This window comes from Clostridium sp. AM22-11AC (assembly GCF_003473545.1).
Lineage (GTDB): Bacteria > Bacillota > Clostridia > Lachnospirales > Lachnospiraceae > Enterocloster.
The window spans coordinates 172,158-278,570 of sequence record NZ_QUCM01000002.1; the positions used below are offsets into that span (position 1 = coordinate 172,158).

The following is a 106,413-nucleotide window of genomic DNA, read 5'->3' on the forward strand; positions in this document are numbered from 1 at the left end:
CCTTTATGGCTGCGCCATCGTTTCCTGCGCATGATCAACCGTGAGACAGAGCATGCAAGAGCAGGAAGAGAAGCTCACATTATGGCAAAAATGAACTCCCTTTGCGATAAGGAGATCATTTCCGCCCTTTATGACGCTTCCTGTGCAGGGGTAAAAATAGAGCTGATCGTCCGTGGTATCTGCTGCCTGAAAGCAGGAGTTCCCGGTCTTAGCGAAAATATTTCCGTGCGCTCCATCGTAGGAAATTTCCTGGAACACAGCCGTATTTTCTATTTCTTTAATGACGCAAGTCCGGAAGTTTATATGGGCAGTGCAGACTGGATGCCAAGAAACTTGGACCGCCGTGTGGAGATCCTGTTCCCGGTAGAAGATGAAAACCTGAAAGAAAAGGTGATCCATATCCTGAAACTGGAACTGGAAGACAATGTAAAAGCACATCTTCTCCAGCCGGATGGAAGCTACGAGAAAGTGGACAAGCGTGGAAAGGTCCTTGTAAATTCCCAGGATCAGTTCTGCGAAGAAGCCATCGAAATGGCAAAGGCCTGCCAGGAGTCAAAAGACCCGGCAGTGACCAGGATCTTCCAGCCGATCGAAAGCAGTAATGAATAAAATTTAATCTGAGAAGGGCTGTTTACGCAGTCCTTCTTTTTTTTGACTTTTTTAATTGCAATCTGCTGTTTAGGAAAGAATTTCTGCATTTTAGGAAAAAGTGGTTGCAAAGAAAAATAGTTATGGTACGATACCAGTATCTTTTATTTTGATCTTTTTTAAATATTTCTTTTCTATCTGGAGTCTTTTTTGATCCCAACCAGTTTAAACAAAATAAAGCAAAGCTACAAAATGTAAAAGGAGAATCTGTGCCTATGTGGAAAATAGCAGTTGCTGACACGGCAGAGGACCATTTAACGCTTTTAAAAGATGCCCTAAAAGCGTATTTCCAGGAAACACACAGGGTATTTTCTGTGACTTCTTATACAGATCTTACATTTCTGGAAAAAGACATGGCTCAGGGGGAACATTTTGACCTTCTGATCCTGGATCTTGTGATGAACGGCCAAAGGAGCGTTGAAGCAGTCCGGCGGATCCGGGAAAAAGAGGATGGAACCCCTCTTATATTTCTCACTGCAAACAGGGAATACGCTGTGGAAAGTTATGAAATGAACGCACTGGATTACATGATAAAACCTTTGAAAAAGGAGCGCCTGGTGAAGCGGTTAGACCAGCTTTTCAAAAGAAAAAATCCCAGATTTTCAGTCCGTACACAGGGAGATTACAGCTATTACGGTTATGATGAACTGGTGTATTTTGAAGCCAGGGAGCACCGGGTATATGGCAGGCGAAAAGACGGAAGGGAGTTTAAATGTTCCCAAAATCTTGGCAGGATCGAAGAACAGCTGAGAGAAGATCCACGTTTTTACCGCTGCCACAGAGGCTATATCGTAAATCTGGATTACGTAGAACAGATCAGAGAAGTAATGTTGTTAAAAGGAGATCTCCGTGTTCCCTACAGGCTCAGAAACAAACGAAAAATAAAGGAAGATTACCAGCGGTATGTAACAGAAAATATCTGTTTTTTAAAGGAGGGAAAGGGCAGTGGAAAAAGAATGGGTTAGCAAGATGGGAACTTTTGTGGGGACGCTTTTGTGTATCCTGATCCTGCCGGTTGTAGTTATAAACTGCACACTGTTGTTTAAAAGCCATATAAACAGGGAGCGGGTGCCGAATATTGCAGGTACTTTCCCAATGGTGGTACTGACAGATTCCATGTATCCGGAATTTCAGGCAGGGGACCTGATTTTTTGCCATACAAAATCTGCCTCGGATGTAAGGCCAGGGGATGTGATCGCATTTTTTGATCCTGCAGGAAACGGAAAAAGCATTGTCACCCACAGAGTGGAGTCAATTACAACAGATGAAAATGGAAGTCTGGCATGGGTTACAAAAGGGGATGCCAATAATGTAAAGGACAATGCTGTAGTGCCGGCAAAAAATCTGGCCGGTGTATACCGCAGGCGGATCCAGGGACTGGGAAATGCAGTGGTCTTTATGCAGACGTCAAAAGGAATGATGGTCTGTGTTGTGTTCCCGATCCTTCTGTTTGTTATGTATGATGCAGTCCGCAGAAACCGATATGAAAAAAACAGAATATATGCCATGGAATGTGAAAGGAGAAATCAGGTATGAAGAAAAACAAAAGGATGCGTACAGCATCAGGACTTATGATCGCAGCTCTTTTAACCACCAGTATGATCAGCGGAACATTCGCAAAATACACCACAGCAGATGCAGCCCAGGACAGCGCAAGGGCAGCAAAATGGGGCGTAAATCTGGGGATCAGCGGAAGTCTTTATGGGGATGCTTACGCAGGAGCAGACTCCAACACCATTGTCTCCAATACGGACAGTTCCGTTACGGTTAAAAGTTCTGCTGCCGGAACCGATGTGATAGCCCCCGGAACCAGGAATTCTAACAGTGGACTTCACATTACATTAAACGGAACCCCGGAAGTAAGCACCAGAGTATACGGAACCATCAAGACACAGAATATTTATCTGAAGAAAGGTGAATATGGGGTGATGGTGGAAGCCCATGATGTAAAGGCAGAGGATTTTGCAAATGGGGGGAATGAATACTATACGGAGACAGGTGGTGCGTATGAAAAGGCGAAGGGGTATATACAGGGAGTTAATTATTATACCCTGGAAAACGCAGCCAATGTTGATGCCAATTACTATCCCGTAGTTTACAGCGGTGCAAAAGTAACTGGCTCAAAGACAAAAGACAGCCTCAGTGAGATCGGACAGAATATTGCTAATCTGCTGGCAGACTCCCAGCCTGTTACCGGCAGTGCAGGAACCGGTGCAGAGCAGGGACAGACGATCTATACAGTAGAAACAGATGCTGCAAAGATCTATGCACCGGGAGAAGATCTGGCAGATCAATTAAACAATCTCTCCAGTACCAATATTACCTGGGAGTGGGAGTTTGAAGGAGATGACGGTGCGGATACGATCCTGGGGGCGCTGATCGCAGGGACAAGTAAGGTTGTGGTGAAGGATCAGGACTCAAATTCCTACAATAAAATTTCTGTGAATGAAGGAACTGGTCTGGCTGCTGCAGATAATACCATACTTGCCTCCGTAAAAACCAGCTTCTCCATAGAATTAACTGCTGACCAGGTAGACTGATTATATGTTCTGTATAGACGGATCCTGAAACTGTATATCTGGATAAAAGAAAGTTATACAGCTGCTGTTTGCGAAAGATCTGCCCCGGCTTTCAAATGGAAAACCCTGTTTTTGCCAGGTGTATTCTTCTGGTTCATCCTTTTATTTTTCAGACGCAGGATCTATGTTACCGGCTTTATAAAAGAAGCAGCAGGCGGAACTCTGAAATGGAGCGGAAAAGAAGAAAAAATTGCTGTGGATGGACGTTTTGTTTTGGAAAAAGTTCCCTTTGGAAAACAGAAGTGGGAAGTTCTTATGCCGGATGGTACCGCTTATCAGCTGGTTTGGAAACTGGAACGAAAGAAAAAAGAACCTGTTTCATTTGTTTTCCGGGAAAACAGTCCGTTTAAGATCCGGGTGGGAAAACAGATCCGGGCAATAGAACTGGTGCTGACTTTAAAAGAAAGTACATTCCTTCCGGACACTTCATACCGGGCGGTTATTGATAAAAAGCAGAAGGTATACATACCAGAGGGTGTGATCCCGCCGGAAGAAGACGGAAGCAACCGGACACCGGCAGGACTGAAGGTAGACAAAAACGGAAAATTTAGCATCGATGAACAGAGAGGCATGGATAAATGAAAAAATGGATCCGCAGGTTTGTAATGACAATTCTGGGGCTGGTATTAGGCACAGGGATGTACATGATCTGTGCAGAACGTGTATTAAAAGATCCCTTTCCCATGCCTTTTGGTATCGGCTTTGCTAATGTTGTTTCAGGAAGTATGGAACCTGCTTTAAAAAAAGGAACTCTGCTTTTAGTAAGAAAAAAGGCAGATGCAGAAATCGGGGACATTGTAGTCTACCAGTCAGGTGAGTCCATAATCGTACACAGGATCATTTCCGCAGAAGGGGATCAGGTCATTACAAAAGGGGATGCCAATGAAACAGAGGACATTCCCATTAAACGGTCTCAGATCAAAGGTGTGGTAATGTTTAAGATCCCGGAAATTGGAAAAGGGATACAGTGGCTGCAGACCCTTGCCAGATACAGCGGTGCAGATCATAAGCAGGAAAGCGCAAAAGTGGCTGCATTTGAACATGGGGAACAGATCCTGCAGCCCTTTAGCAGAGCAGGGAAAACAGGTGATTTGCAGCCGGGAACAGACAGGGTATACGCCCTTACAGTGACAAATGAAAAAAATGGAAATGTAAGTGAGACCAGACAAAACTATTCCATTCAGGTTACAACAGCCGGAACGCTGCCCCTTACATATGTATTAAAAAGAAATAATACTGAGCTGGGACGTTTTTCAGAAATGGTCACAGAAAATTATCTGTTTCAGACGGCTGATATGTGGTTTGAAGCAGGAAAAAAAGAGGGCCATGCATATGAACTGGAAGTAATATGGCCGGAAGATAAGAAAGATGTTTTATGGGCGGATGTTCCGGATCTTGTGAAAATACAGGTTCATATGGAACAGGCAGAAACTATAGCATCAACTCTTGTAGTACCCGTTCTTGCCCGGTATCATCACAGCAGCACCCATATTTACGAAATGGCTGCAGTTCCTTTTTATTTTACCAGTGACCGGCTGACAGAAGAAGGAAATGAATACCAGCTGTCACCGGAAACCGAGGCACTTGCAATAGAACTTCGCAATGATCAGGACGGATACAGATGGTCTGATACGCCCATCCATTACATTTATCAGGTGAGAAAAGATGGGGAAGAAAAAGGCGGAGAAGGTATTTTGTATCCACAGCAGGGGGCAGGAAGTTCTGAGCGTATCGTAATTCAGGATATGGCTCCGGGAGTTTATGACATAGAGGTACAGTCGTTGTCTCCTTTTGAAAAAACATTAAAGGGAACCTTTGTGATACCGGAAAAGGAAAACGATATTTTCTGTGTAAAAGAGGACCAACAGGGCAGTTTTTGTGTACAGCTGATTGTTTCTGTAAAAGATTACGAGGGGAATATAAAGATTTCCTGGCCGGAGGGACTGATACCGGATAGTACCCAGGCGGTTTTTGAGGATGTAAAGACCAGGACGGAAGATCTGTATGAGGCAGGGGAGCTGACTTTGTGGATGAAACCTTATACGTCCCGGACTTATCGCTTTTTTAAAACAGATACAGAGACCGACTATACCTGGGATACGCAGCTAAGAGCAGAGGCAGCAGATTAAGATGTACTTGGGAATATGAAAAAGGGATATGAGACTATGAAAAGAGATTATGAAAAAGCAGAAGAAGTATAAAATATGCAGAGGATTGTTTTTTCTGGTATTTCTTATGGAGATTAGTGGAAGGCTGGCTTTTTGGGGAATGGCAGCAGAAAAAGAGTCAGCAGAAACGCAGACAGGGGCAGCAGGAGCATATTATGAAGAGGATGCTTTTACAGTGCTTCTGGAAACAGAGTATGCAGAGAAAAAAGTTTCTTTAAAAGAAGCATTTCACTGGTGTCCGGAATACTTACAGGGCCTTAGGGTAAAAGAGGTAGAACTCTCCCCGGGGCTTTATTTAACAGAAGAAGATCCCGGGGATTTTACAGGAGAAAGAGCCAACGGACAGTTTCGGGTTTGTTTAGAGATTAATGACAGTGGAAAAGAACTGCTTACAGAAGATGGCTGTCCCGGAAACTGGTGGATACAGGAAGAGGAAACGGTAGATCTGAATATGATCCTGGAGTTTTCAAAAGCCCTTACAGACAGTGAAAGAGAGCGGTACATTGATGTGACTCTGGGAAACGACCAGGTTACCCTTAAACGCAGGATCTGGCTGGTCTGTAAGGTGATACCGGTCAGTTTTTCCGGCTCTGGAATACTCCCAGGCTCCTGTTACCAGTTAAGATCTGCAGAGACAGAGAAAAATAAAAAAGCAGTTATAGATGAGGCTTCATCTTTTACAGCATTTTACAATGTGCGTTCTTTTATTCCCGGAAACTATGACAGCCGGAAGATCGTCTGGAAAAAAGACGGGATGGAAGAAGGATTGCCTGTGGGGACTTCGATCATTATGACAGAGCGGTCAGAAGAGAGAAGCACAACAGATTTCTGGTATTACAAGGTGCAGGAGAAAGTCAGCAGGATTGACCTGAATAAATTTACCCGTATGAGTGGTGATGAGGAATACAGTTATGATATGGAAAGTACAGAGTATAACTCTTTGGACTATCAATTCATGGCAGATTTTGAAGAGTCAGAAGAGAAAGCAGAAGAAGGTTTATATCAACTGGGTTTCATAGCATCAGACAGCTCAGAAGAAGTGAAAGTTTGCCAGATGGAACTGGAAGTGCAGGTGGTGCCGGGAAAAACATATGATCTTGAAATAAGAGAAAGCGAGGAGAGAGAGGAAACACCAAAAGTTACAGTAACCTGCAAAACAGAAGATCCAACGGTTATAATAACCTGCAAAGCAGAAGATCCCCGGGAAGAGATTGCGCAAAAAGAAAAAACGTTCGCTTTGGTACTGACCGGCACAGGAGAGACCGAACTTCCCGAAGATGCCCGGTTAAAAGTGGGAAAAAGAGAATACAGGACCAGCGGAAAAGACAGTTTTATCCTGCCGCTTGGTGATATGCAAAATGAAAATTCCAACTGGAAACTTACTTTACTTTCTGACCTGTTTCCGGAAGAAGAAAAAGAGTACCATTTTACAGCGCAGCTTTGCCGGACAGATCCATTCACAGAAAGCGGGATTTTAAAGGGGAAAACAGTAACAGAACCCCAGATGGTTGTTTTCAGGAAAGCCCAAAAAGATATAACCGGTCTGAAGATCACCGGTGTCAGGATATCAGACAGTGAGGGATGGCGAAAGGGACAGTCTTTTAATGTTCAGGTATTAAATATGCCTCCGGAAGGTCAGATAACAGTAACTGCCTATGAAGGCCTCACAGGCTGGCAGAGATCCGATGCCTGGAATGTGTCAATGGAAGAAGGAAAGATCTCAAATGCATGTGCATCAAAAGGAACTTTCCGCCTTATATTTGAAATAAAAAATGCTGCCGGAGAAGTTATCTGTTTGGCACCTTATTATTTGATCGTGAGATGATCTCCTTCTGCAAATAGAATGTTATAGTCAGTAAAAAGCAATAAAAAACAGGGAACTGCTGCAGTCAGGGGAAATTTACTGCACAGTTCCTTTTTTGCCATAATTTTTCAAGAAAAAAGTAAGGAAGTAGGCGTATGTATATGGTATAATGAAAGGGATGAAAGGGAAAAAACAACCAAAGAGGAGGACAATCAAATGCCCGATATTAATATTCTTGTTGTAGATGATGAAAAAGAGATTGCGGACCTGATCGAGATCTATCTGGTCAGTGATGGATATAAAGTATTTAAAGCTGAAAATGCAGAGGCTGGTCTGAGTATCCTGGATAAGCAGGATATCCACCTGGTTCTGTTAGATATTATGATGCCTGGTATGAACGGACTGGAGATGTGCAGAAAGATCCGGGAGACAAACAATATTCCCATTATCATGCTCAGTGCTAAATCCACAGACTTAGATAAGATCTTAGGACTTGGTACAGGTGCAGATGACTATGTGACAAAGCCATTTAACCCATTGGAACTGACAGCCAGGGTAAAATCCCAGCTGCGCCGTTACACTCAGTTAAATCCAAACAGCGGTGCAAGGGAAACAGTGAACAATGAGATCACCATTAAGGGAATGAGCATTAACCGTGACAATCATAAAGTGATCGTAGACGGAGAAGAGATCAAATTAACACCCATTGAATTTGACATCCTTTATCTGTTAGCTTCCAATCCTGGAAAGGTATTCAGCACCGATGAGATCTTTGAAAAGGTGTGGAACGAAAAAGTATACGAAGCCAACAATACAGTTATGGTACATATCCGTCGCTTAAGAGGAAAAATGAAGGAAGATACCAGGCAGAATAAGATCATCACAACTGTGTGGGGAGTAGGTTATAAGATTGAAAAATGATGTAAGCAGACGCTACCGGACCAGGGTGATCACGAACATCATATACAGCGCCATTATTACCTGCCTGGTAGAAGTGTTCTTTGTTACAAACCTGTCTATGGTGGCACGGTATATGGGAAACAAGGGAAAAATGGTCCTGATGGTTCAGGCAATCGAAAAGCAGCATACAGCGGTGGTGCTTTTGTATCTGATCTTGGGGATCCTGCTGTTTTCCATTACATTTATGATCCTTCAGGAACCCTATATCCGCTATATCAGTAAAATATCTGATGCAGTGCAGAATATATCAGAAGGAAACTTAAATACAGTGATCGATGTGATCGGGGATGATGAGTTTTCCGGTATGGCTGCCAATTTAAACAGGATGGCAGCGGATATCAAGCAGCTGATGGAAAAAGAGCGTGAGTCGGAGCGGACGAAAAACGAGCTGATCACTAATGTGGCCCATGATCTGCGAACCCCTCTTACTTCCATTATCGGTTATCTGGAACTTCTGGCAGGGAACCGTCAGATCCCGGAAGATATGCAGCATAAATACATAGAGATCGCATATGGAAAGTCGAGAAGGCTGGAGAAACTGATCGAGGATCTGTTTGGTTTTACCAAGTTAAATTATGGCAAGATCGCCATGCATGTGGGACAGCTTGATATTGTGAAGCTGTTAGGACAGCTTTTGGAAGAGGCGTATCCTAATTTTGTGGAAAAGGGTCTGTCTTATGATCTGCAGAGTAATGTGCCTGCCAAGACTATTAACGCAGACGGAAATCTTTTAGCCAGACTGTTTGACAATCTGATCGGAAATGCCATTAAATACGGGGCAGATGGAAAGCGGGTCCTGGTGCAGATCCATGCAGAAAGCGAAACAGTGACAGTTTCTGTTACCAACTATGGATATGTGATCCCGGCAGACGAGCTTCCTCTTATTTTCAATAAATTTTACCGTGTAGAGCAGTCCCGCTCCAGCAGTACAGGAGGAACCGGACTGGGACTTGCCATTGCAAAGGAGATCGTGGATATGCATGGAGGAACCATCAGTGTAGCCAGTGATCTTAACGGAACCGTATTTACTGTAAAACTTCAGGTTCGTTTTGATGTAAATAAGGAAAATTTTGGAAATATTGAGGACGAAAAACAGTAATTAAAGAGGAATTACAGGATGGATACAGGCAAAAATAAAATGGTTGGAATGAGAAAAAAAAGGGCGCTGAGAGGCACCCTTTTTGCGGTCATATTGTCCGCGTCCATGAGTTTTTCGGCTCTGGCTGCCATGACAGCAGACGGACCGGGAATGGGGACAGCGGCAGGGGCATCAGCAGATACTTCCGACAGTACGGACAGTGAGCAGGTGCTTAAAACAGAAGCAGCGCCGGAGGAAGGCCCTATCCGTATGGATGTGGTCTATGGATATGACAATGTGGCAAAAAGCGGGCGTTTTCTTCCACTGGATATACAGTTAGACAATACGTCAGAGGAAACCTTTGAAGGAACTTTGTGCGTTACTTCCCAGGAACCGGACTATGACGGTTACAGCAACAATTCCCAGGAAAAATATGATACATACCGCTACGAATTTCCGGTCATGATCCAGGGAGACAGTAGCCTTGAAAAGAAGTTAAATATCTCTCTTTGCAGCAAGTCAGACCTGATGTACATCACACTTATGGATGGGGCCGGCAATGAGGTACTTAGCAAACGGCTGAAAATGGATCTGAACACAGATGCAGCCCAGCTGTTTATCGGTGTACTTTGTGATGAGCCGGAACGCCTTTCCTATCTGGAGCAGGTAGGTGTCAATTACAGTATGCTGCGTACAAAGACCATTGACCTGTCTGTGTATGATCTGCCGGATACAGAACTGGGACTGGACCAGTTAGATGTGCTTCTGATCACGGATTTTAACTCAGAGACCCTTACAGAAGAGCAGACAGAGGCGATCTGGGAATGGGTACACCGTGGCGGTATTTTACTGTTTGGAACAGGTGCCAGGGGAGATGAAACATTATCTGCTTTCAGTAAACAATTGCTGGAATATCCGGTTTCACCTGGAATGGTTTACGAGATCCAGATGGGACAGGACCGTACAGCCAGGGAACCGGGGGAAAATATTCTTTCCCTGGAAGGAACAGAAGTGGATTTAAAAGGCGGAACAGACCTGCTTACAAGTGGTTCCCTTACGGTTCTTTCTTCTACTTCTGTAGGAAATGGAATGGCAGCGGCAGCAATTTTTGATTTTACGGATCTGGAAGAATATTGTTTAAAAGACAACTCCTATGCAGATTATTTCCTTACAGCACTCCTTGGTGAAGACAGAATCAATACCTTAAACAGCAACGCAGGTGGTGGAAATTACAACCAGTTCTGGTCTGTCCAGAGTCTGGTAAATACAGGAAATATTCGCAATCTTCCAAAGATCGGATTTTACATGACCCTGGCAGTGGCATATATTGCCCTGGCAGGTCCGGGACTTTACTTCTTCTTAAAACAAAGAGATCTGCGGGAATATTACCAGCCTGCAGTGGCACTGATCGCCATCTGTACCACTGGTATGGTGATCTTAATGGGAACAGGAACCCGTTTTAAGGGACCGTTTTTCACTTACGCTACCATAGAAAATACCAGCCAGACAGATAAAACAGAGACGACTTTTATCAATATGCGGGCTCCTTATAATAAGACGTATTCAGTGGAATTAAATCCCCAGTACCGTCTGTATCCCGTTACAGGCAGTCCTTATTATGACCAAAATCCATCGAAGGAATTTTTTGGTGAAGGAGAAGCAGATATTACCATCCGCTATGGGGAAGATGCCACCTGGATCCAGGCAGTGGATACAGGGGCCTTTAATTCCAAAATTTTCCAGATGGAGCTTCACACCCAGAATGAAACAGGAGAAGGTTTCTCAGGTGAGATCCGGGCTTTTAACGGAACAGTTTCCGGTACTCTTACCAATAACTATTCTTATGCAGTAGAGAACGCAGCAATTCTTCTTTACAATCAGCTGCTGCTGATCGGAAATATGGAACCAGGTGAGACGATCTCCTTAGATAACCGTCAGGTGACTTTCTGCGCGACCAATTTCAGCTATGCGCTGGCTTCCCAGATCACAGGCGTTTCCCTGTATGACAGAAACGGGGATATGGAAGATGCCACCTATGTTCAGGCATTAGAGCGGGCCAATCTGCTTTCATTTTATATTGAAAATTATCTTTCCGGTTATCATGCACAGGCCAGTGTGGTTGCTTTTGGAAGAGGAAAAGAAAATCTGGATTTCCTGAAGAAAAATGACTATGAGGCTTATGGCTGTACCCTTCTTACCTCAGAACTGGATGTAAATTATGAAAAGGGCGGAAATGTATACAGATCTGCCATGCAGAAACAGCCAAATGTTCTTTCCGGAGAATATGACGCGGACAGAAATACCATGTATGGAATGGCGCCTGTGATCTTGGAGTATTATCTGGGAAATGAAACAGATGTGGAAGCTTTGGACTTCCATCCGCTGACAGCAGAGGCTTCTGACAGTCTGCGTTATTATTACACAGTTCCATTTACAGGCGGCATGTATTTTTATAATTACAATACAGGGGACTATGATCTGATGAAGCCGGAGAAAGATCACTATACCAGGGAAGAGCTGGAAGAATATCTGTCACCGGGAAATACCATTACAGTGAAGTATGTATATGATACCACAGGAGAATATACCTGGAATATCATGCTTCCGGTACTTACAGTCACAGGAAGGAGCAAGTAATGCTTAAGATTGAAAATCTGCATAAAATATATGGCAAATATCATGCTTTAAGTGGTCTGGACATGACTGTAAAGGAAGGCGCTCTTTATGGATTTGTCGGTCCCAATGGAGCGGGAAAGACGACGGCGATCAAGATCATGACCGGGCTTTTACAGGCAGAAGAGGGAAGCGTATTGATCAACGGAAAAGATGCTCTGGCAGATCCGGACCAGTTAAAGTCCTGTATTGGATATGTGCCTGATTTTTTCGGTGTTTACGATAACCTGACAGTAGGGGAATATATGAGTTTCTTTGCTTCCTGTTATCAGTTGGACGGACTGGTGGCAAGGAAACGTTACACTGCCCTTTTGGAGCAGGTGGGTCTGGAAGATAAGCTGGATTTTTATGTGGACGGTCTTTCCAGAGGTATGAAACAGAGGTTGTGTCTGGCAAGGGCGCTGATCCATGATCCTCAGATCCTGATCTTAGATGAGCCAACTTCCGGACTGGATCCCCGCACAAGAGTGGAATTTAAAGAGATACTGGAAGACCTGAAATTTGCGGGAAAGACCATTCTCATCAGCTCCCATGTGCTCTCGGAACTTTCTGAAATGTGTACGGATATCGGTATCATTGACCAGGGAAGGATGATCTTAGAGGGAAATATCCAGGACATTTTATCAAGAGTCAATGCGTCCAATCCCCTGGTGATCTCTGTTTACAGCAACATGGAAAAAGCGTTGTCTATTTTAAAGAGCCACCCCTGTGTGCGCACTATTTCCATGAGGGAAAAGGATATCTGTGTCCGCTTCACCGGGGATGCCCAGGATGAGGCGATCCTGCTGCAGCAGTTGATCGACAGTGATGTGCTGGTAAATGGCTTTACCAGAGAGAAAGGCAGCCTGGAAACAGTCTTTATGCAGCTGACTGACCATGAAGAAGAAAGGGTGGTGACGTCTTATGAAGCAGAATCCGGTCTATAACCGGGAAATGCGGGTAAGTTCCAGAAGCATGAAGCTGCCCCTGATCATTTTCCTGTTTAATGGGATCTTGTTTTTGGTAACTCTTTTAAATATGTATTCTGTGATCATGCAGGTAAAGGCGTCAGCCAGTATCCAGTACAGCAGTTTTATGGAATTATATGAATTTGTTACGTCCATGGAATTTATCCTGTTAATGTTTATCGTTCCTGCAGTGACTGCTTCAGCGATCAGCGGGGAACGGGAGCGGCAGACCTTAGATCTGATGCTGACTACACGGATGAGTGCCGGACAGATCGTAACAGGAAAGCTTTTAAGCGCCCTCAGTACCTTATTTTTGCTGATCCTTTCCAGTTTTCCGGCAGTTGCCATGGTATTTGTATATGGAGGAATTACCTGGACAGATGCGTTTTCTCTGATCCTATGTTATGTAACAGTAGCTTTTTTTGCAGGAAGTATTGGCATCTGTTTTTCAGCAGCTTTTAAGAGATCTACGGTTTCAACGGTTGTAACATATGGAACACTGACCGCTGTGGTTGCGGGAACTTACTTTCTGAACCGCTTTGCTCTTTCCGTATCAGGAATGGATCTGCAGCGGAGCGCAGCCTATGTTTTAGGTGAGAGCAGTGCGAAAGCTTCTTCCGGTGGTTTCTTTTATCTGTTTTTGTTAAATCCGGCTGTTACATTTATGGCAGTGATCGGGGGACAGGCAGGAAGAGGAACACCGTTAGCAGATATTGTAAGTTATTTTGGAATACCGGAAAATGGATTTATCATAAAGCACTGGATCGGTTTCAGTATCCTGATCCAGCTGGCAGCGGGAATGGCCCTGATCAACCGGGCGATCCATTTTGTAGAGCCCATAAAGCATAAGAAAACCAGTAGAAAGGGGAAAAAATAAATGGGAATTATAAAAGCGGCAGCACATGCAGTAGGAACGGGACTGGCGGATCAGTGGCTGGAGGCCTTAGAACCTGACAATATGGGGGCCCAGACTGTTTTTACAAAGGGCGTTCAGATCCGTAAAGGAAAAGGGGAAAATGGAAAAGGTTCCGATAACATGGTAACAGAAGGTTCCATTATCCATGTATACCCGGATCAGTTCATGCTTTTGGTAGACGGCGGAAAAGTAGTGGATTATACGGCAGAGCCTGGATATTACAAAGTAAGCCTGGATACACAGCCTTCCCTGATGAACGGAACGTTGGGAAAAGCAGTAAAAGAGTCCCTGGGAAGGATCCGTTTTGGCGGTATTGCCCCCACTGCACAGAGGGTATATTATATCAATCTTCAGGAGATCCGGGGACTGAAGTTTGGTACAAAAAATGCCATCAACTATTTTGACAGTTTTTATAATGCAGAGCTGTTTTTACGGGCCCATGGAACGTATTCCATTAAGATCACAGATCCGCTGAAATTCTATGCAGAAGTGGTTCCGAAAAATGCAGAACGCCTGGAAATGGAAGATATTAATGAGCAGTACTTAAATGAGTTTTTAGAGGCACTGCAGACTTCCATTAACCAGATGTCAGCAGATGGTATCCGCATTTCCTATGTTCCGTCCAAGAGCATGGAACTGGGAAAATATATGGCAAATGTACTGGATGAGCAGTGGAAAGAACTGCGTGGTATGGAGATCCAGTCTGTGGGAATTGCAAGCATTTCCTACGATGAGACATCCCAGGAACTGATCAACATGCGCAACAAAGGCGCTATGATGGGAGATCCTTCCGTAAGAGAAGGTTATGTACAAAGTACCATTGCCGAAGGTCTGAAAGGCGCCGGAACCAATTCAAATGGTGCCATGGCAGGATATATGGGAATGGGATTTGGCATGCAGAACAGCGGTGCGTTTATGGGAGCAGCTTCCGCAACCAATATGCAGCAGATGCAGATGAACCGGCAGATGCAGCAGGGACAGCAGATGCCACATGGAACAGGAAATGGAGGTTTCCAGGGCAGACAGATGGGTTATGGAGCAGCAAATGCAGGTGCCCAGGCAGTCCGGCCGGCGCAGACTGCAAATCAACCGTGGATCTGTCCTGCCTGCCATGTGGAAAACACAGGAAAATTCTGCAGCGAGTGTGGAAAACCAAGGCCTTCCGTAGAGTGGACCTGTCCAAACTGCGGTACTGTTAATAAGGGCAAGTTCTGCAGTGAATGTGGAAGCCCAAGAGGAGAAGCCTGAGTATGGGAGTGATAACCTATAAATGCCCCAACTGCGGCGGTGGGCTTACGTTTAATGCAGAAAAGCAGAAATATAAATGTGAATACTGCCTTTCCGAGTTTTCACAGGAAGAACTGGACGAGATAGAGAAGCGGGAGCTTGAGAAGGCCAGAAAGCAGGCAGAAGTCCAGCGTGATCCTGAACCAGAAGGAGCAGGATCTGAGGCTGGGACAGAGGAACATGTATCAGGCTCCAAAAAGACTGTTACCCCCATCATGTACACCTGCCCCAGCTGTGGCGCCCAGATCGTCACAGACGAGACAACAGCGGCTTCTTTCTGCTACTACTGTCACAATCCCATTGTCCTGGAGGAAAAGCTGCGGGGTGAGTTTAAGCCTGATTATGTAGTTCCTTTCCAGATCGATAAGAAAAAGGCTCAGGAAATATTTACCCAGTGGGTGGGCCGGAAAAAATTTGTACCTGATTATTTCTTTTCTGCCAGTCAGATCGAGAGCATGACCGGTGTGTATTTTCCTTACTGGTTATATAGCTGCCAGGTGAAAGGTGATCTGCAGGCAGAGGGAAAGACGGTCAGAGTGTGGGATATGGCGGGAATGCGCTATACAGAGACAAAAGTTTATGATATCCGCAGACAGGGAGATATGAACGTTGACTCTGTAGCCAGAAATGCCTTAAAAAAAGCCAATCGAAAGCTGATCGACGGTGTGCTGCCTTACCGCCTGAATGAGAAAAAAGACTTTTCCATGGGTTATCTTTCCGGATTTATGGCAGAAAACAGGGATATGGAAAAGGACAGTTTTGTAAATGAAGTGAAAGAAGAAGTAAGGCAGTTTGCATTATCCAGTCTCAGCAGTCAGACAGGAAATTATTCCAGCGTTCAGATACGAAAGAACCAGGCGGATATTACAGGAGAGACCTGGGCAACGGCCCTGCTTCCTGTGTGGACAGTGACTTACAATGATAAGGCAAGAGGAAAGATCTACTATTTTGCCTTAAACGGACAGACGGGAAAGATATGGGGTGAACTTCCGGTGGATCAGAAAAAGCTGGCAGTTTTATTTTTAAGTATTTTTATCCCGGTATGTGTGATATTGCTGTTTTTAGGATACTGGATCGGCTGATGAGGTGATGAGATGAAAAAGATAAAAGGGATAATGACCGGTCTGCTGATCTGTGTATTTCTGATCATGGGCAGTATGGCAGTGTGGGCAGATCAGACAGGAGCTGTAAGCGGTCAGACGCGGGTGTTTGACCAGGCGGGACTGTTCAGTGAAACAGAAAAGATCCAGTTAGAGGAAGAGATCGCCCAGTGCAGAAAAAACACAAAAATGGATGTAGTCGTAGTAAGCGCTTATGCAGACGACCGCACGGCGGAAGAATATGCAGATGATTATTATGATTACGGCGGATTTGGCGTCGGAAAGAAAGCCAGCGGTGTACTGCTTCTGTACTATATGGACGGACCGGGCCAGTCAGGAGGAGAATGTTATATTTCTACTTCAGGGACAATGATCACCCTGCTTACAGATGAGCGCATTGAAACCATCTTAGATGATGTATATGGAAATCTGGGAAACAGGGATTTTGCGGCAGCTTCCCAGATTTTTCTGGAAGATGTAAGTGACTATGTGAAACAGGGAGTGGAGTCTGGTCAGTATACTTATGACCGTGATACCGGGGAAATCGTCCGTTACCGCAGTATCCGCTGGTATGAGGCAGTGGCAGCGGTTGTGATCGCCGGTATTCTGGCAGGCTCTGTGTGTATGGACATAAAAAAACGCTATGCCATGAAGCAGAGCAGCAGGGAAGCAGCTAACAGCCTTCAGGCATACAGGGCAGACTGCGCTTTTCATTTTTCTGTTACCGGTGATAAGCTAGTCAATCAGTTTGTCCGCTCCATTCCTATTCCAAGGAATACTTCCGGTGGAAGCGGCAGAGGACATTCAGGAGGCAGTTCATCAGGACGGAGCACAGTACATACTTCCAGCAGCGGACGCAGCCATGGTGGCGGCGGCAGGCGTTTTTAGTTTTCAGAAGGAAAATTTAAAAGGACTGACACAGTTTAAAAGCATCAGCGTATAATGATAGTAACGCATCCGCTGATGCTTTATATAGATCTTACAGGTTCCGGAACCTGGACGGCAGGGCTTTTTGCCCTGCCTGGTACATAACCCAGTGGGCACCAGGAGAGGAAAGGGACCGGGGTCTGTAAGATCATAAGATAGTGCATCAGGGGAAAGACATGAATTATACCTATATACTCCACTGCGCAGACGGAACATTGTACTGCGGATGGACCAATGACTTAAAAAAACGGCTCCATGCCCACAACAGCGGCACCGGAGCCAAATACACAAAATCCAGAAGGCCGGTTACACTGGCCTATTATGAAGCCTTTGAGACAAAACAGGAGGCTATGAAGCGGGAATACGCAATCAAACAGCTCCCCCGGAAAAAGAAAGAGGAGCTGATCAGTCATGGCTGCAATATGGATCTGTGCATGGTTGCAGAGGACCAGGTTTATGCCACAAACTGATACATCATCATATAGTGACACAGACTGCCGCCCATGACAAACAGGTGAAAGATCTCATGGGAACCGAAATAGCGGTGTCTGGAATTAAAGATAGGCAGTTTCAGGGCGTAGATGATGCCTCCAACTGTGTAAATGATACCGCCTGCAAGTAACCATGCAAAGCCTCCTGACGGAAGCGCTGCAATGATCTTGGAGATCGCCAGGATGCAGATCCAGCCCATAGCAATGTAGATCAGGGAAGAAAACCATTTAGGGCAGGTGATCCACAGGGCATTGATGATGATTCCAACAAGGGCAATGCCCCATACAAGGCCTAAAAGGTTCCAGCCGGTGTGATCGCCTAAAACGATCAGGCATACCGGGGTATAAGTTCCGGCAATAAGGACGAAGATCATCATATGGTCCAGTTTGCGCAGACGCTTATTGATAACAGGGGAAATATTCAGTGTATGGTACAGGGTACTTGCTCCATACAGACAGATCATACTTAAAATAAACACCGCCAGTGCTGCCAGATGCAGGTAGCCTGGCGTTTTTGCTGCCTTGATCAGAAGGGGAACAGCTGCGATGGCAGCAGACACCATAGCGATCAGATGGGTAATGGCACTTCCCGGGTCTTTCATACGGCAGATATTTCTTTTTATTTTTGCACTCATAGCAGATACCTCCTTGCATGTGTCATATAAGCTTTGAAAACTTTTACATGTAGTAATCAAAACTATGTATCGTTACAATTAATACTATACAACTGCTCGAAGGATTATGCAAGGTTTTTCTTTTATGTTTGTTTTAACTGAGAAAAGAAGTAATCTTATCTTTCGGAAGTGTTTTGAGTTTCTCAGTTAAAAGTTCCAGAAATTTATGGATTGTAGCCGTTTTTCGGTTTTCATTTACCAGATAATATACCACCTGCTCTGGAGGAGAATTCTTAAGTTCGTAAATGCAAGCTCCATTTTTTTGAAGCCGTATGGCTGTGGTATAAGGGCAGAAAGTCCAGGATTTTTCTGTCATAAAATAGGCTGCAAGGGCTGCATGCTCTAAAATAACCAGTGGTGGTATGGTTTCATCAAAATTTTCAGAATGCCAGGATTTGAAGTCTTTATTCCAGGCAATGCGATAAAATTCAGCGCCCTGATCTGTAAGCTGTGCATTGCGGTATCCTTTTCGCCTGATAAAGAGGGAATGTCCAAGCTCCTGTTCCATTGTCTGGATATGGCGGGTTAAAGCACAGCATTGGGAGCTTCTGCATTATTCGGTTTTCCTACAACCTATATTCTTGCAAATGAGATCGCCAATAGTGTAGGAGAAAATGACGCAGAAAAAAATTACTTACGCAGCCATCTTCAGCCACATATGGTTATTGCCGGTATTGTAACAGTTTCTATTTCATCCGTAGTATTTGCAGGTATTGTGGCTAATTGGCTATAGAAAGAGAGGAATGGATTATGGACATTAAACAGGAAGCTTTAAAAATTCAGAAATCATCAGTGTAGGAACCTTGCAGGTAGGAACAGCTGTCAATATTATAGCCGGACAGGCAACTATGAGCATGAATGCCCGTTCCTATGATATGGAATCCAGAGAAATTACAAAAAGGAAGCTTTATGATATAGCAGAAGGAATGGAAAAAATCACGGACTGTAAATTTGACCTGGAATATGTAGATGGATATGAACCAATCATCAATGATCCAGGAATTGTGGATCTGGTAATTTCTGCCTGCCGTAAAAATATGGGGGAAGATTCGGTAAAGATTGGGGAGTATGATGAGGGAAGTGATGATTTCAGCTATTATATGAATGCAACAGGAACTTCAGGAGCTTATTTCTTTCTGCTTTCAGGACATGAGAGAGAGGAATGTTTTGTAAACCATCATCCGCGATTTACCTGGAAAGAAGAGGCCATGAAAATAGGAGTAGAGAGTTACTTGTCTGTTCTTATGGAATATCTGAATTAGAAATTATAGTTTTCGAGCTGTGTTACCTACGGTAAAAAGAGGTACACAGCTCGTTTATTAGTATTAGTCGTTGCTTTTGCTGAATAATTTAAAAGCTCCTGTATCCGGTTTTATCTGAAAATCCATGATCTTGCCAGTTGCCGGGTGTTTAAATTTTAAATGGCAGGCACACAAAGCAAGGCTTTTTCTTACAGCTTTTTCATTATTTCCGTATTTGCCATCTCCATAAAGGGGGGTTCCATGACCGGAAAACTGAACCCGGATCTGATGATGCCTGCCGGTGAGCAGCTTTATTTCTACCAGACTTAAGTATTGGGGATCCTTTTCCTCCGTTTGTATACAGTCTAATACTTTGTATTCCAGCTCTGCTCTTTTGCTTTCAGGATCAGACTTATCCACAATCCGTGAACAGTTGTTTTTCTTGTCCTGCTTAAGATAATCCACATATGTCCCATTGTTATCCACAGGTTTTCCACAGATCACAGCCTGATACCATTTTTCTATTTTTCCCTGCTGAAGGCTGGTACTAAGTGAAGCTGCAGCCTTGGGATTCTTGGCATATACCATAATACCAGATACCGGACGGTCTAGTCTGTGGATAACTCCTACATAAGGTGGCTGTGGATATTTTGAAGCTGTGGATGTTTCTTTTGTTAATTTGTGGATATCTTGTGGATGACTGGCCAGGTGTTTTCGTATCTCACTGACCATGTCCGGGGCAAAGCTTTTTCCGCTTTGTGATTCCAGACCGTCTGGCTTTATTACGACTATAATATGGTTATCTTCATATAATATGGAAAGCATTGTTGGGTTTACCTTTCAGGTGTTATTATTTTAAACTTTCATTTAATAGAGTTTAAGAAAAGTTAATATCTTCCCGGACTTCAAAATGAGGGATCTCAGATTTTACAAAACTGGGGATAACCTCTCTGGCTGTCTGGATAAACTGGCGGGCCGCAGGAGATAATGAAGAACTATCCCGATACAACAACCCGATTTCCCTTGAACTCACATGATGATCCATGGAGCAGAAAATAGGTGTATAGTCAAATTTTTCTTCATAAGTAACAGTTACTGGAGCAAATCCAAATCCATTGTTTTGGGGAACTAAACGGTACACGGTAGGTGAATTGTCAAGCTCCATAGAAACAGAGGGGGATATTTGGAATTTTTTAAATTGTTCCCTTGCAAATTCATAGGTTCCATGTCCCGGTGTCAGGGAAATGAAAGGAATCTGTTCCAGAATACGGGGAGGAATATACTGGAGAACTCCCGGGATGTTTTCCGGAAGTATTAAGTTATGAAAAACAGCTGCAGTACGGCTTACAATAAGAGTCATTTCTTCTTGAAAAAGAGGGACAAATGTCAGACCATCAAGATCAGAAGGCTTTGAACATATAAAAAATACATCGATTACCCCGTTTTTTACATCCTTTTGTAATTTAGCTGAATTTCCCTCGCTCAGTTTGACCTTTACTTTGGGACAGACTTTCTGATAGTCAGGAAGAATGCGGGGAAGCCAGCTGTAACAGCGGGTGCTGTGCATGCCGATGGAGATATGGTCCTGAACATGCCCTGCAATTTCTCTCATTTCTTTATCCAGTTTTTCTTTCATTTCCAGGATCTTCAAAAGACCGTCTATATATCGCTCACCGGCATAGGTAAGCCGGATGGGAAAAGAAGAACGGTCAAATAATGTTACATTTAATTCTTCTTCCAGGTTTTTAATATAGCGTGTTAAAGCAGGCTGTGATATATGGCATTGTTCTGCTGCCCGTGAATAGTTTTTGGTATCGGCAAGTGCCAGAAGGTAAGTGACCTTATTCAGATCCATTTATGATCATCCTTTCTGAGGAATACAAACTGTAATAGAGGATGAAACTCTAATGAATAAGTATTCAGAAAATTCAATTCATTTATGTTATAGAATTTATAAATAATTAGTATTGGATTATATTTGCAAAAATAGTTACAATCATATTAGCTGAAAATAATAAGGCTGTCAATATGATGTATGTACTCTCGGAGTCTTTCATGCACTTGCCTTTGCGGCCGATTTTCCGTCAGTCGCACCCGAATTTTATCAACGTACGCACCGCGTACGCCTCAAAAATTTGGGCACAACTGACAAAAAATCTTCTCGCAAAATCAAGTACAAAAAGATTCCGAGAGCACATATGTAAAAACAGGAGGAGGAATCAAGATGCGAAAACTGGATATGGCATGGATCAACGGGAATATTTATACTGCAGATGATAAATTTTCCACAGCCGCTGCATTCGGGGTGTCGGGGGACAGATTTAGTGTTGTTGGCAGTACAGAGGAAGTTCTTGAAAATTGTGACGAACACACGAAGATCATAGATCTTCAGGGAAAAACGGTACTGCCTGGATTGATCGATGCCCATCTTCACATTACCAATACAGGTGCTATGAAGCTGAACCTGAATCTGGTATCGAAACAAAAGCAGGAGATCCTGGACATGGTTGCTGATGCTTACAGCAGTGCGAAAAAAGGAGAATGGATCATTGGACGGGGATGGATCAATGATACGTGGGATGATCCATCATTTCCTACCAAAGAAGACCTGGATGCTGTGGCGCCGGATTCACCGGTATACCTTACAAGAGCCTGCGGACATGCTGCATGGGCGAATACAAAGGCATTTGAAACAGCAGGGATCACAAAGGATACACCAGACCCGGCAGGGGGAGAATTTTTACATAAGCAGGATGGAAGCCTCCTTGGTGTGGTTACTGATCAGGCGCAGGATCCATTTAATAAAGCGATACCATCGTATACAAAGGAACAGATCCAGAAGATCGTATTGCTGGCCCAGCAGGAATTCTTTTCAAATGGTTTAACATCTGTTCAGGATGCCGGCTCACCGGAAGAGTGGGTGGAAGCATGGCAGGAATTATATGAAAAAGAGCGTCTGAAATTAAGGATCTATGTAAGTATGCGTGTACTGGGACGTCCGAATTACCAGGAACTGATGGAAGGCTCTTTAAAATTCTTTAAGAAGGGACTCCGCATTGGTATGTATGACAATCGTCTTACAGCCAGAGCCTATAAGATATCCCTTGATGGATCTTTAGGAGCCAGAAGTGCATGGATGTTAGAGGACTATGAAGACCAGCCAGGTCATAAAGGAAATGGAAAGTGGACAAATGACCAGTTGTATTCTGTATTGTATGAGGCGCGAAGGGCTGGTTTCCAGACCTGGTGCCATGCAATTGGAGATGCAGCTAACCGTCAGTGTCTGGATGTATATGAACAGCTTTTAAAGGAGCTTCCAGATAAAGATGCACGTCTTAGAAGTGAGCATGCCCAGATCATTGCCCCGGAAGACATAGAACGCTTCCGCAAACTGGGGGTTATACCTACTCATCAGACTGTATTTTTACGGACGGATAAAAATGTAGCAGATGCACGTCTGGGAGCAGAGCGCATAAAAGGTGCATATGCATGGAGAACATTGATCGACCAGGGAAATCCTTTACCAAACGGAACGGATTCACCGGTAGAAAGCTGCAATCCATTTTTAAGCATGTATTGTGCGGTAACAAGAAAAGATGAGCATTTAAAACCGGAAGGAGGATGGCATCCACAGGAAGCAATGACCCGGGAGGAAGCACTGCGTTCTTACACAAATTGGGCGGCCTACGCAGCATTTGAAGAGCAGTTAAAAGGCAGTATCGAGCCGGGAAAACTGGCAGATTTTGTTGTGATCGACCGTGACTATATGAAATGCCCGGAAGAAGAAATAAAAGATATCTGCTCTCTGCAGACAGTTGTTGGCGGAGAAGTTGTATATGAAACAAAGTAAAGGAGAATCAGGTATGGAGAAGACAAAAGAAGAAAAAAAGGGGTTGTTTTTCCGGTTTATTAATGGTGTTGAGGTTATTGGTAATAAACTTCCGCATCCATTTTATCTGTTTACGATCCTGATCGTGGTGGCAATTGTTCTTTCTGTGATATTTGCAGGTGTTTCTGTGACTTATGAAAGTGCATCTTCCAAAGGAACAGGCGGGGAAATTGTAACAGTGACTATAAAGAACCTGTTAAATAAAGAGACCATAAATTATGTAACACAGAATTTATACAGTATTTATTATAACTTTTCACCAATGATGATGATGGGCCTGCTGATGCTGTCCATCGGACTGGCAGAACAGGTGGGACTGTTCGGTGCGTTTATTAAGAGAACGATCGCAGGTGTACGTCCGGCATTTGTATTTGCCATTGTTTCATTTATTGCGATCAATGCAAATACAGCCTCTAATGCAGGTATCTTAGGCTGTACAGCAGTAGCAGCGGCGGTATTTGCTTCAATGGGGTATAATCCGTGGCTGGGCATCATTTTGGCATATGCGGCAGGTAATGCCGGAATGTCTGCCAATGTATTTGTTGGAAATCTGGATGTACTGTTAAGTGGTATCAATGAATCTGTATGTTCTTCTCTGGGAATCGACACCTCTACTGTACATGTACTTCAGAACTGGTATTTTATGTTTGCATGCGCCATTATCCTGACAGTGGTATTTACCGTGGTAACAACAAAATTTGTCAGAGGCTTTATCGGCGAAGCAAAGGATTTAAGTCTTATTCAGATTGGCTCTTCAGATAAAGATTTATCTCCCCTGGAGCATAAGGCACTCCGGAATACAGCGATCGCAGCAGTTATTTACCTGGCATTACTGGTCATCATATGCATTCCGCAAAATTCTGTTTTCCGTGCAGATGATGGAAGCCTTGTTCCCAACTCTCCGTTATTAAAGAGTGTGTTAACACTGTTATTTTTATTCTTTATGGTTACAGGAATTGCCTATGGACGTACAACTGGTGCTTTAAAAGACTGGAATTCCCTGCCTAAGATGCTTGCAGGCAGTATTAATTCCATGGTTAATTTCATGGTTATCGCACTTCCGGCCTCCTTATTTATTTACCTGTTTAATGCATCTAATATTCCGACTGCATTAGGTGCTGCAGGCGCTGAATGGATAAAAACATCAGGTATCAATGGATTTGGCCTTATTGTATTTATTGTATTTTTCTCTACATTTTTAAATTTATTTATGACTTCCGGATCTTCAAAGTGGATGATCCTGGCACCGATCCTGATCCCAATGCTTTATGCGATCGGCTTTAGCCCGGCTTTAACTACAGTAGCATACCGCATCGGAGATTCTGCTACCAATGCGATCGCACCGATCTCTTCTGATGTGGCACTGATCGTAGGACTTCTCGGTAAGTATAATACAGACAAGAGTAAAACACCGGGTATGGGAACGGTTTTTGCAGGCTGTATGCCATATGCAATAGCGACTATGATCACGGAACTGCTCATATTAGGTGTCTGGTGGGCATTTAACCTGCCTCTTGGCCCTGGTGTTACTATGTTTATCAAGTAAAGAGAGGAGAGAATAATATGGAGATGCCTGTTTTCACTATCCGTGGTAAAAACCACAGAGAACGTGGAGTAGATTATGGAGTTCAATGTAAAGAACTGATACAGGGAGTATTGGAGCGCTATATCCGGTTTTTTAATGGCGGGCACACGGCGGTAAGCTGGGATGAAGCAAAAGTGATATCCAAAGAATTTCTTCCTTTTATCCATTCTTACTCACCGGAACTTTTAGATGAATTAGAAGGGATCGCCCAGGGCGCAGATGTAGAGTTTGATGACCTTTTAACCTTAAATTCACGGTCAGAGGCTATGACTCTGGTACGCAGACCCCCTTCTGATAAGGAGGAACTGGATGGCTGTTCCAGCGTTGCAGTATTGCCGGATGCTTCTGCTAATGGACATACGATCCTGGCACAGAACTGGGACACTTACACATGGCAGGAATATGGCACCGTGATCTTACAGATTCTTAGAGATGACGGTCCGGATCTGATGATCGTTACAGAGGCAGGACAGCTTGCCAGATATGGCATGAACCAGGCAGGAATTGCCCTGGGAGTCAACAGTCTGCAAAAAACATATAATCCTGAAGTTTTTGGAATCCCATCTGTATTTATCCGCCGTAAATTTTTGGAACAGGATCGTTATGTTGATGCAGTGAATCAGATATTCGGAGCGGAATCGATGCTTCCAATGTATTATGTGGCAGCTTATTGCGGTGGTGATGCCATGGGATTTGAAAAACTAAAGGACGGACAGCTGGTGCTGTATCCGGAAAATGGCCTGATAGCCCATAGTAACCATATCCGCCATCCTCATTATGCATACCAGGTGGATGCTCTGGGGGGAACTTTATATCGTGACAGGAGAATTTTAAAACATCTTCAGCCTAAAGCAGGTGCAGTCACCATGGAAGATATAAAGGATGCTTTTAAGGATCATTTTGGATATCCTTTCAGTGTTTGCAGACACGGTGATAGCAGAAAGACAGAGCTGAACCGGATCAGTACGCTTGGGTGTATCCTTATGGATGTGACAGACCGCCGCATCTGGGTATGTAAAGGAACCCCATGTTGTGGGGAATTTAAAGAATATATGTGGGAACGTCCGCATAAAAAATCTGACTGGGATCAGATAGAAAAATGGTGAAATAAAAATGAAGGATTTCAGGGCAGTAAAAACTGAATTGGCTTGTTACGCAGTGATTATTTTTGCAGCATTTTTAATGGGGTTTGCAATAAAAAACCTTTATGATCCTGTGAACCTTGTTACCGGCGGAGTATCCGGCGTGGCGATCATATTCAAAAGTCTGTTTGATATACCCTTGTGGCTGACAAATACATTGCTGAATATTCCATTATTTCTGGCTGCCTGGCGTTTGAAAGGATGGAATTTTATTAAAAGGACATTTATAGCAACTGTGTCCTTGTCAGTTTCTTTGTATGTTTTGCCGGAAATGACCATTGCCGGAGATGATATCTTTTTATCAGCTTTATTTGGCGGTATTCTTTCCGGAGTTGGAACAGGGATTTTATTTGCAGTACATGCCACTACAGGGGGCACGGATATGCTTGCAGCCCTGCTTCATCTGAAGATCCGTCAATATTCTGTATCTCAGATCATGCAGGTCCTTGATGCAATGGTAGTACTGGCAGGTGCTTCTGTATTTGGACTGGGATCAGCATTGTATGCGATGATAGCGATCTATGCAGTGTGCCGCGTATCAGATGGAATTTTAGACGGTCTGAATTTTTCAAAGCTTGCGATCATTATTTCTGAACGCAGTAAAGAGATCGCAGGCTCGATCATGAAAAATATGGAGAGAGGTGTTACTGCTGTAAAGTCAGTAGGAATGTATTCCGGAACAGAAAGGGACATGCTGTTTTGTGTTGTTCCCAGAAAAGAGATCATCTGGCTTCGGGATATTGTCCGGGAATATGACAAGCAGGCGTTTCTTATTGTAAGTGATGTGAAGGAGGTATTCGGAGAAGGTTTTATTGAAGATATTTCCCAAAAATAAAAGATAATCAGAAATAACAGAAGGCTGTTTTCAGGTCATTCAATCTAAATGATCTGAAAGCAGCCTTTTATGATCGTGGTAAGATCATGATAAACGCAGTGCCCAGTCTCTGCAGTCCCATACATCGGTAGCCAGACCTTCATAAAAATCCGGTTCATGGCAGATGAGAAGGATGCTTCCTTTGTAAGCCTTTAAGGCACGTTTTAATTCTTCTTTTGCGTCTACATCCAGATGGTTAGTAGGTTCGTCTAAAAGAAGGACATTGGTTTCACGGTTGATCAGTTTGCACAGGCGCACTTTGGCCTGTTCACCGCCGCTTAATACGCGGACCTGGCTTTCAATGTGTTTTGTGGTCAGACCGCATTTTGCAAGGGCAGAGCGCACCTGATACTGGGTATAAGACGGGAATTCCTTCCAGATCTCATCCAGACAGGTAGTCGTATTGCCGGGAGCCATTTCCTGTTCAAAATATCCGATGGACAGATAATCGCCCAGTTCCACAGAACCGCTTAAAGCAGGTGTCAGTCCCAGGATACTCTTTAAAAGAGTGGTTTTTCCAATACCGTTTGCACCTACCAGGACGGCCTTCTGTCCGCGCTCCATAGTCAGGTTCAAAGGACGGGAAAGGGGCTCGTCATAGCCGATGATCAGATCCTTGGTCTCAAAAATATATTTGCCTGGAGTGCGGGCTTCCAGGAAATGAAACTCTGGCTTTGGCTTCTCTTTTGCCAGTTCGATCACTTCCATTTTATCCAGTTTCTTCTGACGGGACATAGCCATATTTCTGGTGGAAACGCGGGCTTTGTTTCTGGCAACGAAATCTTCCAGTTCAGCGATTTCCTGCTGCTGGCGCTTATAGGCAGCTTCTAACTGAGCCTTCTTTACAGAATAAACTTCCTGGAATTTGTCGTAATCGCCTACGTAGCGGTCCAGACGCTGGTTTTCCATGTGATAGATCAGGTTGATAACGCTGTTTAAGAATGGGATATCATGGGAGATCAGGATAAAAGCATTTTCATATTCCTGAAGATAGCGCTTTAACCATTCAATGTGCTGTACGTCTAGGTAGTTGGTAGGCTCGTCAAGAAGCAGGATATCCGGCTTCTGAAGCAGCAACTTTCCAAGAAGGACTTTGGTTCTCTGACCGCCGGAAAGCTCTGTTACGTCACGGTCCATACCGATCTCATCCAGACCTAAAGCCCGGCCAACTTCCTCTACTTTGGAGTCGATCACATAGAAATCATGTGCCATTAAAAGGTCCTGGATGGTTCCAAGCTCTTCCATCATGGCATTCATCTGATCTTCGTCTGCATCCCCCATATTGTCACAGATATGGTTCATCCGCTCTTCCATCTCAAAAAGAGGAGCAAAGGCGCTTTTTAATACTTCCCGGATGGTCATTCCTTTTTCCAGGACTGTGTGCTGGTCCAGATAGCCTACATTTACGTTCTTTGCCCACTCTACCTTGCCTTCATCCGGCATCAGCTTTCCGGTGATAATGTTCATAAAAGTGGATTTACCTTCACCGTTGGCACCTACAAGACCAATGTGTTCTCCTTTTAAAAGGCGGAAAGACACATCTTGAAAAATAGCCCGGTCTCCAAAACCGTGGCTTAAATGTTCTACATTTAATATACTCATTCAAAAACTCCTTATAAAATAAATATGCTCTCGGAAACTTCCAAGAGTACATATGATCAACAGTAGCACAGATAAGCCCATTTTACATGAGAAATCAGGCTGTGGCAACCGCTTTTTCACTGCTCTTGAGGTTTGTTTGGGAATGTGTTAAGATGGCGTCAAACAGGATTTATGTGAATGCAAAAGATAAGTTACAACAAGGAGATAAAACTACTTATGGAAAAACAGAAAATAAAGATCGTTCGCAAAAATGATGAGTATTCTGCGGAATACCAGGTTGGTGACGTTTTTCAGGTGGACAGTACCTGGTATGGGGGAGTGAATGTTACAAGCGCGTCGGGAATACCATTGTCTTTGGACAAGGATGAGTATGTGCTTTTAGAGGAAGCAGAAAAGGAGCAGCCCATTGACAATTATTCCTATCAGTGTGGTGTGATGGACTGCTTCTGTGAAATGGTGGCGTCCGGCCTTAAAAAGCTGGCAATGAGCCATCCATGTGACACCAAAGCAGAAAGAGACTCTTATCTGCCCCAGGTAAAGAAGCTTTGTGAAAAATATGGGATCCTTTATCATCCACAGGATGAGGCGCTGATCACAGATCTGTTCCCGGCAGAGGCAAATCAGGACAAATATAATTATTTATTTTTCCGTACTCAGGACGTTTATGAGACCTATCTGGAACTGAAAAAACGCCAGAAAGAGCTGGAAAACCAGTGCGGAGGAACTGAGGAAGAACGCTATCAGCTGGCAGCAGACTTTGGAGCCCTGCTTTCTTATCCGGAAGAAGGAATACGAAGGCTGATCGAAAAAACAAGAGAAGCCAGAAGATAAAAAAGAGTGCGCATCGTTGGCACAAAAAGCAGACCTGCCGCTACAGCAGGTCCGTTTTTAATACAAAGTGATTTTTATCTGTCTCCAGGATCCCTTCTTTTCGCATTTTACCAAGTTCCGCCGACATGGCGCTTCGGTCAATGCTTAAATAGTCAGCTAGCTGCTGCCTGTTAAATGGAATACAAAAATCCCGGCTGCCTGCTTTGGAGGCCTGAAAAGAAAGGTATGATAACAGGCGGCCACGGATGGATTTGGAAGAGGTGTGGAAGATCCGTCTGGACAGATTTAGATTTTTCTGGGAAGAGATATATAACAGGTTCTGGATCAGGCGGTTGTGGTGGGTGCAGGCAGAAGGACAGGTGGTCAGTACCCGTCCTGTATCTAAAAACAGGATATGGGAAGGTTCTGCTGCAATGGCTGATACCATAAGGGGTTCCCCGGGAAGACAGGCATAGCTTTCCGCAAAGGCAAAGCCGGGACCAACACTTTCCATAACACTTTTATTGCCCCAGACATCATCATTTTCAATCTGTACCCGGCCGGTCAGCACCAGTCCGATATTGTGGATGACATCTCCGGCATGAAAGATGGTCTCACCTTTGTCATAATCCCGTTCCTCTGTGCCAAGACACTGGAGCATAACATTGATCTCTTCAGGGGGAACATCTTTAAATAAGGGTGCATTTTCCAACAGTTTATAATCCATTTTCTCTCCTTTTGTTGTCAGAACAACATACATTTGCAGGTGATTGTAGTATATTCCTTATATAATGTCAAGGAGGTACAAAAATGATACGCAGGATCGTTCATATTGATGAAGAAAAATGTAATGGCTGTGGCCTTTGTGCCCAGGCCTGTCACGAAAGTGCCATTGGAATGGTTAATGGCAAGGCTAAATTATTAAGAGATGACTATTGTGATGGTTTAGGAGACTGCCTTCCGGCCTGTCCGGCAGGTGCCATTTCCTTTATAGAAAGAGAAGCAGCTGCATATGATGAGGCAGCAGTACTTGAAAATAAGAAGAAAAAGGCAGCAGCGGCCCATCAGGCTCCTGCAGGCGGATGTCCTGGCACCCGTATGCGCCAGATGAACCGCAGAAGCGAAGAAACAGCTCAGGAAGGAGAAAATACTTCCAGTGCAGCACCAGTTACTTCCCAGTTAAGCAACTGGCCGGTACAGATCAAACTGGCACCGATCAAGGCACCATACTTTGATCAGGCAAAGCTTTTGATCGCAGCAGACTGTACTGCCTATGCATACGGAAACTTCCACAAGGATTTTGTTAAAGGCAAAGTAACACTGATCGGATGTCCAAAGTTAGATGACTGCGATTACAGCGAAAAACTGACAGAGATCATTGCAGCCAATGATATTAAGAGCGTTACGTTAGTGCGCATGGAAGTGCCATGCTGCGGCGGTTTAGAGCAGGCAGCTATCAAGGCTTTAAAGAACAGTGGAAAGTTTATTCCATGGCAGGTAGTGACCATTTCTATTGACGGTAAGATACTGGATTAACGTTTAGGACATGTCTCACGCCCGATGGGCGGGGAAAAGATTAGTTTGTAGCAGGAGAAAACTAAAATGGCATTTATTAAAAACATTGAACACGAAACCGTACTTCCGTTAGCAGAGCAGGTAACTGTACAGCCGGGACAGATCGTCAGCCGTACACTGGCTCAGAACAAGGCAGTCAGCGTAACTTTATTTGCCTTTGATAAGGGCGAAGAGATCAGTACCCATGACTCCACCGGCGATGCTATGGTACAGGTACTGGAAGGAAAAGGAAAATTTACAGTAGGCGGAAAAGAGCATTTCTGCTGTGCTGGTGATGTCCTCATCATGCCGGCAAAGGTTCCTCACGCTGTTTACGCAGAAGAGTCCTTTAAAATGCTGTTGACTGTTGTATTTCCAACAGAACAGGAGTAAAGATATGGAGTCCGCAGAAAAGAAACGACCAGGGGATATCCTTACAGGCGCTTTGATCGGACTTGCCAGGACAACTTACAGTCATTTAAAGACAGAAGATACAGACAGGGTAGTAACATGTGCTCTGTCTGTTCTGGCAAGACCGGATGCCGGTGAGGAAGAACTTGCCCAACAGTTAAAACAGGTAAGGGCAGAAAAACTGGCAGTAGCCCCGGGCTGTGCTACCTGTGTGGCAAAATGCGGAAATACAGATGATTATGATATGGAGCGCCTCTGGAACGGACCGGACCAGGTGCGCTCTCTTAAGATACGTCTGTTTTCCGGGCTGAAAAAGACAGGCAGGGATGCTTTTAAAGTTATTGAAAACGGAAAAGGGAAAGACAAACATTTCCAGAGTATTATGGAAAGTATCTATAAAGGACTTTTTATCCTGGCAGAGGACTGGGAACCGGAAGAGATACTGCCGGCTATTGCTGAATTAGATGAAGCAGAGATCATGGTGAAGGAATTTCTCTAAAAAAATATTTTAGAAAATTATTGGAAAAATTTGGCAAAAATGCCAAGGAAGCATTAAGGGTATTCAACTTGAATAGAAAGTATAAGTATGGTAAAGTAGGAATAATGATAAAAGTACTTAAGAAAAGAGGAGGTACAGAAGATGCCAGGGCGCAGGGAAGAGAATGCCGGCAAAAGAATGTTGAAGCATCTTTCCGCTATTTTGGAGAAAAGCGGTGTCATTATATTTGAATACCATATAAAAACAGATACTCTGATCCGTTACAATAAAGAGCTGGAAGTAGAAGTGGAAATACCGAAGTATTGTGATTATCTCAGGGATAAGACCAGGATCTACCCGGATGACCGCTGGAAAGCCATTGAATTTTACAGTGGGCGTATTAAGGGGCCCATTGATATCCGTGAAGTAGATGATGACGGCTATGTTTCCAGAAAGCGCCTGGAGACTGTATCCATTGAAGAAGATGAAGAAGAAGGTAGATCTTGTATCCTCTTTGGCATGGTCACTGATGTAACCGGGGAGTGGCATCAGGAAGAGCGCCTGGAACGGGAACTGGGACAGTACCGGGAAGAAGAGGCAACCTGTAATGGTTGTGCCGGTTATCCTAAATATGACCAGGTTACAGGTCTGCTTTCTTTTAACCGTTTCAGGGAAGAGGTTGACAGTGTGATCGCTTCCGGAAAAGGAAAAAGCTGTCTCTTAGTTTACACAGATCTTGAAAACTTTAAATATTTTAACCGGAAATACGGTTATGCAGCAGGAGACCAGCTGCTGCGGGAATTTACCGGTTATATTATTGATACTTTAAAAAAGCGCAATACTGCCCATTTTACCAGGGTGGTCGCAGATCAGTTCATTCTCTTCTTTGAGGAAAAATGGAATAACGGTTCCATAGAAGCCATTAAGCGTATCAATAATGGATTTATTGAGCGGCAGCAGAGAAAATATCCGGAAGCAAAGCTGCGCCTGCGCACCGGTGTATACAAAGTAGAAAAAGACTGCGACGGAGCTTCGTTTGCTATTGATGCGGCCAACTATGCCAGACGCCAGATCCAGGATAATTCCCCTGAGACTGTATGTGTATATGATAAGACCATGGCGGATCTCCAGAATATGGAAAATGAAATTGCCATTGGCTTAGATAAAGCAATAAAAAATAAAGAATTTAAGATCTATCTCCAGCCACGTTTCTCCCTGACAACAGGAAAGATCGTAGGTGCGGAGTCTTTAGTCCGCTGGCAGAGGGAAGATGGTACGATCCTGCCGCCGGACAGTTTTATCCCTGTTTATGAGAAAAACGGCCGTATCATTGACCTGGATTTTTACATGTTTGAGGAAACGGTAAAGCTTCTGGCAAACTGGAAGGAACAGGGGATCCCGCAGCGTCTGATCTCCATCAATGCGTCTGCCCTTCATGCCCAGAACAGTGATACCGTTCACCGTTATACAACCATCCTGGAAAAATACGGTGTGGACCCGGCTCTTATAGAACTGGAATTAACAGAGACAGCTACAGTTTCTGATTATGACCATGTAAAGCAGCTGTTTGCAAAGTTACAGACTGTCGGTTTTAGGACAGCCTTAGATGATTTTGGAGCCGGTTATTCCATATTGAATACAGTCATTGATATTCCGGTCAACACAGTAAAAGTGGACCGGGCCTTTATCAGCAACTGTGAGACTACTCATAAGGGGATTTACTTCCTTCGTGAGATCATCAACCTGTTAAAAGGTCTTGGTTATCATATTGTATGTGAGGGAGTTGAGACGCCGGAACAGGCGTCCATCCTTAGAAATACCATGTGTGATGAAGTACAGGGATACTGGTTTTCCCATCCGGTCCCAGCACATGAATTTGAAAAAATGCTGCAGGAGGGGCGGTAGCAGAGAATATTATCTGCGCCGCGCCTCCTGCAGCCATGTTACAGCCTTTTTATAATTTTCTTTATAATAGCAGATCTTGCCCTTTTCCAGGGAAATAAATCCCTCTTCTTTTAACTGGCTGATGGTACGGTTTAATGTTTTTACGTTGATGCTTGTTTCATCCTGCAACTGCTGTCTGGTCAGATTGATCTTATAAAGAAGACCATCCGGCTGATCACAGAGCATGCAGATGACCGCCAGGCTCTTTTACAGGCCCATATGAATGAATATCCGGGAGAAGTGAATTTCTTCCTTCAGCGGTTCCAAAAACGTCCTTATGAATATCTGGACTCTTTCCATGTTTTAAGCGACCGCTTTATCGGTGCCCACAGTATCATGGTATCGGCTCACGAAAGAGCACTGCTGCGTGAGCGTGACGTAAAAGTATGCCACTGTCCGTTCAGCAACTGTGGAAAAGGAGTTCCGGAGACACCGGCACTTTTAGAAGATGGAATCTGCGTAGGACTTGGAACAGACGGTGCTGCTCACGGTGGTTTAAGTCTTTGGAATGAAATGAAGATCTTCCGTTCTGTGATGAACGTAAAACACGGCGTTGCCCAGAGCAATCCGGCTATCATGTCTGCAGCTCAGATCATTTCCATGGCTACAAAAGAGGGATACCGCCTGATGAAAGAGGAGGGCGGTGTGATCGCAGAAGGCAAAAAAGCGGACTTTATTACCATCAATACCATGCAGTCTCATTTATATCCTACTGGTAATCTGGTGAATACTCTGTTAGAATGTGTTACTGCGTCTGACGTCTGCGATATGGCGGTAGATGGCAGACTGCTGATGAAGGATCGGGAAGTTCTTACACTGGATGAGGAAAAGATCCTTTATGAAGCGATGAAATACATGGAGGAATTAGAAGCATGATCACAGGTATCACATTCTGTCTGATCGTAACAATGGCCAATCTGGTAGTAGGAGCATTTGTAGGACTTACAGGTGTGGCAGGTTTCCTGCTGCCGATCACTTATACATCCCTTCTGGGACTGGGCACGACAGAGGGACTGGCCCTTAGCTTTGGTGCTTTTATCCTTTCTGGTCATGCAATGCATGAACAGGAAGCAGCTTTTTTAATTAGACCTTATTGGAAATGGGGTTGAAAAAATAAGGGAAACTGATTAAACTGATTACATGAATGTATTATATAGAAAGACAACAAAAGGGATCTGTGTGGGGCGCTGCTACACATTAGATAACAAACTGGTGATACCGGACACCATAGAAGGACTTCCGGTAACAGAACTGGATACATATACATTCTCCCAGACTGTGCGAAGAAGAGAACAGCCGCCGGCAGAATACGAAGGAGAGCCGGAAATGTGCGGTGAAGCCCTGGAGAAACTTACGCTGCCGAAACATCTGGAAAAAGTAGGGGCCTATGCCTTTTATAACTGTTTTCATTTAAAGAAGCTTTCCTGCTGCAGTACAGTGAGAGACTGGGGGGCCGGAGTATTTACAGGCTGTACCCAGATAAATAAACTGGATATCCGTATCTTTCCGGAGGAAAAATCCAGTTTTAAAGAAATACTTTCAGAACTGCGGCAGATGCTGGTTGTAGATTACCGGGATAAAGAAGGGAAACTTCTGGCAAAGCTGATCTTTCCGGAGTTTTTTGAGGAGTCCATAGAAAATACTCCTGCCCGTATCATTATGAGGGAAATGCATGGCTGCGGTCATATGTACCGGTATTGTTTTAACGGAACTGATTTTCAGTTCTGGGAATATGACAAACTGCTGCCAACAGCAGAGATCTTAGAAAGCCCGGCCCTTGTATGCCGCATGGCCCTTTACCGCCTCTACTGGCCCAAAGGTCTGACAGAGGAATGGAAAGAAGAATACTGGAAATACATCAAAAAACATCCGGATGAAGCAGCAAAAGGCCTGACAGAGCGGGGAGAAAGAGAGATCCTTTCCTGGCTGGCAGAGGCAAAAGAGACGGACAGCCAGATGTTAGAGCAGATGATCCGGGCTACAGCAGGACTGGGGGATGCCCAGGTTTCTGCCATTCTTATGGATGCAAGGCATAAAAAGATGGGGGCGCAGTCGGGGGATAAACCGAAGCCCAGAGTCCGAACTTTTGAGTTATAGCTTTCAACGGGAGTTGGTCCCGGTTTTCCCGCTTTAGCGGGAAGTATATACCAATGTTTCTCTCCGCCCTCAGGCGGCTGAGTATTACTTAATTTACGGAGGAAGATCCCATGTCCAAGAAAACAAAAGCACAGGAATTACAGGAGCAGCTTACCTGGTCTGCTCCCCATATTGGAAAAGACGCACCAGACCACAAGGAAAAAGCTTTCAAATACTGTGAAGGCTACAAACAGTTCCTTAACGCAGGAAAAACAGAGCGCGAGTGCGTAAAAGAAGCTGTACACATGTTAAAAAAGGCCGGTTACAAGCCATTTGACCGCACTGCTTCCTATGAACCAGGAGATAAGGTATATTATGTAAACCGCAGAAAAGCCATTATTGCAACTACCTTTGGCAAAAAGCCATTATCCGAAGGTCTGCATATCAATGGAGCTCATATTGACTCCCCAAGACTGGACTTAAAGCCAAATCCATTATATGAAAAAGAAGATATAGCCTACTTTAAGACTCATTACTACGGCGGTATCCGCAAATACCAGTGGGGAACTATTCCGTTAGCTATTCACGGCGTTGTTGCAAAGAAAAACGGGGAACTGACGGAAATCTGCATCGGTGAAAAAGAAGATGACCCTGTATTCTGCATTACAGACCTGCTGCCACATCTGGCTGCAAAGCAGAATGAGCGCCCGCTGCGGGAAGGCTTAAAGGGAGAAGAATTAAACGTTGTTTTAGGTTCTCTTCCATATGAAGGAGAAGACATCAAGGACGCTGTAAAACTTTCTATCCTGGCACTGCTTCATGAACAGTACGGTATGAAAGAAAAAGATTTCTTCCGCGCAGAATTTGAACTGGTACCGGCTGTAAAAGCAAGAGATATCGGTTTAGACCGCAGTCTGGTAGGCGCTTATGGCCAGGATGACCGTGTTTGTGCATACACAGCGCTGACTGCTGAGATTGATACGAAAAAGCCGGAACACACCACAGTGACCATTCTTACAGATAAAGAAGAGACAGGTTCTGACGGAAATACAGGTCTGAATTCCGATTATGTCCTTCATTATATAGAAGATCTTGCTTCTATGGAGAAGGTTGCGGTACGTGACGTATTAAAGGCTTCCTTATGCTTGTCCTCTGATGTAAATGCAGCTTATGACCCGACTTTCCCGGATGTATATGAAGCGCGCAATTCCAGCTACATCAACAAAGGCTGTGTTCTCACTAAATACACAGGCGCCAGAGGAAAAGGCGGCTCCAATGATGCCAGTGCAGAGACCATGGCGAAAGTTATCGGCATTATGGAAGATGCAGGTGTTTACTGGCAGGCAGGCGAGCTTGGCGCAGTAGATGCAGGCGGCGGCGGCACCATTGCCAAGTTTGTAGCTCATATGGATGTGGATACAGTGGACTTAGGTGTGCCGATCCTTTCCATGCATGCTCCTTTTGAACTTGCTTCTAAATTAGACGTTTACCATACATATAAAGCATTTAAGGCATTTTATGCGTCATAAAACTTATTGTAAGGGCTTTTTTTTCCCGACGGTGTATGGTATAACTATGTACAACGCTTAAAGAAAGTCTGTTTTTGTTTTCCAGGGACGGACAAAAAGTTCCTGACAGAACAAATAAGCGAAAAGAAAGAAAAGAAAAGGACATGCAACAATGAGAAAACTGAAATTATTATGTTTATGCGGTCTGACTGCAGCTGTTCTGATGACCGGATGCGCAGGCAGCACAGACACCACAAATGTAAACCTTGGTTCTGCAACTGTTTCTGAGTACAGAGGAGTAAAGATCAATGTAGCAGCTCCGGAAGTAACAGATGATGAAGTAGACCAGAAGATCCAGACCAATCTGAAGCAAAATCCAAATGAAGTAGAAGTGGACAGAGCTGCGCAGGACGGCGATATCGTCAACATCGACTACAAGGGAACAAAAGACGGAGAAGCTTTTGACGGCGGTACCGCAGAAGGACAGGATCTGACTCTTGGTTCAGGATCTATGATCGACGGTTTTGAAGACGGTCTGGTCGGAGCAAAGAAGGGTGAGACAAAGACCTTGGATTTAACTTTCCCGGAAAATTACAGAGAAGAGTCTTTAGCAGGACAGGCAGTTGTATTTGAAGTAACTGTAAATGCTGTAAAAGAAAAGCAGGATGCAGTATTAGATGATGCATTTGTACAGAGAACTTCTGATTACCAGACTGTAGATGAGTATAAGGAAGGCATCCGTGCTGACCTGTTAGCCCAGAAGCAGAAGACAGCAGAGCAGGAAATGGAGCAGGATGTTCTTCAGGACATTATCGATAACTCCGATTTCAAGTTCTCCAGAAACGGTTTATCTGTGCGTTACAATCAGATGTTAAAGCAGTATACCAACCAGGCTAAGATGTACGGAATGACTCTTTCCCAGATGGCTCAGGCCAATGGTATGGATGAAGCCGGATTTAAGGAATACATCTACTCTTCTGTAAAAGAAGCAGCTAAGAAAGAGATCGTTGTAAAAGACATTGCAGCAAAAGAAGGTCTTGATAACCTGACAGATGAAGATAAAGAAGCATTTGCACAGGCAAATGGAACCAGCAAAGATACACTGGTAAGCCTTTATGGAGAAGATACTGTAAATGAGCAGGTCCTTCAGGATAAGGTATTAAGATTTTTAGCTTCCAATGCAGACAATGAAGCAGAAAATCCTGCAAAACTGTCTGAGCGTGAAGTAACGGTTACTGAAACTTCAGCAGACCAGGAGTCTTCCCCAGAAGAAACAACAGAAGCTGAAACTACAGCAGAAGAAACAAAAGCAAACTAAAATATTATATTCAAAACAAATGGATAAGGAGGATATTATACATGCAACTCTTAAAAGATAGGATCCGTAAGGACGGCAAGATCAAAGCGGGAAATGTGCTGAAAGTAGACAGTTTTTTAAATCACCAGATGGATATTAAACTGTTTGGTGAGATCGGAAAGGAATTCAAGCGCAGATTTGCGGATGTGGAAGTAAACAAGATCCTTACCATCGAGGCTTCCGGAATCGGAATTGCATGTATTGTAGCCCAGTATTTTGATGTTCCTGTTGTATTCGCTAAGAAGACACAGACCAAGAACATTGCTGGTGAAGTCTATACTTCTAAAGTAGAGTCCTTTACCCACGGCAGAGTATATGACATTATCGTATCCAAGGAATTCCTTGGAAAGGGCGACAAAGTGCTTCTTATCGATGATTTCCTGGCAAACGGAAAGGCGTTAGAAGGTCTGGCAGCTTTAGTAAGAGATTCCGGTGCTGAATTAGTAGGTGCTGGTATCGTTATTGAAAAAGGCTTCCAGGTAGGCGGAGATTTGATCCGTTCCGAAGGAATCCGTCTGGAGTCACTGGCTATTGTTGACAGTATGGATGAGGAGACAGGAACCATTGTTTTCAGAGATGATGAATAATAACAGAACAAAAGCTTTATTTTTTGATATTGACGGAACCCTCCTGTCTGAAAAGACGCGGAGGGTTCCTGACAGTGCGAAAGAGGCACTGAAACAGGCAAGAGAAAAAGGACATCTGGTCCTGATCAATACAGGCCGTGTGTATCCGCATTTACATGAGATCCGTTCCCAGGTAGATGCAGATGGATTTCTCTGCGGCTGCGGTACTTATGTGAGAGTAAAAGATGAGGTCTTATATCACCATGTGATCCCACATGAAAGAGGACTGCAGATCAAAAAAGACATTGATGACTGCGGTCTGGACGGTGTACTGGAAGGTCTGGGCGGCTGCTATATGCATGAAGCACCATCCTGTCTGCCGCAGGTAGAGCGTGTAAAACAGTCTGTTAAGCTCTCCGGCTGTCCAATGCCATGCTACTGGGAAGATGACAGTTTTGATTTTGACAAGTTTTACATTGGTTCTGATGAAAAGAGCCGCTGCAAAGAGCTGTTTGGAAGAATGCCGGATATTGAGGTCATTGACAGGGAAAAGGGCTTTTATGAGTGTATCCCAAGAGGTCATTCCAAGGCAACTGCCATTGATCTTGTGTTAAAACACTATGGCATTTCAAAAGAGGATGCTTATGTATTTGGTGACAGCAGCAATGATCTGTCCATGTTCCAGTATGCAGTCAACTGTATCGCCATGGGAGATCACAGTCCGGTGTTGGAACCATATATATCTTTTGTAACAAAAACAGTAGAGGATGACGGGATCGCCTATGCTATGAAAGAGCTGGGGATCATATAAATTATGAAACGAAAAACCTGGATCGTCAGTGCCCTGATGTATGCCCTTGTATTTCTGGTATGCTTCGGGGTATTGCACGTTTTTAAGAAAATAACAACTGCCGGAGACAGTACGGAGTACACCTCTAAGGCTGCGGCAGAGACCAATATTGTAATTGACGGGTCTGCAGATGATACAGACCGTGAAAATGGAAAAATGGACGGGGCTGAAGGATCAGATCTGTCAGAAGATACAGATGAATTATGGAATGAGACGGAGAAAAATACCCATATCCGACGGGAAACAGGCTATAAAGGCTGGAGTAAGACATTGCCTCAGGTTTGGCCGGAGGTCCCGGAAGAAGAGCATTATACGCCTCCAAGGATCATCCAGGCAACGGATGTTCATTATCAGAGCGCAGATGCAGAGGATGACGGAGCAGCTTTTCAGCTTTTTGTAGAGCGCTGCGACGGAAAAGTGGTAAAATATCTTCCCCAGCTGTTAGATGCTTTTATGGATCAGGTGATCGCTGAAAAACCAACAGCACTGGTACTCAGTGGTGATATTACCATGAACGGGGAGAAGATCAATCATAAGGAACTGGCTGAGAAGCTTCACAAAGTTCAGGATGCAGGTATTCCGGTACTGATCATCCCTGGAAACCATGATATCAATAATCCCAATGCGGCTGTTTATTTTGGAGATGAGAAAACATCCACAGACAGCGTTACCCCGGAAGAATTTTATGATATTTACCATATGTACGGTTACGATCAGGCCATCAGCCGGGACAGTGCTTCTTTAAGCTATGTTTACCAGCTAGATGAAAGAAACCGTCTTTTAATGTTAGACTCCTGCCAGTATGAGCCTAAGAACCTGGTAGAAGGCCGGATCAAGGCAGAGACCTTGGTGTGGATGGATGAGCAGTTAAAAAAGGCCCAGGAAGACGGGATGCAGATATTGCCTATTGCCCATCACAACCTGCTGGCCCAGAGCCGTATGTATACAACCCAGTGTGCCATGGACAATAATGGGGAGGTCATTGATCTTCTTCAGAAATATAAGATCCCCCTGTTTTTAAGCGGTCATCTTCATGTTCAGAGGATCCGCAAGCACAAGGCAGAACCGGGAGTAGCAGATGATGCCTATGGCATCCAGGAGATCATTACAGATGCTATGAGTATCCCGCCCTGCCAGTATGGCGTTTTACAGTGGAAAGAGGACGGAAGCATGGAATATTCTACGGAGTCTGTGGATGTATCAGTCTGGGCAAAACGTACAGAACAGGAAAATACAGATCTGCTGGATTTTGTGGGCTGGTCGGAACATTACATTCAGAAGCTGATCGCAGACCAGATCGGCGGAGTAGTCCACAATGTAGGAAGTGATGTGAAACGCTCCATGGCAGTGACCTACGCAGATGTATATATTGATTACTACGCAGGCCGCAACATTGATGCCAAAGGAGTGAGAACTTCGCAAGGTTATACCTGGTGGGAACGTAACCTGCCGGACAGCTATCTGTTAAAAGAATTAAATTCCATGATCAATGACTCTGACAGGGATAATAATTACCTGCTGCTTCCGGAAGATACCATCCTGGAAGAACGGTATGCATGGAAGAAGGCTACGGCTTCTGAGGCAAGCCCGTCAGAGGCAGGTCGCCAGTGATGCGATCTGTTGGAACAGATCAGTCCGCAGTGACATCCGAATAAAAATCTGCAAGCATAAGATCAACCATACGCCCATAGCTTAAGACACCATCTGTCTGGCTGTGGGCTTTTAAATATGTATCATTTACCTTGGTGGACACCTCTGCCGTCTTTCCCTCAAAACGATCCCAGAAAACATTATTTTCTTCCAGGTCATTTCTGGCTTTTTCATCTAATTTCTTATATAGTTCTATAAAACCGTCATAATCCGCTTTTGCCAGAGCATTTCCCGCGTATACCCAGCCAGTGAGATAACCGCTGTAGCGAAATGACCTGCTTTCTGAACCGGTGCAGGCCAGGTAACCAATAAAATTGGCCTCATCTTCCCGCATATATCCCTTTAAATGAGACAGTTCATGACAGATGGTATGGGGAATGTTGTAGGCAGGTATCTCACTGTTGTAGTTGGCTTCTACTGTAAAAGGAGAATAGACGCCGGTCAGCTGTTGGACAGATAAAAGCCTTGGATGGATCAGAGGCTTTGGATATGGGTACCAGCTTTTAAACTGGGGATACTCATCTGCCAGTCCTTTCATGGCTTTCTGCCCTCCTTTCCCCATTTCCCGAAGATAGGAAAAATTCTGAAAATAAGAGAAATTCCCGGCATCTGAAGGAGATGGGGATGTTTCTGTTGGTATATTTTCATTTACCTTATTTACAAGATCACTGCAAAGAGCATAGAGTTCATCGGTAGAATGGGTCCGGATCACAAAACCAGCTTCATAAGAAAAAGAATTCCGGTAATAATTAATGCCGCAGTTGATGGTAAATAAGAAAAACAGGAGAGAAGCTGTAAAGAATGCACCATTTAACAGATATAATGGCGTTTTAAACCATTTGACCACAGAAAAAATACAAAGGAGCAGAAGCAGATACAGCCCTACTTCTGATACAGAAAAGGGAAAGATCCCGAAAATACGCGCAAATATCCCTTTCAGGACAGGATATATAGTTACAGAATAAGCCTGGGCAAAGCCGGTTACCTTCCTGGCGCAAAGGCTTAACAAAACAGAAAGGATGCTCATGATCACACCGGCAGCAAATATTTTTTTCAAGTTCACGACCTCCTTCAGATCATTGCGGATACCCCCATTATAAATGCTTTTGCCTTGACTGAAAAGGTGGTTTCATCTATACTGAAATGAGCTAAGAAGAGAAAAAGTTATATAAATATAAAAAGGGGAAACAGATATGGGATATCAGGACGATTATGTAATGCGTACCATCAGTGACTTAGTCCGCGCCATTGCAAGACTGGCACTTGGAAAAAATGAGATCAATTATGCCCTTCCGGATACAGAGGATAAATACAGCGATACAGACCGTATTTATCGGAAACTGCGTGATCTGGTAGATGCAGGTGAGATCAACGAAGCAGAGAACCAGCTTTACGAAAATCTGGATGAAAACGACACAGAACATCTGGAAATGGCACTGACTTTCTATATGTATTTAAACCAGTTAGATGATGATACACTTTTCATGGCAAACTATTCCAGAGAAGAGATCGTAGAAGGGATCAACAGTGTCAGCGCAAGCTTTGGCATTACCGGATTTGAAAATTTTGTAGATACCACCATGGTTTAGCCAGATGACGGTGCGGATCATAAAGTTCCGCGCACTTACAGGCGGGACCACAAGAAACACAGGGGGCTGCTGCAGGATGCCTTAAAATTTTGCAGCAGCCCCTTGTGGCGGATATAAGAAAACGGACATGTCACCTGAGGGTGATATCGCCATGAATAAAAGAGGACATCCATGGAAATAAAAGAAGAATGTCTGGCCTATCTGGGGCAGTATTATAAAGAGCTGTTTTTTGGAACAGCCAATAAACGATACCGCTCCATGACAGGCGCGGACTTAAAACACCGCTTAAATCGTTTAAGCCAGGAGACTTTAAACGGGGTGGAAAAGCCAAATGAATTAAACGATATCCATGCCATGTTTGCAAAAGTGTGTGCCTATCTCATGCACAAGGAAGAACGTTTAAAACCGGGCCCGGCCCTGGACCAGTTAAAAGAAAACTGGAAAAAAATGGAAGATTTCTGCGGGATGCTGGCAGCAAAAGATATGGAATACCTGCCGGAGCTGACAGAAGAAGAGCTGGAGCATGTATTAAAAATGCAGGGCATCCGCCGCTACCTTCTTACCAACTCCTTAGAGCGGGCTTATCAGCTGTTTTATCTTCCAAAGACTATTAAAAAGGGAATACGGGAGTCTGTAAAACGCCGCCCGGAGGATGAATATCCGGAGACCAGGGCCATGAAGCGCCGCTTTATCCTTCATATCGGACCAACAAACAGCGGAAAGACCCACGATGCATTAGAAAGGTTAAAAACAGCTTCCCACGGCGCCTATTTTGGTCCCTTAAGACTTCTGGCACTGGAAGTTTATGACCGGCTAAACGGTGAAAACATTCCCTGTTCCATGATAACCGGGGAAGAAACACTGGAAGTGGCCGGTGCCTGCTGTCAGGCATGTACTGTGGAAATGTTAAATGAACACGAATATTTCGACGTAGCTGTAGTGGACGAGTGCCAGATGGTAGCGGATCCCTACAGAGGCCACAACTGGACCAGGGCAGTCTTGGGACTTCGTGCAGAGGAGATCCATCTGTGTATGGCTCCGGAGGCGGAAGATATTATCGTGCAGATGATCAAACGGTGTGGGGATACCTTTAAGATCGTCCGTCATAAGCGAAATACAAGGCTTACCTTAGAAGAAAAGCCGTATTCCCTGAAAAAAGATTTGAAAAAAGGCGATGCTCTTATCGTATTTTCAAAGAAATCAGTACTGGCGCTGGCGGCCCACCTGGAAAACCAGGGAGTCCATTGTAGCGTTATCTATGGAAGTCTGCCTCCTGCCACCAGAAGAGAGCAGGTGCGCCGCTTCCTGGAAAAAGAGACAGAAGTGGTAGTCAGTACCGACGCCATTGGAATGGGCTTAAACCTGCCCATCCGCCGTATTGTTTTCATTGAGACCCGGAAATTTGACGGAGTAGGCCGCAGAAGCCTTCTGCCAGAGGAGATCAAGCAGATCGCAGGTCGGGCCGGGCGTTTTGGTCTCTATGACGAAGGTTTTGTGGCCGTGCTGGACGATCTGGAATTAATAAAAGACGGACTGGAACGGCGTCCGATCCCCATTATGAAAGCCTACATCGGCTTCCCGGAACAGCTGTTAAAGCTGCCGGCTGAGATCGACACACTGGTAAAAATATGGGCCAGTATGGAAACACCTTCTATTTATGAAAAAATGGAAGTAGACGAGCTGCTTGCGCTGTATGTAAGCTTTGAGCATGTACAGCGGGATCATATGGACGAATTTTCCAAAGAAGAGATCTATAAGCTGATCACCTGCTCTGTGGACATTGACAATAAGCTGGTCATGGATCTGTGGAAAGATTACTGCCGGGACTACCGGGATGTGGAAGAACTGCAGTTTCCATACAGTCCGGGACCGGATCTGTATGATCTGGAAAGCTATTATAAAATGCTGGATCTGTATTTCCAGTTTTCCAGAAAAGTGGGACTGCCTGTTCAGGAAGAAAATCTGGTGGAAGAGCGCAGGAACACAGAAGAAGAGATCAGCCGTATTTTAAAGACAGAATGTGCCAGCTACACCCGAAAATGCACAATCTGTGGAAGAGAACTTTCCTGGGATTATCCGTTTTCCATCTGCGAACGCTGCTTTGAACGTGGAAAAAGAGTACATCCCAGAAGAAGATAATATTAATGTACTCCTGGGATTTTTCCGGGGGCAAATAACACATCAAAGGAGAAGAGAATGGAAAAGAGAATTATTCAGGTAGAAGAAAAAGTTCCTGTAAAATTGCTGATACCCTTAAGTATCCAGCACATGTTTGCCATGTTCGGCGCGTCCGTTCTGGTGCCTTTCCTTTTTGGCATCAGCCCTGCGATCGTACTGTTCATGAATGGTATCGGAACCCTTTTATTTATCGCGATCACAAAGGGAAAAGCACCGGCTTACTTAGGTTCCAGTTTTGCTTTCCTGGCACCTGCATCTATTGTGATCCAGAATTTTGGCTATGAATACGCTTTAGGCGGTTTCGTGGCAGTTGGTTTCTGCGGCTGTATTTTAGCACTTATTATCTATAAGTTTGGTACAGACTGGATCAACATCGTACTTCCGCCTGCAGCCATGGGCCCGGTAGTAGCTCTGATCGGTCTGGAATTATCCGCCAATGCAGCTTCCAACGCAGGTCTGCTGGATGAGAACATTGATCCAAGAAAGATCATTGTATTTATGGTAACTTTAGGCGTAGCTGTATTCGGTTCCATCCTGTTCCGCAAATTCCTGGCAGTTATCCCAATCTTGATCGCAGTTCTGGCAGGCTATGCAGCAGCCATCATCTGCGGAATTGTTGATTTTGAGGAAGTAGCCGCAGCTAAGATCATCGCTATGCCTCATTTTTCCTCACCGAAATTTGATGCTCAGGCGATCATGATCATCCTTCCTGTTATCCTGGTCATCATTTCCGAGCATATCGGACATCAGGTAGTTACCAGTAAGATCGTAGGAAGAGATCTGTTAAAAGATCCGGGACTTCACAGATCCTTATTTGCAGATAACTTCTCTACCATGCTTTCCGGTATGATCGGCTCCGTACCGACTACTACTTATGGCGAGAATATCGGTGTAATGGCAGTAACCGGTGTATACAGTGTCCGTGTGATTGCAGGCGCAGCCATTCTTTCTATCATATGTTCCTTCGTAGGAAAGCTGTCCGCCCTCATCAGCACCATCCCGGGTCCTGTGATCGGCGGTATCTCCTTCCTGCTCTACGGCATGATCGGAACCTCCGGCCTGCGCATCCTGGTAGACTCCAAAGTAGACTACTCCAAAAACCGCAACCAGATGCTCACCAGCGTTATCTTCGTAACTGGTCTTTCCGGCGCAGCACTGCGTATTGGTAATATCGAACTTACCGGAATGGTACTTGCCTGCGTAGTAGGTATGGCAATGAGCCTTGTATTCTATGTATTAGACAGATTGAAACTGACCAATGATCAGGCGGAGTAAAATGTTTTTGGCCTTGCGGCATTGCTATCTGACAACATTACGAACCGGATAAAAAATAGGCGATTGTGGTTTCACAGTCGTCTATTTTCATAGCATCCGCCGTACAAGTATTTCTTTTGTATATTCCTCCCGTATAGCCACCACCCGCCTGCGTATTCTGTATATACACAGCTGCCGGGCCGGATTTTTTAACAGACAGGTCAGGACCTCTCCGTACAGAAATCCGCTTCGGCCAAGCATTTCTCTTACATCTGCCTCTGAGATGATCCATACTACCTCAGCCATTTCACCTTCGACCAGGCCGGATAAAGGTTCTACCACAGTTTCACGTCCAATATTCCCACTCTTTTAAATATATGCGTGTTATGGTTGGCTATATGATGCTGGATTACAATTCACAATGTGTTCTTGTATCATTATCATACAGTAATCCAACTTCCACTTTTTCATCCATATCCATAGAATTTTCCGTCACAATACAATCATATGCTAAAATATGTACCCCGGCTGCAGCTGCTGCCCGCAGGGCATCCCCGAAAGCCTTATGTGTCTCATCATTAGGATAAAATTTCCGGATCCCTTTCATCTGGATCACAAGGAGAAGAAAGGTCTCAAAGCCATCCTTTTTTGCCTGTATCAGCCCGTTTAAATGTTTCACGCCCCGGATCGTAGGTGCATCCGGAAAGAATACATTTCCCTCTTTTTCCAGAGTTACTCCCTTTACTTCCATAAAAGCAGGAACTGTTTTACCAGTTACCTCATCCTTTAATTCAAAAGCCAGGTCAAACCGGGACTCACCATGAGTGACTTCCCTTCGTATATTCGTTGGAATTCCAACATTTTCTAAAGAAAGCCCTTTTGCCTCCTTCTCACGTATCCACTCTAAAGCAGCCTGATTAGGCGCCTGGGAGTCCATATTGATCAGCAGATTCCCTTTATAAACAGCAATCAGGTCATATTCCGTTTTCCGCTTCATTTCCTTTGCCTTGGGATGAAATTCCAGAACCACGGTACATCCAGGTACTAAAAGCTCCTGGCAGCGGCCGGTATTTTTTACATGGCAGGTCTTAACATCCCCCTTTACCTCCACATAGGCGATAAAGCGGTTAGGACGTTTTAAAAAGGTTCCGGTTACTATATTATCGTATGTCATATCTATACCTCGCAAGCATTTGCATTTATGGTGCTGTCATCATTCATTTGCCATGGAGTATAACACAAAAGAAAACACAAAAAAAGCTTTTGCAAAAAAGGCATTCCTCATTTTACAAAAGCTTTTATAAATTGTATCATTATTGCAGCTTTGGTGTGCCATATCTTTCAGACCAGATCTTTAAACTTCCTTTTTATCAGTTCTGCGATCATATCGGCAGTTCCTTCGATCCCCAATAAAGAAGAATCGATCATAAGGTGTTTATGCAGGGGATCATAAGGTGTATATCCCGCATACTTTTTGTGATAAGCCAGCCGGGCTTTATCTACTTTCATGATCATCCGTTTGGCTTCATCTTCACTCATTTCCAGACTGTGGATACAGTTTTCCAGCCTTGCTTTATAAGGCGCGTAGATAAAAATGTTCACTACATTTTCCTCATTCTGAAGGAGAAAATCAGAGCAGCGGCCAACAATGATACAACTGGACTTTCTTGCCAGATCCAGGATAATATCCTTCTGGACATCAAAGATCATATCCTGTATGTATTCCTTGTCTGTACCAAGGGGAAACATGTGGGAAAAGAAATGATTGTGGGAGCTTTCTTCCGCATCACTGATCTGGGATACCGGGAGGTTTAACTGTTTTGCCACTTCATCTACAATATCCCTGTCATAATATTCAATTCCCAGTTTCTGGGAAAGGGCATGGGCGATGGGACGGCCCAGACTTCCAAATTCCCTTGTAATGGTAATGGTGTATTTACTCATAGCATCTGGCCTCCTTAAGCCGTAACGATGGTTTTCTGGTAACTGCGTACAATACAGCTAAGTGCAAAGCAGATCACAAAGTAGCAGAGAGCTTCAAAACCGATCAGCATGATCATTCCATGTACGTCATAGATACTGCCCATAACAACCGCACAGTTGCGCATGAACTCTGCCACATCTACCATTTTCAGGAAAGAAGTATCTTTGATCACTGTGATCACCTGGCTTAAAAGAGCCGGGATGATCTTGCGGTAAGTCTGAGGCAGAATGATATACCACAATGTCTGGATAAAGCTAAAGCCCTGTGACTGGGCTGCTTCAAACTGACCTTTGGAAATGGAGTTTAAACCGCCGCGGACAATTTCAGCCATAACAGCAGAAGTAAATAAGGAGATGGCAAAAACAGAAACAGCGATCTTATTTCCCTTTACTGTAAAATAGATCCATAAGATCCACAGCAGGTTTGGGGTGCATCGGAAAAATTCCGTATATACGGCTACCAGGCTGGCAGCCCATTTAAAACGGCCGGAAGCATAGGTGCGGATCAAAGCCAGGATCGTTCCGAAAAACATACTGATCAGTATGGCTAATACAGCAATGACAATGGTCATTCCCAGTCCCTTTAACATAAAACCTGTATTGGCAGGTGTAAAAATCTGGTGAAATAATGTCAGCATGTGCCTTCCTCCTCAAACAGTATTTTTTTAGGCGCCGGCATACGCATGGAACGGATCTCCAGATATCTGGCAAGTCGTGCCAGCGGAAAACAGATGATAAAATATAAAAGCGCGCTGGTAAAATAAGCCTGTGCGAAGAAGTTTCGTTCAGAACCCCATGAATCGGTAAAATACATCAGATCCATACCTGCCACCATAGCAAGAATAGAGGTGTTTTTCACCAGGTTTAACGCCTGGTTGGCCAGAGGCGGCATGATGATCCGGATCGTCTGGGGGAGTATGATATAATACATGGTTTCCAGATAAGAGAAGCCCTGGGAGGCAGCCGCTTCTGACTGCCCCCTGGGAATGGCTTCAATACCGGTACGTATTACTTCTGATATGTAAGCTCCGTGATAAACACCTACACCGATCACACCAAGAACAAATTTAGGAATACGGAAACCGGAGTTGGAAAAAAGTAAAGGTAATACAGAGTAGTAAAACAGTACCTGAAGAGCCAGAGGCGTATTCTGGATAAATTCAACATAGATACGTGACAGGATCTTTGCAGGCTTAAATTTCATTGTGGAAAAGGTTCCAAAGATCACTCCCAGAATAAGAGCGGTCAGAAGACCTGCTGCGGAAATCTTCAGGGTCATTATAAAACCGGGTACATAATAGTCTGGAACGGCTTTCCACAAAGCGGCCCAGCGTTTTCCATCAAAAAGACCTTTTATCATATCTGTCATCCTCTGCTTTTCTGACTTATATTTAATGTACCGGAGTACATTTTATGCAAAGCGCATTTTACTGCAGTCCCCACTGATCCTGAAGGGCTTTCATAGATCCATCAGAAAGCATGGAGGTTACTTTCTTATCAACCAGGTCTGCAAGTCCTGTATTTTCCTTTGCGGAAGCAACGCCATATTCCTGCTCACAGAAACGGTCTGGAAGAATGTGGTTAGAATCATTTACATAACCGGAAAGGATCGCACGGTCTACAGAGAAGCAGTCGATCTGCTTGGTTGCAAGAGCCTGTGCTAAAGCAGGATAGCCGTCAAATTCCTGGAACTGAGGTTTTACATCCAGTCCCTGTTCTTCTATATAAGAGTTAAAACCGTCCTTTGTGGTAGAAGACTGTGCAACACCGATAATCTTTCCATTCAGGTCTTCAATAGACTCAATGCCGGAATCATTATTAACTAAAAGTCCTACAGCATCTGTGTAGTAAGGTGTGGAGAAGTTGTAGGTCTCTTTTCTTTCCTCTGTAATCGTAAAGGTTGCGATAACCAGGTCGATCTCACCGTTTTCCAGAAGAGGTCCTCTGGTCTTTGCTGTAACACCCTGGAATTCTACCAGCTTCTTTTCTTTTGCCTCATCAGCGGAGCATCCAAAGATATCACCGGCGATTTCATATGCCAGATCATCTTCAAAACCTTCATATTCACCGGTTGCAGTATTCTGGAGAGAAAAATTAGGAACATCGGATTTGCAGCCTACCTTTAATACGCCGCGGTCGATGATCTTTTGTACATCAGCATCAGAAGAACCTGCTGCTTCGGATGCGGCTTCGGAGGCAGCTGCAGAAGTATCTGCGTTTGTTTCTGTCGGTGCAGCAGTAGTTGCTGTAGAACCGGATCCGCATGCAGTTAAAGAAGCTGCCATTACAGTTGCCATTGCCATAGATAATACTCTTTTTTTCATAATCAGTGTCCTCCTCTTATCTACAATAAATTACTACTATATTTAATCCTTCTCAGAGAGAAGAAATAAACAGTTAATATAATAACAAATAACTAATGTAGTATCTTACTTAAAAATGCTTTTGTACGGTCATGCTCCGGTGCTGTAAAGAAATGCTCCGGAGTTCCCTCTTCTATAATATAGCCGCCGTCCATAAATATTACCCGGTCAGCCACCTGCCTTGCAAAGCCCATTTCATGGGTCACACAGATCATGGTGATATTTTCGTGTGCAAGCTCGATCATAACATTTAAAACTTCCTGGACCATTTCCGGGTCCAGTGCTGAGGTAGGTTCATCAAAAAGGATCAGAGGCTGGTTGGTACATAAGGCTCTTGCAATGGCCACACGCTGCTGCTGTCCGCCGGAAAGCTGGGCAGGATAATTTCCGGCTTTTGCTTTTAAACCAACTCTGTCCAGACATTTTAAAGCAGTTTCACGGGCTTTGTCCTTAGGCACATGCTGAAGTTTTACAGGAGCCAGTGTCAGGTTTTCCAGAACGGTCAGGTGTGGATACAGGTTGAACTGCTGGAATACCATGGAAGAATATTTTTTTGCCATTTCCAGGCGGTTCTTTTTTGTTACAGGCGTTCCTGCAATGGAAATAGTGCCGGATGTAGGCTCTTCCAGGTGATTGATGCAGCGGATAAAGGTGGACTTACCGGAACCGGAGGGCCCGATGATGACCAGCTTTTCTCCTTCAGCTACCGTCAGGTTAATATCCTTTAAAACCTCCAGATCACCGAAATTCTTTTTAAGATGTTCTACTTTTACCATATCAGCCATATTTCTCACCGTCTGCCATCCTGTGTGCCGGAACGTGCAGCCTTTCTTAAAAATAAAATCTTGAAAATAAAAGCCAGGAATAAGAAAAAGGCCACAGCGCAGAGAGAGCAATTGTCTTTCAGCACCGTCGCCTTTTTTTCTTAAGTGTCAGTTCAAATTTTATGTTTTGCATTATAAGCAGGTAAAAATCAAATGTCAAGTACAAAAAACTTTTTTTATATTGCGGCACGCATTGAAATATGTTACACTTTTTCCAAACTAAATACCAGAATAAATAATAACTGTGCAATGTTTATTTTGTTATTAAAAAATTTATCAAAGTAAAGTAAGAGAGGGAGAAAGATCATGGCATTATCCTACGAAAGTACCAGAGGCGGACAGAAAGGCGTTACAGCATCACAGGCCATTTTAAAGGGTCTGGCAGAAGACGGCGGTCTTTTCATGCCTACAGAGATCCCAAAGCTGGACAAGACCTTAGAGCAGCTTGCGGGAATGACCTATCAGGAAACAGCCTATGAAGTGATGAAGCTTTTTCTGACAGACTATACAGAGGAAGAATTAAAGTCCTGTATCGCAAATGCATACGATGACAAGTTTGACACAGAGGAGATCGCACCTTTAGCAAAAGCAGACGGCGCTTATTTCCTGGAGCTTTATCATGGAAGCACCATTGCTTTCAAGGACATGGCTCTTTCCATCCTTCCTCATCTTATGACTACAGCTGCAAAGAAGAACCATGCAGACAAGGAGATCGTGATCTTAACTGCTACCTCCGGCGATACCGGAAAAGCAGCTATGGCAGGTTTTGCTGATGTTCCTGGAACACGCATTATCGTATTTTATCCAAAGGGCGGTGTCAGCAAGGTCCAGGAGCTGCAGATGCGCACCCAGAAAGGTGACAATACCAGCGTAGTTGCTATCCACGGAAACTTTGATGATGCGCAGACCGGCGTAAAGAAGCTGTTCGGTAACAAAGAACTTGAAAAGGAAATGGCAGAGGCTGGCTTCCAGTTCTCTTCCGCAAACTCTATTAACATCGGACGTCTGGTTCCACAGGTAGTTTATTATGTATACGCATACGCAAAACTTCTGGAAAATGAGCAGATCGAAAATGGCGAGGAGATCAACGTTGTAGTTCCAACCGGAAACTTTGGAAACATCCTTGCAGCCTACTTTGCAAAGCATATGGGTGTGCCGATCAAGACCCTGATCTGCGCTTCCAATGACAACAAAGTCCTTTATGACTTCTTTACAACAGGAACCTATGACAGAAAGAGAGAATTTATCTTAACTAATTCCCCTTCCATGGATATTCTGATCTCCAGCAACTTAGAGCGACTGATCTATTTAAGCACAGGCTGCGATGCAGCAGCAGATGCAGCTTTAATGAAAGATCTTTCTGAAAAGGGAAGCTATACAGTAACTGAGAGCATGCGCCAGTTCATGTCCGATTTCAGAGGCGGTTTTGCTACAGAGGCACAGAATGAGGCAACTATCAGCAAGATCTTTGAAGATACAGGATACCTGATCGATACCCATACAGGTGTTGCAGCTACCGTTTACAATGCATATAAGGCAGAAACAGGGGATCAGACCAAGACTGTGATCGCATCTACCGCAAGCCCATACAAGTTCTCCCACAGCGTTTTAGAGGCCATTAAAGGTAAGTCTGCAGTAGAAGGAAAGGATGAATTCGCAGTAGTAGATGAGCTGTCTGAAGTATCCGGCACACCGGTTCCAAAGGCAGTAGAAGAACTGCGTAGCGCAGTGATCCGCCACAATACAGAATGCGATGTGGATAAAATGGGTGAAACTGTAAAGAATATCCTTGGAATCGCTTAAAACAGCTTCCATTTTAGGACAAGATAGAGTATAATGAATTAGTACGTTAAGAATATAACAAAGTTATATATTTAACAAAGACAGGTGTCCGGAAAATCCGGGACACAGTGCAAAAATTGCAGTATGTTCAAGGAGGAATAAAAATGTTAGTATCAGCAAAAGAAATGCTTGAAAAAGCCAGAGCAGGCAAATACGCAGTAGGACAGTTTAATATCAACAACCTTGAGTGGACCAAATCCATCCTTTTAACAGCACAGGAATTAAATTCCCCTGTTATCCTGGGTGTATCTGAGGGCGCAGGAAAATACATGACCGGTTTCAAGACCGTAGCAGCTATGGTATCCGCTATGATCGATGAACTGAATATCACCGTTCCTGTTGCACTGCATCTGGATCATGGTACTTATGAGGGCTGCTATAAGTGTATCAAAGCAGGATTTTCCTCCATTATGTTTGACGGTTCCCATTATCCGATCGAAGAAAACATCGAAAAGACCAAGGAACTGGTAAAGATCGCACATGCTATGGGTCTGTCCTTAGAGGCTGAGGTTGGCTCCATTGGCGGCGAAGAAGACGGCGTAGTAGGTATGGGTGAGTGCGCAGATCCTAAGGAGTGCAAGGCAATCGCAGACCTGGGTATCGATTTCCTGGCAGCAGGTATCGGCAACATCCATGGAAAATATCCGGCTAACTGGCAGGGATTAAACTTTGAAGTTCTGGAAAATGTTAAGAAAGAAGTTGGCGATATGCCATTAGTTCTTCACGGCGGTACCGGAATCCCGGCTGACATGATCAAAAAAGCTATCAGCCTTGGCGTTGCTAAGATCAATGTAAATACTGAGTGCCAGCTGTCCTTTGCAGCAGCAACCAGAGAGTACATCGAAGCAGGAAAAGACTTACAGGGCAAGGGCTTTGACCCAAGAAAACTGTTAGCACCAGGCGCAGAAGCTATCAAGGCTACTGTAAAAGAAAAAATGGAACTGTTTGGCTCCGTTGGCAAAGCCTGAAAATAAAACAGGTATCACAAAATAAGTTAGTACAATACAAAATCTTTTTTTAAAAAACCACTTGCAATTTTAAAAGAAATGGTTTATTTTAAGAAAGAACGAAGGCGTTCTCTATATCAGGAGAGCGCCTTTTTTACTACCTGATGCTTTAAACTTAAAAAAATTAGGTTTTCAGGTAAAGATAGTAAGGGATGTGCTGCAAATAGCTGAAGAAAAGCATCTCGAATGAGGATTTATGGAAATCATAAAAAAATGATGCAAGAGAGGATGGAGAATCTATGAGCGAAGTAGTAAGTGTTTCAGAGATGTTTGGCAAGGACGTATTTAATGACGCAGTCATGAAAGACCGCCTGCCAAAGAGTGTGTACAAAAAACTGAAAAAGACCATCGAAGATGGCGCTGAGTTGGATCCAAGTATTGCAGACGTTGTGGCACATGCCATGAAGGATTGGGCCATTGAACATGGTGCAACCCATTTTACCCACTGGTTCCAGCCATTGACCGGAGTAACTGCTGAGAAACATGACTCCTTTATTTCAGCACCGGTAGACGGAAAAGTGATCATGGAATTCTCCGGAAAGGAACTGATCAAGGGCGAGCCTGATGCATCTTCCTTCCCATCCGGTGGTTTAAGAGCAACTTTCGAGGCAAGAGGTTATACAGTATGGGATTGTACTTCCCCAGCCTTCTTAAAAGAAGATGCTATCGGTGTTACCCTTTGCATTCCTACTTCTTTCTGCTCCTATAAGGGCGAGGCACTGGATAAGAAGACACCACTTCTTCGTTCTATGCAGGCAGTAAACGAGCAGGCACTGCGTATCCTTCGTCTTTTCGGAAATACCACTGCAAAGCGCGTAGTTCCTTCTGTAGGACCTGAGCAGGAGTATTTCATTGTAGACCGCGCAAAATATTTACAGCGTAAAGACCTGATCTACACCGGCCGTACTCTTTTCGGGGCAATGCCTCCAAAGGGACAGGAAATGGATGACCATTACTTCGGTGTTATCCGTGAGCGTATCGGTTCCTACATGAACGACTTAAATAAGGAACTTTGGAAATTAGGTGTTCCTGCAAAAACACAGCATAACGAAGTAGCTCCTGCACAGCATGAGCTGGCACCGATCTATGAAGGTGTAAATCAGTCTGTAGACCATAACCAGATCGTTATGGAGACCATGAAGAAAGTGGCAGAGCGCCACGGGTTGGCATGCCTTCTTCACGAGAAGCCATTTGCAGGTGTCAATGGTTCCGGTAAACATAACAACTGGTCCCTGACAGCAGATGACGGTACCAACCTGATGAACCCGGGAGATACACCTCATGAGAACATCCAGTTCCTGTTAGTTCTGGCATGCATCATCAAGGCAGTAGATATCCACGCAGACCTGTTAAGAGAATCTGCTTCCAATGTAGGAAATGATCACAGACTGGGAGCAAACGAGGCACCGCCAGCAATCATCTCCATCTTCTTAGGCGAGCAGCTGGAAGATGTTATCGATCAGCTTTGTGATACTGGTGAGGCAACTCACTCCAAGCAGGGCGGAACCTTAAAAACAGGTGTTGATATCCTTCCTGACTTTGATAAAGACGCAACCGACAGAAACAGAACCTCCCCATTTGCATTTACAGGAAACAAGTTCGAGTTCCGTATGGTAGGTTCTTCCGACTCTATTGCATCTGCAAATACAGTATTAAATACCATTATCGCTGAAGCCTTCAAGGAAGCAGCTGACAAGCTGGAGAAGGCAGATAACTTTGATATGGCTGTACATGACATGATCAAGGAAACCCTGGCAGCTCACAAGAGAGTTGTATTCAATGGAAATGGTTATTCCGATGAGTGGGTAGCAGAAGCTGAGAGAAGAGGACTTCCAAACATCAAGTCTATGGTAGATGCTATTCCGGCACTGATCACAGACAAGGCTGTAAAGCTGTTTGAAGAATTCGGCGTATTTACAAAGACCGAGCTGGAGTCCAGAGTAGAAGTTGAGTATGAAGGCTATGCAAAGGCTATCAATATCGAAGCAAAGACCATGATCGATATGGCTGGAAAGCAGATCATCCCGGCTGTTATCAAATACACAACTGCTCTTGCAGCTTCCATCTCCGCAGTAAAGAGTGCTTGCCCTGAAGCAGATGTAAGCACCCAGACAGAGCTTCTGTTAGAAACCTCTGATCTTCTGGCAGAAACCAAACTGGCTCTTGCAAAACTGACCGAAATTACTGAAAAGAGCGCAGCAATGGATGGCGGCAAGGACCAGGCAGTTGCTTACCATGAGGAAGTCGTTCCTGCAATGGCAGCATTAAGAACCCCGGTAGACAAACTGGAAATGCTGGTAGACAAAGACTTATGGCCAATGCCGAGCTACGGCGATCTGATCTTTGAGGTTTAATAAATCTTATAAAATAGAAGGTTCCGCCTGCGTCAGCAGGCAGATAAGCGCGAGAGTGCGGTGAACCTGAGTATTGGACGCAATTACATAAATAAAATGCCCTTCTGGTGATATATAACGTATCCCGGAAGGGTGTTTTTTTCGCGGTATGAGTGGCATTGTTTAACTTGCATTTTAAACCCAGTGTGCTATAATGTTCATATATTTTTGAAAAATAATAAAAATGAACATAAATATAAACATAAGCATAAGCAGGAAAAGGAGTTAAAGATCATATGAACCGACAGGCGCTGGTATGCAGAAATATACTGGAAAAACCGGATATTACACAGCGGGAAATGGCGAAAAACATGGACATATCCCTGGGTACAGTCAATGGGCTGGTGAAGGAATGTCTGGCAGAGGGATATATTGCAGAGGAAGAAAATGGGAAAGAAAAATATCTCATCCTTCTGGAAAAGGGAAAAGAACTGTTAAAGCCTTATAAAGTAGATGGGGCGCTGATCATTGCAGCCGGTTTCGGTTCCCGTTTTGTGCCTCTTACCTTCGAGACTCCAAAGGGTCTTTTAGAGGTCTTTGGAGAGCGCATGATCGAGCGTCAGATCAAACAGCTCCATGAAGTGGGGATCCACGACATTACCATTGCAGTAGGCTATTTAAAAGAAAAATTTGAATACCTGATCGATAAATACGATGTGAAATTATTATACAATCCGGAATACTCCTGCAAAAACACGCTGGCTACTGTATACAGAGCCAGAAAGTTCTTAAAAGGCCGGAACGTATACATTCTTTCATCAGATAACTGGATGCGGGAAAATATGTACCATTCCTATGAGTGCGGTGCCTGGTACAGCGCAGCCCACGAAGAAGGAGAGACCAAGGAATGGTGCCTTACCTTTAATAAAAAGGGCCGTATCAGCGATGTAAATGTAGGCGGAAAAGATGCGTGGTTTATGTACGGTCCCGTATATCTTTCCAGGGAGTTTTCCGCTAAATTCCTTCCTGTATTAGAGGCTTATTATCAGATCCCCGGAACAGAGCAGTTTTACTGGGAGCAGCCTTATGTGGACATGTTAAAGGGAGAGGCAAAACGCCGTCTGGAAAAAGAGGACAAGGAGCTGTTGAAACAGACAGAAGAAGCCTGCGGCATACCTGCGTCCAAATGGAACGAGATCGAGATGAATATCAACCGCCAGCCGGATAACCAGGTATACGAATTTGAAAATCTGGAAGAGCTGCGCCTCTTTGATACCCATTATCAGAACCACTCCGATAATGCGGCCATGGAGCTGGTAGCAGAGGTATTCCATGTGCCGGAGTTTCAGATCACAGACATCAAATGCTTAAAATCCGGCATGACCAATAAATCCTTCCTGTTCCGCACCGGAGATCATCACTGTATCTGCCGTATCCCCGGACCTGGCACAGAGCTTCTTATTAACAGAGAGCAGGAAAAAGAAGTTTATGATGCCGTCCGTCCTCTGGGCATTACAGAACATGTGTTGTATCTGAACCCGAAGACCGGTTATAAGATCTCTGAATACTATGAAAATACCCACAATGCCAGCGCAGACAACTGGGACGATATGAAGACCTGTATGGATATGGTGCGAAAGCTTCATGAAGCAGGTTTAAAAGTAGGCCACAGCTTTAATATCAGGGAGCGGATCAGCTTTTACGAGAAACTTTGCCTGGAACATGGCGGCATTCCTTTTGAAGACTACAGTCAGGTTCGTGAATGGGTAAATCAGTTGTTAGATGCCTTAGATAAAATGGATCTTCCACAATGTTTATGCCATATTGACGCAAATGTGGATAACTTTTTAATTTTCCCGGATCACAGTGCAAAACTTCTTGACTGGGAGTACGCAGGCATGTGCGACCCGTTAATGGACGTATCCATGTGTGCGATTTATTCCTATTATGAGGAAGAGCAGACCGAAAAATTACTGGAACTGTATTTACAGCGCAGACCAGATGACAAAGAGCGGTTCATCACCTATGCAGACGCAGCCTTAGGGGGCTTCCTCTGGTGCCTGTGGGCTGTATACAAGGCAAGTCTGGGAGATGAGTTTGGAGAGTACACCATTATTATGTACCGGTATGCGAAGCGGTACTATAAGAAGCTGATGAAGGAGTTACCACAGTTCTTTTAGAAACGCCCCATGATATGGGAACATACACAAATGCATTTCAAAACAGGTTTCAGAAAATTGTAATAAAAATGTTAATCATGGAAAGTTCATTTGTGCTATACTTAATTAAAAGTGAAAAATAATTGTGCGATCAATGAAAAAGAGACGATACAACAGAACAGGAGGAGAAAATGGGACGTAAAAAATATTTCGCAGCCCTTGCAGCAGCTGGTATGATCGGCGCTATGGCGTTGGGATCTGCGTTTAATTCATACGCCGCAGATGGATGGACCAAGTCAAATGACCATTGGACCTACATCTACCAGGGCAAGACCTATACAGGTTGGCTGGAAACCAGTGATGGCAAATATTATATGGACCTTTCCGATGGACATATGACTACCGGATTTAAACAGATCGATGGAAAATGGTACTTCTTCCGTCCAAACGGTCTGATGGCTCAAAGCCGCTGGATCAATCCGGAATATGGCAAATGGTACTACTTCTTAGGTGACGGTACCATGGTTACCGGCTGGTTAAAGATCGGAAACGATTATTACTTTATGCGTGGTGACGGATCTATGGGAACCGGCTGGCGTCAGATGGACGGTGCCTGGTACTACTTCCAGAGCAGCGGCAAATGTGTAGTTAATTCCTGGGCACAGATCAAGGACAACTGGTATCTGTTTGGAACAGACGGAAAGATGATGACCGGCTGGGCAAAAGTTGACACCGACTACTATTATCTGAATACAGATGGGCGTATGCTTACAGGCTGGCTCACTGACAGCGAAGGCAATAAGTATTATATGAATCAGAGCAATGGCAAGATGAGTGTAGGCTGGAAGCAGATCGATAATGCCTGGTATTATTTCAATACCAATGGTCACATGATGACAGGCTGGATCCAGGTAGATAATAAGATCTACTACATGAATCCGACAAACGGCGGAAAGATGACAACAGGAACCTCCCTGGATATCAACGGAACTACCTACAACTTTGATGGAAGTGGTGTATGCCAGAATGCAAGCGGCGTATCTGCTCAGACACCATCTAGCAGCAGTACTTCTGCTTCCGGTGGTGTAACCGGTGAAAATGGCGGACCTGGTGTATCAAGAAATTCCAGCTCCAACAATGGTCCTTCCGGTGGTAACACTTCAAATAATACATCAAACAGTCCTTCCAATACCACATCCAGTTCTGACACCTTAACGGCAGGACGCACAGACGGACCAGGCTGATAGAAAACTTTTAAATTGCAGACTACATAATGGGGATGTCAGGAAAAAGACATCCCCTTTTTCAGGAGAACAGGCATGAATAACGCAGATAAGATCATAAAACGATGCCGGGCGCTGGCACTGGCAGGTATGATTGGGATCACCAGTCTTGGAAGTTCTCTTCCAGCCTTTGCTGCAGGTCCGGGGGATGACTCATCCCGGGTATCAGAGATTTCCACAGGAGGTCCTGGAGATCCGGGAAATACTAATTCTTCCAATTCTACAACAAACACAGGAAATTCAAATAATTCAAATAGTAACAATAATACTAATAACAGCAATAATACAAACAATACAAACAATTCCAATACATCATCCAACAATACTACCACAAATACCAATGCCTGGAAAAAGGTAAACGGTACGTACCAGATGTCAGATGGAAGCGCGATCCAGAATGTGCTCCATCGTGGTATTGATGTTTCCAGATGGCAGGGAGAGATCAACTGGAGCCAGGTGGCAAAGGATGATATTTCATTTGTTATGCTGGGAACCCGTTCCAAGGGAGCAGTAGATCCCTATTTCCACAAGAATATCCAGAACGCAACTGCCAATGGTGTTAAAGTAGGCGTTTATATTTATTCTCTGGCAACTACCACAGACATGGCAGTCCAGGAGGCAGATTTTGTATTAAACCTGATCACCGACTATCCGATCTCCTATCCGGTAGCATTTGATATGGAAGACTCTACTCAGGGAAATCTGTCAAAATCAGAGCTGGCGGCTATTGCAAACGCTTTCTGCAAGCGGATTTCTGCAGCCGGTTATTACCCGATCATCTATGCAAATGAGAACTGGCTGAACAATAAACTAGATATGAGCCAGATGAATTATCCAGTATGGGTGGCAAGATATTCTGCCCGATATACCTGGCAAAATCCGGTGATGTGGCAGGCTACAAGCAGCGGTTCTGTAAAAGGTATCAATGGCAACGTGGATATTGACTTCCAGTTTAAGGACTTTACCTCTGTGATCCCGGCAAACACCTGGCGCACCATTAACGGAAAGCGTTATTATTACGCAAATTACGAAAAACAGAAAAATGCATGGGCACAGGATGTAAATGACTGGTACTACATGGATAAAGACGGACTTGCATCTACCGGCTGGATCACAGTAGCAGATGCCCGTTATTATCTGGATACTACTACCGGAAAAATGCAGACTGGCTGGCAGTCAGAAAACGGAAAATGGTACTACCTTGGAAGCAGCGGTGCTGTAAAGAAAGGCTGGATCAGTGATAATGGTACCTGGTACTATACTGGCAATGACGGTGCTATGCAGACAGGCTGGATCGAAGTTAGCGGCAAACGCTACTATCTGGAAAATTCTGGGAAAATGGTTACTGGCTGGACGAACCAGAACGGCAAATGGTATTACCTTGGCAGTTCCGGAGATCTGTTAAAAGGCTGGATCAATGATGGTGGCACCTGGTATTATTCCAACAACGAAGGTGTGATGCAGACTGGATGGCTGACAGATGCAGGTGGAAAATATTATCTGAGAGGCTCCGGTGCCATGGCAATTGGCTGGAGACAGTTAGATGGTGCATGGTATTACTTTAACAGTGATGGCAGGATGGCAACAGGAATGATCGAGGTAGGCGGGCTTCGTTATTATATGGATCCTTCCGACGGTCGTATGGTATCTGGCAGAGCAGTAGAAATAAATGGCGTCACCTATCAGGCAGCCGCAGATGGACATTTAAGCCAGCAGGGTCAGGAAACAACAGGGGACCAGAGCAGCCAGAATTCCGGAAATAATGCTTCAGGCAGCAATACAGGAAATAATAACACAGGAAACAACGTTCAGATCACTCCTGCAAACTCTACCACAGGTTCCTCTGACAACAGTACTTCCAACTCCTCTTCTGATGATCAGAAAGTAACAGGCGTAAATGGAGGCCCGGGAGTAAAGAAGGACTCTGCAAATAATGGAAACAATGATAAGGTAGTAACAGGTCAGGCACCAGGCTGATGAAATAACTATTTAAATCCGCTTTTGGCAGAATGGGAAATCTGCTTCAAAGGCGGATTTTTTTGCGTATTCCCGCATAAAATAAACAGATACCATTCATCAGGTGAACCGTGCATAACAGGTATATAAAATATTTCGTCTTTCTTCTGTTTACAGCAGATCTGGTCTTATCCGCTATTTTCCTGAAAAATGATCACAGGGATATAGAAAAAATATTTTCACTTCCTGCACTTTCAAAAGTTGCCGGCCAGCCCGGGTATATAGCCCTCACTTTTGATGATGGTCCGGACCGGAAATGTACCCCGCTTCTTTTAGACGGACTGAAAGAACGGGGAGTCCATGCTACCTTTTTTCTTATGGGAAGCAATATAGAAGGAAAAGAAGATATTGTAAAGCGTATGAGCGAAGAAGGACATCTTATTGGCAATCACAGTTATGAACATATCCAGCTGACAAAAGCGGGACCGGAGGCAGTCTGTGAAGCAGTAGAACATACCCAGGAACAGATCGAAGCCATTACCGGAAAGCGCCCGGAATATATACGTCCGCCCTATGGTGACTGGAACGAAGAACTGGAAGAAGAGATTGGAATGAGCCCGGTCCTCTGGTCTGTAGACTCTTTAGACTGGAAACTAAAAGATAAAGGAAAGATCGTCCGGCGGGTCTTGAAAGATGTAAAAGATGGGGATATTATATTAATGCATGATATATTTCCTTCCTCTGTAGAGGCAGCCCTGGAGCTGGTCGATATACTGCAGAAGGAAGGTTATGTTTTTGTAACGGCTGATGAATTGTTGATCGAATGAGATCAAAAGAAAAATGGAGAAATCAAATGGATCTATTTGACTATATGAGAGAAAATACAATGGAGAAGGAGTCGCCCCTGGCTTCCAGACTTCGTCCGCGCACACTGGATGAGGTAGTGGGGCAGCAGCATATCATTGGAAAAGATAAGCTGCTCTACCGGGCGATCAAGGCGGATAAACTGGGATCTGTGATCTTCTATGGACCTCCGGGAACAGGAAAGACCACCCTTGCCAAGGTGATCGCAAACACCACTCAGGCAGATTTTAAGCAGATCAATGCCACTGTGGCGGGTAAAAAAGACATGGAAGAAGTGGTCACAGAGGCAAAAAACAATATGGGAATGTATGGACGGCGGACCATTCTTTTTGTAGATGAGATCCACCGTTTTAATAAGGGCCAGCAGGATTATCTTCTTCCTTTTGTAGAAGACGGTACACTGACACTGATCGGTGCTACTACGGAAAATCCTTATTTTGAGGTAAACGGGGCGCTTCTTTCCAGATCCCGTATTTTTGAGTTAAAGCCACTGGAGAAAGATGACATTAAACAGCTGATCTACCGGGCGGTAACCGACTCAGAACGTGGAATGGGAACTTACCGGGTAAAGATCGAGGAAGATGCCGCAGATTTTCTGGCAGATACAGCCAATGGGGACGCCAGAGCAGCCTTAAATGCAGTAGAACTGGGAGTTCTCACTACAGAACGCAGCGAAGACGGATTGATACATATTGACCTTGCTGCTGCCCAGGAATGTATCCAGAAACGGGCCGTGCGTTATGACAAAGATGGGGACAACCATTACGATACCATCTCTGCTTTTATTAAAAGTATGCGGGGATCTGACCCGGATGCGGCCGTGTATTATCTGGCACGTATGCTGTATGCAGGAGAAGATATTAAATTTATTGCCCGCCGTATTATGATCTGTGCTTCTGAAGACGTTGGAAATGCAGACCCACAGGCGTTAAATGTAGCAGTAAGCGCAGCTCTTGCAGCAGAGCGAATTGGACTTCCGGAAGCTCAGATCATCCTTTCCCAGGCAGCTTCCTATGTGGCATGTGCCCCTAAAAGCAATGCAGCCTATGTTGCCATACAGAATGCCATGGAAAATGTAAAGACCACCCGTACCATGCCGGTGCCGGTACATCTTCAGGACCGTCATTACAAAGGTGCAGCGAAATTAGGACATGGTGAAGGCTATAAATATGCCCATGATTACCCGAAACATTATGTTAAGCAGCAGTATCTTCCAGATGGAATGGAGGGTACAGTATTCTATGAACCATCAGATAATGGCTATGAAAAGCAGATAAAAGCCCATATGAAATGGTTGAAAGATTAACAATGGCAATGTATAATAAAAAATGATAAAAATAATTTTACGTGGATCCCAAGGCAGAAATTCTCACTCTGCCTGTCGGATCTGTCTATAAAAGGAACTTCCCAAAATCTGGAAAAATCCCGTATTTTACAAAGACAGGCAAACTGAATAATTCAGATAACAGATGCATAATAGATAGGAGAGTAGTATGCGCGAAAAATTAGAGACAAGGTCCCTTGCCGAACTGAAAGAGATGGCAAAAAATGTGGGACTGAAAGGGATCAGCGGCCTTCGTAAGGCAGAGCTTATTGACCTTTTATGTGCCCAGGAAGAGAAAAGTCAGAAAAACACAGCAGAAACAGTAACAGTGAAACCTCACAGCAGCCGTGTAAATGCTGAGAAAACAGTGCGGGAGAAACCAGTCCAGGAAACCCGCAGTCAGGAGACCCGCCCACAGGAGAACCGGGTGCAGGAAAGTCGTGTGCAGGAAAATCGCAGCCAGGAAAACCGTGTGCAGGAGACCCGCCCACAGGAAAACAGATATCAGGAAAAGCGTTCCCAGGACAACCGGAATAATCAGAGAAATAACCGTACATACGAAAGATTTAACCAGACCCGTCCGCAGATCCGTACATATGGGAACAACAATTATAACAATAACAACAATAGTTACAGCACTCCGGCAGCTGCCCCTGTTCAGCAGGCGGTTCCCGTCAGCCAGACTTATTCTACCCAGAACCAGACTTATGTCCAGAATGTGGACAACCAGGAGCGTGTGGCAAGACCGGAATACAGAAATGACGCCATGGGACTTTCCACACAGGATATGGCAGAATTAGACAGCGGCATTGAGGCAAACGGTATCTTAGAGGTTATGCCGGACGGTTTCGGCTTTATCCGCTGTGAAAACTTCCTTCCAGGTGAAAATGATGTCTATGTTGCACCATCCCAGATCCGCCGTTTCAACTTAAAGACCGGTGATATCATTGTGGGAAACAGAAGAGTAAAAGCAGCTACAGAAAAATTCGCTGCACTTCTCTATATTAAAACAGTGAACGGCTATCCATTAAGTGCTACTGAGACAAGACCAAACTTTGAGGATCTGACCCCGATCTTCCCAAATCAGCGTCTCCACATGGAAAATCCAAGAGAGAAAACTTCTGTTGCCATGCGGGTATTAGACCTGCTGGCACCCATCGGTAAAGGACAGCGTGGTATGATCGTTTCCCCGCCAAAAGCTGGTAAGACCACTCTCTTAAAACAGGTGGCAAAAGCTATTACCACCAATCATCCGGACATGCATCTGATGATCCTTTTGATCGATGAGCGTCCTGAGGAAGTAACTGACATCAAAGAAGCCATTGTAGGGCCAAATGTAGAAGTTATCTATTCCACCTTTGATGAGCTTCCGGAGCGCCACAAACGTGTATCTGAAATGGTTATTGAACGTGCAAAACGTCTGGTAGAACATGGAAGAGATGTTATCATCCTTTTAGACAGTATCACCCGTCTGGCAAGAGCTTACAATCTGACCGTTGCCCCAAGCGGCCGTACCCTTTCCGGTGGTCTTGATCCGGCAGCACTGCATATGCCAAAGCGTTTCTTCGGTGCTGCAAGAAATATGCGTGAAAAGGGCAGTCTGACCATTCTTGCAACAGCATTGGTAGATACAGGAAGCCGTATGGATGATGTGGTTTACGAGGAATTTAAGGGTACCGGCAACATGGAACTGGTGCTGGACCGTAAACTGTCTGAAAAACGTATCTTCCCGGCTATTGACATTTTAAAATCCGGTACCAGAAGAGATGATCTGCTCCTTACAAAAGAAGAGGCAGAGGCAGTAGATATTATCCGCAAAGCCACCAATTCCTTAAAGCCGGATGAGGCAGTAGAGAAGATCTTAGATCTCTTTTCAAAGACCAGAAATAACCGTGAATTTGTAGAGATGGTAAAGAAGATTCGCTTCTTCTAAGACTTCCTTTTTCTGACATGATATAGTATAATTAAAAGCATGAATCAGGGGGCTGTCAAAAGACCTTTTGACTCCAAAATTTAATTTAGGAGGGAGTATGTTATAATGAAAGATTACATGAAGATATACCAGGAATGGTTATCAAATCCTTACTTTGATGAGGCTACAAAGGAAGAACTGCGCGCCATTGAGGGCAATGAAAACGAGATCAAAGAGCGTTTCTATATGGACCTTGAGTTCGGAACCGCTGGTTTAAGAGGTATCATCGGCGCAGGTATCAACCGTATGAATATTTACGTTGTAAGACGTGCTACCCAGGGACTTGCAAATTATATTATCAAGCAGGGAGCAGCTAACAAGGGCGTAGCAATTGCATACGACTCCCGTCATATGTCCCCGGAATTTGCTATGGAAGCAGCTATGACTTTAGCAGCAAACGGTATCAAGGCATATAAGTTTGAATCCCTTCGTCCAACACCGGAATTGTCCTTTGCAGTACGTGAGTTGGGCTGCGTAGCAGGTATCAATATCACTGCAAGCCACAACCCGCCGGAATACAATGGTTACAAGGTATACTGGGAAGATGGCGCACAGTTTACACCTCCTCATGATAAAGGTGTTACAGAAGAAGTTCTGGCAATCGAAGATCTGTCTACAGTAAAGACTACAGATGAGGCTTCTGCAACAGCAGCAGGTCTGTATCAGGTAATTGGACAGGAGATTGATGATAAATACATCGCTCAGGTAAAGGCTCAGGTAGTAAACCAGAAGGCCATTGATGAGATGCAGGATCAGATCACTATCGTATACACACCTCTTCACGGAACAGGAAATATCCCTGCAAGAAGAGTTATGAAAGAGATCGGATTTACCCATGTATACGTAGTTCCGGAGCAGGAACTGCCAAATGGCGATTTCCCAACTGTAAGCTATCCAAACCCGGAAGCAAAAGAAGCATTTGAACTGGGCTTAAAGCTGGCAAAAGAGAAAGATGCAGACCTGGTACTGGCAACTGACCCGGATGCAGACCGTCTTGGTGTATATGTAAAAGATACCAAGTCCGGCGAATATATTCCACTGACTGGAAATATGTCCGGATCCCTTCTGTGTGAGTACGTACTCAGCCAGAAGCAGGCAGCTGGAAAGATCCCGGCAGACGGACAGGTTGTTAAATCCATCGTTTCCACCAACCTGATCGATGCAGTAGCAAAATCATACGGCGCAGAACTGATCGAGGTTCTGACCGGATTTAAGTGGATCGGAAAGCAGATCTTAAAGAATGAGACTACCGGACATGGTACATACCTTTTCGGAATGGAAGAGAGCTATGGATGCCTGATCGGAACCTATGCCCGTGATAAGGACGCTATTTCCGCAACAGCCGCTCTCTGCGAGGCAGCTGCATACTACAAGCAGAAAGGCATGACCTTATGGGATGCAATGATCGCTATGTATGAGAAATACGGCTACTATAAAGATGCTGTAAAGGCAATCGGTTTATCCGGTATTGAAGGACTTGCAAAGATCCAGTCCATTATGGAGACACTGAGAAATAATACTCCAACCGAAGTTGGCGGCTACAAAGTAACCTCCGCAAGAGACTACAAGTTAGACACCATCAAAAATATGGCAACCGGCGAAGTAAAGCCTACCGGACTTCCTTCTTCCAACGTTCTCTACTATGACCTGGAAGACGGCGCATGGATCTGCGTAAGACCATCCGGCACCGAACCAAAGATCAAATTCTACTTCGGCGTAAAGGGAACTTCCCTGAAAGACGCAGAAGAGAAAGAGAATGCACTTGGCGCAGCTGTAATGGCTATGGTTGATAAGATGATGTAATGAGTCCAAAAGAAATCTTCGAATGCGTCACAGGCGCATTCTCGATATGCATGGCAAAACAAGCGGCTGCGAAGCAGACATTTGTTTTTCTTGGACCATTAACGAATGAACCGTCTGCGTAAGCAGACAGTAGAGCGCGTCAGCGCGGGGTTCATGAGTGGATACCTGGCAAACGTAAACACCCCTGGGAAAGAAAATTTCAATCCCAGGGGTGTTTTTATGTTTGCTCTGCCAAGACATCTCCCCGCCATCGGCGGGAAGATAATACCCAGCATATATCCCCGCATCAGCGGGGACATAAACGCTTACTATTTATTTCTCTTCTCAGCCGCTTCCCTCAATTCCTTCAAAGCCGCTGCAAACTTCATAGAAGATGCAGATGGATTTCCACGTAAAATACTTCTGCGGTAGAAATTCATATGTTTCATCATATCCTGACGTTTCTTTGTTAATTCCGTCATACGGCTGCTCATTGCTGCGATACGTTCATTACGGCTGGCAGTCATAGCAGCTTTTATATTCTTGGCAGCTTCGATCTTTGCAGCCGCCTCTTCACGGTACTGAGCTGCTTTCTCATCTGCATGTTCCTTTAACTGAGCCGCTTTTAATGCAGTCTCAAGCCGCAGTTTTGCCGCCCGCTCCGTTGTCTCATATTTTAACTGGGCTGCACGTTCTGCAGTTTCATTTCGCAGCTGCGCAGCTTTACCGGCTGCTTCCACACGCAAAGTTTCCAGCTTCACAGCCGTATCTTCCTTTGCTTCTTCCAGTTTCTGTTCTGTTTCTGCCTTCAATAATGCCAGCTGAACCTGAACATCGTCCAGTTCTGCCTTCATCTTTGTCATGGCATCAAGCACCTTGGCAAGATCCAGAGCAGTACGTACAGACTCTGCTGTATCAATAATGAAAACAACAGTGATTACGGATAAACAGGGAATACCGATCATAGTTGGAACATGAAGCACCCACCGTTCAATAGGCTTGTGGATCACCTCTGTGAGGAAGATCGTCAAAAAGCCCCATGCAACAGAAGAAGTCAGGCAGATATATCCGTTTAAATTAAAACGCTGGTTGCTGTAATCCCAGTATTTCATTTTAAACAGCCGCTCCATTCCCCAACCCGTCACATATTCCAGGATCGTAGCACCGATTACACCGGAGATGTAAACCATGACCAGACTGCTCTTAAATGGAAGAGATACCCATAACATCATCACAGCTCCCGTACCATAAAGAGGCAGCATGGGAAGTCGCAGAAAGCCGCGGTTTACAAAACGGTGCTGTTTCAAAGATACATAGGTAGACTCAAAGATCCATCCGAAAAAGCAATATATATAGAAGAAACTCAGCCATTGATACCAGGTGTATTCGTACATAGGTTGTCCATCCTTTGTTTTAATGATATGATACCAGGGTCAAAAGGCCGGAAATCCGACGCAAGCTTGCTTGCAGGAGGATTTTTGAACTTGGGACCCGCCAAAAACATGAGTAAGGAGCCATTTTTTGAAGAAAAATGAGCGGATTACGAATCAACATCATGATATGAGTATACCATATTTCTTTTACCTGTACTACCACTTCACTACCCGGTCGATCAATTTTTGCTGCTCTTCTGAAGACCGGGTCAGATAGATCCGCGTAGTCTCAATACTTTCATGTCCCATCAGATCTGCCAGCAGGGAAATATCATTAAACTTCTCCAGAAAATTCTTTGCAAACCGGTGCCTGAAAGAGTGAGGATAAACCTGTTCAGAAGGGATCTTATACCGTTTTGCCAGTACCTTTAACTGGGAACGGATACCTCTGGCAGTGATCACCTGTCCATTTCTCCCTGTAAAAATATAACCGGAAACGATGTCACGCCTTTTCAGCCATATTTCCGCTTCCTCACAAAGAGCAGCAGGAAAATAAATACGCCTCATTTTACCGCCTTTTGAGTACAGATCCATCATCCCCAGTTTTACATGCTCCGCCTTTATTTTCAAAAGTTCGCTGACCCGCATTCCCGTTGCTCCTAAAAAACGTACTACAAAATACCAGAACCAGTTTTCATCCTTCTTCAGCTTCTTTTTTAGTATCTCATAGTTTCTTTTAGATATTACATTGTCAATAAAAGTCTTCTGCTGGTATTTTACGGCAGGAAGTTTAAAGGATGAAATTTCCATATATTGTAAATATTGGTTCATGCCATGGATATGTACATTTACAGTAGCAGGACGGTAATGTTCTAAAAGCCATGCTTTATGAGCCTGAAGGTTTTCAGGGTCAATGGTATCAGAATGGGAGAAAAAGTGGCGGACAGCCAGAAGATAAATACGGATCGTATTATCAGAAGCTCCTTTGCGGAGCAGGAAATCCTTAAAAGGGGTCAGTTCCAGGTCGTTGGATAGTGTATTTTCAGATCCGTTTTCTTTAAACCTGGTATTATCTGAGGGAAAAATAAATGTAGTTTCCATACAATACACCCCCTGCAGCTACCAGTTTACAACCTGATTAACAATACGGTACTGTTCCCGGCTGCTGCGCCGCAGGTAGATCCGGGTGGTTTCAATGCTGTCATGTCCTAAAAGATCCGATAACAGGGCAATATCCGGACACACTTCAATAAAATTCTTTGCAAACCGGTGCCTGAAAGAATGAGGATACATAACATCCGGGTCAATGTCGTACCTTGCTGCAAAAACCTTTAACTGGAAACGGATCCCGGAAGCAGATAAGGGAGTTCCAAACCGGTTTAAAAATAAGATCCCATCCGGACGCTGGGAAAACCCGGGCCATTCCTCAAATGCCTTTCGCAAAACAGCCGGAATGTAAACCCTGCGCAGCTTATTCCCTTTAGAATAAATATCCCGGTATCCCTTTTTTACATCTTCAACATCAAACAATACCAATTCGCTGATACGCACCCCGGTAGCAGCCATAAGCCGTATAAGAAAATAATAATTATATTCCCCATCTTCCCATAAGCGCTGCTTTAAAAACTCATAATCTGCCTGACTGATGATCTGTTCCAAAAATCCTTTCTGCTGCACATGTACCATAGAGACCGGACACAGGGAGCTTTCCCTGTAACGTACAAAACAGTTCATGGCACGAAGCCGCAGATTGACGGTCTGTGGTTTATAACGTTCAATGAGAAATACTTTATAAAGCTGCAGATTTTTATCCGTCAGCTGGGAATACAGCCCGTAAAACTGCTTCAAAGCATAACAATAAGCGGTGATCGTCCGTTCCGACATATTTCGTTCCAATAAATATTTACGAAATTGTGTTTGTGCCCGTTTCCCTGAAATTCCCGCACTATTACCTGTAGTTGTCATCTGTTCTTTCATTAAAATATCCTCCTTAAGTGAAATAATGTCCTCTCGGAGTCTTTCCTGCACCTGCCTTTGTGGCCGGTTTTCCGCCAGTCGCACCCGGATTTCATCACCGTACGCACCGCGTACGCCTCAGAAATGTGGGCATAACTGACAAAAAATCTTCTCACAAAACCAGGCACAGAAAGATTCCGGGAGAACATAAATATATTCATGCAGAAAACCTACATTACAATCTTAGTACATCGTTTTCAAAATAACTATACCACTCACTTGTCTGCGGATCTGCTCACACAGGTCTAAAAGCCTCAGTGTATCTCGCTGTTCTTCAGTAGATTTTGTCAGGTGGATCCGCGAGGTTTCAATGCTTTCATGTCTAATTAGATTAGTAGACAGTTGGGAAAATTGAGGATTTTCTTGACATAATTCTCCCCTCACTATATAATGATAATATCAGACAGACAACAGTGTGTGTTTGTCCAGACGTTGAAGGATAGCAGCGTACCGGAAAGCCTTGCTATACGGAGTCTTCAAGAGGGGTTGTGCAGTGAAACCTCAAACCGGAGTAGGTCAATGAACCGAATGAAAATGCTCAAAACCGTCTTGTTTATACAGGGCGGTTTTCTTTTATACATAAGGAGGGGGATGAAAAATGGATCATTTATTAGAATGTGCGGAAGCTTTTGAACAGTTATTGGATGTTCAGTACCATATTGTTTTAGGACGTAAAAATCGATTAACAGAATTAACCCTCCGCTTTGATCCAACAGAGTTTCATCATTTAGTTGGACTACATAAATTGCGAGATCTCCGTCTGGCAAGAGGGAATCGTGAGAAGATATTTTATCAAATACTTTCAAAAACGATTTGCATGGAAGATATCAAAAAGAGCCGTTATTTTCCGGAAATACAAGATCGTATGTTCTTCTTTGATAAAATAGAGTATCTTTTAGACAGCAATAAAACAGTTTTTCTGCAGGTCCTTTTTCCAAAAAGGAGAGAAGGATTACACAAAAGGACAAGCAGTTTATACATTACTAAAAAAAGAAATAACAATAGTTAGTACTGGAAAAACAGTAGTACAGTATGATCGGCTAATGTTAAGATGTTGGGGTCAAAAGGTATTTTGACCCCTCTGATACCGAATTGCTACGTGCTTTGCACTCTCGCAATTCTAAAAACATTCGTAATCCGCTCATTTTTCTTCAAAAAATGGCTCCTTACTCATGTTTTGGGCGGGTCCCAAGTTCAAAAATCCTCCTGCAAGCAAGCTTGCATCGGATTTATGACCTTTTGACCCTGGTATCATGTTAAGAAAAACATAAAAAAATCCCCGCTCTGCTTACACAGAACGGGTCATCGCATTTTTAGAGGGGTATGAAATTATTTAGGGGGGCCGGACGGATTCCTCCGTCCGGTATGAGTATGAAAAAGCTTTGTGATTTCAAGTAACCACTTGAAACAAAGGCCTTGTCCACCTCTCGGTGAACGATATTATAATACGGAATAAATGTGTCCAAAAAATGTACATAATATAAAAAAAGAATAAAGAATATAAATAAGTGAAAAAAACCTTTGAAAACTTTTCAAGATTGTATATAATAGAAGAAACTTCAGTCTGCTCTGAGGCGTACTTGTCATGCTTAAAGCGCAGGCCCTTTTTTGAGTTATACAAGAAACTACTATTGTAAGAAACTTTTTGTGACCCCACATTTTAGGAGGAAATATTTATATGTTTTCAATGATGTCCAATGACATTGGAATTGACTTAGGAACTGCCAGTATCCTTGTGTATATCAAGGGAAAAGGCGTTGTATTAAAAGAACCGTCCGTAGTTGCCATTGACCGTGATACCAATAAGATCATGGCGATCGGTGAAGAGGCACGCCTGATGATCGGACGTACTCCAGGTAATATCGTAGCAGTCCGTCCTCTTCGTCAGGGCGTTATCTCCGACTATACCATTACCGAAAAAATGATGAAATACTTTATCAACAAGGCAGTAGGCAAGAGAACACTGCGTAAGCCACGTATCAGTGTATGTATCCCAAGTGGCGCTACAGAAGTAGAGAAGAAAGCAGTAGAAGATGCAACTTACCAGGCTGGTGCCCGTGAAGTTGCTATTATCGAAGAACCAGTAGCAGCAGCCATCGGCGCAGGTATTGATATCGGTAAAGCATGCGGAAACATGATCGTAGATATCGGTGGTGGTACTGCAGATATCGCAGTTATCTCCTTAGGCGGACCTGTAGTCAGCACTTCCATCAAGATCGCAGGTGATGACTTCGATGAAGCATTAGTCCGTTATATGAGAAAGAAACACAATCTTCTTATCGGTGAACGTACTGCAGAGGAGATCAAGATCAATATCGGTGCTGCATACCGCAGACCGGAAGTACAGACTATGGAAGTAAGAGGACGTAACCTGGTAACCGGTCTTCCAAAGACCATTGTAGTTACTTCCGACGAAACTCTGGAAGCATTAAGAGAACCGGCTCTCCAGATTGTAGATGCTGTACACAATGTTCTGGAGAGAACACCACCAGAACTGGCAGCCGATATTTTTGACCGTGGTATCGTAATGACCGGCGGTGGCTCCCTTCTCAGTGGTCTGGATGCCCTGATCGAGGAAAAGACCGGCATTACCACCGTGATCGCGGAAGATCCGCTGACAGCTGTAGCGATCGGTACCGGTAAGTTCATTGAATTCGCACACGGTATGACCTCCGCCCTGGAAGCATCCATGGGAATTGGCGGCGGAAGAAACGATAAAGAGGATTATTAATTTTTTTGACTGGCCGGGCTGCCGCAGCAATGCGGCGGCCTTTTTGACTATATAAAAGCAGCAACTGTTCTTATACACAGATACAGAGGAAAGAAAAATGGCAACCATAACAGGATTTATTGAAAAAATAAAATTCAGAAACGAGGAAAATGGCTATACTGTGCTGTCAGTTACCGACCAGAGCGATGGTGATGAAGTTATCATGGTAGGTACGCTTTCTTATGCTGCTGAAGGAGACATGATCCAGGCATCTGGACGCATGATCGAGCATCCGGTATATGGAGAACAGCTTCAGATCGAAAGTTACGAAATGAAAACGCCCCAGGACGCAGAGTCTATGGAGCGCTATTTAGGTTCCGGTGCCATCAAAGGTATCGGCGCAGCACTGGCAGCCCGTATCGTCCGCCATTTCAAAGCCGACACTTTCCGGGTCATGGAAGAAGAACCGGAGCGCCTTTCCGAAGTGAAAGGCATCAGTGAAAAAATGGCAATGGCCATTGCTGAACAGGTAGAAGAGAAAAAAGGCATGCGGGAAGCCATGATGTTTCTGCAAAATTATGGCATTACTTTAAATCTTGCAGCTAAGATCTACCAGGAATATGGCCCGAAGTTGTACAGTATCATCAAAGAAAATCCCTATAAGCTGGCAGATGATATTCCAGGTGTGGGATTTAAAATGGCAGACGAGATCGCCGAAAAAGTAGGCATCTTCACAGACTCCGACTACCGTATCAGGGCAGGTCTCCTTTACATTCTTCTCCAGGCATCAGCCAACGGCCATACCTATCTTCCTCAGAAAGAATTATTTTCCCAGGCGGCAGAGTTGTTAAAAGTAGAAACGACTGCTATGGAAAAGCATCTGATGGATATGCAGATCGACCGCAAAGTAGTGGTAAAAACAGTCCCAGGCAGCGAACCGCCGGAATATCTGGTCTATTCTTCCCACTACTATTATCTGGAACTGAACACGGCCCGTATGCTCCATGACTTAAACATCCGTGGCGATATACCGGAAACAGAGATCCGTGCCAATCTGGCGAAAGTCCAGAAAAAAGAAGAAATCCATTTAGATGAATTGCAGGAAAAAGCAGTTTTTGAGGCAGTAAACAGCGGACTTTTAGTGATCACCGGCGGTCCCGGTACAGGAAAGACTACCACTATCAATGCTATTATCCAGTATTTTGAAAATGAGGGAATGGAGATCCTACTGGCAGCGCCAACCGGCCGCGCAGCCAAGCGAATGACTGAGACTACCGGTTATGAGGCCCGTACCATTCACCGCATGCTGGAACTGGTGCCATCCGGTATCCCGGACTCTGGTTCTATGTCTGGGAATAATGCCCCTTCCGGTAAAAATGGCTCTTTCAGTTCCGGTGGCATGCATTTTGACCGAAATGAAGAAAATCCGCTGGATGCCGATGTTATTATCATCGATGAAATGTCCATGGTAGATATCAGTCTGATGCATTCCCTGTTACGCGCAGTAAACGTAGGAACACGTCTGATACTGGTAGGCGATGTGGACCAGCTTCCAAGTGTAGGACCTGGAAATGTGCTTCGCGACATTATCGAGTCCGGCTGTTTTAATGTAGTAAAACTGACTCACATTTTCCGTCAGGCGGCCCAAAGCGATATTATTGTAAATGCCCACAAGATCAACGAAGGGGAACGGGTAGATCTGACAAAGCGCAGTAAAGACTTTCTCTTTATCCGCAGGGAAAATCCTGATGCAGTGATCAGCGCAGCCATTACACTGATCCAGCAGAAACTTCCCGGTTATGTCCACGCCCAACCCGGTGATATCCAGGTAATGACGCCTATGCGAAAAGGTGCTCTGGGAGTAGAACGTCTAAACCAGATTCTGCAAAATTACTTAAACCCACCGGATCCGTCTAAAAAAGAGAAAGAGTCCGGCGGTATCATCTACCGCACCGGGGATAAAGTGATGCAGATCAAAAATAATTACCAGATGGAATGGGAGATTCGCAGCAAATACGGCATTCCCACAGATAAAGGTGCCGGTGTATTTAATGGTGATATGGGGATTATCCGGGAGATCAATGAATATGCGGAAAATCTTACCGTGGAATTTGATGAAGGGAAAATGGTAGAATACAGTTTTAAACAGTTAGAAGAACTGGAACTTGCCTATGCCATTACCATCCACAAGTCCCAGGGAAGTGAATATCCGGCGGTGATCATCCCTATGTATTCCGGCCCACGTATGCTGATGACCAGAAATCTGATCTATACAGCGGTGACAAGAGCCCGCTCCTGTGTCTGCCTGGTCGGCCGGCCGGATGCATTTTATACTATGGCAGATAACTCCATGGAGCAGAAACGCTATTGCGGCCTGAAAACCCGCATAGAAGAAATATACGCCTGACAGGCATCTGTTTACGAATAAAATATAATATTCTAAAATTTCTAATAAATCTAACTCTGTCTATAAGGAGAACGTATGAACTATATAATAGAAACGATCCTGGATCTGCTGTTCCCGCGCAGGTGCCCGGTTTGCGGTCAGATCATTATGCCAAAAGGAAATCTGATCTGCCCTGGGTGTATCAGAAAATTGTCCTGGGTCCGTGGACCGGTGTGTAAATGCTGTGGCAAGGAGATCATAAGCGAGACCGCAGAATACTGTTCTGACTGCGCAATTCATCCAAGATCTTTTTCCAATGGGATGGCGCTGCTTAACTATAATGAAATTTCAGCACCGTCCCTGGCAAAGATCAAGTATCACAACCATCGGGAATATCTGGATTTTTATGCAGAGGCTGCATATAGAAAGTATGCTGCCAGGATCGCCCGCTTATCACCGGATCTTATCATTCCGGTGCCGGTACACAAAAGCCGCATGAAAAAAAGAGGCTTTAATCAGGCAGAAGAATTTGGAAAACGTCTGTCCCATTATCTGGAAATTCCAATGAATTCCAGTTTGCTGATCCGGTCAAAAAAGACGGTACCCCAGAAAGATTTAGGACCTGCCCTGCGCCTTAAAAATCTGGAACAGGCATTTAGCTGCAGAAAACTGCCGTACAGAATGAAAAAAGTTCTCCTTATTGATGATATTTACACAACTGGAAGTACTGCAGAAGCCTGCTCAAGGGCTTTGAAAAAAGCCGGAGCAGAGCAGGTTTTTCTTCTTGTGATCGCCACCAGCTCCAATCGATGACAAAAATCTTGTATAAAATGATAAAAATCATTAAAAACTATAGAAAAGACCTTTTATACCTCTTGACGTCAGGAATATTTTTATGTTATAGTATACGGGCGAATGGAAGATAGGTCTTTTTTTTATGCTTAAAATTAAGACCGAGAAGCAAATTGAATTACGATAATTTAATGGAGGTGGAAGTCGTGCGCACAAAAATCACACTGGCATGTACAGAATGCAAGCAGCGTAACTACAACATGACTAAGGATAAGAAAACTCATCCTGACCGCATGGAGACTAAGAAGTACTGCAGATTCTGCAAGAGACATACGTTACACAAGGAAACAAAGTAATCCTGATCAGTAAAGGACGTGAAGTTATGGAAGAAAATACAGTGAATACTGTAGAAACCACGGAAAAAGCGGCCAAGACTGACCAGAAGACGGCTAAGAAGGAGAAAAAGCCTAGCTTTTTCAAAGGCCTGAAGACAGAGTACAAGAAGATCGTCTTTGCTGATAAGGAAACTGTAGCAAAACAGACTGTTGCAGTTGTAGCCATGTCCGTTTTCATCGGCGCTCTGATCGGTGTACTGGATATGATTATGAAATTCGGTTTAAGCTTTATTCTTTAATTTCAAAGGCGAGGGTGATTGTATGTCAGAAGCACATTGGTATGTAGTCCATACCTACTCAGGTTATGAAAACAAAGTCAAGGTCGACATTGAGAAGACAATTGAAAACAGAAACCTTCAGGATCAGATCCTTGAGGTATCCGTGCCCATGCTTCCTGTTGTAGAACTGAAGAATGGCGTGGAGAAAAAAGCCGACAAGAAAATGTTTCCGGGTTATGTGCTGATCAACATGGTCATGAACGATGACACATGGTACGTAGTACGCAACACCCGAGGCGTTACAGGCTTTGTTGGTCCGGGCTCTAAACCAGTTCCTCTGACAGAAGAAGAAATGGCAAGCCTCGGATTTATGAAGGAAGACGTCTTAGTCGACTTTACATTGGGAGATATGGTAACAGTTATCTCCGGTGCATGGAAAGATACAGTTGGTGCTATTAAGGCGATCAACGAAAGTAAACAGACCATCACTATCAATGTAGAAATGTTCGGTCGTGAAACACCGGTCGAACTGGGATTTGCAGAAGTAAAGAAAATGTAAAATGGATCAGCTTTTGCGCAGCAGAAGCTGGTGGGAGGGACATTCCCGACAATACCACATAATTTTAGGAGGTGCCTAAGATGGCAAAGAAAGTAACAGGATATATCAAATTACAGATTCCAGCAGGCAAGGCTACACCAGCACCACCAGTTGGACCAGCTCTTGGTCAGCACGGTGTAAACATCGTACAGTTTACCAAAGAGTTCAACGCTAGAACAGCAGACCAGGGAGATATGATCATCCCTGTAGTTATTACCGTATATGCGGACAGAAGCTTCAGCTTCATCACCAAGACCCCGCCAGCAGCAGTTCTGATCAAGAAGGCTTGCGGTTTAAAGAGCGGTTCAGGTGTTCCTAACAAGACTAAGGTAGCTGTATTAAAGAAGGCTGACCTGCAGAAGATCGCAGAGACCAAGATGCCAGACTTAAACGCTGCCAGCCTTGAGGCTGCTATGAGCATGGTAGCTGGTACTGCAAGAAGTATGGGCGTTACCATCGAAGAGTAATTAATACCGTATATATGAACGTGGGAGGGAGATTCCCCCGTCAATACCACTAGGAGGTTATTTTATAATGAAAACAGGAAAAAGATATGCAGAGGCTATGAAGAACGTAGACCGTGCTGCACTTTACGACGTAGCAGATGCAATCTCTATCGTTAAGAAGAACGCTTCTGCAAAATTTGACGAGACTGTAGAACTTCATATCAGAACAGGATGTGACGGACGTCACGCTGATCAGCAGATCCGTGGAGCTGTTGTTCTTCCTCACGGAACAGGTAAGACTGTTCGTATCTTAGTATTCGCTAAGGGTGCAAAGGCAGACGAGGCACAGGCAGCTGGCGCAGATTTCGTAGGCGCTGAGGAACTGATCCCAAGAATCCAGAACGAAGGATGGCTGGATTTCGACGTTGTTGTTGCTACTCCTGACATGATGGGCGTTGTTGGTCGTCTGGGTCGTGTACTTGGACCTAAGGGCTTAATGCCAAACCCAAAGGCTGGTACCGTAACCATGGACGTAACCAAGGCTATCAAGGAAATCAAAGCTGGTAAGATTGAGTACAGACTTGACAAGACAAACATTATCCACGTGCCAGTAGGAAAAGCTTCCTTCACCGAGGAGCAGTTAGCGGACAACTTCCAGACGCTTATGGACGCTATCTTAAAGGCTAAGCCAAGCACCGTTAAGGGCGCATACTTCAAGAGCGTAGCTCTTACATCCACCATGGGCCCAGGCGTTAAGCTGAACGTAGCTAAGCTTGCAAACTAATCAGGTGTCCTGAATAGAAAATGAGGCTGCAGAGAATTTTGGTTCTCTGTGGCCTTTTTGCTTTCGTGTTCTCCCGTCCATGACGGGAGATGAAAAAAGTTAAAAAAATACAATTTGTTGCAAAAATCTCTTGACATTCATGCACAGATATGTTATTTTATTATGCGTGTTGAATGCCCTGAGACAGCAGGTACCGTAAGGTGTAAGCTTAAAACGCCTGCCGAGGAACATACAAAGCTCTAATGAGATTTTGCATACCTCTCTGTCATTGCGGCAGGGAGGTTTTTTTATAAGATCGTTTCCTTGCTATGACGGTTTTCAATACGAAATAATATAAGGAGGTAAACCATTCATGGCAAAAGTTGAATTAAAGCAGCCAGTAGTAGACGAGATCAAGGCAATGCTGGACGGCGCTGTAGGTGCAGTTGTTGTTGATTACCGTGGTCTGACTGTAGAGCAGGATACAAAACTGCGTAAACAGTTAAGAGAAGCTGGAGTTTCTTATAAGGTATATAAGAACACTCTGATCAAGCGTGCAGCAGAAGGAACCGAGTTCGCAGCTCTGGATCCACATCTGGAAGGACCTACAGCATTAGCTGTATCTAAGGATGATGCTACAGCACCAGCTAGAATTCTGGCTGAATTCGCTAAGACCGCTCCTAAGCTGGAACTGAAGGCTTCTGTAGTTGAAGGAACCTACTATGATCAGGCTGGAACCCAGGTTATCGCAACCATTCCATCCAGAGAAGTTCTTCTTGGAAAGCTGCTTGGAAGCATCCAGTCCCCAATCACCAACCTGGCTCGCGTACTCAATCAGATCGCAGAGAAAAATGGTGGTGCAGCAGAGGCTTAATCTGCAAAATGAATTTGTGGCTCTTTTATCCGCATAGTCCGGAAAAAGCAGCCTGAAACACAGATCCTATCGAAAAATAAATTTTAAACAGGAGGAAATTAAAATGGCAAAGTTAACAACCGCTGAGTTTATCGAAGCTATCAAGGAATTATCCGTATTAGAACTGAACGATTTAGTAAAGGCATGTGAGGAAGAGTTTGGCGTATCTGCAGCAGCAGGCGTTGTAGTTGCAGCAGCAGGTGCTGGCGCAGCAGCAGCTGAAGAGAAGACCGAATTCGACGTTGAGCTGACCGAAGTTGGACCAAACAAGGTTAAGGTTATCAAGGTTGTTCGTGAAGCTACCGGTTTAGGCCTGAAGGAAGCTAAGGACGTAGTTGATGGCGCACCAAAGGTATTAAAGCAGGGCGCATCCAAGGAAGAAGCAAACGATATCAAGGCAAAGTTAGAGGCAGAAGGAGCAAAGGTTACCCTGAAGTAATCAAAGCTTACTGTACAGACTTATATTTAGATATGAGCGCTTTTCAGAACCCACAGTACTGTGAAAACAGACTGTGGGTTCTTTTTTTCTTTTACACAGTTATTTCAAAATAGCTGTTTGTGATGTCATTTACCTTATATTCTTTTTATATTTGTAAGTACTTCCAAAAGTACAATAATATGGTTGCATATTTCGAAAAAATAGTATATATTAGTTGAGGCTCGATGAGCTGATAAGTAAAAAAGATAAATATAAAAGTGTACAACATACTATTGGAAAAAGACCCCAGGCCAAGGAGCAAACGACTAATCATAAGGCAGCTCCTCTACCTGGGGTCTTTTTAGGGGAAGAGAGTATTTTATATACGGGAAAAAACATCCGGCGCTGTTGCGCATCGGGTGTTTTTTCTTGTTATGCGTATTTATAATAGGAAGAAACAGGTTCGGATCCAGGATGAAGCCTTTAAGGATAAAACACGTTACATGTACAGATATAAATACAAAAACAGCATAAAACTGTACTTTTGTAATAATTACGTAAGAAAAATCACAGGTAAAAGTTATGGCTTTTTTTCGGAAATTATAATATACTATGAACTGTGATGGAGAGGTTATTCATCCGGGACAAATTATCAATATTCTCCAGAAAAAGGAGAAAATGCAAAAAATGCAAAAAAACTATTGATAATTTTCCTTATCAGAAGTATAATCTACTCGTAATGCAATAAGGAATTTCAAAAAGTATTTCAAAAATCAAAGGAGAGTGCATTCATTATGAAGAAGCAGACAAAATTAGTTGCTGTATTATCAACAGCAGCACTGCTTGCTATCGGTGCATCTATGACATCTTTCGCAGCTACAGGCTGGGCAGAAGAAGATGGAACATGGGTATACTATGATAGAAACGGTGACAAAGTAACAGATAAGTGGGCTAAGTCCGGTAACAACTGGTATTACTTAGACAGCAACGGTGAGATGGCTGTAGATCAGCTGATCGAAGACGGTGACAACTACTACTATGTTGACGTAAACGGCGTTATGGCAGCTAACCAGTGGGTAGCTATTGATAACGAAGATGCTGGCGATGATGATGAGCCAGAGCATTACTGGTACTACTTCCAGGCTAACGGCAAGGCTTTAAAGCAGGGTGACTCTGATACCGTTTCCTTAAAGACTGTAAATGGTAAGAAGTACGCATTCGATGATGAAGGCAAGATGCTGTACGGTTGGGTTTCTTCCGATAACGCTGAGCGTATCGACAATACCGATGATGACGCATTCAAAGATGGCGTTTACTACTTCGGTGGTGAAGATGACGGTGCTATGACTACTGGTTGGTTACTGATCGACGTTTCTTACGACGAAGCAACTAATGATGATTACAAGTACACCGCTCCAACATTCAATGATGATGATGATCAGACTCGTTGGTTCTACTTCAAGTCCAACGGTAAGAAGCTCTATGCTGATAACGGTGAGAGAACCAAAGATAAAACTATCAACGGTAAGAAGTACGCATTCGATGAGTACGGTGCAATGGTAGCTGAGTGGTCTCTGGATGAAGACGATGAGAAGAAGGCTTCTGATACTGAAGCCCAGGAAGCAGCTTCTACTGCAAGCACCTCCGAAGCTTGGGAAGGCAACGGCAAGTATGCTAAGTATACTCAGGCATGGAAGTACTACAACAGCGTAGAAGACGGTTCCCGTGTAAGCAAGGGCTGGTTCAAGGTTGTTCCTGCTGAAATGCTGAACAAAGAGAAATATGATGATGACGAAGAGTCCTGGTACTATGCAGATGGTTCCGGTAACCTGTACGCAGGTGAATTCAAGACCATCAAAGGCAAGAAGTACGCATTCCGTAACGATGGCCGTATGTTAACCGGTCTTAAGTTCATCAAAGAAGGCGATGAAGACTTCGCTGACGTTAAGGCTGATGATGATGATAGCAGACCATTCGATAACGAAGACGATTTCTTTGACAACGCAATTGAATTCTATGAGCCAAACGGTTACAAGTGCTACTACTTCGGTGGCGGCGATGACGGTGCTATGAGAACCGGAAAGACCACTATCAACTATGATGGTGAGAATACAAGCTTCTACTTCGAGAAGTCTGGCGGTAAGAAGGGTGCTGGTGTAACTGGTGAGAAAGATGACAAGCTGTATCAGTCCGGTATGCTGTTAAAGGCTGACTCCGATGACAAGTACATCGTTGTTGATAAGGCTACCAAGACTGTTAATGGCAAGACCGTTGTTACCTACGACAAATTAGATGATGCTAAGGACTTCATGGATCAGGATGACGTAGTTGCAACCAATCTGCTGGAAAACACTACTGCTGATACCCGTGTAAACATCGGAAACAACAGCAACAAGAAAGCTGAAGATCTGACTGAAGCTTATAAGATCAGCTTTACTCAGTCTGATGAAGATGTTAAGCATGAATACGTTCTTGTAAATACTTCTGGTAAGGTAATTGACAGCAAGGGCAAGAACAAAGATGGTAACGATTACTACTATGTAACCGATAGCAAGGGCGTTATCACCAATGTATATGTAGAGAACTAATTATCAAATACATAGTCTCTAGTATAACTAAAAATTAAGGGGGAAGCGTTATAGCTGATGTAATTATATATTAGCTATAACGCTTTTCTTTTATAATCAAAAACTGCCAAGGAGGTAATCCCATGTTAAAAAAACATTTATTAACTGTAGGACTTGCTGTATTGCTGGCAACGACCAGCTCTGTACCTATTTTTGCAGAAACAACATCCACCACTTCCACAACAACCACAATGGAAAACTGCGGTGCTTATTTATTTGAGTGGCGTCCTATTGATTGTGGAAACGGTAATTATTTTGCTATTCTTGTAGGTGGAAATACACTTCAGGAAAGCAACGTGATTTTAAACCGTGGATATGATTATGCCTATACTTTTGATCCTATGACTTATCAACGTCCCTGGGGAACGGTTCCAGATCTGGTAAACGTGGATGGGAAATGGGGTATCCCTGAAAACTGGTCTTCTATGCCTCAGGATAGTCAGCCAGTAATGCAGATTGTTTTGAAAACAAACTATAAAACATTAAGTACTGATAAGCGTTATGTTAATGTAGTTCATCTTCCTTCCAACATAGACTCATCTACTCTTCCATCTGAAGTACGTAAATATCTGATTAATGTAGACGGTTCCGATGCAGGCGCCTACACCGACACTATAACTCCTGGTTGGCAGGACCTGGAAGATGGCACCGTTAAATATATGAAACCTGACGGCACTTATGTATCAAATGGCTGGCTGCAGTTAGATGATAAGAAGTACTATATGGATGAAAATGGTGTAAAATTAACCGACACAATTACTCCGGATGGGTATTATGTAAATATAAATGGTGAAAAAACTTCTTATATGCCTGGTTGGTTTAAAGACGGTGACAATTGGCGATACATTCTAAAAAATGGATACTATGCTCAAAACGGCTGGCTTCAAGATCCTGCGACACAGAAATACTACTATTTTAATATGGCTGCTATTATGGAAGCAGATACTACTACCCCAGATGGTTATTATGTAGGAGCTGATGGTGCCTGGGACGGAAATGCATCCACAAAAAATACTACTGAAGAAAAAAATCTTGGACCTGGCGTAGACAAGGGCTGGGAGCCAGTAGATACCGGCTGGAAGTTCAAACAGGAAGATGGAACCTACCTTACCAATTCCTGGAGACAGGACAGCAACGGTAAGTGGTATTACCTGAATGAAGATGGCTGGATGCTAAAAAATGCTAACACACCAGACGGTTACCATGTAGATGCTAATGGTGTATGGGATGGTGACGCTGCAACTGAAAGTGAAAGCGAAGAAGCAGCTGAATAATTGATTTGAAATATTTGATGTTTTATATTTACTGCAGGATCATAATTATTTTGGTCCTGCAGTTTTCGCATATTCGGACTATAATATATAGGTGCTTATTTCTTGTTCGTCCTTAAAATTCATGTTATTATTAAATGGTAGCAGGCTTATATAACAATATTAGAAGGGAACTGCATCGATGAAGAATTTGAATATTCCTGTTGGCGTTTCAGATTTTGAAAAGATCCGAAAAAATGAATATTACTATATTGATAAATCTGGTTTGATTGAAGATCTTTTAAAAAGAACAGCAGAAGTAACATTAATTACTCGTCCACGTCGTTTTGGTAAAACCTTAGGCATGAGTATGCTGGCGAACTTCTTTGATATCAGAAAAAACAGTAAAGAAATATTTGAGGGATTGGAGATCTGTGATCATCAAACTCTTTGCAGCGAATGGATGAATCAGTATCCAACAATTTTTGTTTCATTTCGACAGGTAGATGGACTGAACTTTAATGGAGCCTATGACATGCTTACAATGGTCATTTCAGAATTGTACAAAGAACATCTATATCTGCTAGACAGTGATAAAATAAGCGAATACGATAAAGAGCTTGCCAGGCAATTAATACAGGGTGTTGCTTCTGCAAAGGATATAAAAAGCAGCTTATTATTTTTAACAAGATTAATGCAGCAATATTATGGAAAGAAGGCAGTTCTTCTTATAGATGAATACGATGTTCCTGTAGCTAAAGCAAGCAGTCATGGCTATTACAAAGAAATGCTTGATGTTATGAAAGGTTTAATGCTGGCATTAAAGGACAATACATCTCTTTGCTTTGCAGTGATCACAGGATGTTTAAAAATTGCAAAGGAAAGCATTTTTACAGGAACGAACAACTTTGTTTCTGATACGATTACAGATTCGCGGTTAAATGAATACTTTGGCTTTGTACAAAGTGAGATTGATCAGATGCTTAAAGATGCAGACGCAATGGAGTATGCTCTAAATATAAAAAAATGGTACGATGGCTATCATTTTGGAGATTATGATATTTATTGCCCATGGGATGTAATGAACTATCTTTTTGAACTTCAGCACAATCCAAAAACAAAACCTGTCAGTTATTGGAAAAATACCAGTGACAATGCAATTATCAGGTCGTTTATTGACTATGCAGGCAGTACCATTACACAGAAATTGGAAGTGCTGATGGCAGGTGGATATATTATCCAACGCATAGATGAAAATTTAACGTACGACTATTTACATTCTTCTGAAGACAATCTTTGGAGCATGTTGTATTTAACTGGATATTTAACTAAATTACGTGAAAATGATTATGAGGGTGAATTGCTCGAAGGAACAATGGCACTAATCATCCCCAACGCTGAAATAAAAGAAATTTTTGAAACGACCGTTATTAAATGGTTTGATGACAGTGCAAAAAAATGGAATAGAAATGCTTTGTTTGATGCGGTTTGGAATGGTGACAGTGAGCGCATCACAAAAGAAATGAATTCTCTTTTGCGGCGTACAATCAGTTACCATGATTATAAAGAGGATTTTTACCATGCTTTTCTTGCAGGTATCTTTACAGGCGCCGGATATATGGTGGACTCTAATAAAGAACATGGCGAAGGGCGGAGTGATGTGGTCGTTTACGATTTTATCAATGCACGTGTAGCTATTTTTGAAGCAAAATATACGAAAGTTCTGGATAATTTGGAAAATGAATGTGATATTGCATTACAACAGATCAATGATCGAATGTATGCTAAGGAATACGAAGATGATTATGATGAGATTTTATGCTATGGGATTTCATTTTTCAAAAAGCGATGTATGGTAAGAAAGAAATAAAATAATTGCTCCTTTTAATACTTTTCCGTATTGCGAGGTGGAAGGGGATACCATTGATTTATACTATTTGAAATGTTATACTTTATGCAAAATTACGCATTAAATTAAGAAAAAGTGAGGGCTATCCTTTATGAAAGAAACAAACACAACTGCCTGGTTTCAGTCACTTGAAAAGGCTTTAGGAAAACTGGCAGCAATTGCAGCAGTGGTTATTTTGTTGATTTTTCCATTGTATGTAAGAGATTTTTATTTTGATATATTAAATGCAAAATATCAATTTTATTATATTACAATGTTAGCAGTACTCATTATAGCATTCATTATATTTGTTTTTCATGTTATTCAGGATTTCAGATATGAGGATGGGAAAAATGTAAAGGTAATGTTTCGCAGCTTTTCTATTAAAAAAATGCCTTTATCTCATAGCTTTGCCAGTATATTTCTGATCGTATGCATTATATCTACATTGCAGTCACAGTATTTATACGAATCATTTTGGGGAAATGAGGGAAGATACACGGGACTGTTTTTATTGGCTATTTACGTGATCACTTTTCTTTTTATCAGTAGATTTTTGAAATTAAAGAAAAGATATTTGAATTTGTTTTTGGTTGCAGGAATGTTGGCGTGTATATTCGGAATTACCGACTATTTTAAATTAAATCTCTTTCATTTCAAGGATGAATTAGTAGCTGCTGATTGGCCTGTTTATACATCTACATTTGGGAATATTAATACGTATAATGCATATGTAGCCTTAGTGATTGGCTGTTGCGGGGCATTATTTATTGATGCAGAAACGAAGAAAGAAAAAATATGGTATTTTATCTGCTATCTGATCGCGTCTTATTCATTGATCACAGGTGGAAGTGATAATGCATATCTGGCATTGCTTGCACTGTTTGGTTTCCTGCCTTTCTGGGCATTTAGAACCTGGAAAGGTGTAGAAAAATATTTTGTTATGTTATCTTCATTTGCAACTATAACCTACATAGCCGGACTGATCCATAATCATATGGGAAACAGAGTTGAGATACTGGAAGGTGTTTTCAGTGTTGTGATCCGTTCTCGTCTGCTGGTGTTTGCAGTTGCGGGATTATGGTTGTTAACAGTTATTTTGTATGTAATAGAGGCAGCTGCAAAGGAAAGAATATATAAGTTAGGAAAACTTCCAGTGTATATCTGGACTGTATTGGCTGCAGTTATTATATTGGCAGTCGGATATGTACTTTATGATGCCAATGCAGGCGGACATGCAGATAAGTATGGAAGCGTCCAGAGATATGTTCATTTTGATGATGACTGGGGAACACAAAGAGGTATGGTCTGGAGACTGGCTCTGGATGATTATAAAAATGAATTTACATGGAATGAAAAGGTTTTTGGTTATGGACCGGAAACGTTTGGTATTATGACGCATCAGTGGAATAATGATGAAACCATTGCGAAAACCACTGTAATTTACGATAATGCACATAATGAATATCTTCAGTATTTTGTAACTATTGGACCGATTGGAGTGCTTTCTTATGTGGGAATATTAATTTGCGCCTGCATAGAAATGAACAGAAGAAAAGAAAAATCTCCTTATGTGTTAGGCTGTTTCTTTGCAGTGTTATGCTATGCTGTACAGGCAACTGTTAACTTATGCGTGCCGATTGTTGCGCCGATCATGTGGATGTTGATGAGCGTTGGAACAGCTCAGAGCGAGGACGAGGAATGACACAGGCTGCTTTCTTATTATTTGTATTTTTAAAACAGTTTTATATAAAAAGTTCGGGCAGTATTGGAATTGCGGATCTGTGTATAGCTTTTTGCGTGATATTTCTTGTTTTAGATATAGTACGCGGAAAGAGAAAAATGCCTTCGGTGACAGACTTGAAAAGAGAAAAATTCTTAATTGCATTTCTGATCTGCGTAGTAATTATAAATCTGTTTTTTACTATTAAGGATCATTGTCGGGATTATGAACGATATACCTTATACTGGATTTTTAATGGGGCGGCCATATGGTGTTTCTTAGAATTGGCAGATAAAGACTTTTTAAAAAAGTTGAATGGGGTATGTAAGATCAATATTCTAACGCAGGCAGTTATATGGGTGCTTGGTTATGGAAGAGTATTTACAGAATATTGGGGACCAACCCGGTATATGGGTACCTTTAATGATCCTAATCAGTATGCATTTTATCTGTTTTGTATGATTTTATTAATCAGCTTGTATGCATGCAATTATGGGGACCGTACGGCCCCCATCTATTATTGTCTGGGTGTGTTTTTTATGAGTATATCCAAATCCACGGGCATTTTTTTAGGTTTGATGTTGTATACAGTAGGAATGGCGATATGGTTTTATGTAAGATATAGGAGTAAATGGAACATTCCCAGAAAAACAGAAATGACGTTGGGCGTGGTACTTATACTGGCAGCTATCGCAATAGTGATAAAAATTTTCCCAGGTCCGGATTTTAATCTTAAGAATACGGATTATACTATGCTTACCAGAATACAGGAAAAGATATGGAAAGTACTATATGGAGGCAATTCTACCATGCTTTCCGACCGGGGAATGGACCGGGTGGCATTGTATCCTAGATATTTATTGTTAGGAGCAGGAGAAGGTAATTTTAATCGTTTCCTGAAAGCCGCTCAACAAAATGAGATCCATTGCAGTTTTCTCAATATATGGTTTAGTTATGGTGTGATTCCAACTGTATTACTTTTAAAGTGGCTTTGGGAAAAAATGAGAAAAATTTCTGCTGTAGAATGGATAATTGCCGGTTCTTTAATAGTAGAAAGCTTTTTGCTGGTAAATTATCGTCAGCCATTCTTCTGGATGATCCTTTTATATGGCTATATACGGCAGAAGAATCAAGAAAAAACTGCTTCAACGTTGTCTTTTCAGCAGTCAGATGATATACTGTAAAATGGTTTATCAGGCGGAATATAAGATTACAAGCGAAATATAGATAGGAAATAAAGACTTATGAGGATAGATGAAAAATACAAACGACTGATCAAATGCTTCTTTTCAGTGGTTATGATCCTGCTTCTTACAGTAACATATCATCAGTTTTGGGTTCGTTATTATAATAAGATCATTTTGTATCCGTTTTACCGCAGAGGTATGTGGATGATGGCGGGAATTTACGCTGCTATGCTGATCTTCTTTATGAATGCGTATGGAGGTTTTAAAATCGGATATCTGAGAAAAGGAAATCTGATTTATTCCCAGGCATTGTCTTTGATATTTACGAATATTTTTACATACTTTCAGCTGTCTGTTCTGGATAAGAAATTATTCGAACCAAAGATGGTTTTAGTTATGACAGTAGCGGACGTGTTGATCGTATGGTGCTGGACGATGTTGTTTCAGCTTTTGTATGCAAATGCCTTTCCGCCAAGGAGAATGCTGCTGATTTCAGGAGAACGGTCTGATTATCATTTAATAGAAAAGATCAATGCCAGAGATGATAAATATATGATCTGTGAAACGATCAATTATCATATGGGTAAAGAGGCACTGATTGAGAAAATCCATCAGTATGATGCGATTATTGTTGGTGATATTCCTTCTCATGAAAGAAATGTAATAATCAAGTATTGTTTTGATCATTCGATTAGGACATACAGTGTTCCCAAAATATCTGATATTCTGCTTCGCAGTTCGGATGAACTGAATTTGTTTGATACACCATTATTATTGTCAAGAAATATGGGATTAAGCATTGAGCAGCAGTTTGTGAAACGTGTGATCGATATCATCGGATCTATGATAGGAATTATTATTACAATTCCGTTTTTTATTGTCATCGGACTGAGTATTAAGCTGACAGACCATGGACCAATTTTTTATACCCAGACACGTTTAACCAAAGATGGAAGACCCTTTAAAATTTATAAGTTCCGTACAATGATACAGAATGCAGAAAAAGACGGAATTCCACGATTGGCAGCAGAAGGTGATCCGCGTATTCTTCCTGTAGGACGTTTACTTCGCGCAACCCGTCTGGATGAACTGCCACAGGTACTTAACATCTTAAAAGGTGATATGTCTATTGTAGGTCCTCGTCCGGAGCGTCCGGAACTGGTAGAAGAATTTACTAATGAAATCCCAGAATTCCCGGACAGAATGAAAGTAAAAGCGGGTCTGACAGGTTATGCCCAGGTGTATGGAAAATATAATACTACACCGTATGATAAGCTGAAATTTGATCTTATGTATATTCGTAAGTATTCAGTTCTTTTAGATCTGAAACTTATTATTATGACACCGAAGATCCTGTTTTTGAAAGAAAGTACAGAAGGAGTGGAGAAATGAGAAAAGCTCTCCTGGTAACTCATGTAAGTGGGTTTGTGCCTCAATTTGAAATGAATAATGTACATATCCTTCAGAATATGGGATATGAGGTGCATTATGCCAGTAATTTCCATAATCCTTCTTATGGTGATGATAATAGTCGCCTGGAAGGAACAGGAATCATCTGTCATCAGATAGACTTTGAGAGAAGTCCTTTTAAACGGAAGAATATAACTGCGTATAGGCAGTTGAAAGAATTAATGGAAGAACATGAATTTGACCTGGTGCACTGCCACACCCCTATGGGTGGGGCATTAGCCCGTCTGGCAGCACATAATACCCATACAGGTCCGGTGATCTACACTGCTCATGGCTTCCATTTTTTTAAAGGAGCGCCACTTATAAATTGGATGATTTATTATCCGGTGGAATGTTACTTGTCTAGGTATACAGATGTTTTGATCTGTATTAATGTGGAAGATTATAAACGTGCGAAAAAGCATTTTTATGCCAAAAATGTAGTTCGGATCCCTGGAGTAGGACTGGATATTGAACGAATTGAAAGTACAATCGTAAATACCAATCAGAAAAAGGAACAGTTAGGAATTCAAAATGATGAATATGTATTGCTTTCAGTAGGAGAAATGACAGCGAACAAAAATCATGAATTGGTTTTAAGAGCATTAAAAAAATTGAATAATAAAAAAATCAAATATTTATTGTGCGGTCATGGAGAGGAGGAAAAAAAGCTTAAAAATTTAGTAACAGACTTACAGTTGAATGATCAAGTGCTTTTTTTAGGTTATAGAAAAGATGTTTTTGAAATTTATAGGATAGCAGATATATTTGTATTTCCATCAATAAGAGAAGGAATGCCAGTTGCTCTAATGGAGGCAATGGCAAGCAATTTACCGGTTATATGTTCTAATATTCGTGGAAACAGAGAACTTATAAAAAATGATTTTGGTGGCAGATTAATAGAAGGGCATAATATCGATGATTATGCGAGGGCAATAGCTGATTTGGCTGGTGATAGAGAGAAATGCTTACGTTTTGGCCAATATAATGCGTTAACAATTAGAAATTATGATAAAAGTAAGTCTCTAGAAATTATGAAACAGGTTTATAGAGAACTTTGTAAGTAAAAGTTTTTATTTAAGCAGGTATTTGGGAGATAGTTATGGTTAATCTTAAAGATAAAGTAAAAAAATTGACAGTGATTTATATTTGTTTTTTTGCAATATGTGCGTTATTTTATTTTGTAGCAGGAGATCAGATTCAGACGAAAAGAAGTGTTTCACCTCAGATCGTACCAGATGGAATTGTAGGAGAGTTGATAGATGGAGTTACGATCGACCAGGAATTTTTATGTAATCAGAAAAAGTTAGAAGCAATTTCACTGATGTTTACAAATTACATGAGAGAAAATACAGGAACAGTTAAGCTTGTATTAAAAGACAAGAATACCAATACAATTTTAGCTGAAACCAGTTTAGATGTCGCTGCTGTTACGCCGGATATGCAATATAATTGGAATATGGATCCTGTGGTAGATGATGTGGAAAACAAAGAGTTAATTTTGTCTATAATGTCAGATTCAAAATCAGGAGAGGGAATATCTGTATATTGTAATTCAACGTTGAATACAGGAGACAAAGCTTTATATAGAAATGGAGAAGCTATATCAGGGTGTCTTGCATTTCAAACCACACTTATATCAAGGTATTTTTTGGGCCAATATTTTTGGGTTATAATGGCTTCTTTTGCAATACTGTTTGGATGCTATTATGTTTATTCTTGTGTTGCAGCTACCAAAGGCAAATTTACTATTGGTATGGTGATGCATGGAGTATGGTGTAGATATGGTTTTTTGATCAAACAGCTTGTTTCTCGTGACTTTAAAACAAAATATAAAAGATCTGTATTGGGTTATCTGTGGAGTTTTTTAAATCCGTTGATGACTATGATGGTACAGTATATTGTGTTCTCTCAGTTGTTTCGGTCCAATATTGAAAATTTCCCAGTATATTTATTATCGGGCATCGTATTATTCAGCTTCTTTACAGAAAGCGTAGGCCAGGGATTAACGGCAATTTTGGCGAATGCATCATTGATCACGAAAGTATATGTGCCTAAATATATTTATCCTGTAACTAAGGTTGTATCAAGCTCCATTAATCTGTTTATTTCGCTGATCCCGTTGATGATAGTAGTATTATTGACTGGTCAGCGCATTACAAAAGCAATATTATTAATACCATTTCCGTTGATATGCCTGTTGATATTCTGTATAGGAATGACATTTATGTTATGTACATCAGAAGTATTTTTCAGGGATACTCAATATTTATGGGGGGTTGCAACATTAGCATGGACATATGCAACACCATTATTTTATCCAGAAAATATTATCCCAGATCGATTTAAGTTTATTCAGACTTATAATCCTATGTATCACTATATAAAATTTATAAGGATTATTTTGATAGATGGGGTATCACCTACACCAGAAGAATATTTATATTGTTTATTATTTTCATTTGGAACTTTAATTGTTGGTGCCTGGATATTTAAGAAATTCCAGAATCGTTTCGTATTGTATATATAAAATATAGAAGGGTTAAGACATATGACAATGATAGATGTGAGCCATGTGACAATGCAGTTTAACATGGCAAATGACAAGATCATTAGTTTGAAAGAAACTGTAGTTGCTTTATTAAGAGGAAAATTAAAATACAAGAAATTTACGGCATTGGATGATGTGAGTTTTTCTGTAGAACCGGGGGAAGTTGTAGGTATTATTGGAAAGAACGGTGCAGGAAAAAGTACATTATTAAAAATCATTGCCGGAGTATTACAGCCAACAAAAGGTAGTGTTTCAGCAAATGGAAAAATAGTCCCTATGTTGGAACTGGGATCTGGCTTTGACATGGAATTAAATGGTGTGGAAAATATTTATTTAAATGGGGCAATTTTAGGTTATACCAAAGAATTTCTGGATAGCAAATTTAAAGAAATCGTAGAATTTTCAGAGTTAGGTGATTTTATTAATATGCCTATACGTAACTATTCTTCAGGTATGATGGCAAGACTTGCATTTTCAATTGCAACAGTGGTAAAACCGGAAATCCTTATTGTAGATGAGATATTATCAGTAGGAGATGCGGGATTTCAGGCGAAAAGTCTGAAACGAATGATGGAATTAATGAGTGGTGGAACTACGGTGTTATTTGTTTCACATACATTAAAACAAATTGAAGAATTGTGTAATCGTGTAGTATGGCTTGAAGATCACAAAGTAAAAAAAGTTGGTGATGTAAAAGAAATATGTGAAGAATACAGAAGGATGTGGGAGTCATGAGCCAGGTAACAAGATGTTACAGAGGAATAAAAAGACGTTTAAAAAGAATTTTGACACCTAAAATTGATATTTATAAAGAATATAAAAGTGCTGTAAAAACTGGGAAGGCAGATAATTTAAAAGTAACAGCAGTAATCCCAAACTATAATTATGAAAGATTTTTAAATGAGCGGATCGATTCAATTTTGTTTCAGACGTATCCTGTAAATGAATTGATCATCTTAGATGACTGCTCTACTGATAAAAGTGTTGAATTGATTGAAAGCAGGATCCGTAATAATAAAACGGATATTCCAATCCGATTAATAAAGAATGGACATAATTCGGGAAGTGTTTTTGCACAATGGCAGAAAGCCTTTCAGGCTGCAACCGGGGATTATGTGTGGATTGCGGAAGCAGATGATAGCTGCAGTCCTTATTTTCTTGAGAATATTATGCCTGCATTTAAAGATAATACAATGGTGATCTCTTACTGTGAGTCATTGACTATAGATGAAAAAAATCGACTGTTGATGCAAGATTTGAGGGAATGGATTGATATATATGGTACAGGTAAGTGGGATACAGATTATGTCAATGATGGAATGAAAGAAGTTTCAGAGACAATGTGTATCAATAACACGATTGCCAATGCTTCAAGTGCGGTATTTAGAAAAGGCGATTATTACAATATAATGGAAGAAGCGAAACGCTATCGTCTGGCAGGTGATTGGTATACTTATATGGGTATATTGAGACTGGGAAAGATTTCTTATTGTAAACAATCGCTGAATTATCACCGGATGCAGGAAAAAAGCGTAACATTGACTACAAATGCACATAAAGAATTTGATGAGATTGTTTCATTGCAAAATTTTGCAATGAATTATTTTGATGTAAAAGAAGAGACAAAGGAATTAATTTATGAGAGACGCGCGAAAAAACGTAGACAGCTTGGTTTGCAGGGATATCATGCTGTCGATTATTGTTCCCGTATATAACACAGAAAAATATTTAGCAAAATGTTTAGATTCTATTATACAAGCATTAGAGAAGGTAGAGATCAAAACAGAAGTATTAGTTATTAATGATGGTTCTACAGATAATTCTAAAATTGTTATAGAAAAATATAAAAATGAACATCCTCAATTAATTGCAGCATATGATAAGCCAAATGGGGGATTGTCGGATGTGAAAAATTTTGGATTGGACCATGCAAAAGGAGAGTTTATTTCATTTATAGATTCTGATGATTTTGTAGATCCGGAAATGTTTTATGACATGATGAATGGCATAATGAATTCATCTGCCGATGCAGCTGTATGTGATATAAAATTAGTGTATGATGATAAAACAGAAAGAGTCTGGCCTTGTACTAATTCTGCAAAGACAGATGCTTTTGAGGCAGTGATCGATATGCCTATGATGGCCAGTTCATGTAATAAAATTATTAGAAAATCCTTATTTGATGGGATTTATTTTCCAAAAGGAATAAATAATGAAGATATTGCGGTGACACCCATTGTATTGGGGCGAACATCGAAAATTGTTATCATAAATAAACCGTATTATAATTATTATCAGCGCTCTGGTTCTATACAGAACGGAGAATTTAACGAAAGAAGATTTGCAATATTACAGACAGCTAGGTTATGCATTGATAATGCAGCAGTATTAGGAAAAGAAAAACAAAATATAATTAAAAACTCTTTATATGCTCATCAAATTCTGGCATTGGCATTGTACCCTGTTCGAGAACAAAAATTTGGAAAAAGATTAAAGCTATTAAAAGAGTACATGAGGCGTATACATAATACATTTCCGGATTTTTGGAGAAATATGGCGGTATTATCTTATGGGATGTATGATGGTAGAAATGAAAAAATATTTAAACAATTATCGATAAAACTGTTGAGTCATAAATGCTATTTTGGGGTTAGTTGTTTCTGGTCTATAGTAAATATGATCTTAAAAGTTTGATCACTGAATGTTGGAAGGATAAGTTTATGGAGCATTTAGTAAGTATAGTAGTGCCAGTATATAATGCAGAGAGATATCTTTGTACGAGCATTCATGCGTTGCAAAAGCAGGACTATTCTAATATTGAAATTATTTTAGTAGACGATGGCTCAAAAGATGCGTCTCCGTCTATTTGCGATTCGTTTGAAAAGGAAGATAAGCGAATTAGGGCTATACATAAGACAAATGGAGGAGTTAGTTCTGCGAGAAATGCAGGTATAGAAGCAGCAACTGGAAAATATATAATGTTTGTGGACAGCGATGATCTATGTGAAAGCAATATAGTTAGTCGTATGGTATTTTTGGCAGAACACTGGAATGTTAATTTTGTTATATGTGGATTTAGAACAGTAAATGATATAAAAAGTGCTTTAAATCCAATAAGACATGAGAATACATCAGAATTAGTGTATGCATTGTCAAAAAGTGAATTAATGAATTCTTTAGGATACATGATAATGAGAAGGCCTACTATGTTTGCGCCTTGGAATAAGTTATTTGACCTGGAGATCATACGTAAAAATAATATAAAATTTATACCTACAGTAAGCTATGGAGAAGATTTTTTATTTAATTTAGAGTATCTGAAATATTGCAATGGTGCTATAGAAACAAATGAAAAATTGTATAATTATATTTTACAAAATCCAGATTCGTTAGAAGCAAAATATAAGTCAGATTTATTTGAAAATCAGACAATGTTATATAAAGCTGCAAAACAGGTTATGATAGATAATTCTGTATATGAGGGAGATAATATATACAATTTAGACTGTTATTATGTACATAGGTTATTATATTGCATAGAACAACAGGATAATCTTCAAAATTATAGAACGAATACAGAACGCCAGGAATATGTTGCATCTTTTTGTAAAACAGAAGATGCGATCAATGCAGTCTATAATGCAAACTTAACAGGGGAACCTGCGCAAAGGATTTTTACCGATCTGATTAAAACAAGAAAATTTACAGAAGTATACGATGCAGTTATAAATTGCAAAAAGGGTATTGATGATGAAACTTATAAATTGAGATATGTCAGATATAAGATTCAAGATGACGGCCCTAATATAGTTGGAAGTAGACAAAAAATAAAATGGGTGTTTTATTCATTTAAATCAATTAAGAAGTATGGCTTAGTAATTACATTGAAAAGAATTTCAGGAAAAATAAACAGAAAGTTTGGAAGATAAAATGGCAGTTATAAGTGTGATTGTACCAGTCTATAAAGTAGAAAAATTCCTGGATCGCTGCATTAATTCTATTATACAGCAAACATTTACCAATTTGGAAATTATTTTGGTAGATGATGGTTCTCCAGATAGATCAGGTGAAATTTGCGATGAATGGAAAATGAAGGACAAAAGAATTCGCGTGATACACAAAGAAAATGGTGGTTTATCTGATGCGCGTAATAAAGGGTTGGATGTTGCAACTGGTGATTATGTAGCTTTTATAGATAGTGATGATTGGATTGATCCAGATATGTTTCAGCTCTTATATGATGCAACACAGAAATACCAAGCAGATATTGCAGAATGTAGCTGGCGGTGTATTTATAGTGATCGAATCGAGGAAGAAACAGATAATACAGGAGAGTATATTGTTGGGGACAATGTATTTGCACTGCATGGAGAAATTCAATGGAAATATTTTAAACCAATCGCATGCAACAAAATTTATGATAAAAAGATATTTGAAAATATAAGATTTCCTGTAGGTAAGCTTCATGAAGATGAGTTTACTACACATTTGGCATTTTATAATGCTCGCAAGTTAGTATATATTGATGTTTCAAAGTACAATTATGATCGGACAAGAGAGGAAAGTATTACGGCATCTTTTAGGGAAAAAAATCTGGATGTAATAGATGCGTTACAAAGTCGTCTGGATTTTTTCTATGAAAAAGGGATTGTAGAATTGCAGACAGAAATGGAAAATATGTATTTCTGCGTGTTACTGGATCGGTTGTATAAATGTTATTTATATGGAATAAAGACAGATCGTGTAAGAAAAATAATCTATGATACAAATGAAAAGTATTTTTTGAATATGGAATTGCCCTTAAATCCAAATTATAAGTATGAATTATCTATGTTAAAAATATCATATAATGTATTTATATTATGCAGGAAATATAAATGGTTTAATAAGCTGGTCCGTAAGATGCGTTTTATTATGTATGGTAATGTATGTAACTAAATGATGATTTTAGGTAGAGGATGATTATAGAAATGCTTAAAAATATTTGGCCTATAAATAAATTATATAATTTATCAGATCGTGTATATCAATTAAAAAGTCAATATTTAGAATTATGCGAAGCAAATGAAAAGCTGCAAAAAGAAAATGAGAGTTTAAACAAAAAACTTCAGGTATTAGAAGAAAAGAATAATAAACTTGAAGAAAAAAATAATGAATTTAGTTTAGAGTTTGCCAGTTATAAAAAAGAAGCCAGTGATTATGACTGGTTTTCAAAATTTGGTTATGACCGGATGATATCAGATCTGCAGATGAGTTGTGTAGAAAATATATTGCCCGGAAACAGAGAACGCTTGGCAGCATTAAAAGATACCCATAAAGGAGAAAGTTGTTTTATTATCGGAAATGGTCCCTCATTAAAAGCTGAAGACCTGGAATTATTGAAAAACAATAATATTTTCTGCTTTGCTTCTAAACGTATTAATTTGATCTATGATAAGACTTCATGGAGACCGGATATCTGGGCTGCATCCGATCTGGATTATGTAGAAACCTATCTGGACGAAATTAAGGAAATGAAGGGTTATACAAAATTATTATGTGCACAGGTAATTACAAGACAAATGGGGATTGTGGATGATGCGGTTTATTATCCATTTGTCCAAATGGAAAGAAGACCACCGTGGTTTAATGCGGATATTATGCTTGGGGTACATTTCTGGGGAACGATCACATGCAAACTGATCAACTTTGCTGTATACATGGGATTTAAGAATATTTATCTTCTTGGAGTTGATAATAACTGGCCGGTGAGAAAAAATGAAGATGGAAAATATATGTATGATGTTAATGTAAAAAGCCATTTTGATGATTCTTATTTTGCAGGAGGATACTCAGAAAAGTTAGAAAAAAATATTAATGATATGATTAAATCAATAGAGTATATGGATGCTTCATATAAGAGTGTTAAATGGAACTGTGAACAGTTGGGAGTTAAAATATTTAATTCGACCCGTGGAGGAAAATTAGAAGAATTTCCAAGAATAAAAATAGAGGATGCAATAAATAAAATACAGTGCTAGATGACTCCAACTCGTAAGAGTTGGAGAACTTTATATTTTAGAATTAATTTTGATAACAGAAAGATTGATATTGAAACATAAGGGAATAATAAATGATATACAGTAAGGATTATCAATATATATCAAAACGGACAAGACAAATTTGGGCTAATGTATGGATGCTATTAACACCGGTAATATTATTTTTGATGATGGAACATATCAATAATCCATATGGTAATCTTAATATTGGGTTAAAATATTGGATTATTAATGTGGCTATTTTAGAGATAATATTCATATTTTTCTATTATATTTGTTTTCCGTATAGAATAACCGTTATTATATTTTATGGCATTGGTGTAGTATTTAGTATTGCAAATTACTGTGTAGGTATTTTTAGAAATGGAAATGCAATAATGCCGTCTGACATACCAGCATTAAAAACGGCTATGAATGTGTCATCAAATTATAAAATAGAACTTCCAATTAATAGTTTTAAGTGGATCAGTCTGGCAATCATATGTTGTGTTGTCACAGTATGTGTTTGCAGAATGATAGAAAACAGGATGAAAATAAAGACCAGGATCTGTTTGGGAGGTTTAATTCTTGTATTGACTTTAAGCGGTTATATGGGAATTGATTTTAAGAATGGTTATTATAAAATAAACTTGGATTATTAGGAGATAAGTAATTCTTATTATAAATATGGAATACCTGTAACTTTTTTGACTTTATGCCAAAACACAAAAGTGAAAAAACCGGAAAATTATAAAAAAGAAAGTGTTATAGAGGTATATAATACATATGATGATAACAATAACCGGGAACAGAATATAACAGATGATAAAAGGCCTACAGTAATTGCAATTATGAACGAATCCTGGAGTGATTTAAATATTATTCATGATTTTGAAAGCAATCCTGATTATATGCCGTTCTGGCATAGTTTTGATACACCTGTTATGAAGGGCGATCTACTTGTTTCGGTTCATGGATCGAGAACCTGTAACACAGAGTTTGAATTTTTAACAGGGGCAAGTATGAGAAATTTACCTAGATGGAGTTATCCGTATCAGCAGTATTCCTTGAAAACTTTGCCCAGTTTAGCACGGGAATTTAAAAATAATGGTTATGATACAGTAGCGATCCATCCGGGAAAACCAGAGAACTGGAATAGAAAAAATGCATTGTTGAATTTAGGATTTGACCGTTTTATTGATAAAAATGATTTTATTGATCCAGAGTATATAGGTTATTTTATTAGTGACAAATCTTGTTACGATAAGATTATAGAAGAATTTAAAAATAAAGAAAAGGAAAAGTTTATCTTTGCAGTAACGATACAAAATCATGGTGGTTATAACTCATCAAGATTTAATAATGATGAAATGGTACAATTAGGATCAGAATTAAATACATATACAGACGCTAGGGAATATTTAACATTAATTCAAAAGGCAGATCAAGCATTGGAAAGTTTGTTTACATATTTTGAAAAAATAGACGAGCCAGTAATAATATGTATTTTTGGAGATCATCAACCATATTTAGATGAGGAGTTTTATGAAAAGCTATATGGTCATTCTCTGAAAGAGTTATCTTCAGAAGAGGAGGAAAAACGCTATATGACTCCATATTTAATTTGGTCAAATTATGATACTGGAATACAGAAAGAAAGGAAAAATACAAGTGCGAATTTTTTAGGCACATTATTACTTAATGCTTCGGGCATATTAGAAAATCCGTTTTATGAATATATTTATTCTATGCAGCAGGAAATAACAGAAATGAATAGAGATTATTATAGAACGAAAGATGGCGTTCTTCATAAATCAGACGAAGATGATGAATGGTTAAAAGAATACCAAGATATGCAATATTATGAAATGTTTGATAAATAATTAATGGGACAAGCAAAAAAATATATAGATGGGAGATTGATCTTATGGAAAAATATAATAAAGATATTACCGCAGTAATACCCGTTAGAGAAGGAAGTACACGATTAAAAAATAAAAATGTAGCACCATTTGCCGGGACTAATTTATTAATAAATAAAATTAACCAGTTAAAAGAGGTTAAGGAAATTTCAAGAATCGTAGTTTCGTCAGATTCTGATATGATGTTAGCGATGGCGAAAGAGCGAGGCGTTATGACTCATAAAAGATCTCCAGAGTATTGCGATGAAAAAACGAAAAGCTTTGGGGAAGTCGTTCGTCATGTAGCAGAAAATGTTGAGGGAACTCATATATTATGGGCAACATGTACTGCACCATTAGTATTTCCAAAAGTATATAGAAGCGCAATCAATGAATATTTTCCTGCACTTGAAGCGGGATATGATTCTTTAGTTTCCTTTGAGGTAATAAAACGATATTTATGGGATGAGAATGGTCCTGTGAATTATGAACTAGGAATTAAGCATGTTCCATCCCAGCAATTACCTAATTTGTATATTGTAACAGATGGAATCTTGCTAGCTCCACGTGAAAAAATGATTGAGTGGTCATATTTTCATGGTAGAAATCCGTATAGATTTATATTAGATAAAAGAACGGCAGTGGATATAGATGATGGATTAGATTTAGCATGTGCAAGGGCATGGCTGGATATGGATGAATCTGTTTCACAAATAGATCCATATTGTATAGATGCTATAAAGTAAAGATAGTTGGTTTCTGGAGATGATAGGCCGAGTCGGTAATACCGAAAAAGAGGTATAGCAAGATGTTGCTTTTTCTGGAGCTAACAAATAAGGGGGAGGCGATTACCATAAGCACATCAATCAAATTACCTGTCGGAATTGAAAATTTTGAAGAGATTCGTACAGGTGGTTACTATTATGTGGATAAAACAAAGCTGATAAAACAGCTATTTGCCAGCGGTGGTAAAGTAAATCTTTTCACGCGTCCTCGCCGATTTGGTAAAACCCTTAATATGAGTATGCTTAAATGCTTCCTGGAAATAGGAGCGAAGCCTTCTTTATTTGATGGATTGTATATTTCTGAGAATAAGCAGCTGTGTAGTTCATTTATGGGTAAATATCCCGTTGTTTTCATCACTTTGAAAAACGTTGATGGACTGAGTTTTGAGGAAGCGAAATATCGCTTTGTTGATGTGATTGGAAGTGAGGCAAGCCGCTTTAGCTTTCTTTTGGATAGTGATCGTATTTCTTCCAATGAAAAAGAAATGTATAAGGCGATTATTTCCATGAGTGAAGGCTCATTTAAAATGAACACGCAGGTCCTTTTAAGATCATTAAAGACTTTATCTGAGTTATTGTATAAGCATTATGATAAAAAGACAATCATTTTGATTGATGAATATGATGTGCCTTTAGATAAAGCTTTTCAGTACGGATATTATAAAGAGATGGTGACTTTTATACGTGGACTGTTGGGGGATGTGCTGAAAACAAATGATGCTTTGGAATTTGCTGTCTTAACGGGGTGCCTTCGTGTTTCAAAAGAAAGTATTTTTACAGGATTGAATAACTTTAAGATTTTGTCTATTACAGATACCAGATTTGATGAACAATTTGGATTTACAGATAGAGAGGTAAAGGATCTTCTTTCTTATTACAATGTAGAAGATAAGTTTAAAGAAACGAAAGAATGGTATGATGGTTATCGTTTCGGAAATGTGGATATATATTGTCCATGGGATGTGATCAACTATGTTGACAGGATCAAGGATGACCCTGGTGCCCGTCCGGAAGCTTTTTGGATCAATACCAGTGGCAATTTTCAAATACGGAGGAGCTGCAATTCTTCTGGAAAGCGGTTGAAGAAGGAAATACGGAAGGAATAGAAAAATATCTTAACAGGGTATTAAGTAACTCCGTCAGTGTATTTGATACCAAAGCCAGAAATGAGGAGAAAGAAAGTTCGTATCATAATCTGCTGGTTGGAATACTTACCGGAAATGCGGATTGGTTGATAAAATCAAATATTGAAGCAGGTGAGGGATTTGCTGATATTGTTGCAGAAACAGATGATCCGGATTCAGGCATTATTGTGGAACTGAAATACACAAAAGAATTTGAGAGAATGGAACAGGCATGTCAGAAAGCGATTGCTCAGATCAAAAATCAAAGATATTATGAGTATTTACTGAATGATGACAGACGAAATATTTTATTTTATGGAATAACATTTTGCAAAAAGAGATGTAAGGTTATTGTTGAAAGAATAAACATGTAACTGTGAAATCTTCTTGAGATCCATGAAAATACTCTATAAAATCACAGAAAAGAAGTTGCCGGCAGAGAAATCCTTTCTTATAATGAAATATATAAAATGAAAGTATTACGAGGTATATAATATGGCAGAACCGCGTTACGGTGAAGAACGTAAACAAATGGGAAGTATAGTAGGGGACCGGCCTAAGATATCTGTTATTATGGGTGTTTATAATGGTGCGGACAGAGTGGACGAGGCAATAGCGTCTATTCGTGTGCAGACTTTTACTGACTGGGAGTTTATTATATGTGATGATGCGTCTACAGATAATACCTGGGAGAAGCTGGTTGAGTGGAGCAAGATCGATTCCAGGATCGTTCCAATCCGTAATGAGAAGAATATGAAACTGGCAGCTACTTTGAATAAATGTCTGGAGCATGCTTCTGGAAGTTATATAGCTCGTATGGATGATGATGATTACAGTTATCCGTGGCGTCTGATGGCACAGAATGATTTTCTGGATGTGAATACTTATTATGCCTTTGTATCAGGCCAGGTAAATGGACTTACGAAAGAGTTTGGGATTATTGAAGATTACTGGCACAGAAAAGAATTTCCTGAAAAGAAAGATTTTTTAAAGGGCTCTCAGTTTATACATCCGGCAACGATGTTTAGGAAAGGTCCGCTTATGAAAGCCGGCGGATACAGGATCGCTCCGGAAACCCGCAGAATGGAAGATTATGACCTTTTTATGCGTCTTTATGCAATGGGATATATTGGCTGTAATCTTCAAAGACCTATGCTGCGTTATACGGTGGATTTTGATAAGACAACCTATGCGCATCGTATTGATGAGGTGAAAGTCCGCTATCAGGGATTTAAAGCATTGGGACTCCTTCCATGGGGATTTATATATGTGATCCGTCCGCTGATCGTTGGTTTGATCCCACATGATACTTTAATGGAAATAAAACTGGAAGATAATGGCGTAGACCTGAGAAAGTATAGACGGAGACATAGACGCAGAAGGAAATGATATGGTTGGAATTGTCATTTTAAATTATAACAGCTGGGCGGATACGGTTGCGTGTGTAGACAGTATACATGAAGCAGAAAAGAAATTGGAGTTTCGTATTTATCTGGTAGATAACTGTTCACCGGTGCGTCCTGAACCTGGTGTGTTGGAAAGCCTGGATAAAAGGGGAGTTATTTTTATCCAGAATGAACGGAATGCAGGTTATTCGGCTGGAAATAACATTGGGATAAAAAGGGCACTTGAGGATGGCTGTGAAGAAGTACTGATCAGCAATTCTGATGTGCGCTATGAAACAGGAAGTATATCAGAACTGCAAACGTATTTACAGGATCACCCAGATGTGGGAATTGTAGGACCGAAGATTTTTCTGCGTGATGGAAGTATACAGAAAGAATGTATGATGAGAAAAACGGGAATCAGAGAAAAATATTTGCTCAGAACCCGTTTTTATCTGTTTTTCCCCAGGTTAAATAATAGTTATTGGGGAAGAGAGCATGATTATGAGTCGGAAGTTTTTCAGGTATATGCAGTTATGGGGTGCTGCTTTATGTTTAGCAGGAAATGTGCACTGGATGTGACTCCGTTAGATGAAACACCATTTTTATATGAGGAAGAACTGATACTTGGAATTTCCATGGAGAAAAAAGGCTGGAAAACGGTGTATGATCCCAACAGTGTGATCCATCACCTTCACGGAAACAGTACAGAGAAGGTAAAAGCATTTGCTTATACCTGCAATATTTGCAGTGAGATCTATTTTTGCAGACAGTATCTAAACATGAAAAAATGGCAGATACTGCCACTGTACTGGTACCGGTCAGTACTTTATGGGCTGAAAATGCTTAGATACCAGGATTTCAGAAAGTATGTTGGGGAATATGTGAAACGTACAGGACTGGAATTGAAAAAGATATTGTGATCCAAGAAAATTAGGAAAGGGAGTATCCTAAAGTTTGTGTAAACCTCCAAACTGATGTAAGATAAAATTA

At 42.2% G+C, this 106,413-nt stretch carries 98 protein-coding genes and 1 other annotated feature (1 of these 99 cut by a window edge); of the genes, 80 read left to right on the forward strand and 18 right to left on the reverse strand.

The genetic code is table 11. The annotated features are described in order from the left end of the window. From DW251_RS03480 to DW251_RS03555, 16 genes are all read left to right on the forward strand, one after another. Positions 1-609, forward strand: partial view of an RNA degradosome polyphosphate kinase gene (locus DW251_RS03480; protein WP_021870408.1) — the 3' end only. Its footprint begins 1,530 nt before the window's first position; only the last 609 of its 2,139 coding nucleotides appear in the window; its start codon lies beyond the left edge, outside the window; its stop codon occupies positions 607-609. A gap of 254 nt (positions 610-863) precedes the next feature. Next, complete coding sequence (locus DW251_RS03485; protein ID WP_021870409.1) at positions 864-1,613, forward strand: LytTR family DNA-binding domain-containing protein; 750 nt, start codon at positions 864-866, stop codon at positions 1,611-1,613. Further along, positions 1,594-2,184, forward strand: a complete 591-nt coding sequence (locus DW251_RS03490; RefSeq protein ID WP_021870410.1) for a signal peptidase I — start codon at positions 1,594-1,596, stop codon at positions 2,182-2,184. The genes DW251_RS03485 and DW251_RS03490 overlap by 20 nt, the downstream gene beginning before the upstream one ends. Then, positions 2,181-3,188, forward strand: a complete 1,008-nt coding sequence (locus tag DW251_RS03495; RefSeq protein WP_118300245.1) for a hypothetical protein — start codon at positions 2,181-2,183, stop codon at positions 3,186-3,188. The genes DW251_RS03490 and DW251_RS03495 overlap by 4 nt, the downstream gene beginning before the upstream one ends. Positions 3,189-3,299: 111 nt before the next feature. Then, entirely contained in the window at positions 3,300-3,809 is a 510-nt protein-coding gene (locus DW251_RS03500) for a hypothetical protein (RefSeq protein ID WP_118300246.1), read from the forward strand. Further along, complete coding sequence (locus DW251_RS03505) at positions 3,806-5,356, forward strand: signal peptidase I (protein WP_021870413.1); 1,551 nt, start codon at positions 3,806-3,808, stop codon at positions 5,354-5,356. The genes DW251_RS03500 and DW251_RS03505 overlap by 4 nt, the downstream gene beginning before the upstream one ends. 49 nt (positions 5,357-5,405) lie before the next feature. Then, positions 5,406-7,220, forward strand: a complete 1,815-nt coding sequence (locus DW251_RS03510; protein WP_118300247.1) for a hypothetical protein — start codon at positions 5,406-5,408, stop codon at positions 7,218-7,220. 195 nt (positions 7,221-7,415) lie between these two features. After that, positions 7,416-8,120 (forward strand): response regulator transcription factor, encoded by a 705-nt coding sequence (locus DW251_RS03515; RefSeq protein WP_021870415.1) that lies wholly within the window; start codon positions 7,416-7,418, stop codon positions 8,118-8,120. Next, complete coding sequence (locus tag DW251_RS03520; RefSeq protein WP_021870416.1) at positions 8,110-9,258, forward strand: HAMP domain-containing sensor histidine kinase; 1,149 nt, start codon at positions 8,110-8,112, stop codon at positions 9,256-9,258. The genes DW251_RS03515 and DW251_RS03520 overlap by 11 nt, the downstream gene beginning before the upstream one ends. Before the next feature lie 18 nt (positions 9,259-9,276). Next, complete coding sequence (locus DW251_RS03525; RefSeq protein ID WP_243034867.1) at positions 9,277-11,874, forward strand: hypothetical protein; 2,598 nt, start codon at positions 9,277-9,279, stop codon at positions 11,872-11,874. Further along, on the forward strand, positions 11,874-12,836 hold the full coding sequence (locus DW251_RS03530; protein WP_021870418.1) for an ABC transporter ATP-binding protein: 963 nt from the start codon (positions 11,874-11,876) through the stop codon (positions 12,834-12,836). The genes DW251_RS03525 and DW251_RS03530 overlap by 1 nt, the downstream gene beginning before the upstream one ends. Then, a complete protein-coding gene (locus DW251_RS03535; protein WP_118300248.1) occupies positions 12,814-13,734 on the forward strand; it encodes an ABC transporter permease subunit in 921 nt (306 codons plus the stop codon). The genes DW251_RS03530 and DW251_RS03535 overlap by 23 nt, the downstream gene beginning before the upstream one ends. Next, the gene (locus DW251_RS03540; RefSeq protein ID WP_118300249.1) at positions 13,735-15,021 is read left to right on the forward strand and encodes an SPFH domain-containing protein; all 1,287 of its coding nucleotides are present in this window, start codon (positions 13,735-13,737) and stop codon (positions 15,019-15,021) included. A 2-nt stretch (positions 15,022-15,023) separates the two neighbouring features. Continuing rightward, positions 15,024-16,142 (forward strand): hypothetical protein, encoded by a 1,119-nt coding sequence (locus DW251_RS03545; RefSeq protein ID WP_021870421.1) that lies wholly within the window; start codon positions 15,024-15,026, stop codon positions 16,140-16,142. A 12-nt stretch (positions 16,143-16,154) separates the two neighbouring features. After that, entirely contained in the window at positions 16,155-17,048 is an 894-nt protein-coding gene (locus DW251_RS03550; RefSeq protein ID WP_021870422.1) for a TPM domain-containing protein, read from the forward strand. A 215-nt stretch (positions 17,049-17,263) separates the two neighbouring features. Next, positions 17,264-17,557, forward strand: a complete 294-nt coding sequence (locus DW251_RS03555) for a GIY-YIG nuclease family protein (RefSeq protein ID WP_021870423.1) — start codon at positions 17,264-17,266, stop codon at positions 17,555-17,557. Here the strand turns inward: DW251_RS03555 and DW251_RS03560 are convergent. Both DW251_RS03560 and DW251_RS03565 read right to left on the reverse strand, forming a co-directional pair. Next, entirely contained in the window at positions 17,542-18,213 is a 672-nt protein-coding gene (locus DW251_RS03560) for a hemolysin III family protein (RefSeq protein WP_021870424.1), read from the reverse strand. The two genes, DW251_RS03555 and DW251_RS03560, sit on opposite strands and share 16 nt — an antisense overlap. A gap of 133 nt (positions 18,214-18,346) precedes the next feature. After that, positions 18,347-18,760 carry a LysR family transcriptional regulator gene (locus DW251_RS03565; RefSeq protein ID WP_118300250.1) on the reverse strand — a complete coding sequence of 138 codons (414 nt, stop codon included), beginning with the start codon at positions 18,758-18,760 and terminating at the stop codon, positions 18,347-18,349. A 30-nt stretch (positions 18,761-18,790) separates the two neighbouring features. On the opposite strand from DW251_RS03565, the gene DW251_RS03570 reads away from it, so the two are divergent. Both DW251_RS03570 and DW251_RS03575 read left to right on the forward strand, forming a co-directional pair. Further along, positions 18,791-18,985 (forward strand): hypothetical protein, encoded by a 195-nt coding sequence (locus DW251_RS03570; protein WP_118300251.1) that lies wholly within the window; start codon positions 18,791-18,793, stop codon positions 18,983-18,985. Between the two features lie 70 nt (positions 18,986-19,055). Then, on the forward strand, positions 19,056-19,514 hold the full coding sequence (locus DW251_RS03575) for a M20/M25/M40 family metallo-hydrolase (RefSeq protein WP_118300252.1): 459 nt from the start codon (positions 19,056-19,058) through the stop codon (positions 19,512-19,514). A gap of 63 nt (positions 19,515-19,577) precedes the next feature. On the opposite strand, the gene DW251_RS03580 is transcribed toward DW251_RS03575, so the two are convergent. Further along, a complete protein-coding gene (locus DW251_RS03580; protein ID WP_118300253.1) occupies positions 19,578-20,318 on the reverse strand; it encodes an RluA family pseudouridine synthase in 741 nt (246 codons plus the stop codon). Positions 20,319-20,370: 52 nt separating this feature from the next. Then, positions 20,371-21,348, reverse strand: a complete 978-nt coding sequence (locus tag DW251_RS03585) for a LysR family transcriptional regulator (RefSeq protein ID WP_118300254.1) — start codon at positions 21,346-21,348, stop codon at positions 20,371-20,373. Positions 21,349-21,717: 369 nt separating this feature from the next. Between DW251_RS03585 and DW251_RS03595 the strand changes: the two genes are divergently transcribed. Genes DW251_RS03595 through DW251_RS03610 form a run of 4 tightly spaced genes read left to right on the forward strand, consistent with a single transcriptional unit; the run spans position 21,718 to position 26,944 of the window. Then, complete coding sequence (locus DW251_RS03595; protein ID WP_118300256.1) at positions 21,718-23,343, forward strand: amidohydrolase; 1,626 nt, start codon at positions 21,718-21,720, stop codon at positions 23,341-23,343. A 13-nt stretch (positions 23,344-23,356) separates the two neighbouring features. After that, positions 23,357-24,928 (forward strand): AbgT family transporter, encoded by a 1,572-nt coding sequence (locus DW251_RS03600; RefSeq protein ID WP_177295320.1) that lies wholly within the window; start codon positions 23,357-23,359, stop codon positions 24,926-24,928. Between the two features lie 17 nt (positions 24,929-24,945). Beyond that, positions 24,946-26,073, forward strand: coding sequence for a C45 family peptidase (locus DW251_RS03605; RefSeq protein WP_021870431.1), 1,128 nt, complete (start codon positions 24,946-24,948; stop codon positions 26,071-26,073). Between the two features lie 7 nt (positions 26,074-26,080). Further along, positions 26,081-26,944, forward strand: coding sequence for a YitT family protein (locus DW251_RS03610; RefSeq protein ID WP_021870432.1), 864 nt, complete (start codon positions 26,081-26,083; stop codon positions 26,942-26,944). A gap of 84 nt (positions 26,945-27,028) precedes the next feature. On the opposite strand, the gene DW251_RS03615 is transcribed toward DW251_RS03610, so the two are convergent. Further along, the gene (locus DW251_RS03615) at positions 27,029-28,585 is read right to left on the reverse strand and encodes an ABC-F family ATP-binding cassette domain-containing protein (protein WP_118300258.1); all 1,557 of its coding nucleotides are present in this window, start codon (positions 28,583-28,585) and stop codon (positions 27,029-27,031) included. Between the two features lie 216 nt (positions 28,586-28,801). Here DW251_RS03615 and DW251_RS03620 point away from each other — a divergent pair, with 216 nt between their 5' ends. Beyond that, positions 28,802-29,416: a hypothetical protein gene (locus DW251_RS03620; RefSeq protein WP_118300259.1), complete on the forward strand. Its 615-nt coding sequence runs from the start codon at positions 28,802-28,804 to the stop codon at positions 29,414-29,416. Between the two features lie 40 nt (positions 29,417-29,456). Here the strand turns inward: DW251_RS03620 and DW251_RS03625 are convergent, their stop codons facing one another. Then, positions 29,457-30,122 (reverse strand): Crp/Fnr family transcriptional regulator, encoded by a 666-nt coding sequence (locus tag DW251_RS03625; RefSeq protein ID WP_021870435.1) that lies wholly within the window; start codon positions 30,120-30,122, stop codon positions 29,457-29,459. Positions 30,123-30,205: 83 nt separating this feature from the next. Between DW251_RS03625 and DW251_RS03630 the strand changes: the two genes are divergently transcribed. The 4 genes from DW251_RS03630 to DW251_RS03645 all read left to right on the forward strand — a co-directional run bounded on the left by DW251_RS03630 (position 30,206) and on the right by DW251_RS03645 (position 33,743). Then, positions 30,206-30,931 (forward strand): 4Fe-4S binding protein, encoded by a 726-nt coding sequence (locus DW251_RS03630; protein ID WP_021870436.1) that lies wholly within the window; start codon positions 30,206-30,208, stop codon positions 30,929-30,931. Positions 30,932-30,997: 66 nt separating this feature from the next. Further along, positions 30,998-31,342 (forward strand): cupin domain-containing protein, encoded by a 345-nt coding sequence (locus DW251_RS03635; protein WP_021870437.1) that lies wholly within the window; start codon positions 30,998-31,000, stop codon positions 31,340-31,342. A gap of 4 nt (positions 31,343-31,346) precedes the next feature. Beyond that, entirely contained in the window at positions 31,347-31,859 is a 513-nt protein-coding gene (locus DW251_RS03640) for a hypothetical protein (RefSeq protein WP_021870438.1), read from the forward strand. A gap of 141 nt (positions 31,860-32,000) precedes the next feature. Beyond that, positions 32,001-33,743, forward strand: coding sequence for an EAL domain-containing protein (locus DW251_RS03645; protein ID WP_118300260.1), 1,743 nt, complete (start codon positions 32,001-32,003; stop codon positions 33,741-33,743). Positions 33,744-33,752: 9 nt separating this feature from the next. Here DW251_RS03645 and DW251_RS03650 read toward each other — a convergent pair whose 3' ends face one another. Then, on the reverse strand, positions 33,753-33,968 hold the full coding sequence (locus DW251_RS03650; protein ID WP_021870338.1) for a helix-turn-helix domain-containing protein: 216 nt from the start codon (positions 33,966-33,968) through the stop codon (positions 33,753-33,755). Between the two features lie 33 nt (positions 33,969-34,001). On the opposite strand from DW251_RS03650, the gene DW251_RS03655 reads away from it, so the two are divergent. The 8 genes from DW251_RS03655 (at position 34,002) to DW251_RS03690 (ending at position 41,750) form a co-directional block, all read left to right on the forward strand. Continuing rightward, positions 34,002-34,658 carry an amidohydrolase family protein gene (locus tag DW251_RS03655; RefSeq protein WP_021870337.1) on the forward strand — a complete coding sequence of 219 codons (657 nt, stop codon included), beginning with the start codon at positions 34,002-34,004 and terminating at the stop codon, positions 34,656-34,658. Next, positions 34,655-34,891, forward strand: a complete 237-nt coding sequence (locus DW251_RS18060; protein ID WP_021870336.1) for a hypothetical protein — start codon at positions 34,655-34,657, stop codon at positions 34,889-34,891. Before DW251_RS03655 ends, DW251_RS18060 begins: the two co-directional genes overlap by 4 nt. 31 nt (positions 34,892-34,922) lie before the next feature. After that, positions 34,923-35,879, forward strand: a complete 957-nt coding sequence (locus tag DW251_RS03665; RefSeq protein WP_118300262.1) for a leucine-rich repeat protein — start codon at positions 34,923-34,925, stop codon at positions 35,877-35,879. 110 nt (positions 35,880-35,989) lie between these two features. Further along, entirely contained in the window at positions 35,990-37,387 is a 1,398-nt protein-coding gene (locus DW251_RS03670) for an aminopeptidase (protein ID WP_021870334.1), read from the forward strand. Positions 37,388-37,538: 151 nt separating this feature from the next. Then, on the forward strand, positions 37,539-38,684 hold the full coding sequence (tig, locus tag DW251_RS03675) for a trigger factor (protein WP_118300263.1): 1,146 nt from the start codon (positions 37,539-37,541) through the stop codon (positions 38,682-38,684). A gap of 41 nt (positions 38,685-38,725) precedes the next feature. Then, a complete protein-coding gene (locus DW251_RS03680; protein WP_021870332.1) occupies positions 38,726-39,310 on the forward strand; it encodes a xanthine phosphoribosyltransferase in 585 nt (194 codons plus the stop codon). Then, on the forward strand, positions 39,303-40,100 hold the full coding sequence (locus tag DW251_RS03685) for an HAD family hydrolase (protein ID WP_347474615.1): 798 nt from the start codon (positions 39,303-39,305) through the stop codon (positions 40,098-40,100). Before DW251_RS03680 ends, DW251_RS03685 begins: the two co-directional genes overlap by 8 nt. A gap of 3 nt (positions 40,101-40,103) precedes the next feature. Continuing rightward, the gene (locus DW251_RS03690; protein ID WP_118300265.1) at positions 40,104-41,750 is read left to right on the forward strand and encodes a metallophosphoesterase; all 1,647 of its coding nucleotides are present in this window, start codon (positions 40,104-40,106) and stop codon (positions 41,748-41,750) included. Positions 41,751-41,769: 19 nt separating this feature from the next. Here the strand turns inward: DW251_RS03690 and DW251_RS03695 are convergent, their stop codons facing one another. After that, positions 41,770-42,852, reverse strand: a complete 1,083-nt coding sequence (locus DW251_RS03695; protein ID WP_347474612.1) for a DUF3810 domain-containing protein — start codon at positions 42,850-42,852, stop codon at positions 41,770-41,772. 130 nt (positions 42,853-42,982) lie between these two features. On the opposite strand from DW251_RS03695, the gene DW251_RS03700 reads away from it, so the two are divergent. From DW251_RS03700 to uraA, 3 genes are all read left to right on the forward strand, one after another. Continuing rightward, positions 42,983-43,378 (forward strand): DUF6483 family protein, encoded by a 396-nt coding sequence (locus DW251_RS03700; RefSeq protein WP_021870328.1) that lies wholly within the window; start codon positions 42,983-42,985, stop codon positions 43,376-43,378. A gap of 171 nt (positions 43,379-43,549) precedes the next feature. After that, positions 43,550-45,517 (forward strand): DEAD/DEAH box helicase, encoded by a 1,968-nt coding sequence (locus DW251_RS03705; protein ID WP_118300266.1) that lies wholly within the window; start codon positions 43,550-43,552, stop codon positions 45,515-45,517. Positions 45,518-45,574: 57 nt separating this feature from the next. Further along, positions 45,575-46,831, forward strand: a complete 1,257-nt coding sequence (uraA, locus tag DW251_RS03710; RefSeq protein ID WP_021870326.1) for a uracil permease — start codon at positions 45,575-45,577, stop codon at positions 46,829-46,831. An 87-nt stretch (positions 46,832-46,918) separates the two neighbouring features. Here the strand turns inward: uraA and DW251_RS03715 are convergent, their stop codons facing one another. The 7 genes from DW251_RS03715 to DW251_RS03745 form a co-directional block, all read right to left on the reverse strand. Further along, positions 46,919-47,152: a FeoA domain-containing protein gene (locus DW251_RS03715; RefSeq protein WP_021870325.1), complete on the reverse strand. Its 234-nt coding sequence runs from the start codon at positions 47,150-47,152 to the stop codon at positions 46,919-46,921. Between the two features lie 67 nt (positions 47,153-47,219). Continuing rightward, positions 47,220-47,984: a DNA/RNA nuclease SfsA gene (gene sfsA / locus DW251_RS03720; protein WP_021870324.1), complete on the reverse strand. Its 765-nt coding sequence runs from the start codon at positions 47,982-47,984 to the stop codon at positions 47,220-47,222. 167 nt (positions 47,985-48,151) lie between these two features. Further along, the gene (locus DW251_RS03725) at positions 48,152-48,754 is read right to left on the reverse strand and encodes a cytidylate kinase-like family protein (protein ID WP_118300267.1); all 603 of its coding nucleotides are present in this window, start codon (positions 48,752-48,754) and stop codon (positions 48,152-48,154) included. 14 nt (positions 48,755-48,768) lie between these two features. After that, the gene (locus tag DW251_RS03730; protein WP_021870322.1) at positions 48,769-49,431 is read right to left on the reverse strand and encodes an amino acid ABC transporter permease; all 663 of its coding nucleotides are present in this window, start codon (positions 49,429-49,431) and stop codon (positions 48,769-48,771) included. Beyond that, complete coding sequence (locus tag DW251_RS03735; RefSeq protein ID WP_021870321.1) at positions 49,425-50,153, reverse strand: amino acid ABC transporter permease; 729 nt, start codon at positions 50,151-50,153, stop codon at positions 49,425-49,427. Before DW251_RS03735 ends, DW251_RS03730 begins: the two co-directional genes overlap by 7 nt. A 67-nt stretch (positions 50,154-50,220) precedes the next feature. After that, positions 50,221-51,117 (reverse strand): transporter substrate-binding domain-containing protein, encoded by an 897-nt coding sequence (locus tag DW251_RS03740; RefSeq protein ID WP_118300268.1) that lies wholly within the window; start codon positions 51,115-51,117, stop codon positions 50,221-50,223. A 92-nt stretch (positions 51,118-51,209) separates the two neighbouring features. Next, positions 51,210-51,932 carry an amino acid ABC transporter ATP-binding protein gene (locus DW251_RS03745; protein WP_182433573.1) on the reverse strand — a complete coding sequence of 241 codons (723 nt, stop codon included), beginning with the start codon at positions 51,930-51,932 and terminating at the stop codon, positions 51,210-51,212. 354 nt (positions 51,933-52,286) lie between these two features. On the opposite strand from DW251_RS03745, the gene thrC reads away from it, so the two are divergent. From thrC to DW251_RS03795, 10 genes are all read left to right on the forward strand, one after another. Further along, complete coding sequence (thrC, locus tag DW251_RS03750; RefSeq protein WP_118300269.1) at positions 52,287-53,783, forward strand: threonine synthase; 1,497 nt, start codon at positions 52,287-52,289, stop codon at positions 53,781-53,783. 143 nt (positions 53,784-53,926) lie between these two features. Then, positions 53,927-54,790, forward strand: a complete 864-nt coding sequence (gene fba, locus DW251_RS03755; protein ID WP_118300270.1) for a class II fructose-1,6-bisphosphate aldolase — start codon at positions 53,927-53,929, stop codon at positions 54,788-54,790. 278 nt (positions 54,791-55,068) lie between these two features. After that, positions 55,069-57,183 (forward strand): glutamine synthetase III, encoded by a 2,115-nt coding sequence (locus DW251_RS03760; RefSeq protein ID WP_021870316.1) that lies wholly within the window; start codon positions 55,069-55,071, stop codon positions 57,181-57,183. A 275-nt stretch (positions 57,184-57,458) separates the two neighbouring features. Continuing rightward, positions 57,459-59,342, forward strand: coding sequence for a phosphotransferase (locus DW251_RS03765; protein WP_118300271.1), 1,884 nt, complete (start codon positions 57,459-57,461; stop codon positions 59,340-59,342). A 170-nt stretch (positions 59,343-59,512) separates the two neighbouring features. After that, a complete protein-coding gene (locus DW251_RS03770) occupies positions 59,513-60,565 on the forward strand; it encodes an N-acetylmuramoyl-L-alanine amidase family protein (RefSeq protein ID WP_118300272.1) in 1,053 nt (350 codons plus the stop codon). A gap of 75 nt (positions 60,566-60,640) precedes the next feature. Then, complete coding sequence (locus DW251_RS03775) at positions 60,641-62,581, forward strand: GH25 family lysozyme (RefSeq protein ID WP_021870314.1); 1,941 nt, start codon at positions 60,641-60,643, stop codon at positions 62,579-62,581. 110 nt (positions 62,582-62,691) lie between these two features. Beyond that, on the forward strand, positions 62,692-63,387 hold the full coding sequence (locus DW251_RS03780; protein ID WP_118300273.1) for a polysaccharide deacetylase family protein: 696 nt from the start codon (positions 62,692-62,694) through the stop codon (positions 63,385-63,387). 26 nt (positions 63,388-63,413) lie between these two features. Next, positions 63,414-64,730: a replication-associated recombination protein A gene (locus DW251_RS03785; RefSeq protein WP_118300274.1), complete on the forward strand. Its 1,317-nt coding sequence runs from the start codon at positions 63,414-63,416 to the stop codon at positions 64,728-64,730. Positions 64,731-64,917: 187 nt separating this feature from the next. Next, a complete protein-coding gene (gene rho / locus DW251_RS03790; RefSeq protein WP_118300275.1) occupies positions 64,918-66,681 on the forward strand; it encodes a transcription termination factor Rho in 1,764 nt (587 codons plus the stop codon). A 105-nt stretch (positions 66,682-66,786) separates the two neighbouring features. Beyond that, complete coding sequence (locus DW251_RS03795) at positions 66,787-68,523, forward strand: phospho-sugar mutase (RefSeq protein ID WP_021870310.1); 1,737 nt, start codon at positions 66,787-66,789, stop codon at positions 68,521-68,523. Between the two features lie 308 nt (positions 68,524-68,831). On the opposite strand, the gene DW251_RS03800 is transcribed toward DW251_RS03795, so the two are convergent. The 3 genes from DW251_RS03800 to DW251_RS03810 form a co-directional block, all read right to left on the reverse strand. Continuing rightward, positions 68,832-69,896: a hypothetical protein gene (locus DW251_RS03800; RefSeq protein ID WP_118300276.1), complete on the reverse strand. Its 1,065-nt coding sequence runs from the start codon at positions 69,894-69,896 to the stop codon at positions 68,832-68,834. 195 nt (positions 69,897-70,091) lie between these two features. Then, positions 70,092-70,976, reverse strand: a complete 885-nt coding sequence (locus DW251_RS03805; protein ID WP_021869494.1) for a tyrosine-type recombinase/integrase — start codon at positions 70,974-70,976, stop codon at positions 70,092-70,094. 18 nt (positions 70,977-70,994) lie between these two features. Then, complete coding sequence (locus tag DW251_RS03810) at positions 70,995-71,840, reverse strand: tyrosine-type recombinase/integrase (RefSeq protein WP_118300313.1); 846 nt, start codon at positions 71,838-71,840, stop codon at positions 70,995-70,997. A 649-nt stretch (positions 71,841-72,489) separates the two neighbouring features. Between DW251_RS03810 and DW251_RS03815 the strand changes: the two genes are divergently transcribed. The 32 genes from DW251_RS03815 to DW251_RS03965 all read left to right on the forward strand — a co-directional run bounded on the left by DW251_RS03815 (position 72,490) and on the right by DW251_RS03965 (position 106,343). Continuing rightward, positions 72,490-72,900 (forward strand): PBECR4 domain-containing protein, encoded by a 411-nt coding sequence (locus DW251_RS03815; protein ID WP_021869492.1) that lies wholly within the window; start codon positions 72,490-72,492, stop codon positions 72,898-72,900. A 678-nt stretch (positions 72,901-73,578) separates the two neighbouring features. Continuing rightward, positions 73,579-74,622, forward strand: a complete 1,044-nt coding sequence (gene mreB, locus DW251_RS03820; RefSeq protein WP_347474616.1) for a rod shape-determining protein MreB — start codon at positions 73,579-73,581, stop codon at positions 74,620-74,622. Positions 74,623-74,719: 97 nt separating this feature from the next. Then, on the forward strand, positions 74,720-77,008 hold the full coding sequence (locus DW251_RS03825; protein ID WP_118300277.1) for an AAA family ATPase: 2,289 nt from the start codon (positions 74,720-74,722) through the stop codon (positions 77,006-77,008). A 75-nt stretch (positions 77,009-77,083) separates the two neighbouring features. Further along, entirely contained in the window at positions 77,084-77,800 is a 717-nt protein-coding gene (locus tag DW251_RS03830; protein WP_118300278.1) for a ComF family protein, read from the forward strand. A 170-nt stretch (positions 77,801-77,970) separates the two neighbouring features. Continuing rightward, positions 77,971-78,135 carry a 50S ribosomal protein L33 gene (rpmG, locus tag DW251_RS03835; RefSeq protein WP_278284752.1) on the forward strand — a complete coding sequence of 55 codons (165 nt, stop codon included), beginning with the start codon at positions 77,971-77,973 and terminating at the stop codon, positions 78,133-78,135. 26 nt (positions 78,136-78,161) lie between these two features. Further along, positions 78,162-78,413, forward strand: coding sequence for a preprotein translocase subunit SecE (gene secE, locus DW251_RS03840; protein ID WP_118300279.1), 252 nt, complete (start codon positions 78,162-78,164; stop codon positions 78,411-78,413). Between the two features lie 22 nt (positions 78,414-78,435). Then, complete coding sequence (gene nusG / locus DW251_RS03845) at positions 78,436-78,951, forward strand: transcription termination/antitermination protein NusG (RefSeq protein ID WP_021869487.1); 516 nt, start codon at positions 78,436-78,438, stop codon at positions 78,949-78,951. An 80-nt stretch (positions 78,952-79,031) separates the two neighbouring features. Further along, the gene (gene rplK, locus DW251_RS03850) at positions 79,032-79,457 is read left to right on the forward strand and encodes a 50S ribosomal protein L11 (RefSeq protein WP_118300280.1); all 426 of its coding nucleotides are present in this window, start codon (positions 79,032-79,034) and stop codon (positions 79,455-79,457) included. Between the two features lie 67 nt (positions 79,458-79,524). Then, on the forward strand, positions 79,525-80,220 hold the full coding sequence (gene rplA, locus DW251_RS03855; protein WP_021869485.1) for a 50S ribosomal protein L1: 696 nt from the start codon (positions 79,525-79,527) through the stop codon (positions 80,218-80,220). Between the two features lie 159 nt (positions 80,221-80,379). Further along, positions 80,380-80,517 (forward strand) — a sequence feature (ribosomal protein L10 leader region). Positions 80,518-80,572: 55 nt separating this feature from the next. After that, complete coding sequence (gene rplJ, locus DW251_RS03860) at positions 80,573-81,073, forward strand: 50S ribosomal protein L10 (RefSeq protein WP_021869484.1); 501 nt, start codon at positions 80,573-80,575, stop codon at positions 81,071-81,073. A gap of 103 nt (positions 81,074-81,176) precedes the next feature. Further along, positions 81,177-81,551 (forward strand): 50S ribosomal protein L7/L12, encoded by a 375-nt coding sequence (rplL, locus tag DW251_RS03865; protein ID WP_021869483.1) that lies wholly within the window; start codon positions 81,177-81,179, stop codon positions 81,549-81,551. A gap of 773 nt (positions 81,552-82,324) precedes the next feature. Continuing rightward, positions 82,325-84,118 (forward strand): argininosuccinate lyase, encoded by a 1,794-nt coding sequence (locus DW251_RS03870; RefSeq protein WP_118300281.1) that lies wholly within the window; start codon positions 82,325-82,327, stop codon positions 84,116-84,118. A 122-nt stretch (positions 84,119-84,240) separates the two neighbouring features. Next, positions 84,241-85,431, forward strand: coding sequence for a hypothetical protein (locus DW251_RS03875; protein WP_021869481.1), 1,191 nt, complete (start codon positions 84,241-84,243; stop codon positions 85,429-85,431). A 178-nt stretch (positions 85,432-85,609) separates the two neighbouring features. After that, positions 85,610-87,277: an AAA family ATPase gene (locus DW251_RS03880; protein WP_021869480.1), complete on the forward strand. Its 1,668-nt coding sequence runs from the start codon at positions 85,610-85,612 to the stop codon at positions 87,275-87,277. A gap of 130 nt (positions 87,278-87,407) precedes the next feature. After that, positions 87,408-89,000, forward strand: a complete 1,593-nt coding sequence (locus DW251_RS03885) for an O-antigen ligase family protein (RefSeq protein ID WP_021869479.1) — start codon at positions 87,408-87,410, stop codon at positions 88,998-89,000. Continuing rightward, positions 88,925-90,202, forward strand: a complete 1,278-nt coding sequence (locus tag DW251_RS03890; RefSeq protein ID WP_147352214.1) for a hypothetical protein — start codon at positions 88,925-88,927, stop codon at positions 90,200-90,202. Before DW251_RS03885 ends, DW251_RS03890 begins: the two co-directional genes overlap by 76 nt. A gap of 60 nt (positions 90,203-90,262) precedes the next feature. Next, positions 90,263-91,597: an exopolysaccharide biosynthesis polyprenyl glycosylphosphotransferase gene (locus DW251_RS03895; RefSeq protein WP_118300283.1), complete on the forward strand. Its 1,335-nt coding sequence runs from the start codon at positions 90,263-90,265 to the stop codon at positions 91,595-91,597. Further along, entirely contained in the window at positions 91,594-92,721 is a 1,128-nt protein-coding gene (locus DW251_RS03900) for a glycosyltransferase family 4 protein (protein ID WP_118300284.1), read from the forward strand. The genes DW251_RS03895 and DW251_RS03900 overlap by 4 nt, the downstream gene beginning before the upstream one ends. Positions 92,722-92,756: 35 nt before the next feature. Further along, positions 92,757-94,184 (forward strand): ABC transporter permease, encoded by a 1,428-nt coding sequence (locus DW251_RS18065; RefSeq protein ID WP_207663350.1) that lies wholly within the window; start codon positions 92,757-92,759, stop codon positions 94,182-94,184. Between the two features lie 21 nt (positions 94,185-94,205). After that, on the forward strand, positions 94,206-94,940 hold the full coding sequence (locus tag DW251_RS03910) for an ABC transporter ATP-binding protein (protein WP_347474613.1): 735 nt from the start codon (positions 94,206-94,208) through the stop codon (positions 94,938-94,940). After that, positions 94,937-95,920: a glycosyltransferase gene (locus tag DW251_RS03915; protein ID WP_118300285.1), complete on the forward strand. Its 984-nt coding sequence runs from the start codon at positions 94,937-94,939 to the stop codon at positions 95,918-95,920. Before DW251_RS03910 ends, DW251_RS03915 begins: the two co-directional genes overlap by 4 nt. After that, positions 95,892-96,899, forward strand: coding sequence for a glycosyltransferase (locus DW251_RS03920; protein ID WP_182433571.1), 1,008 nt, complete (start codon positions 95,892-95,894; stop codon positions 96,897-96,899). Before DW251_RS03915 ends, DW251_RS03920 begins: the two co-directional genes overlap by 29 nt. Positions 96,900-96,925: 26 nt before the next feature. Further along, positions 96,926-98,134, forward strand: a complete 1,209-nt coding sequence (locus DW251_RS03925; RefSeq protein ID WP_118300287.1) for a glycosyltransferase family 2 protein — start codon at positions 96,926-96,928, stop codon at positions 98,132-98,134. Then, positions 98,124-99,143 (forward strand): glycosyltransferase, encoded by a 1,020-nt coding sequence (locus DW251_RS03930; protein WP_243034871.1) that lies wholly within the window; start codon positions 98,124-98,126, stop codon positions 99,141-99,143. Before DW251_RS03925 ends, DW251_RS03930 begins: the two co-directional genes overlap by 11 nt. A gap of 32 nt (positions 99,144-99,175) precedes the next feature. Further along, the gene (locus DW251_RS03935; RefSeq protein WP_182433572.1) at positions 99,176-100,225 is read left to right on the forward strand and encodes a 6-hydroxymethylpterin diphosphokinase MptE-like protein; all 1,050 of its coding nucleotides are present in this window, start codon (positions 99,176-99,178) and stop codon (positions 100,223-100,225) included. Positions 100,226-100,317: 92 nt separating this feature from the next. Beyond that, the gene (locus tag DW251_RS03940; RefSeq protein WP_118300290.1) at positions 100,318-100,887 is read left to right on the forward strand and encodes a hypothetical protein; all 570 of its coding nucleotides are present in this window, start codon (positions 100,318-100,320) and stop codon (positions 100,885-100,887) included. 69 nt (positions 100,888-100,956) lie between these two features. Further along, entirely contained in the window at positions 100,957-102,108 is a 1,152-nt protein-coding gene (locus DW251_RS03945) for an LTA synthase family protein (protein ID WP_147352215.1), read from the forward strand. 44 nt (positions 102,109-102,152) lie between these two features. Next, complete coding sequence (locus DW251_RS03950) at positions 102,153-102,872, forward strand: acylneuraminate cytidylyltransferase family protein (RefSeq protein WP_118300292.1); 720 nt, start codon at positions 102,153-102,155, stop codon at positions 102,870-102,872. 62 nt (positions 102,873-102,934) lie between these two features. Beyond that, positions 102,935-104,017: an AAA family ATPase gene (locus DW251_RS03955; protein WP_243036254.1), complete on the forward strand. Its 1,083-nt coding sequence runs from the start codon at positions 102,935-102,937 to the stop codon at positions 104,015-104,017. Beyond that, positions 103,930-104,409, forward strand: a complete 480-nt coding sequence (locus DW251_RS18550; RefSeq protein ID WP_243036251.1) for a PD-(D/E)XK nuclease domain-containing protein — start codon at positions 103,930-103,932, stop codon at positions 104,407-104,409. The genes DW251_RS03955 and DW251_RS18550 overlap by 88 nt, the downstream gene beginning before the upstream one ends. A 121-nt stretch (positions 104,410-104,530) precedes the next feature. Continuing rightward, complete coding sequence (locus tag DW251_RS03960) at positions 104,531-105,424, forward strand: glycosyltransferase (RefSeq protein WP_118300293.1); 894 nt, start codon at positions 104,531-104,533, stop codon at positions 105,422-105,424. Position 105,425: 1 nt separating this feature from the next. Next, entirely contained in the window at positions 105,426-106,343 is a 918-nt protein-coding gene (locus DW251_RS03965; protein WP_118300294.1) for a glycosyltransferase family 2 protein, read from the forward strand. Positions 106,344-106,413: the final 70 nt, after the last annotated feature.

Excerpts from the sequence above, each read along its gene's own strand:
- DW251_RS03765 (WP_118300271.1), top strand. The coding sequence starts at position 57,459 with ATGAACCGACAGGCGCTGGTATGCAGAAATATACTGGAAAAACCGGAT.
- DW251_RS03700 (WP_021870328.1), top strand. The coding sequence starts at position 42,983 with ATGGGATATCAGGACGATTATGTAATGCGTACCATCAGTGACTTAGTC.
- DW251_RS03725 (WP_118300267.1), bottom strand. The coding sequence starts at position 48,754 with ATGAGTAAATACACCATTACCATTACAAGGGAATTTGGAAGTCTGGGC.
- DW251_RS03825 (WP_118300277.1), top strand. The coding sequence starts at position 74,720 with ATGGCAACCATAACAGGATTTATTGAAAAAATAAAATTCAGAAACGAG.
- DW251_RS03870 (WP_118300281.1), top strand. The coding sequence starts at position 82,325 with ATGAAGAAGCAGACAAAATTAGTTGCTGTATTATCAACAGCAGCACTG.
- DW251_RS03690 (WP_118300265.1), top strand. The coding sequence starts at position 40,104 with ATGAAACGAAAAACCTGGATCGTCAGTGCCCTGATGTATGCCCTTGTA.
- DW251_RS03580 (WP_118300253.1), bottom strand. The coding sequence starts at position 20,318 with ATGCTTTCCATATTATATGAAGATAACCATATTATAGTCGTAATAAAG.
- DW251_RS03625 (WP_021870435.1), bottom strand. The coding sequence starts at position 30,122 with ATGGATTATAAACTGTTGGAAAATGCACCCTTATTTAAAGATGTTCCC.
- DW251_RS03545 (WP_021870421.1), top strand. The coding sequence starts at position 15,024 with ATGGGAGTGATAACCTATAAATGCCCCAACTGCGGCGGTGGGCTTACG.
- DW251_RS03745 (WP_182433573.1), bottom strand. The coding sequence starts at position 51,932 with ATGGTAAAAGTAGAACATCTTAAAAAGAATTTCGGTGATCTGGAGGTT.
- DW251_RS03955 (WP_243036254.1), top strand. The coding sequence starts at position 102,935 with ATGTTGCTTTTTCTGGAGCTAACAAATAAGGGGGAGGCGATTACCATA.
- DW251_RS03685 (WP_347474615.1), top strand. The coding sequence starts at position 39,303 with ATGAATAATAACAGAACAAAAGCTTTATTTTTTGATATTGACGGAACC.
- rpmG (WP_278284752.1), top strand. The coding sequence starts at position 77,971 with ATGGAGGTGGAAGTCGTGCGCACAAAAATCACACTGGCATGTACAGAA.
- DW251_RS03495 (WP_118300245.1), top strand. The coding sequence starts at position 2,181 with ATGAAGAAAAACAAAAGGATGCGTACAGCATCAGGACTTATGATCGCA.
- DW251_RS03555 (WP_021870423.1), top strand. The coding sequence starts at position 17,264 with ATGAATTATACCTATATACTCCACTGCGCAGACGGAACATTGTACTGC.
- DW251_RS03595 (WP_118300256.1), top strand. The coding sequence starts at position 21,718 with ATGCGAAAACTGGATATGGCATGGATCAACGGGAATATTTATACTGCA.
- DW251_RS03535 (WP_118300248.1), top strand. The coding sequence starts at position 12,814 with ATGAAGCAGAATCCGGTCTATAACCGGGAAATGCGGGTAAGTTCCAGA.
- nusG (WP_021869487.1), top strand. The coding sequence starts at position 78,436 with ATGTCAGAAGCACATTGGTATGTAGTCCATACCTACTCAGGTTATGAA.
- DW251_RS03560 (WP_021870424.1), bottom strand. The coding sequence starts at position 18,213 with ATGAGTGCAAAAATAAAAAGAAATATCTGCCGTATGAAAGACCCGGGA.
- DW251_RS03730 (WP_021870322.1), bottom strand. The coding sequence starts at position 49,431 with ATGCTGACATTATTTCACCAGATTTTTACACCTGCCAATACAGGTTTT.
- thrC (WP_118300269.1), top strand. The coding sequence starts at position 52,287 with ATGGCATTATCCTACGAAAGTACCAGAGGCGGACAGAAAGGCGTTACA.
- mreB (WP_347474616.1), top strand. The coding sequence starts at position 73,579 with ATGATGTCCAATGACATTGGAATTGACTTAGGAACTGCCAGTATCCTT.
- DW251_RS03635 (WP_021870437.1), top strand. The coding sequence starts at position 30,998 with ATGGCATTTATTAAAAACATTGAACACGAAACCGTACTTCCGTTAGCA.
- DW251_RS03910 (WP_347474613.1), top strand. The coding sequence starts at position 94,206 with ATGACAATGATAGATGTGAGCCATGTGACAATGCAGTTTAACATGGCA.
- DW251_RS03815 (WP_021869492.1), top strand. The coding sequence starts at position 72,490 with ATGGATCATTTATTAGAATGTGCGGAAGCTTTTGAACAGTTATTGGAT.
- DW251_RS03800 (WP_118300276.1), bottom strand. The coding sequence starts at position 69,896 with ATGTACGAATACACCTGGTATCAATGGCTGAGTTTCTTCTATATATAT.
- DW251_RS03960 (WP_118300293.1), top strand. The coding sequence starts at position 104,531 with ATGGCAGAACCGCGTTACGGTGAAGAACGTAAACAAATGGGAAGTATA.
- DW251_RS03585 (WP_118300254.1), bottom strand. The coding sequence starts at position 21,348 with ATGGATCTGAATAAGGTCACTTACCTTCTGGCACTTGCCGATACCAAA.
- DW251_RS03645 (WP_118300260.1), top strand. The coding sequence starts at position 32,001 with ATGCCAGGGCGCAGGGAAGAGAATGCCGGCAAAAGAATGTTGAAGCAT.
- DW251_RS03680 (WP_021870332.1), top strand. The coding sequence starts at position 38,726 with ATGCAACTCTTAAAAGATAGGATCCGTAAGGACGGCAAGATCAAAGCG.
- DW251_RS03735 (WP_021870321.1), bottom strand. The coding sequence starts at position 50,153 with ATGATAAAAGGTCTTTTTGATGGAAAACGCTGGGCCGCTTTGTGGAAA.
- rplJ (WP_021869484.1), top strand. The coding sequence starts at position 80,573 with ATGGCAAAAGTTGAATTAAAGCAGCCAGTAGTAGACGAGATCAAGGCA.
- DW251_RS03510 (WP_118300247.1), top strand. The coding sequence starts at position 5,406 with ATGAAAAAGCAGAAGAAGTATAAAATATGCAGAGGATTGTTTTTTCTG.
- DW251_RS03705 (WP_118300266.1), top strand. The coding sequence starts at position 43,550 with ATGGAAATAAAAGAAGAATGTCTGGCCTATCTGGGGCAGTATTATAAA.
- rplK (WP_118300280.1), top strand. The coding sequence starts at position 79,032 with ATGGCAAAGAAAGTAACAGGATATATCAAATTACAGATTCCAGCAGGC.
- DW251_RS03620 (WP_118300259.1), top strand. The coding sequence starts at position 28,802 with ATGGAAAAACAGAAAATAAAGATCGTTCGCAAAAATGATGAGTATTCT.
- DW251_RS03935 (WP_182433572.1), top strand. The coding sequence starts at position 99,176 with ATGCTTAAAAATATTTGGCCTATAAATAAATTATATAATTTATCAGAT.
- DW251_RS03610 (WP_021870432.1), top strand. The coding sequence starts at position 26,081 with ATGAAGGATTTCAGGGCAGTAAAAACTGAATTGGCTTGTTACGCAGTG.
- DW251_RS03630 (WP_021870436.1), top strand. The coding sequence starts at position 30,206 with ATGATACGCAGGATCGTTCATATTGATGAAGAAAAATGTAATGGCTGT.
- fba (WP_118300270.1), top strand. The coding sequence starts at position 53,927 with ATGTTAGTATCAGCAAAAGAAATGCTTGAAAAAGCCAGAGCAGGCAAA.
- DW251_RS03950 (WP_118300292.1), top strand. The coding sequence starts at position 102,153 with ATGGAAAAATATAATAAAGATATTACCGCAGTAATACCCGTTAGAGAA.
- rplL (WP_021869483.1), top strand. The coding sequence starts at position 81,177 with ATGGCAAAGTTAACAACCGCTGAGTTTATCGAAGCTATCAAGGAATTA.
- DW251_RS03605 (WP_021870431.1), top strand. The coding sequence starts at position 24,946 with ATGGAGATGCCTGTTTTCACTATCCGTGGTAAAAACCACAGAGAACGT.
- DW251_RS03760 (WP_021870316.1), top strand. The coding sequence starts at position 55,069 with ATGAGCGAAGTAGTAAGTGTTTCAGAGATGTTTGGCAAGGACGTATTT.
- DW251_RS03655 (WP_021870337.1), top strand. The coding sequence starts at position 34,002 with ATGAATGAATATCCGGGAGAAGTGAATTTCTTCCTTCAGCGGTTCCAA.
- DW251_RS03875 (WP_021869481.1), top strand. The coding sequence starts at position 84,241 with ATGTTAAAAAAACATTTATTAACTGTAGGACTTGCTGTATTGCTGGCA.
- DW251_RS03530 (WP_021870418.1), top strand. The coding sequence starts at position 11,874 with ATGCTTAAGATTGAAAATCTGCATAAAATATATGGCAAATATCATGCT.
- DW251_RS03640 (WP_021870438.1), top strand. The coding sequence starts at position 31,347 with ATGGAGTCCGCAGAAAAGAAACGACCAGGGGATATCCTTACAGGCGCT.
- DW251_RS03920 (WP_182433571.1), top strand. The coding sequence starts at position 95,892 with ATGCTGTCGATTATTGTTCCCGTATATAACACAGAAAAATATTTAGCA.
- DW251_RS03540 (WP_118300249.1), top strand. The coding sequence starts at position 13,735 with ATGGGAATTATAAAAGCGGCAGCACATGCAGTAGGAACGGGACTGGCG.
- DW251_RS03665 (WP_118300262.1), top strand. The coding sequence starts at position 34,923 with ATGAATGTATTATATAGAAAGACAACAAAAGGGATCTGTGTGGGGCGC.
- DW251_RS18065 (WP_207663350.1), top strand. The coding sequence starts at position 92,757 with ATGGTTAATCTTAAAGATAAAGTAAAAAAATTGACAGTGATTTATATT.
- DW251_RS03615 (WP_118300258.1), bottom strand. The coding sequence starts at position 28,585 with ATGAGTATATTAAATGTAGAACATTTAAGCCACGGTTTTGGAGACCGG.
- DW251_RS03885 (WP_021869479.1), top strand. The coding sequence starts at position 87,408 with ATGAAAGAAACAAACACAACTGCCTGGTTTCAGTCACTTGAAAAGGCT.
- DW251_RS03515 (WP_021870415.1), top strand. The coding sequence starts at position 7,416 with ATGCCCGATATTAATATTCTTGTTGTAGATGATGAAAAAGAGATTGCG.
- uraA (WP_021870326.1), top strand. The coding sequence starts at position 45,575 with ATGGAAAAGAGAATTATTCAGGTAGAAGAAAAAGTTCCTGTAAAATTG.
- DW251_RS03550 (WP_021870422.1), top strand. The coding sequence starts at position 16,155 with ATGAAAAAGATAAAAGGGATAATGACCGGTCTGCTGATCTGTGTATTT.
- DW251_RS03915 (WP_118300285.1), top strand. The coding sequence starts at position 94,937 with ATGAGCCAGGTAACAAGATGTTACAGAGGAATAAAAAGACGTTTAAAA.
- DW251_RS03740 (WP_118300268.1), bottom strand. The coding sequence starts at position 51,117 with ATGAAAAAAAGAGTATTATCTATGGCAATGGCAACTGTAATGGCAGCT.
- DW251_RS03965 (WP_118300294.1), top strand. The coding sequence starts at position 105,426 with ATGGTTGGAATTGTCATTTTAAATTATAACAGCTGGGCGGATACGGTT.
- secE (WP_118300279.1), top strand. The coding sequence starts at position 78,162 with ATGGAAGAAAATACAGTGAATACTGTAGAAACCACGGAAAAAGCGGCC.
- rplA (WP_021869485.1), top strand. The coding sequence starts at position 79,525 with ATGAAAACAGGAAAAAGATATGCAGAGGCTATGAAGAACGTAGACCGT.
- DW251_RS03775 (WP_021870314.1), top strand. The coding sequence starts at position 60,641 with ATGAATAACGCAGATAAGATCATAAAACGATGCCGGGCGCTGGCACTG.
- sfsA (WP_021870324.1), bottom strand. The coding sequence starts at position 47,984 with ATGACATACGATAATATAGTAACCGGAACCTTTTTAAAACGTCCTAAC.
- DW251_RS03890 (WP_147352214.1), top strand. The coding sequence starts at position 88,925 with ATGCGTGCCGATTGTTGCGCCGATCATGTGGATGTTGATGAGCGTTGG.
- DW251_RS03565 (WP_118300250.1), bottom strand. The coding sequence starts at position 18,760 with ATGGAACAGGAGCTTGGACATTCCCTCTTTATCAGGCGAAAAGGATAC.
- DW251_RS03670 (WP_021870334.1), top strand. The coding sequence starts at position 35,990 with ATGTCCAAGAAAACAAAAGCACAGGAATTACAGGAGCAGCTTACCTGG.
- DW251_RS03895 (WP_118300283.1), top strand. The coding sequence starts at position 90,263 with ATGAGGATAGATGAAAAATACAAACGACTGATCAAATGCTTCTTTTCA.
- DW251_RS18060 (WP_021870336.1), top strand. The coding sequence starts at position 34,655 with ATGATCACAGGTATCACATTCTGTCTGATCGTAACAATGGCCAATCTG.
- DW251_RS03900 (WP_118300284.1), top strand. The coding sequence starts at position 91,594 with ATGAGAAAAGCTCTCCTGGTAACTCATGTAAGTGGGTTTGTGCCTCAA.
- DW251_RS03525 (WP_243034867.1), top strand. The coding sequence starts at position 9,277 with ATGGATACAGGCAAAAATAAAATGGTTGGAATGAGAAAAAAAAGGGCG.
- DW251_RS03940 (WP_118300290.1), top strand. The coding sequence starts at position 100,318 with ATGATATACAGTAAGGATTATCAATATATATCAAAACGGACAAGACAA.
- DW251_RS03485 (WP_021870409.1), top strand. The coding sequence starts at position 864 with ATGTGGAAAATAGCAGTTGCTGACACGGCAGAGGACCATTTAACGCTT.
- DW251_RS03785 (WP_118300274.1), top strand. The coding sequence starts at position 63,414 with ATGGATCTATTTGACTATATGAGAGAAAATACAATGGAGAAGGAGTCG.
- DW251_RS03810 (WP_118300313.1), bottom strand. The coding sequence starts at position 71,840 with ATGACAACTACAGGTAATAGTGCGGGAATTTCAGGGAAACGGGCACAA.
- DW251_RS03925 (WP_118300287.1), top strand. The coding sequence starts at position 96,926 with ATGGAGCATTTAGTAAGTATAGTAGTGCCAGTATATAATGCAGAGAGA.
- DW251_RS03830 (WP_118300278.1), top strand. The coding sequence starts at position 77,084 with ATGAACTATATAATAGAAACGATCCTGGATCTGCTGTTCCCGCGCAGG.
- DW251_RS03770 (WP_118300272.1), top strand. The coding sequence starts at position 59,513 with ATGGGACGTAAAAAATATTTCGCAGCCCTTGCAGCAGCTGGTATGATC.
- DW251_RS03795 (WP_021870310.1), top strand. The coding sequence starts at position 66,787 with ATGAAAGATTACATGAAGATATACCAGGAATGGTTATCAAATCCTTAC.
- DW251_RS03505 (WP_021870413.1), top strand. The coding sequence starts at position 3,806 with ATGAAAAAATGGATCCGCAGGTTTGTAATGACAATTCTGGGGCTGGTA.
- DW251_RS03650 (WP_021870338.1), bottom strand. The coding sequence starts at position 33,968 with ATGCTCTGTGATCAGCCGGATGGTCTTCTTTATAAGATCAATCTGACC.
- DW251_RS03805 (WP_021869494.1), bottom strand. The coding sequence starts at position 70,976 with ATGGAAACTACATTTATTTTTCCCTCAGATAATACCAGGTTTAAAGAA.
- rho (WP_118300275.1), top strand. The coding sequence starts at position 64,918 with ATGCGCGAAAAATTAGAGACAAGGTCCCTTGCCGAACTGAAAGAGATG.
- tig (WP_118300263.1), top strand. The coding sequence starts at position 37,539 with ATGAGAAAACTGAAATTATTATGTTTATGCGGTCTGACTGCAGCTGTT.
- DW251_RS03600 (WP_177295320.1), top strand. The coding sequence starts at position 23,357 with ATGGAGAAGACAAAAGAAGAAAAAAAGGGGTTGTTTTTCCGGTTTATT.
- DW251_RS03880 (WP_021869480.1), top strand. The coding sequence starts at position 85,610 with ATGAAGAATTTGAATATTCCTGTTGGCGTTTCAGATTTTGAAAAGATC.